This window comes from Streptomyces sp. NPDC054834 (assembly GCF_053611185.1).
The window spans coordinates 55,354-149,857 of sequence record NZ_JBSGZV010000021.1 but is presented as its reverse complement, the minus strand read 5'-3'; the positions used below and the strand labels follow the sequence as shown (position 1 = coordinate 149,857).

Sequence of the window (94,504 nt, the reverse complement as noted above, 5' to 3'; positions counted from 1 at the left end):
GCCCCCGGCACTGGGCCGGGGGCGCGCCGCCCTCCGGCCGGCCCCGGGCGGCCTCCGCCCCTCCGGCCTCCGCCCCTCCGGCCGCCGAGGCGCCGGCGGCCGACCCGGCCGCGGCGCTCCAGCGCATGTACGTCGACACGAGCCCGTTCAGCCCGGCGCACCTGAGCCTGAACGCGGAGGTGCTGGGGCCGAAGCGGATGCTGTTCGGCACCGACTCACCGCCGATGGCGGCGCCGCTGGAGGACTCCATCCGCATGATCGAGAAGCTGCCGCTCGACAAGGCTTCCCAGCAGCTCATCCTCGGCGGCAACGCCGAGGCCCTCTTCGACCTGAGGAGCCGTCCGTGACCACCACGCGAGAAGCCGTCACCGCGGTCGAGCGGTGCACCCCGGAGTTCCGGCGGGATCCCCACACGGTCTACGCCCATCTCCGGGAAGCGGCGCCGGTCTGCCCCATGAGACCGCCGCACGGCAACGAGACGTACCTGATCACGCGGTACGAGGACGCGCGGGCCGCCCTGGCGGATCCGCGGCTGAGCAAGGACATGTACGGGGCGATGGACGCCTACCGGAGGATCTTCGGTGACTCGTCCGTCGCGCTGGACGACAACATGCTCAACTCCGACGCGCCCAAGCACACCCGGCTGCGCAGGCTGGTCAACTCCGCGTTCACTCCACGCCGCGTGCAGGCGCTGCGGCCTCGGATCGAGGACATCGTCGGGAGCCTGCTCGACGAGTGCCCGGCCCGGGAGGCCTTCGACCTGCTGCCCGCGTTCGCGTTCCCGCTGCCCATCATCGTGATCTGCGACCTGCTCGGCGTGCCGCCGCAGGAGCGGTCGCGGATGCAGCACCTGTCCACCACGGTGGCGCAGACCGGCTTCGGCGAGGAGGCCAAGCGGGCCCAGCAGAAGGCGGAGGAGGACCTGCACGCGTACTTCACGGACCTCATCGCGGCCAAGCGCCGCCGGCCGGGTGACGACCTGCTGAGCGCGCTCACCGCGGTCCGGGACAACGACGGCGGGCTCTCGGAGAACGAACTGGTCTCCACGGCATTCCTGCTGATGTTCGCGGGTCACAAGACGACCGCTTACCTCATCGGCAATGCCGTCCACCACTTCCTGTCCCATCCCGCGCAGCTCCGCGCCGTGCGCGAGGACCCGGAGCTGATCCGGGCGGCGGTCGAGGAACTGGTGCGCTACGACGGCTCCGTGGAGAGCGCGACGTTCCGCTACGCGACCGAGGACGTGGAGTTCGCCGGGACGCGGATCCCCAAGGGTGCCCTGGTCCAGATCGCGCTCAGTTCCGCCAACCGCGACCCGCGCAAGTTCGACGCCCCGGACGAGTTCGACGTGATGCGGCCGGGGAACGCGCAGGACGCCCATCTGGGGTTCGGGCACGGCAACCACTACTGCCTGGGAGCCCCGCTGGCCCGGCTGGAGACGCAGCTCGCCCTCACCGGCCTGTTCGACCGGTTCCCGAGGATGACTCCGGCCGACCCCGCCGGGCAGGCACGATGGCTGGAGGTGCCCTTCCCCGCCTTCCGCGGCCTCGCGGAGCTGCCGGTCGTGCTCGAACCCGCCGTCTAGTGCGGGGCACCAGGCCCTAGCGAGGCCGGAGGTCCACGATGCGGCGGATCTTGCCCACCGAGCGCTCCAGCGACTCCGGCTCGACGATCTCGACGGCGACGGACACGCCGATGCCGTCCTTCACGGCCGCCGCGATGTCCCGGGCCGCCGCGTCCCGGGCCTCGGGGCCGGCGCCGGGACGGGCCTCGGCCCGCACGGTGAGGGCGTCCAGGCGGCCCTCGCGGGTGAGGCGCAGCTGGAAGTGCGGGGCGACGGCCGGGGTGCGCAGGACGATCTCCTCGATCTGCGTCGGGAACAGGTTCACCCCGCGCAGGATCACCATGTCGTCGCTGCGGCCGGTGACCTTCCGCATCCGCCGGAACACCCGGGCCGTGCCCGGCAGGAGCCGGGTCAGGTCACGGGTGCGGTACCGGATCACCGGCATCGCCTCCTTGGTCAGCGAGGTGAAGACCAGCTCGCCCTCCTCACCCTCCGGCAGCACCTCGCCCGTGATCGGGTCCACGACCTCGGGGAAGAAGTGGTCCTCCCAGATGTGCAGGCCGTCCTTGGTCTCCACGCACTCCTGGGCCACCCCGGGACCGATCACCTCGGAGAGCCCGTATATGTCGACGGCGTCGATCGCGAACCGCTCCTGGATCTCGCGCCGCATCTCCTCGGTCCAGGGCTCGGCGCCGAACACACCGACCCGCAGGGACGTGGAGCGCGGGTCCACGCCCTGCCGTTCGAACTCGTCGAGCAGAGTGAGCATGTACGAGGGCGTGACCATGATGATCCCGGGCCGCAGGTCCTGGATCAGCTGGACCTGGCGGGCCGTCATGCCACCGGACGCCGGGACGACCGTACAGCCCAGGCGCTCGGCACCGTAGTGGGCGCCCAGACCGCCCGTGAAAAGTCCGTACCCGTACGCCACATGAACCGTGTCGCCGGGCCGCCCGCCCGCCGCCCGCAGGGAGCGGGCCACCATGTCGGCCCACATGGACAGGTCGTTCTCCGTGTAGCCGACCACCGTCGGTCGTCCGGTGGTGCCGCTGGAGGCATGGATACGGCGGATCCGCTCGCGCGGCACGGCGAACATCCCGTACGGGTAGTTCTCCCGCAGGTCGGCCTTGGTGGTGAAGGGGAAACGGGCCAGGTCGGACAGCGAGCGGCAGTCCTCCGGGCGGAGCCCGGCCTTGTCGAAGGACTCCCGGTAGAAGGGCACGTGGGCATAGGCGTGCCGGAGGGACGACTGGAGCCGCTCCAGTTGCAGCGCCCGCAACGCCTCGACGTCGAGCCGCTCTCCCGCGTCGAGCAGGTCCCTTGTCTCCGCCATGGGTACCTCTCCCTCGCCGACCGCACCCGTCCTGTCGACCGATCGTTCGGTCGATCCGCTCGGGATCAGTTAACGCAGTCCGTCCCGGCCCGGGCAAGAGGCCCGGCCGCGATTTCCCGGACGCGGCGCGTGCAGCGTGGACGCGGGGGACTACGGCCGGAACCACTCCTGAGGTCCGCCGCCGACGTACCGGGTCATCGCGCTGTGGGAGAACTCCGTTGCGGCTGTCCGTGCCGCACCCCATGATCGGCGCCATGCCGACCTTCACCGCGCCCGACGGGACCGAGCTCGCCTACCACGTCCGAGGCGAGGGCGAACCCCTCGTCGTCCTGCCGGGCGGGCCGATGCGCGCCTCCGGCTATCTCGGCGACCTGGGCGGACTGACCGCCCACCGCAGGCTCGTCCTGCTGGATCTGCGGGGCACCGGCGACTCCGCGGTGCCGGCGGATCCGGCGACCCACCGGTGCGACCACTTGGTCGACGATGTGGAGGAGTTGCGCGCCCACCTGGGGCTGGAGCGCATGGATCTGCTCGCGCACTCGGCGGCCGGCAGCCTGGCGATGCTGTACGCGGCCCGGCATCCGGCACGCGTGCGGCGGCTCGCACTGATCACCCCCAACCCGTCGGCCCTCGGCATGCGGGCCACCGCCGAGGAGCGTCTGGCCGCGGGCCGGGCCCGCGCGGACGAGCCGTGGTTCGAGAAGGCGCTCCCGGCGCTGGAGACCTGGCTGACAGGGGAGGGCGGGTTCGACCTCGCGTGCGTGCCCTTCTTCTACGGGCGGTGGGACGAGGCCGCGCGTGACCACGACGCGGCGACCGAGGAGCAGACCAACGAGGCGGCGGGCGAGGTCTACTTCGCCGACGGAGCCTTCGCCCCGGACGCGACCCGCGCCGCGCTCACCGCCCTGACCGCCCCGGTCCTCGTCCTCGCCGGCGAACTGGACGGCGGCCCGTGCCCCGCCCTGGCCCGCCGTACCGCCGAGGCCTTTCCGAACGCCGAGTGCGTGGTGCAGCCCGGCGCCGGGCACTATCCCTGGCTGGACGACCCGGAGTGGTTCGTACGCCGGGTCGCCGGCTTCCTCGACGGCGGCGAAACCCCGCTCAGCCCCCGGTCGGGCCGTACGCCGTCATGAAGCGGTCCCGGAACTTGTTCATCGCCCATTCCGGCGCGTCGGCCGCGGGCTTGAGCCCCTCCGTCCAGCCCCAGTCGGAGATGCGGTCCAGCACCTTCGGGTCGCGGGCGACGACGGTGACAGGTACGTCCCTGCTGGTGCTGCCCCCCGTGACCGTCGGGACGGGCTGGTGGTCGCCGAGGAAGACGAGGACGGTGTTGTCGTCGCCGTAGCGCTGGACCCACTGGGTCAGGCTGTCCAGGGAGTACTGGATGGCCTTGCGGTACTCGGTCCGCACACGCTTGGCGCTCTTCCAGACCTCCGTGGGGTTCGTGCCCTCTTTCTTGATCTTGTAGAAGACCGAACCGTCCCCGAGGTCCTTCCAGTCGATCATGTGGGCGACGGGGGACCAGGGGTTGTGGCTGGAGGCGAGGATGATCTCCGCCATGATCGGGTCGCGGTTCTTCTTGCCGTGCTCCAGCTTCTGGAAGGCCTCCAGGCTGAACTGGTCCGGCACCGGCGTCCAGCTGAAGTACGGGCCCTGATAGCCGAGATGCGTCGAGTCGTATATGTGGTCGAGGCCGAAGTACTTGCCCTCGGGCCAGGGCTTCCGGACGCCCGGGACGATGCCGACGGTTCGCCAGGCGCCGCTCTTCTGGAAGTAGCTGGTGAGGGTTGCACGGTCACTGGTGGTCAGGGTCCGGTACCGCTGCTGGTTCTTGACCCACAGGCCGGACAGGAACGTCGAGTGGGCGAGCCAGCTGCCGGCGCCCGTCACGGGCGACCTGAGCCAGCCGCTGCGCGCCGCGAAGCCCGCCGCCTTGAGCCTCGCGTCGCCCTCTTCGAGCGTCGCGTCGACCTCCGGTGCCATCGCCGGATCGTCGATGGCCACGCGGCCGTAGCTCTCGATGAAGGTGAACATGACGTCCTTGCCGCGCAGCCCGGTCAGCAGCTGGTCGGACGGGGTGTCGGCGAAGGCGTCGACGGGGAGCTGCTTCTTGAAGACCTCGGCGTCCCCGAGGCCGTCGCGGACGTACTGCACACGGTTGGCGAGGTACTGGGCGTAACCCTTGGTGGCGAAGGTGACACCGCCGAACTGCACGCCCAGGGTGAAACAGATGATCCACACGACGCCCAGGACCAGCGTGGTGCGTACGGCCACGGGGCGGTGCCGGGCCAGCACGTTCGCCAGCCGCACCATCGCGAGCGCGCTCACCACGAGCACCGCGACGACCAGGACGATCACACCGACCACCGCGAGCACCTCGCCCGAGCGGCCGAGCGAGTCTTTGAGGAAGTCCGCCGCGTCGTTCAGCAGAACCCAGTCGAAGACCAGGTCGAACGGCCGGGCCAGGGTCTGGCGGAAGCCCATGTCGAGGCACTTCAGGATGGCGGACAGCCCGAGCAACACCCCCAGGACTCCGGCCGTGATCCGCCGTGCCTTCGACGGCAGTGCGAGCAGGACGGCCGCGAGGAAGATCGCCTCGACCGGGAGGCGGAGGAACGACTGGACAGTGATCCAGTCGAGGCGGTTGGGCACGAGGAGCACGGTGAGCACCAGCGCACCGGCCAGGACAGTCGTGCCCACCCGCACGACACGTGCGGCCCGGGGGTGACGAGGGCGCCGGCCGAACCAGCCGGGGCGGGCGGCGGAGGCGCCGTTCGCGGCGGGTTCGTCTTCCTCCCGGGAATCGGCCCCGGTGGGGTGCGGGTCGGCGGCATCGGGGGTGCGTTCGTCCTCGTCGGCGGCGGGGTGCGAGCCGGTGGCTTCGACGGCAGTCTCGCTGCGCTCTTCGTCGCCGGCCGCCTCCTCCGCCCGCGCTTCCGTGCCGGGGCCCGCGTTCGCCCCGGTCTGTTCGGCTGTCTCGGAGTCCCCCCGGGTCCCGTCCGTCGCCGTCGCGTCGGGGCCCGGACCCGCGTCGGCGTCCGGCAGTTGGCGAGGGGGCGTGAGGTGCGACACCCGAAGGTCCTTCCGTGCGTAACCCGGTCCTGGTGCGACGGAGGCTGTTCCGTCACCCCCCGTACGACCGGCCGTCACCTTTGGTTCAAAGGCGGAGGCCGACCGCGCACAGGGTACGCCGCCACGATCACCCGGATGGAACCGCCGACGGCTACCGGTCCGCCGCCACCGCCACCTCCCGCGCCCACCGGTAGTCGGCCTTCCCGCTCGGCGACCGCTGGATCGAGTCCATGATCACCAGCTGGCGCGGGATCTTGTAGCCGGCCAGATGGGTACGGCAGTGCACCTGGATGTCGGCCAGGGACGGCCGGGCAGCGCCCTCGCGCAACTGCACCACCGCCGCGACGTGGTTGCCCCAGGTGGCGTCCGGCACCCCGGCCACCAGGGCGTCGTACACGTCCGGGTGCGACTTGAGTGCCTGCTCGACCTCCTCCGGATAGACCTTCTCGCCGCCGGTGTTGATGCACTGGGAGCCGCGCCCGAGGACGGTGACGACGCCCTCCTCGTCGACGGTGGCCATGTCGCCGAGCAGCACCCAGCGCAGGCCGTCCTTCTCGAAGAAGGTCTCGGCGGTTTTCCTCGGGTCGTTGTAGTAGCCGAGCGGTACGTGCCCGCACTGCGCGACGCGGCCGATCTCTCCGGGCGCGACCGGCTCGTGGGTGGCCGGATCCACCACCCGCGTACGGGAGTTGACGCGGATACGGAAACCGCGCTCGGGACCGGAGTCCTCCGTCGCCGTTCCGTTGAACCCGGATTCGGAGGAGCCGAAGTTGTTCAGCAGCATGGCGTTCGGGACCAGCTCCCGGAACTGCCGGCGCACCGTCTCCGACATGATCGCGCCCGAGGAAGAGACGCTGAACACGGAGGAGCAGTCGGTGCCCTTCATGGGTCCGTTCAGCGCGTCGATCAGCGGGCGCAGCATCGCGTCGCCGACCAGGGACATGCTGGTGACCCGCTCCTTCTCGACCGTCCGCAGCACCTGCTCGGGGGCGAACTTGCGGTGGATGACGACCCGTTGCCCGAAGTTGAAGCCGATGAAAGCGGTGAGGGTGGAGGTGCCGTGCATCAGCGGGGGAGTGGGGAAGAAGGTGATCCCCGAGCCGCCCGCGGCGACCCGCTCGGCCAGTTCCTCCGGCTTCTGCACCGGATCACCGGTCGGTGCCCCGCCGCCCAGCCCGGAGAAGAAGAGGTCCTCCTGACGCCACATCACGCCCTTGGGCATGCCGGTCGTCCCGCCGGTGTAGATGATGAACTGATCGTCGCCCGACCGGGCCGGAAAGCCCCGCTCGGGCGAACCGGCGGCCTCGGCCTCGGGGAACGGGACAGCGCCGGGCACCTCCGCCGATCCTCCCACGCTCAGCAGATGCCGCAGCTTGGGCGCACGTGGTCGCGCCGCCGCCACCCGGTCGCCGAACTCCGCGTCGAAGACCAGCGCGACCAGGTCGGCGTCCCGGTAGAGGTAGACCAATTCCTCCTCGACATAGCGGTAGTTGACGTTGACCGGCACGATCCTGGCCTTGAGGCAGCCCAGTACCGTCTGGAGGTACTCGACGCCGTTGTACAGATGCAGACCCAGATGCTCATCGGGTCGTATCCCGCTGCCGATCAGATGGTGGGCGATGCGGTTGGCGGCGGCGTCCAGTTCCGCGTAGGTCAGACGGTGCTCGGCACCCGTGCCGGGGTGGTCCACGTAGATGAGCGCCTCGCGGTCCGGAACCACGTCGACGACCGACTCGAACAGGTCGGCAAGGTTGTACTCCACCGCTCCTCCTGACCCCGGGCAGTCGTACCTGGCATCTGTCGGTTCGCCGGTCATCAGAGCAAAGGGCACCGCAACTGTGAAGGGTTCCGGCGCGGAAATCTGACTACCTGTCAGAAACCCTTGAAGTGCCCCGTCCACTACTGCAACCTGTTCTCGTTCTGTCAGAGGGGAGATGGGCGATGGGTGGAACCGAACACCTCACCGTGCGGCGCGAAGGCGGCACACTGGTGCTCACGCTCAACCGGCCCGAGGCCAAGAACGCGCTCTCGTTGCCGATGCTCGTCGGCCTGTACGACGGCTGGCTCGAGGCCGACGAGGACGACGCGGTCCGCTCCATCGTGCTCACCGGAGCCGGCGGCGCCTTCTGCGCCGGGATGGACCTCAAGGCGCTGGCCGGCAAGGGCATGGTCGGGCAGCACCACCGGGACCGGCTCAAGGCCGACCCCGACCTGCACTGGAAGGCGATGCTGCGGCACCACCGCCCGCGCAAGCCGGTGATCGCCGCCGTCGAGGGCCACTGTGTCGCGGGCGGCACGGAGATCCTTCAGGGCACCGACATCAGGGTCGCGGGCGAGTCCGCGACCTTCGGCCTGTTCGAGGTCAGGCGCGGGCTGTTCCCGATCGGCGGCTCCACGGTCCGGCTGCAACGCCAGATCCCGCGCACCCACGCCCTGGAGATGCTGCTCACCGGACGGCCGTACACCGCCCGCGAGGCCGCGGACATCGGACTCGTCGGCCACGTCGTCCCCGACGGCACCGCGCTCGGCAAGGCCCTGGAGATCGCCGAACGGATCAACGCCTGCGGCCCGCTCGCCGTCGAGGCCGTCAAGGCATCGGTGTACGAGACCGCCGAGATGACCGAGACCGACGGCCTGGCCGCCGAACTCAAGCGCGGCTGGCCCGTCTTCGACACCGCCGACGCCAAGGAGGGCGCCCGCGCCTTCGCGGAGAAACGGCCCCCCGTCTACAAGCGTGCGTGACGCTCCGCTGGGTGAGCGGGTCGGCAGACGCCGTTCGCAAGGCTGCGGGCCGCCGCGGGCTGGTCGCGCCCATGCGGCGGAGCCGCACATGTCACCGTCCCGCGCCCCTTACGGGGCGCCCCCTCACCGCCGACCTCCCAAGGAGGCAGCCCCGATGCCCGAAGTCCTCAAAGCCCCCCTCGTCGTCGAGTTCCCCTTCACCCGTTCCCTCGGACCCGTCCAGAGCGCCTTCCTGACCGGCCTGCGCGAAGGCGTCGTCCTCGGAGTGAAGACCGCCGACGGCCGTACCCTCGTCCCGCCCGTCGAATACGACCCCGTGACCGCCGAGGAGATCCGCGACCTCGTCCACGTGGCCTCCACCGGCACGGTCACCACCTGGGCCTGGAATCACGAACCCCGCCGCGGCCAGCCCCTCACCACACCCTTCGCCTGGGTCCTGGTCCGCCTAGACGGCGCCGACACCGCCCTGCTGCACGCCCTCGACGCCCCCGGCCCCGACGCCGTGCACACCGGCATGCGGGTCCGGATCCGCTGGGCCGAGGAGCGCTCCGGCGCCATCACCGACATCGCCTGCTTCGAGCCGTACGACGGTGACGACACCGAAATCACCGTTCACGCGGGGGAGTTCGAGGAACCGGTCACCGGCATCGTCGCCCCCGCCCGCCTCGACTACACCTACTCGCCCGGACGCGCCCAGTCCGCCTACATCCACGCGCTGTCCGGGCGGCGGACCTTCGGCGAGCGCTGCCCCTCCTGCCGCAAGGTGTACGTCCCGCCCAGGGGAGCCTGCCCCACCTGCGGGGTCGCCACGTCCGAACAGGTCGAGGTCGGTCCGCGCGGCACGGTCACCACCTTCTGCATCGTCAACATCAAGGCCGCGCATACGGCGAATCTCGACATCGAAGTGCCCTACGTCTACGCGCACATCGCCCTCGACGGCGCCGACCTCGCCCTGCACGCCCGTATCGGCGGCATCCCCTACGACCAGGTGCGGATGGGCCTGCGCGTGGAGCCGGTGTGGACCGAGGGCGCCCGCTACCCCGACCACTACCGGCCCACCGGCGAACCCGACGCGGACTACGAGACCTACAAGGAGCTGGTATGACGCGGGACATCGCGGTCGTCGCCTTCGCGCAGACCTGCCACCGGCGCACCAGCGACGAGCTCTCCGAGGTGGAGATGCTCATGCCGGTGCTGCACGACGTGCTCGACCAGACCGGCCTGAAGACCGCCGACATCGGCTTCACCTGCTCCGGCTCCAGCGACTACCTCGCCGGCCGCGCCTTCTCCTTCACCCTCGCCCTCGACGGCGTGGGCGCCTGGCCGCCGATCTCCGAGTCGCACGTAGAGATGGACGGCGCGTGGGCGCTGTACGAGGCCTGGACCAAACTGCTCACCGGGGACGCCGACACCGCGCTCGTCTACTCGTACGGCAAGTCCTCGCCCGGCTCGGTGCGCGACGTACTCACCCGGCAGCTCGACCCGTACTACGTCGCCCCGCTGTGGCCCGACTCCGTCGCCCTGGCCGCGCTCCAGGCACAGGCGCTCATCGACGCGGGGGAGACCGACGAGCCCGCGCTCGCCGCGATCGGGGCCCGCAACCGGGCCGACGCCACCGGTAACGCCCACGCCCAGCTGCGGGGCCCGGTGCCGCAGGGCGAGTACCTCGTACGGCCCCTGCGCACCGGCGACTGCCCGCCCATCGGCGACGGCGCGGCCGCCGTGATCCTGGCGGCCGGGGACCGGGCCCGCGAGCTGTGCGCGCGGCCCGCCTGGATCCGGGGCATCGACCACCGCATCGAGGCACACGGCCTCGGCGTCCGCGACCTGACCGACTCGCCGTCCGCCCGACTGGCCGCCGAAAAGGCCGGCGCCTTCGAACGGCCCGTCGACACCGCGGAGTTGCACGCGCCGTTCAGCTCGCAGGAGGTCGTGCTGCGCAAGGCGCTGCGGCTGGACGACAGCGTGTGCGTCAACCCCTCCGGAGGAGCCCTCGCGGCCCACCCGATCATGGCCGCCGGGCTCATCCGCATCGGTGAGGCCGCCGCCCGCATCCACCGCGGCGCCAGTGACCGGGCGCTCGCGCACGCCACGTCCGGCCCGTGCCTGCAACAGAACCTGGTCGCCGTACTCGAGGGGGATCCCCGATGAGCAAGGAGCCCGTGGCCGTCACCGGGATCGGCCAGACCAAGCACGTGGCGGCCCGCCGGGACGTGTCGATCGCCGGACTCGTCCGGGAGGCGGCGCGCAGGGCGCTGGACGACGCCGAGTTGACATGGGCCGACATCGACGCCGTCGTCATCGGCAAGGCACCCGACTTCTTCGAGGGCGTCATGATGCCCGAGCTGTACCTCGCCGACGCGCTCGGTGCGGTCGGCAAGCCGATGCTGCGGGTGCACACGGCCGGTTCCGTCGGCGGATCGACCGCCCTCGTCGCCGCGAACCTCGTAGCCTCCCGGGTGCACGGCACCGTGCTCACCCTCGCCTTCGAGAAGCAGTCCGAGTCGAACGCCATGTGGGGACTGTCCCTGCCCATCCCCTTCCAGCAGCCGCTGCTGGCCGGCGCGGGCGGCTTCTTCGCCCCGCACGTACGCGCCTACATGCGGCGCAGCGGAGCCCCCGACACCGTCGGCTCCCTGGTCGCCTACAAGGACCGGCGCAACGCGCTGAAGAACCCCTTGGCCCACCTCCACGAGCACGACATCACCCTGGCGAAGGTCCAGGCCTCTCCGATGCTGTGGGACCCGATCCGCTACTCCGAGACCTGCCCGTCCTCCGACGGCGCCTGCGCGATGGTCCTCACCGACCGGGCCGGCGCGGCCCGCGCGCCCCGGTCCCCCGCCTGGATGCTCGGCGGCGCCATGCGCAGCGAGCCCACCCTGTTCGCCGGGAAGGACTTCGTCTCCCCCCAGGCCGGCAAGGACTGCGCGGCCGACGTCTACCGGCAGGCGGGCATCGCCGACCCGCGCCGGGACATCGACGCCGTCGAGATGTACGTGCCGTTCTCCTGGTACGAGCCCATGTGGCTGGAGAACCTGGGCTTCGCCGACGAGGGCGAGGGCTGGAAACTGACCGAGTCCGGCGTGACGGAACTCGACGGGGACCTGCCCGTCAACATGTCGGGCGGTGTGCTGTCCACCAATCCCATCGGCGCCTCCGGCATGATCCGTTTCGCGGAGGCCGCCCTCCAGGTACGCGGACTGGCCGGCGAACACCAGGTGGAGCGGGCCCGGAAAGTGCTCGGGCACGCCTACGGCGGCGGATCGCAGTTCTTCTCCATGTGGCTCGTCGGCTCCGAACCGCCCGACTCCTGAAAGTCCCGCTCATGTGGCCTGTCGGCGGTCGGAACCGATCGCTAGGCTGGCCGCGGACGACGAACCGGGAGGAGCACGGACGTGGCCGAGAGCACCACCCAGCAGAAGCCGCTCAGGGGCTGGGACAAGCCGGAGCTGGACCTCAGCAACGCCGAATGGCAGTCCAGCAGCCGAGGCCTGGGAGATGTCCAGATCGCCTTTGTCGAGGGATTCATCGCGATGCGGAACAGCGGCAGCCCACAGAGCCCTTCCCTGATCTTCACCCCCGCCGAGTGGGGCGCCTTCGTGTCGGGGGCGAGGGAGGGAGAGTTCGACCTCACCTAGGCCACGACCCGGGTCACGACCGAGGGGCGACCGCGACGGTGGCCAGCGCGGTCGCCGTCGGCCTGCCGGGGCAGGAAGAGACGCCGCCCACACGGCGCCGAACGCGTCCGGGCACGTACCATGGCCGCATGTCGTTCCTCCGCCGCCGCAGTGCCACTCCCGCCGGGCCCGACTTCGACGTACTGGCCATGGACCCGGGTGACTGGCCCGGCAATCTGGGCGCCGGACTGCTGCCCGCCCCCGACGGCAGCTGCCAGGGCGTCTTCCTGCGCTACGACCTGTTCGGCGGCCGAGGCCCCGCCATGATCATCGGCAACCTGCCGGAGGGCTCACCGGCCCGCGAGGTCGCCGAGGGTGAGATCCCCTTCGAGGTCGCCCAGCTGCTGCTGGCGCTGGAGAACGACGAGGAGGTGACGGTCACCGACACCGAGGACATGCCGGTGCTCCAGGGCGACAACCTCCTGATCGTGCGCCGGCTGAAGCTCTCCGAGAGCCGGATCTCCTGCGTGCAGTTCGACCGCAGCGACGGCGTCCTGGTCACCATCGCCGCCTGGGACCGGCCCATCACGGACGACCTGTACGCCCTGCTGAAGCCGCTCCCGGCGGAGCTTTTCCAGCAGGGCTGACACCCCGGGAACCGGCTATCGGGCGGACGGCTCCACCTCGACGTCGGCGGCGCGCACGAACGCCACCCGGTGGCCGAACTGGATCTCGTAGTACAGGTCCTCGCCGGCCACGACCCGGTGCGAGTCGGTGGTGAAGGTGACCGCGTAGAAGTACTCGCCCGGCACCGCGTCACCGACCACGTACCGCTGCCCCGCGGGCAGCGTGTACGGCAGCGGTGACACCGACTGCACCGGCACCCCCGCCGGATACGCCTCCTTCTCCGGGTAGGCGCGGCCGTACACCGGCACGGCGGTCGCACCGTCCTTCGGCGTGACGACCAGGCCGGAGGCGTTCACCGCCGTCGGCTCGTGCCTCGGGTTGCGGAGCCAGGCCTTCTGGCCCAGGTACCAGATCGCCGTCCAGTCGCCCCAGCGGTCGGCCACCGCGAACTGCTGGCCGGTGGACACCCGCGAGGACAGGTCGTTCACCCCGGTGGTCGGGTCCGTGCCCAGACCGACGTCCTTGATCAGGGCCGAGTTCTCGTCGTGGTCGGAGTACAGCCGCACCTCGCTGGAGCCGTGCGCCGCGCACGGCTCGCCCTTGGTCACGCAGCCCGTGTACACCGGCTGGTTCGCCGCGTAGTCCGGCCGGATCGTCACCAGCCCGCCCTTCTTGCCCGCGGTGCGGTGGAAGGGACGGCCCAGCAGCTCGAAGTAGTGCCGCCAGTCCCAGTACGGGCCCGGGTCGGTGTGCATGTTGGGGATGGTGGACGTGGTCGGACCCGGAACGTTGTCGTGGCCGAGGACGTGCTGCCGGTCCAGGGGGATGCCGTACCGCTTCGCCAGGTACTTCACCAGCCGGGCCGAGGACCGGTACATCGCCTCCGTGTACCAGGCGTCCGGCGCGGCGAGGTAGCCCTCGTGCTCGATGCCGACCGACTTGGCGTTGACGTACCAGTTGCCCGCGTGCCAGGCCACGTCCTTCGCCTTCACATGCTGGGCGATCAGACCGTCGGTGGAGCGGATCGTGTAGTTCCAGGACACGTAGGTGGGGTCCTGGACCAGGTTGAGGACCCCCTCCCAGGTGCCCTCGGTGTCATGGACGACGATGTACTTGATGCTCTGCGACGCCGGGCGGTCGCCCAGGTCGTGGTTGCCGTAGTCGTTGTCCCCGAATTCGGCGTACGGCGCCGGGATCCACTCGCAGGACACCTTCCTCGGGCACTCCGTGCCGTCGTCGGAGACCGTGCGCAGACCGGTCCGCCGCAGCTGGGCGGTGTCCGCGCCGATCCGCGGCTGGGCGGCCAGCGCGACCAGCTGCCCGGCGTCCGTGCTGCGCTCCTCGCCGGTGCGCAGCACGTCGTACACGTCGTTCGCGTACGCCGCCGCCGTCGCCGTGTCGTCCGCGCCGGAGAAGCGGGCCACCGCGCCGTACCACTCGGCCGGGTCCGCGCTCAGCGGCTCGCCCAGGTCCTTCTGGGCGGCGGCCAGCAGGGCGGCGCCGCCGGCCACGTTGGCCTCCGGGTCGGTGCGCAGCTCCGCGGCGGGGATCCCGGTCAGCTCGGCCGCCTTCGGCAGCGTCTTCAGACGGGCGGGCAGCGCGGAGCCCGCCGGGATCCGCGCGGTCGGGTGCAGGGCCGCGCGGGCGGTGTCGCCGCGGGCGTCCTCGGTGCCCTCGCTGTGGTGCGGCAGCGTGGCGAGCGCGGTGCGCGCGTCGGTGAGGTGCATCGGGCCGTAGCCGCCGGTGACGCTCGGCGCTCCGGCGTGCGTGTCCCAGCGGGACTGGAGATAGGAGACGGCCAGCAGAACGCTCTGCGGCACGTGGTACTCGGCGGCGGCGGAGGCGAAGGCATGTTGCAGCCGGCCGGTGGAGGACTCGGTGGCGCTCTGGGAAGGGGCCGCGCCCAGCAGCGGGAACAGGAGAGCGGCGGAGGCGACGGCGACCCCCGTCGCGCGCCTGCGTCTGCTTCCGGGTGCGGGCGTCGGGTCGGTGGCGGATCCTCGCAATGCAGCCTCCAGGGACGGGCGAGCGTGACGGGGCGTGCGGGGCCGAACGGTGGGTCAGTGGTACCGGCTGGCCGACGATCCGTCAATCATGCCTGGAGGAAGGAGATTCCCCATGTCACACGGGGGATGTGGGAGTTTCGCGGCGCATGCGCGCGGGCCTGCGGGGCGTCAGTGGAGTACACCACTGCGGGCCCAGGGAACTGGAGGTGCACGAAGGTCCGCGGTGCGCCGCCGCTCTTGGCGCACCGCGGACCTCGTGTCCCCGTCAGCGAGTGCCGACGGCCGCTCGTACCGCCCTGCGGGCGAGCTGGCAGTCGTCGTGCAGCCGCCTGAGCAGCAGCCGCTGTTCCTCGCCGGACGGCGCAGCGCCCGGGTGGGCCACGCCCGGCGCCGCCGGGGTAGTTTCGTGCATCGAGCGCTGCACGGCCGTCTCATACGTACGGATCTCACGCGTCAGGACGAGCATCAGGTTCACCAGGAAGGCGTCCCGAGAGGCCGGACCCGCCGCCTGGGCGATCTGGCTGATCTGCCGCCGGGCCACCGGCGCGTCCCCGAGGACCGACCACAGCACCGCCAGGTCGTAGCCCGGCAGATACCAGCCCGCGTGCTCCCAGTCCACCAGCACTGGACCGGCTGGTGACAGGAGGAAGTTCGACAGCAGCGCGTCGCCGTGGCAGAACTGCCACATGCCCTGGCGTCCCACCGCGTGTGCGATGTCGTGCAGCAGTTTCTGGAGGTCGCCCAGGTCCCGGTCGGTGAGCAAGCCCAGCTCGTGGTACCGGGAGATACGGGCCGCGTATTCCAGGGGCTTGTCGAACGTGTCCGCCGGGGGGCGCCAGGTGTTCAGCCGGCAGATCGCGGCCAGGGCCGCCCGGATGTCCGCCCGGGGCGGGGCCTCCGTCGGGTGCCGCTGGAGCGCCGCCACCCGGCCCGGCATCCGCTCGATGACCAGGGTGCAGTTGTCCGGATCCGCCGCGATCAGTCTCGGCACCCGGATCGGCGGCCGGTGCCGGACGAACGAGCGGTATGCGGCTATTTCGTGCCTGGTCCGCTCCGCCCAGGCGGGGGAGTGGTCCAGAAGACACTTGGCTACTGCCGTGCTGCGCCCCGTCGTCCCGACGAGGAGCACGGACCGTCCGCTGCGGCGCAGCACCTGCACCGGAGCGAACTCCGGGCAGATCCGGTGCACCGAGGCGATCGCGGTGCGCAACTGCGCGCCCTGTGGGCCGGACAAGTCGAGTCTCCCGCTGAGCGGTTGGGTGCCCGGGCCCCCGGCGCGCCGCGGCCGGCCCGCGCCGAGCACGGGTGGCCCCGGACGCGCCCCGGGGTCCAGATAGGGGCCGCTGCCCGCCGGGCGGGGACGCAGCGGCCGGGGCGGGGCGGACACGGAGGACGATGCTGCGTACATGGGCGGAACAGATCCCTTCGTGTGCCTGCGGTGCCTGCCTTGGTGAGTCCTTGCGCGCATCCCGGCCCGGACGCCCGGAGGCACCCTGGGGAATGCACCCGTCATATGAAGCGGCGAACCGGGTCGGGGTGGCGCGTTCCTACTCGACACCCGTTGCCCAGTGGCAGACCATCTGGCGCACCCTGGCGAACCGTGGCGAATAGTCGCCCGGCAACCTCCGCAGGGCTACTGTCAACTCAGCCGAGAACCTGGGGGCTTGACGTGAGCGGACAACCCAACACCCGCCTCGCGGACCTGTTCGGCCTGGCCGGCTGGTCCAAGGGCGAACTCGCGAGGCTGGTCAACAAGCAGGCGGCGGCCATGGGCCACCCCCAGCTGTCGACCGACACCTCCCGGGTGCGGCGGTGGATCGACACGGGAGAGATCCCGCGCGATCCGGTGCCGCGGGTGCTGGCGTCCCTGTTCACCGAGCGTCTCGGCCGTGTCGTGACCATCGAGGACCTCGGTCTGGTACGGCACGGGCGTACGGGGAAACGGCCTGGCGGCGGGAGTGCGGAACATCCCGACGGCGTGCCGTGGGCGCCCGAACGGACCGCCGCGGTCCTCACCGAATTCACGGGAATGGACCTCATGCTCAACCGACGCGGCTTGGTGGGCGCGGGCGCCGCGCTCGCCGCGGGATCCGCACTCAGCAGCGCCATGCACGACTGGCTGCACTCCGATCCGACCCTGAAGGCCGACGCCCCTGTTCTCGACGACCCCCTGCACGCCGACCCCGCTGGGTACGACCGTTACGAGGCCGCTCCCATCGGGTCGCAGGAGATCGAGGAACTGGAGCGCTCGGTGGAGGTGTTCCGAGCCTGGGACGCGGCCCGCGGTGGCGGGCTCCAGCGCAAGGCGGTGGTCGGCCAGCTCAACGAGGTGGGCGGCATGCTCGCCTACCGCCACCCGGACCATCTCCAGCGGCGCCTGTGGGGCGTCGCCGCCAACCTCGCCGTCCTCGCGGGATGGATGTCCCACGACGTCGGCCTGGAACCTACGGCCCAGAAGTACTTCGTCATCGCCGCCCATGCCGCGCGTGAGGGCGGTGACCGGCCGCGTGCCGGGGAGGCGCTCTCCCGGGCGGCTCGCCAGATGGTGCACCTCGGCCGGCCCGACGACGCACTCGACCTGATGAAGCTCGCCCGGTCCGGCTCGGGCGACGAGGTGCTGCCCCGCACCAAGGCGATGCTCTACACCATCGAGGCCTGGGCACAGGCCTCCATGGGCAAGGGCCAGGCGATGCGCCGCACCCTCGGCCAGGCGGAGGACCTCTTCGTCTCCGACAAGGGCGACGTGCCGCCACCGAGCTGGATGCAGATGTTCAAGGAGGAGGACCTGTACGGCATGCAGGCTCTCGCCTACCGCACGCTGGCCGAGCACGACCCGAGCGCGGCCGCGCACGCCCAGCACTACGCGGAGAAGGCCCTGGCCCTCAGGGTCGACGGACGCCAGCGGTCGAAGATCTTCGACTTCCTGTCCATGGCCTCGGCGTGCTTCATCGCCGACGACCCCGAACAGGCGGACCGGTACGCGCGCCTGGCCCTGATGTCGATGGGCTCGAACTCCTCCCACCGCACCTGGGACCGGTTGCGCCAGATGTACCGGCTCACCGCCGAGTACGCGAGCTATCCGAAGATCCACGAGCTGCGGGAGGAGATCAGGCTCGTGCTGCCCAAGACCAAGGGCAGCGGCATCGACAGCGCACAGGCCTAGCCTGTTCTTCTCTCAGTCACTCACCTTGGCGATGAGCACGCAGGCGTTGTCCTGACGCTCGGTCTCGCCGCATTCCTCCACGACCATGCGCAGGCAGTCCTGCGCGGTGCGCGCCGTGCCCAGGCGCGGCGCCAGGTCGAGGAGGCGGTCCACGGCTTCCGTTCCCACGTGCCCCGGCACCAGTCCGTCGGTGTGCAGCAGGAGCAGGTCGCCGGGTTCGAGGGTCACTTCGGCCTGCCCGTAGGTGGCTCCGGTGGTGGCGCCGAGCAGGACGCCGTCCGGTGCGCGCAGTGTGCGCCCCGTCCCGTCGCGGTACAGCAGCGGGGCGGGGTGACCTGCCTGCGCCCATACCAGCGTGCGGGTGGCGGGCCGGTAGCGGCAGCAGGCGGCGCTGCCGAGGGCCGGTTGCACGGTGGCGTCCAGTAACTGGTTGAGCCATGCCATCAGCCGGCCGGGCTGGGTGCCCGCCATCGCCATGCCCCGCAGGGCGCCCAGCAGCATCGCCATGCCCGAGGTGACGGCGACGCCGTGCCCGGTGAGGTCTCCGACGCTGAGCAGCGTTTCGCCGTCCGGCAGTTCGAGCGCGTCGTACCAGTCGCCGCCGATCGGCGAGCTCGTCGCGGACGGCAGGTAGTGGGCCGCCAGGTCCAGCGTCCGTGGTCCCCGGCGCGGAAGCCGCAGGGGGCCGCGCCACGGCGGCAGCACGGCTTCCTGGAGCTCGGCCGCGAGCCGGTGCTCGGTCTGTGCCTGCTGCTGGTGGCGCTGCAACGAGTCACAGGTCTCGCGCACCGTCCGCCGGTGGCGGCGCAGTTCACTGACGTCCCGCAGCACGGCCCACATCGAGGCGGTGCTGCCGTCGGAGTCGAGCACGGGCTCGCCCATCATGTGCACGGTGCGGACGGATCCGTCCGGCCGCACGACACGGAACTCCCCGTCGATCGGTCTGCCGTCGACGAGGCAGTCCGTCACCATCGCCGTCAGCTTCGGACGGTCCTCGTCGAGGACCAACGACGGCAGTTCGTCCAGGGTGAGCGCGGGTGCGGCCGGTTCGAGGCCGAGGATCCGGTACAGCTCGCCGGACCAACTCGCCTCGTCCGTCAGCAGGTTCCACTCCGCGCTGCCGACCCGGCTCAGCAGCGAGCCGCTCGGGGCGCCGCCGGCGGCGCCGGGGTGACCGGCGGGCGTGACCACGTCCGGGGCGGGGGGCGCGGGTGCCGGGCCGTCCCGAAGCTGCGCCAAGTGCTCGTCCAGGTCGCTCAGTTGGTGCAGCGCGAGGTCGTACAGGGCGCGCTGCCACCGCTCCTGCGGGTCGGAGCCTTCCCCCTGTGTGTCCCGTCGTGCCGCGTTCACGTCGCCCTTGAGCCGCCGGGCCTGCGAGATCAACGCATCGACCGAGCCTCGGCCTGGTGGCTGGGCGGCGGGGTGGTCCGCGGAGAGATGGGACGGCATGACGCACTCCGATGCGGGGACGGTACGGCCAGGGGTGGCGGAAGGACCGTTACGACTGTTGCACAGCGAGCGACGCCCTGTAAGGGATTTGGCAACACACGATACGGTGGTGCTTCTGGCATATGCCAGAGTCTCCAACGCGTGGTCGGCAGGCCTTTATGACGTAGGCGGCCGGTGGGGCAAGTCGTAGACCGCGTACGTGACTTGATCGACCGGGGAAGCTCTCTGTGTAGCGCTCAGGCGAGTGTTCGACGCTCCTGTGTTCCATGGTGCCGCGTCGATGTGGATCGGACCCGGCCAACCGTGACGGATGCCGGCGGGGTGCGTCTAAGCGGGGGTGACCCGGAAGGACGGTGATGGGCGGCGGAGCCGCCGGTCGCGGCGGCCCGTCGGACCCCGTGGCGACATGGCGGAAATCTTCCCGCCCCTCTCTGGGAAGTGACGCAGGTCACACGGAATCGGTCGCGGTTTCGCGTAATGCGAACGGCCCCCGCGAGGTCCTAAAGGCATGGACTTCACCTTCACGCAGCCCGCCCTCGTCCGCCTGATCACCGCCGGGGACCACGAGGTCCCCGTGACCGCCACCCTCCGGTACACGACCGAGGATCCGCTCGCCGTGTTCATCGACTTCCCGCCCGAGGCGACGCTCGACGGGGAAGGCGCCACCTGGACCTTCGCCCGCTCCCTGCTGGACGAGGGGCTGGGGGCGCCGGCCGGATGCGGGGACGTACAGATATGGCCGTGCGGGCGGGGGCGTACGGTCCTGGAGTTCCACTCGCCCTACGGCGTCGCCCTGTTGCAGTTCGGCACGCCCGCGCTGCGCCGGTTCCTGCTGCGCAGCTACGCCGTGGTCGCGGCCGGGCAGGAGGACGTCGAAGCGGTGGTCGAGCGCGGGCTCAGCGCCCTCTTCGGCGGCGTGTGACCGCCCGTGGCCCGGCCGGCCGCCTACGGGGCCGGGCGCGGGGCGAGGTCGACGGCGACCCTGCCCCCGCTCTCCAGCGCCCGCACCCCGGCCTCGGCGACGACGGACGCGGCATAGCCGTCCCAGACGCCGGGACCGGTGACCTCGCCGCGCCGCGTGGCGTCCACCCAGGCCTGCACCTCGCGGTCGTAGGCGTCGGCGAACCGTACGACGTAGTCCTGTGCGACGTCCTCGCGGGCGCTGCCCCCGCTGGTGACGACCATCGTGTGCTCGTCGCCGATCCGCGCGCTGCCCGACTCGCAGACGGCCTCGCAGCGGACCTGGTAGCCGAAGCCGCAGTTGACGAAGACCTCCACGTCCACCAGGGCACCCCGCTCGGTCTCGAACAGCACGAACTGCGGGTCGAGCAGCCCCTCGGGGGCGCCCGCCGAGGAGGCCGGGCGCAGCACGGTCACGGCCGTGAGCTCCTGCCCGAGCAGCCAGCGGGCCGCGTCGATCTCGTGCGAGACCGAGCTGTTGATCAGCATGGCGCTGGTGAAGTCCGGCGGGGAGGAGACGTTGCGGTGCGTGCAGTGCAGCATCAGCGGCCGTCCCAGGCGCCCGCTGTCCAGCAGGTCCTTCAGACGCCGGTACTCGCTGTCGTAGCGCCGCATGAACCCGATCTGCGCCAGTCGCCTGCCGAGCCGAGCCTCCGCCTCCACCACCCGCAGCGCCCCGGTGGAGTCCGGCACCATGGGCTTCTCGCACAGCACCGGCAGCCCGCGCGCGAAGGCCGCGAGCAGCGCCTCCTCGTGCGCCGGGCCGGGCGAGGCGATCAGTACGGCGTCCACGCCGGGCGCGCCGAGGGCGGCCTCCGCCTCCGCGTGCACCGAGACCCCGGCGATCCCGGCCGCCGCCGCCTTCGCGCGGGCGGTGTCGGGATCGGCCACCGCGGCGACCCTGGCCCCGCTCACCACCTGGTCCAGGCGCCGTATGTGGTCGGCCCCCATGTGTCCCGCACCCAGCACAGCCACGCCCAGCAGGTCACCCACGTGTGCACTCCCTCGCCGTCAAAGGTTTCGGCGTAGCGTAGGGACACGTCCGGCCGGATGGGTCAGTAGCGCAGTACACCCGCGATGCCGGCTTCGTCGCCCAGGGTGCCGTCCGGGACGAAACGGACGTCGGCGCCGGTCTCCAGACACTGCTCGACGATCTCGTCCACGATGTCCTCGCGGGCGTCGAGCTCGCCGCTCACGGCCGGTAGGAGGTGGTCGCCGCCCTCGTCGCGGACCGTCACGCGGTAGTTCTCCTCCACCGCCAGCAGCCGGACGCGGCCCTCCCTGGCGCTGTGCCAGACCTCGTCGACGCCGGCCGCGAAGGTGCGGTGACCGCGCGCCGAGTCCAGTTCCCGGGCCACGGCGGCGGCGTCCCTGCCGGCCTGCGCGTCGTACGCCGGCTTCACCGCCTGCCATATCGCTTCGCGGCCGGCGTGCGAGAGGCCGCCGTGCCGCACCTGCACGGCGTCCTTGGCCACGCCGCCGACCTCTTCCAGCAGGGACAGCGCCGCGTCCTCGCCGGTGATGTACAGCGGGCGCGGCTGCTCACGCAGGACCTTGGTCATCGCGGTGTCCGCCTCGCGCAGGAAGTGGCGGGTGTCCTCGTCGCGGAAGGTGCTGGGCAGGTCGCCGATGCGTTCCTGCCGCTCGGCGTCGAAGTTCTCCCGGCCACGGGCCAGCGGGAAGCCGCCGGAGCGGTCCTCCACGACCCGGTCGCCGGTGCCGCTCCACAGCGTGACGCGGTCCGCGGAGACCGACAGCACCCAGAACGGCCGCTCCGCGGCGTGCGCGGAGACGAGGTTGCGGGTCAGGAAGGTGTCCGCGAGCACCACCCGCTCGGGCACCTCCCGGGCGAGCGACCACACCTGGTGCTCACCCGGCGCGGCGAAGATCACGAGGCCGTCCTCGGCGTGCGCCAGGTCGACCTCGGCGAGTGCCCGGTCGAGCTGCTGCACGACGGCGGCCCGCCGTTCCCGGGTGACCGCGGGGTCGGCCTCCAGCTTCTTCTTGGCCTCGGCCACCACATTGCGCAGCCGGACCGGATCCTGGGCGTTGTAGGGCTCGCGCCGGTGCGTCGGCGTCATTACGGAGACCGCCGGATAGGGGCGCGGACGGCGCAGCTCGGCAAGGGTCGCGGGACTGAGTGCGTGCTCCATGACAGCACCATAGGACTGATTCGCTTATCGGGCATTCGGGGTAATCGCACCTGTCGGGTGCGGTGGCACGAGGAGGTGCCGCGACCGGCCGGGATGGTCGTCGTCGGCGGCGACGCGGTCGTCCGCCTGGCCGCGGGGTGACCGGGCCCGCCGGATCCTCCACCGCCCGGCGCTCCCGGTCCTACCGGCTCCCCGGCCGAGGCCGACCGCCGAGCGGCTCCTGCCGCGTCGGGTCGTGCATGGCGTACTCGGGCGTGGCCGCGCGTGGTTGGCAATCACGCGGTGGGGGCGAGCCTCGGCCGGTGCATCCCGGCGAGCTCCGTCGCGGGGCGAGCCGGACGGCGGGCGGCCGGCGGCTCTGGCCGCCGGGTCGGGCGTGGCGCACTCGGGCGCGGCCGGCAGTCACGCGGTTGCGGGGACGAGCCGCGGCCAGTGCCCCCCGCGGGCTTGCGGGCGTTGCGGCGTGAGCCGGACGGCGGGCGCAGGCTGCCCGGGCGGTTCTGCCTCGGCGAGTGGCGGCGTGCCGGGGCCGGGGCTTCCTTGGCGTGCACGAGCGCGGCCCGGTTGCAGGCGTCGGCCGCCCGCCGCCCACGCCCGTCCTGCCGTCTCCGCGCCCCGGTCCCGGCGCCGCCGTGCGGGTCTGCGGGCACATCCTGGGTCTCCTCGCCGGACCGCGTTGACGATTCCCCGCCGGACAGCGGTGACGCGGGGCCCGGTGGCCCGTTACCGTACCGGTCAGTAACCAGCTCGCACTCCCAGGAGACGCCCCATGCCGCAGCTCGAGGTCGACGGCGCAGCGCTGACGTACGACGACGAAGGCCCCCGCGACGGCGACGGCGTGCCCTTGGTGTTCGTCCACGGCTGGACGGCCAACCGCCGCCGCTGGGACCACCAGATCGCGCACTTCGCCGAGAAGCGGCGGGTGATCCGGCTCGACCTGCGCGGGCACGGGGAGAGCGGCGGGGCGGGGGTGCCCACGATCGAGGAGCTGGCCGGGGACGTCCTCGCCCTCCTCGACCACCTCGAGGTCGAGCGCTGCGTACTGATCGGCCACTCCATGGGCGGGATGATCTCCCAGACCATCGCCCTCTCCCACCCGGAGCGGGTGGAACGCCTGGTCCTGGTCGGCTCCATCAGCCGGATGGCCTTCAGCCGGGGCCGCGGTCTGCTCATGGCCGCCTCCACCCTCGTGCCCTTCAAGCTGTTCGTCGCCGCCAACATCCAGCGGGCGTTCGCCCCCGGCTATCCGCGCGAGCAGATCCGGGAGCACATCAGGGCCTCGGCGGCGACCCCGCGGGAGGTGGTCATGACGCTGTACGGCGCCATGCGGGCCTTCGACGTCCTCGACCGGGTCGGCGAGATCCGCACGCCCACCCTGCTGGTGCACGGCTACCACGACATCCAGCTCCCGGTGAAGCAGATGCTGCGGATGGCGACGGCGTACCCGGACGCGGTGATCCGCATCATCGACGCGGGCCACGAACTGCCGCTGGAGAAGCCGGCCGAACTGACCGCCGCGCTGGACCGGTTCGTGAGCCCCGTGCCGGTGGCCTGATCCGTACGGCGCCCCCGGGAGTTGGGGAAACCTTTGCCCGTGGCCGGTACCCGGCGGGCGGACCCCGGACGCATGCCCGTCCAGGGGACTCCCGCGGGCGGAACGCGGCCGGAACCGTGCGGCGGATTCGCCCGATCGGTCAAGGCCGCGTTGACCGGCCCGCAGTGCCCGGCACACGCTCGTCATATAGGTGCTGGGTACAACCGGTAAGACGGGAGAGCACACCATGTGCGGCATCACCGGATGGGTCTCCTACGACCGCGACCTGCGCTCCGAGGCCGCGGCCCTGCACGCGATGACCGAGACCATGGCCTGCCGCGGCCCGGACGACAGCGGCACCTGGGCCGAGGGCCCCGCCGCGCTCGGCCACCGCAGGCTCGCCATCATCGACCTGCCCGGCGGACGCCAGCCCATGACCGCCGGCACACCGGACGGAACCGTCGCTCTCGTCTACTCGGGCGAGACCTACAACTTCACCGAACTGCGCGCCGAACTCACCGGCCGCGGCCACCGGTTCACCACCGACTCCGACACCGAGGTCGTGCTGCGCGGCTACCTGGAATGGGGCGACGCCGTCGCCGAGCGTCTCAACGGCATGTACGCCTTCGCCGTCTGGGACGGCCGCCACGGCACGCTCGTGATGATCCGCGACCGCATGGGCATCAAGCCGTTCTACTACCACCCCACCCCGGACGGCGTCCTGTTCGGCTCCGAACCCAAGGCGATCCTCGCCAACCCGCTGGCCCGGCCCCGGATCGGCCTCGACGGCCTGCGCGAGCTGTTCACCATGATCAAGACGCCCGGCCACGCGGTGTGGGACGGCATGCGCGAGGTGGAACCCGGCACCGTCGTCACCGTGGACCGTTCGGGCCTGACGACCCGTACCTACTGGCGGCTGGAGACCCGCCCGCACCCCGACGACCGCGAGACCACCGTGGCCGCCGTCCGCACACTCCTGGAGGACATCGTGAGCCGCCAGCTGGTGGCCGACGTCCCGCGCTGCACCCTGCTCTCCGGTGGCCTCGACTCCTCGGCCATGACAGCGCTCGCCGCCCGTCGACTGGCCGAGCGGGGCGAGAAGGTCCGCAGCTTCGCCGTCGACTTCGTCGGCCAGAGCGACCACTTCGTCGCCGACGAACTGCGCGGCACCCCCGACACGCCCTTCGTGCACGACGTGGCCCGCCTCGCCCGCACCGATCACCAGGACATCGTCCTCGACGCGCAGACCCTCGCCGACCCCGCCGTACGCCGGAAGGTGATCGGCGCCCGCGATCTGCCCACGGCCTTCGGCGACATGGACGCCTCGCTCTATCTGCTGTTCCGGGCCGTCCGCGACCAGTCAACCGTCGCCCTCTCCGGCGAGTCCGCCGACGAGGTCTTCGGCGGCTACCGGCAGTTCTTCGACGAGGAGGCCCGGCGCGCGGACGCCTTCCCCTGGCTGTCGCTGGCCGGCCGGGTCTTCGGGGACGACGGTGACATCCTGCGCCCCGACCTGGCCAAGGCGCTGGACGTGGCGGCGTACGTCGCCGACGGCTACCGCACCGCCGTCGCCGGGATCGACCGCCTCGACGGCGAGAGCGACTTCGAGTACCGGATGCGGCGGATCTGCCACCTCCATCTGACCCGCTTCGTCCGCGTCCTGCTCGACCGCAAGGACCGCATGAGCATGGCCGTCGGCCTGGAGGTCCGCGTGCCGTTCTGCGACCACCGGCTCGTCGAGTACGTCTACAACACGCCCTGGTCCCTGAAGTCCTTCGACGGACGGGAGAAGAGCCTCCTCAGGGAGGCGGCGGCGGACGTCATCCCCCGGTCCGTGTACGACCGCGTCAAGAGCCCCTACCCCTCCACTCAGGACCCGCGGTACGCCCGTGCCCTCCAGGACCAGGCCAAGGATCTCCTCACCCGCCCCTCCCACCCGGTCTTCGACTTCGTCGACCGCGAGAAGGTCGAGCTCGCCGCCCACCGCGAGACGGCGCCCGTCAGCACGCAGGCGGCCCGCCACGGCCTGGAACGCACCCTCGATCTGGCCCTCTGGCTCGACCTCTACCGGCCGGAGCTGTCGCTCAGTTGACCGCCGGCACCCGGTCCGTCCCGCACGAACTGCCGCTGGCCGGCAGGGAGCCGTACAGCAGGAAGTCGTCGACCTTGCGGTGCACGCAGGTGGAGGAGGAGTAGCCGGTGTGCCCCTCGCTCTTGTTGTCGAGCACCACGGCCGACGGGCCCAGCCGCGCGGCCGTCTCCACGGTCCAGCGGTACGGCGTCGCGGGGTCGCCCCGGGTCCCGACCAGGAGCAGCTTCGGTGTGTGCAGGTTCTTGACCCGGTCACGGATGAAGTCGGTCCCCCGGGGGCGGCCGTAACACATCAGCAGCTGGGTGAGCCGGTACCGGCCGAAGACCGGCGACGCGTGCTCGTACGGCCCGCGCAGCCGCCGGAGTTCCTCGACGATCTGTGCGGCGCCCGGGCGGTCGGGGTCGTCCGCGCAGTTGACCGCCATCAGGGCGGCCGGGAAGTTGTCCGGGGGGACTTCGTCCGCGCCCACGAGCCCGCCGTCACCTGACCGTCCGGCGGGCAGCGCGATTCCGCCGGAGGCGAGGTTCTCGACCCCGCGCGTGTCCCCGTCCTCCACCAGCGAGGCCAGGGCCCGCTCCAGCAGGGGCCACCGGGCCCTGCTGTACAGCCCCTGCCCGATCGCGCCCACCAGGTCCTGGCCGGAGTACCGGTCACCGTAGGGCGTGGGTACCGGATCCGCGTCCAGCGAGTGCACCAGCTGGACGATCTGCTCGCCGGCCGCGCGACGGTCCTGCCCGAAGGGGCAGGAGATGCCGGCCACGCACCAGTCCAGGAAGTCGTCCAGCGCCGTCTGCTGCCCCGTGGCGCCCGCGATGCCCTGCTCGGCCGGCGGCTCGGTCAGCGTGTCCACACCGTCCAGCACCAGCCGGCCCACCTTGCCGGGGAACTGGGCCGCGTACACCGCGCCCAGCCGGGTCCCGTAGGAGAAGCCCAGATAGTTCAACTTCTTGTCGCCGAGGGCCTGTCGCATGACGTCCAGGTCCCTGGAGACGTTCACGGTGCCGATGTACGGCAGCACCGGGCCGGAGTGCGCGACGCACTCGGCCGCCGCCTTCCGCACCTTCTCCAGGACGGCCCGCGGATCGACGACGGCCGCGCCGTCCTCCGTGGCGGCGAAGGCCTCTTCGGACCCCTCGCCGCAGCTGACGGGAGAGGACCGACCGACACCGCGCGGATCGAAGGTGACCACGTCGTAGCCGTTGGTCAGGCCCATGAAGTCCTTGCCGCCGGAGGCGAGTTCGTTGATGCCCGCACCGCCCGGGCCGCCGAAGTTGAGCAGCACCGAGCCCCGTGACTTACCCGTGGCCCGGTAGCGGGCCAGCGCCACGTCCAGCGTCCCCACGTCCGGCCGGGCGTAGTCGAGCGGCACGGTGACCTTGCCGCACTGAAGGTCCTCGGGCATGTCGGGGCCCTCGCACGCCGACCAGACGATCTTCTGCCGGTAGAACCGGGACAGGTCGGGCTGGGGCGGGCCGGTCCCCGCGGCGGGCAGTCCCGCTCCCAGCAGGGTCAGCGCCACGGCGCCGACGCCCGTACAGCGCCAGGTGGCGGGCCGGGTGGACAGCTTCGCCAGCATCGATGCCTCCAGGGACCCCCACTGTGGACCGGGACGGCGTCTCCAGCTCACCTTAAGCGGGCCCCGGAGGGCACGCCTCCGGGCGGGCGCAACGGCCTGCGGCGTCGTATCATACGCACGGTCCGTGATCGTTCGATTACTTTGCGTGTGGTTCGATAGTCAGGTTCACTCGATGGGGTGAAAGGCCGATAAGCCATAACTCGGATTGGTTCGCCTGCGTTTAGTGCGATGCGGGTGATCGCCCGCGAACCATGTCTGGAAGGCAGGGAACCGATGAGACGGGTTACCCGAAACGGTGTGATCGGCGTCGTGGCCGCCTCCGGCGCGATGGCCGTGACGATGCCGGTGTGCGCCGCCCTCGCGGCCGACGGCGCTTCCGCCGACGGCTCGGCGGCCGGCTCGCGGGGGCTGATGTCCGGCAACACCGTCCAACTGCCGGTGCACGTGCCGGTGAACGTGTGTGGGAACACCGTGAACGTGGTGGGGCTGCTCAATCGCGCGGCCGGCAATGCCTGCGCCAACGTCGGCGGTTCCGGCGGGTCCGGAAGCGCGGCGTCCGGCGGCGGCGCCTCCGCGAGCGGCGGCGCTTCCGCGCACGGCGGGGCGCAGGACTCCCGGGGCGTACTGTCCGGCAACAGCGTCCAGCTCCCCGTGGACCTCCCGGTGAACGTCAGCGGGAACACCGGGAGCGTGGTCGGCGTCGGCAACCCGGCGCAGGGCAACACGTCGGTGAACGGCCCCGGCGACAACGCGCCGCAGCCGTCGAATCCCACGCCCCCGGTCCACGCGGCTCCCCGGCCGACCCCTGTGGCCAAGACCCATCCCCGTCCCGCGACGCCCGACTCCGCGCCGCCGCGGGCCGGCTCCACCCTCGCCCACACGGGAGCTGACGAGATGGCGTCCGCCGCCGCGAGCGCCGCGCTCCTGCTGGCCGGTACGGTCCTGTACCGCCGCTTCCGCTCCCACGCGGAGCGCTGACACAGGCCACCTCCACCCCCCTCCCGTGGCCCCACCGGATCCACCGACCGGTGGGGCCACGGCCGTGCCCGGCGCTCCTTCGTACCGCCGCGACCGCCGTGCGGACAGGAGCGGTTGGGCGCGGCCAACGGCTCGATCCCGGCGTAGCGGATCCTCGGATGATCGGGAAGGATGCTGCGGGCCCGATCGACCAACGCCAACGGAATGGAGCGCACCGATGACCTCTCCGACCCCCAAGGACCTCGTCATCACGCAGGCCACCCTCGCGGACTGGCCGGTGATCAGCGGGTGGGCGGCGGACGAGGGCTGGAACCCCGGGCAGTCCGACGGACCCGCCTTCTTCGCCCAGGACCCCGAGGGCTTCTTCCTCGGCCGGATCGACGGCGAACCGGTGTCGGCCGTCTCGGTCGTCAACTACGGCACGGACTACGCCTTCCTGGGCTGCTACCTGGTCCGACCGGACCTGCGTGGCCGAGGCCACGGCATCACCACCTGGAAGACGGCCCTGGCGCACGCCGGGAACCGTACCGTCGGCCTGGACGGAGTGGTCGCCCAGCAGGGCAACTACCGCCAGTCCGGCTTCGAACTCGCCTACCGCACCGTCCGATTCGCCGGCACCGCCCCCGCGGCCGAACCGCCCGCGGGCGTCCGCCCGGCCGGCCCCGCCGACCTGGCGGCCGTCACCGCCTACGACAGCGCCTGCCACCCGGCCGACCGCCCGCGCTTCCTGGCCGAGTGGCTGACCGCCCCCGGGCACCGGACCGTCGTCCGCCACGACGGCGACCGCATCACCGGCTACGGCGTGATCCGGCCCGCCCGCGACGGCCTGCGCATCGGCCCCCTCTTCGCCGACGGCGCGGACGACGCCCGCGCCCTGTTCGCCGCCCTCACCGCACAGGCGGCCGGCACCGAGGTCGCCCTCGACGTGCCCGAGCCGAACACAGCGGCCGTCGCCCTGGCCGAGGCGGCCGGTCTCACCCCCTCCTTCGAGACGGCACGCATGTACACCGGCCCGGTCCGCCCGTACGCCACGGAACGGGTGTTCGGCGTGACGACCCTCGAACTGGGCTAGCGGATATCCGGTTGCCACGCCCGGCCGCGGATGCTGGAGTGGGCGTATGGATCATGCCGCGTTGCTCGCCCTCTACGACCGGGAGATGCGCGCGGGCGCTCGGCCCGACGGTCCCGGCGCCCGCGTCGAGCGCACCGGTGCCTGGGTGCGCCAGGTCGCGGACGCGCACGGCTGGAACGGCGTCCTGTGGTCCGCCCTGGACGACACGACCGCCGACGCGGTGATCGCCGAGCAGATCGCGTACTTCCAGGGCCTGGGCCGCGACTTCGAGTGGAAGCTCCACGGCCATGACCTCCCCGCGGACCTCGGACCACGGCTCACCGCGGCCGGGTTCGCGCGCGAACCGGAGGAGACGCTGATGATCGCCGAGGTGGCGGATCTGACCGTCGACGCGGAACCGCCGCAGGGCATCCGCATCGTGCCCGCCGTCGACCGGCACGGCGTCGACCTCGTGGTGGCCGTGCACGAGCGGGCTTTCGGCACCGACGGCACCCGGCTGCGTCACCGGCTGCTCGCCCGGCTCGCCGCCGCCCCGGGCACCGTGGTGGCCGTCGTCGCGCTGGCCGGCGAGGAACCGGTCTCCGCGGCCCGCCTGGAGCTGGTTCCGGGCACGCGGTTCGCCGGACTCTGGGGCGGCGGCACGGTCGAGGCCTGGCGAGGCCGCGGCATCTACCGCGCCCTGGTCGCCCACCGCGCCCGCGTCGCCGAGACCCACGGCTACCGCTACCTCCAGGTCGACGCCTCGGCCCTCAGTCGTCCCATCCTGGAACGCCTGGGCTTCCACCCCCTCACCACGACGACGCCGTACGTGTACGGGTGAAGCACCGCCCGTCTCCCGCGACGTGACGGCACCGCTGCCCGGGGTGCGCGTCCCCCTGACCCGGCCCCGGCGGCGAGCCGGCGTCAGCGGTGGGCCCTCGACCGGTCGAGGGCGGCGACGCCCAGCGCGGCCAGGCCGATCTGGATGAGCCACTCGATCCAGTCGATGCCCCTGGTGTCGGCCACCCCGAACCCGGCGGCGATCGCCGAGCCCAGCAGGGCGGCCACGATGCCGACCACGATCGTCCACAGGATGCCGATGTGCTGCCGGCCCGGGATGACCAGGCGGCCCAGCACACCGATGATGATGCCGATGACGATGGCGCTGATGATGCCCGAGATCTCCATATCCGCCTCTCTTCCTCGAGATCCCCGCTGTGTCCACTCTGCCCGCTTGTTGTGGAAACAGTCCGCTCCGCTTGTTCCCTGTGAATGCCGGGACTTTCTGTTCACCGAACCGCCATGCCATGTACCTTTCAATCGATTGACGCGTGTAGAACCCTCAACCCGGTTCTACGCGCGCAGACTTGGCGCCCGCACCGCCTCTACCCCACCCACACGGAGGTTCGCCGGATGCTTGGATCGAGGAGATCCCGCCGCAGAGTCACCACCGCCCTGGCCGGACTCGGACTGCTCGTCACCGGAGCCGCCCTCCAGGTCACCACCAGCGCCGCGCCCGCTCACGCGGCCACCACGCACCGCATCCTGTTCGACAACGCCCACGCCGAGACGGCCGGCAACGCCGACTGGATCATCTCCACCAGTCAGCCCGACCCGCTCGGCCAGGACTCCTCCCCGTCCGCCGAGACGGACTGGACCGGCGCCCTGTCCTCCTGGGGCGTCGCCCTCCAGAAGACCGGCGGCTACAGCCTGAAGACGCTGCCCTCGGGCTCCAGCCTCAGCTACGGCGGCTCGTCCACGACCGACCTGTCGAACTTCGACACCCTGGTGCTGCCGGAGCCCAACACCCTCTTCACCACCGCCGAGAAGACGGCGATCATGAACTTCGTCAAGAACGGCGGCGGACTGTTCATGGTCTCCGATCACACGGGCGCCGACCGCAACAGCGACGGCGAGGACGCGGTCGAGATCCTCAACGATCTGATGACCAACAACAGCGTCGACTCCACCGACCCGTTCGGCTTCTCCATCGACTCCCTGGACGTCAGCTCCGGCTACCCGGCCGCGATCAGCGACAGCACCGACCCGGTGCTGCACGGCTCCTTCGGCACGGTCACCAAGAGTCTGATCGCCGACGGCACGACGGCCACGCTCAAGCCCGCCGACAACTCCGCCGTCAAGGGGCTGCTGTACCGCAGCGGCTACTCCGGCAACACCGGCGCCTTCTTCCTCACCAGCACGTTCGGCAGCGGTCGCGTCGCCTTCTGGGGTGACAGCTCGCCGATCGACGACGGAACCGGCCAGTCGGGCAACACCCTGTACGACGGCTGGAACGACACCGGCGCCACCAACGCGGCCCTCGCCCTCAACGCCACGGAATGGCTCGCCGGCGCGGGCAGCAGCAGCGGAGGCGGCGGAGGCTCCGGCTCCTGCACGGCCGCCCAGCTCCTGGGCAACAACGGCTTCGAGTCGGGCAACACCACGTGGAGCGCCACCAGTGGCGTCATCACCGACTCCAGCAGTGAGTCGGCCCGTACCGGCTCGTACTACGCCTGGCTCGACGGCAACGGCACCGCCACCACCGACACTCTCTCCCAGTCGGTGACCATTCCGTCCGGCTGCTCCGCGACCCTCAGCTTCTCTCTGCACATCGACACGGCGGAGACCACCACCAGCACCGCCTACGACACCCTGAGCGTGCAGGTCCTCAACAGCTCCGGGTCGGTCCTGGGCACCCTGGCGACGTACTCGAACCTCAACGCCGCCGCCGGCTACACCCAGCGCAGCTTCAGCCTCAGCAGCTACGCCGCACAGACCGTCACCCTCAAGTTCACCGGCACGGAGGGCTCCAAGCTCCAGACGTCGTTCGTCGTCGACGACACGGCGCTCAATGTGAGCTGACGCCCTGGGTGCCCGGCCGCCCGGGCCGGGCCCCACCGGGTCACTCCGCCGGAACCGTCTGCTCCGCCGTGTTCCAGCCGGAGACCCGCAACCGTGGCGCGGAACCCTGTAGAGCAGCGGTTCTGTAGGTGGCGGTCAGCGTCACCGACTCGCCCGGCCACAGACCGACCTCGTTGTCCGTCCAGCGCACCGGCAGCACCGGCTTGCCCGCCGCGTCCACGAGATGGACGTCCGTCAGCAGCGACGGGGTCTTCCCGCTCCCCGTGGCGCGCAGGGTCACCGTCGTGGTCGACGTGCCGTCCGACGACCGGGTGGACGCCGTCGCCGACACCGGCGCCTGCGCCATCGCGGCCAGCCCCTTCAGATCGGCGTAGTGCGTCGTCGGCGTGTGGTACCAGTCGGTCCTGTCCCAGTCGAGGCTGTCCGGCTCGGTGGAGAGCCAGTACACGTTCCGGCTCACCTCCTTGCCGGAGGAGTCGGTCAGGGTCAGACGGGCCAGGTAGGTCCCCGACAGTCCGCTCACCGAGGAGGGCAGGGTGAGCGCGGTGCTGTGGGCGCCGTCCCCGTTCACCGCCACCCCGGTGACGGTCTTGTCGTACTTCTGCGTCCCGTCGGGGTTGAACAGCGTCGCCCGCACGGTGAGTCCGGAGGCGGCGGCATGCTGGTTGCCGACCACGACGACCGAGCGGTTGTCGTACGAGTACTGCACGTGCAGCGGCTCGTTCGCCTTCTTCGCGCCGAAGTAGGCGCCGCCCTGATCGAGGTAACGGTCCATCAGCTGCCAGTGCAGGGACGTCCAGCCGCTGTTGAACATCCAGTGGATCACGCCGGTGGACGGCTTCGAGGAGTCGGTCTGATTACGCTGGTACGCCTCGAACTGGGCGCGGACGGCCTCGTACTGCGCGAGCTGGGCCTTGCGCACATAGTCGGTGAGGCTCGTCGGGGCGCCGTAGCGGCCGGTGAGGGCGTCGTCGTAGATCTTGAGGGTGCCGAAGACGGGTGACGGGGAGCGGTGGTACTGCTTGACGCCCGGGTTCTTCCAGAGCGTGTCCAGCTCGGCCGGCGTCATCATCCGGCGCAGGGTGTCGAGAGTGGGGATGTCGGGGCCCGCGCTGGTCTCGGAGTTGAAGCCGGTGGCTCCGCCCTCGCGCTTGGCGTACCAGTAGCCGGGCGGGATCCAGTCGTACGGGCCGGTCATCTTCATGCCCGAACTGCCGAGCTGCGGAGAGGACTTGTCGGAGGCGGCGGCCACCACGGGGACCGTCCAGTCGGCGGCCTTCAGCGCGTCCAGGTAGTTCTTCTCGATGGTGGCGTCGGGCGCGAAGTCGCTGCCGATCAGGAAGGAGATCACGCTCGGGTGGTCCCGCAGCCGGGCGGCCTCGGCGGCCATCGAGGCCTTGGCCACGGGATAGTCGGCGGAGGTCCACGTGTCGCCGGACTCGCCGCTCCCGTTGACCTGCCCCTCCCACTTGTCGCAGCATTCCCAGCCCGGCAGCGTGAGGATGCCGTACCGGTCGGCGAGGCCGAAGAACTCGTCCGGCTCGATGTGGCCTTCCAGCCGGATGGCGTTGAGGCCGAGGTCGAGGGCGTACTTCAGCCGGTCCTCGACATAGGTGGGGTCCCAGCGCAGGAACTCGTCCGGAGACCAGCCGCCGCCCTTGATCAGCAGCTTGCGGCCGTTGATCCGGTACTGGCGGGCGCCGTCGGAGTTCAGCGGCGCCTGCACGTCCCGGATGCCGAAGCTCTCGTGCGCGGTGTCCGACACCGTGCCGGAGACGGACGCGGTGAGGTCCAGGCCGTACAGGGGCTGCCCGCCCATGCCCGCCGGCCACCACACCTTCGGGGAGTCGAGGTGCAGGGCGGGGACGTCGGCGGGCGTGAAGGTCACGGTCTTCGTCTCGTGCGCGGCGAGCGGGACGGCCCTGGTGAAGGTGGTCCCGCCGATGCTTCCGGTGACCTCGGCGGTGACGGCCGTGTCCGAGTCGTTGCGGGCCCGCGCCTTCACCGTCAGGTCCGCCGAGGCGAGCGACGGCACGTCGAGCTTCGTCACCACGTGCGCGTCGCGCAGCGCCACCGGTCCGCCGCGGCGGACCAGGACGTCACGGACGATGCCCATGTTCTGGTCCGGCGGCGGCTGGAGCCAGTCGATCCAGCCCATCGTCAGGTTCTTGTTCGGTTCGTTGGGCTGGATGCGGAAGGCGACCGTGTTCGTGCCCGCCCGCACGAGCGAGGTGACGTCCAGTTCGTGGTGGGTGTAGGCGCCCGTGACGTCCGCGGCCCGGGCGACCCGCGTGCCGTTGACGTACACGTCCGCCGCCGAGATCACCCCGCTGAAGTCGAGGTAGGTGCGCTGCCCGGTGTCGGCGACCGTGAAGTCGGAGCGGTACCACCACGGGACCTGGAAGTCGGCCTTCGGGATCTTCTGCTGGTTGGTGGACCAGAAGGGATCGGCGTACACCCCGTCGGCGAGCAGGGCCGCCAGAACGGTGGAGCGGGACCCCGCCGGGTACCAGCCGGCCGCCGGATAGCCGGGGGAGGAGACGGCGGACGCGGAGTCGCTCACCTTCGCCGTGGACTGGATCGCGTAGCCGGTCAGCGGAGTGCCGGTGCCGGCGGCGGTGGGGACGTGGGTGGTACGGGGCCGGCCGTGCGACGGAGCGGGGTGCGGGGACCCGGCCCAGGCGCCGGTGTTGAGCGAGCAGAGCAGGCCCAGGGTGACGGCGGCCGTGGCGAGGCGGCGATGGGCGGCGGGGCGAGGGAACACGGCGGTCTCCAGCCTCGGTAAAGTTAGGAAACTTTACTAACCTGGCTCAAGCTAGGGCGCCGGATGAGCCGTGTCAATCACCGTGGCCAGGCCGCGAATCGCTCATGACCCGGACGACCTGCGCTCGAACACCATCTCCCGAGCCGTACCCAGTGCCGTCGCCACCGCGCCGAGGAGCACCGCGTCCTCACCCAGCCGGCTCGGGGCGATCTTCGGCCGCAGCGGGGTGAGCGCACGCAGATGCTCCCGGACCGGCCCCAGCAGCAGGTCCACGCTGTGGCCGACGCCCCCGCCCAGCACCATCAGATCGGGGTCCAGTACCGCGGCGGCCGCCGCCACGGTGTGCGCTATCCGCTCGCCCTCCAGCCGCACCGCCTGACGCGCCGCCGTGTTGCCCTGCCGGGCCGCGTCGAAGACGGCCTTCGCGGTGAGCTGCCCGCTCATCCCGAACCGGCGCGCCGCCTCCACGACGGCCACTCCCGACACCGCGTCCTCCAGCCGCTCCGGCTTCTGCTGCCCCGGCCACGGCAGGAACCCGATCTCCCCGGCCAGCCCGTGCGCCCCCGTGAACAGCCGTCCCTCGCTGACGACCCCCATGCCGAGCCCGGTGCCGATCAGGATGTACGCGAACAGCCTGCTGCCCGCGCCGACCCCGTAGGTGTACTCGCCCAGGGCGGCCAGATTGGCGTCGTTGTGCACCTCCAGCGGCACGCCCAGTTCCTCGCGCAGCCGGTCCAGCAGCCCGGCGCGGCCCCAGCCCGGCAGGTGCATCGCGTACCGCACCCGCCGCTGCCTCTCGTCATACACACCGGGCGTGCCCACCACTCCGTGCACCACCTCGGAGGGGTCCACGCCGGAGCTCGCGACCACCTGCCGGGCGGAGGAGATCACCAGGTCGGCAAGGGCGTCGGCGCCGCGGGCCCGGTTGCGCACGTCGGCGCGGGCGACCAGCGTGCCGTCCAGGTCGGCGACGGCCACCCGCAGCCAGCCGCGGCCCACGTCCACGCCGAGCGCGTACCCGGCGGCCGGGTCGGGGGAGTACAGGACCGCCGTCCGGCCGCGCTCGGGGGCATGCGTGCCGACCTCGCGGACCAGTCCGGCGGCCTCCAGAGCGGCCAGCGCGCTGGAGACGGTCGGCTTGGACAGCCCCGTCTCGCGGGCCAGTTGAGCGCGAGAGGCGGCGCCGAGGGTCCGCAGCCGGTCCAGCAGCAGCCGCTCGTTGGTGCTGCGCAGGCGCTGCCGGTTCCAGGGCTGATCCGGTTGCTCTACGGCGTCGCTGGCGGGCATCCGACCATTCTCATGCATTCCCGGCGCATACTTGACGCTCTAGTAAATCTACTTAACTATATCGGCCACTCGGTCACTCGGCCCCGCCGGGCGAGCCCTCTGCCTGCCGCGCGTCAGGAGTCCTTATGTCCGGTAGTCCCGGTAGTCCGCCACCCACGGGTGGCTTCGTCCGTCGCGTCGGCCTGTTCCAGGCCACCGCCATCAACATGAGCCAGATGTGCGGGATCGGTCCGTTCGTGACGATCCCGCTGATGGTCGCCGCGTTCGGCGGCCCCCAGGCGGTCATCGGGTTCGTCGCGGGCGCGGTGCTGGCCCTGTGCGACGGTCTCGTCTGGGCCGAGCTCGGGGCATCGATGCCCGGCTCCGGCGGCAGTTACGTCTACCTCCGCCAGGCCTTCCAGTACCGCACCGGCCGGCTGATGGCGTTCCTGTTCGTCTGGACGGCGATGCTCTTCATCCCGCTGATCATGTCCACGGGTGTGGTCGGCTTCGTCCAGTACCTGGACTACCTGGCCCCGGACCTGACACAGGCCCAGGGCGACCTGGTCGGCCTGGGCGTCATCGCCCTGGTGGTGATCCTGCTGTGGCGGGGCATCGAGCACATCGCCCGGATCACCGCCGTGATGTGGGCCGTGATGATCGCCTCGGTGCTCCTGGTGATCGTCGCGGCGGCCACCGACTTCAGCCCGCACTTGGCCTTCACGTACCCCGCCCACGCCTTCGACCTGACGAGCAACCACTTCTGGCTCGGTTTCGCCGCCGGTCTGACCATCGGCATCTACGACTACCTCGGCTACAACACCACCGCCTACATGGGCGCCGAGATCAAGGACCCCGGCCGCGTCCTGCCGCGGTCCATCCTCTTCTCGATCCTCGGCATCATGGCGATCTACCTGCTCCTCCAGATCGGCACGCTCGGGGTGATCGACTGGCACCGGATGACCGACCCGCACGACATCGCCTCCACCTCGGTGGCGTCGGCGGTGCTGGAGGAGACCTGGGGCAAGGGGGCCGCCGACACGGTGACGGTCCTGATCCTGATCACGGCCTTCGCCTCGGTGTTCACCGGCCTCCTCGGCGGCTCGCGGGTGTCCTACGACGCCGCCCGCGACCGGGTGTTCTTCCGTCCGTACGGCAAGCTGCACCCCCGGCACCGCTTCCCGATGCTGGGCCTGGCCACCATGGGCGTGATCACCGCGATCGGCTTCCTGATCGGCCGCCACACCGACCTGGCGACCCTGATCCAGCTCCTCACCACGGTGATGGTGATCGTGCAGGCGCTGGCCCAGATCGTGGCGCTGAGCGTACTGCGCAGGCGCCGGCCGACCCTGCGGCGCCCGTACCGGATGTGGCTCTACCCGCTGCCGAGCGTCCTGGCCTTCGCCGGCTGGTGCGTGATCTACGGCTACGCCGACAAGAACTCCCCGGGCCGTCACCCCATCGAGTGGTCCCTGGCCTGGCTCGCCCTCGGCTGCGTGGCCTTCCTGATCTGGGCCCGGGGGGAGAAGGTGTGGCCCTTCGGTGAGAAGGAGGTCACCGAGGAGTACCTCACCGTGCCGGCGCCGGAGGCGGAGCGGGCCGGTACCTGACCGCGCCCCCTCGGCCCACATGCGCCGGAGTGCCCCACGGTGGCACTCCGGCGCTTCGTGCTTCCTCGGCCGTCCTGCCCCGACCCTGATATGCAGGTAATCGACTGCCCTTGACGTGCAGGCAATTGCCTGCATAACGTGGGGTGTGCGATCAGACGACGACCCCGTGATGGACAAGGTCTTCAAGGCGCTGGCCGACGGCACGCGCAGACGCCTCCTCGACCGGCTGCACGAGGAGAACGGGCAGACGCTGGGTGAGCTGTGCGCGCGCATCGACATGGCGCGTCAGTCCGTGACCCAGCACCTGGCCGTCCTGGAGGCCGCCAACCTGGTCGCCACCGTGCGGCGGGGGCGGGAGAAGCTGCACTACCTCAACCCCGTGCCGCTCCACGAGATCCAGGAGCGGTGGATCGACAAGTTCGAGCGCCCGCGCCTGCGCGCGCTCGGCGACCTGAAGCGACGAGCCGAGGAAGCCATGACCGACAGGCCGAGTTTTGTGTACGTCACCTACATCGCGAGCACCCCGGAGAAGGTCTGGGAAGCGCTCACCGACGCCGATCTGACCGCCGCGTACTGGGGGCACCGCAACGTGTCGGACTGGCAGCGGGGTTCCCGCTGGGAACACGTCCGCACCGACGGTTCGGGCGTCGCCGACGTGGTCGGCACCGTCGTCGAGAGCGAGCCGCCCACCCGTCTGGTCACCACCTGGACCTCGCCCGAGAACGAGGGGCAGGAGGACAGGTACTCCCGGGTCACCTACGACATCCGGCGGCACGAGGACATCGTCCGGCTGACCGTCACCCACGAGGACCTCAACGACGAAGGGGAGCGCTCCGACGTGTCCTACGGCTGGCCGGCCGTCCTGTCCAACCTCAAGTCCCTCCTCGAGACCGGCACCACGATGCCGCAGGCGCCGTGGGAGGTGCCCGGCCGCTGAACGTGCGGCGGGGCCGGTCCGTCGTCCGCGGACCGGTCCCGCGTCCTCCCTTCCAGGGGCTCTTCGATCACGGCATGGGAGCGCTCTTCGCCGCCGTACCGGCGCACATCATCCCGAGGATCACGGCCAGTGCGCCGATGACGACGTTGTTGACGATCACGCCGGTGTCCGGGGCGCTGCCCACGATCCAAGGGGCGATGATCATCCAGACGCCCATGGCGCACATGGCCCAGCTGAGGCCGTACATCCGTGCCGGGGCCGTGGTGAATCCGAGGGCGAGCAGGCCTATGGCGATGCCCATGATCAGGTTGTGGGCCGCGAGCGCGGGCTGACTCGTCGTGTAGTGGAGGATCCAGGGCGACACGGCGCAGTACAGACCGAGCAGGAACACCGGTCCGTCCACGAGCGCCACATCACGACCGCCGAGCATGCGGGCATAGCGCTCCCGCATTTCTGATGCATCGGGGTGACTCGTTATGTCCCCTCTGTGTGAGACGTTGGCCATGATTCGTCTCCTTTGCGACTGTGCAGGCCTGACCGCGTCAGTGCGGTATGCGGTAAGCGCCGCTTACGGTCATTCTGCTCTTATTTCTTCTTTATGTGTAGGTTCGTCGAGGAGGTTCCGGAGCCGGTGCAGCCCGCGCCGCGCATGGCTCTTGACCGTGCCCAGCGGCAGTCCCGTGCGCGCCGCGATCTGGGGCTGCGTCAGGTCCTCGTAGAAGGCCAGGTCCAGCACCCGTCGTTGGGGTGCCGGAAGCCGGGCCAGTTCCCGCCGGACGAGGACGCGGTCGAGCGCGGAGTCCGGCCGTCCGCCCCCGGTGTCCGCGACCATGCGGACCGTCGCCGCGGCCGACACAAGTTCGCCGCGCCGGGTCCGCGCCGCCAGGGCGTCGGCGATCCTGCGCCGGGTGATGCCGACGATCCAGCCGCCGAGCGGGCCCCGTTCGGGCCGGTAGCCGCGACGCCCGCACCACACGCCGAGGAACACCTGCTGGGTGACGTCCTCCGCCTCCGCGGCATCGCCCAGCGAGCGCCGGGCCAGCGTGTAGACCAGCGCCGACCAGCGGCGGTAGACCGCCGCCAGGCCGGCGTCGTCGCCCGTCATCAGGCTGCGTGCCAGATCCTCTTCGGTACGCGGCTCGGTGCGCGGCTCGGCACTGCACGGGCTCATGACCACGGCTCCTGACCTGAGAGAACTGTCATTTGTGCGCCATGGTGGGAGCCCGCCGGGAGGGCCTCAACTCGCATCGATTCTGCGTCGTATAGTCACCGTGTGGGCGATTTGGACGCGGATCGCGAACCGGAGCAGGAGTCGGCCGCCGGTGCTGCCGTGACCACCGGCGCGCTGGCCCGCAGGCTCGGCGTGTCACCGACCACCCTGCGCTCCTGGGACCGCCGGTACGGCCTCGGCCCCGCGGTGCGCGCCGACGGCCGGCACCGCCGCTGGACGCCCCGGGACGTGGCGGTCCTGGAGACGATGTGCCGGCTGACCTCGGCCGGTGTACCGCCCGCCGAGGCCGCCCGCGCGGCGAAAGAGGCCACGAGCGCCGCCGGCCGCACGGCCGCCGCGCCGCCTCCCGACCGGGGACCGGCTCCCGCCGCCGGGCGCTCACGGGCGGCCGGGGCCCTGCCGCTGGGCGAGGTGCGCCAGGAGTGCCGGGGGCTGGCCAGCGCCGCCGTGCGCCTCGACGCCGCGGCCGTCGAGTCGCGGCTGGCCTCGGCCGTGGCGGAGCACGGGCTCACCGCCGCCTGGCAGGAGGTGATGGTGCCGACCCTGCACGCCGTGGGACGCAAGTGGGCGTCCTCGGGCGACCGTTACGTCGAGGTGGAGCACCTGCTGTCCTGGCACGTCTCGACCACCCTGCGCCGCCACACGCCGCCGCCCCTCCCGGCGGCCGACACCCCGGCCGCCGGTCCCGTGCTGCTGGCCTGCGTCCCCGGCGAGGAGCACACCCTGCCGCTGGAGGCGCTCAACGCCGCCCTGGGTGAACTACGGCTCCCCACCCGGATGTTCGGCGCCGCCGTGCCCGCCCCGGCACTGGCGGCGGCGGTACGGCGGCTGGGCCCGGCCGCCGTGGTCCTGTGGGCGCAGGCACGCGCCACGGCGAGCCCGCCGCTGGCCCGGGACGTCGCCGCCACGGAATGGGGAGTCAGGGGCGCGCGCCGCCGGCCGCTGGTGGTGCCGGCCGGTCCGGGCTGGGCCGGCCGCCGCACCCGGGGCATGCCGCGTCCGACGGGGCTCCGGGAGGCCCTCGACCTGCTGGCCGACGGGTACGGGGCGGCGCCGCCCGGCGGTTCGCGGTGACGGCACCCGGGTCAGGCGGGAATCGTCGGACAGGCCCCAGGGCCCTATGGCCTCACTCACGCGCCCGTGCCCGCCGGAAGCGGGCCAGCCCCTCGGACAGGTCGACGATCGGCTCCGGGTAGTCGACGGCCGCCCGCTCCGGCCCCCGCAGTATCCACGGCTCGTGCACCAACGGCGGCTCCAGCGATGCCAGTTCCGGCACCCACCGCCGTACGTAGGCGCCCTCGGGGTCGTACCGCCTGGCCTGGGTGACGGGGTTGAGCACGCGGTTGGGGCGGGTGTCCGTGCCGGTCCCCGCCATCCACTGCCAGTTGAGCTGGTTGTTGGCGAGGTCGCCGTCGACGAGGAACCGCAGGAAGTGCCGGGCTCCCACACGCCAGTCGACGTACAGCGTCTTGGTCAGGAAGCTCGCGGTCAGCAGGCGGCCGCGGTTGTGCATCCAGCCCTCGTGGCGCAGCTGGCGCATGGCCGCGTCCACGACCGGATAGCCGGTGCGGCCCTCCCGCCAGGCCTCGATGTCGTCCCCGGCGGTGCGTTCGGTCCGCCAACGGTCGTGCTTCGTACGGTAGTCGGCGCCGGCGGCGGCCGGCCGGGCGGCCAGGAGCTGGCGGTGGAAGTCGCGCCAGGCGAGCTGCCGTACGAAGGCCTCTGCGCCGGGGCCGCCCGCCTTGCGGGCCCGGTGGACGATTTCCACGGCGGAGAGCGTGCCGAAGTGGAGATGGGGCGAGAGGCGGGAGGTCGCGTCGCCGGCCAGCTCGTCGTGTCGGTCCTCGTACGCGGCGACGCCCGAGCGCAGCCAGGCCGCGAGCCGCCCTCGGCCCTCCGTCTCGCCGCCGGCGGCCAGCCCCTGAGACACCCCCGGCACCGCGGCACGCGAGGGGATCCCCTCCGAACCCACTGCGTCCGGCACGCGCACCGTCCGGGGAGCGCCGAGCGCGTCCCGCAGCCGCTGCCGCGACCACTGCCGGAAGTACGGAGTGAACACCGCGAAGTGGTCCGAGGAGGCCGGGGTCAGCGCGCCGGGAACCACCGCCGTGGTCACCGTGTCGTGCACGTGCAGCCGGCGCCCGTCCGCCTCCAGGGCACGCCGCAGCCGCTCCTCCCGGCGGTGCGCGTACGCGCTGACGTCGGCCGCCATGTGCACCTCGTCGGCGTCGGTCTCGGCCACCACCTTGCACACCTCGGCGACCACGTCACCCGACCGGACGACGAGCCGCCCGCCGCGCCGGCGCAGCCCCGCGTCCAGATCCCGCAGGCAGTCGGCGAGGAACGCCAGCCGGTTGGGCGCGGTGAAGCCGGCCGCGTCCACGCCCCGGTCGCGTACGAAGAGAGGGACCACCTGGCGGGAGCCGTCCAGGGCGGCCCGCAGCGGCGGATGGTCGTGCAGGCGCAGGTCGGAGGTGAACAGGACGACCGAGACGTTCATGGGGCGCTCCGCACGAGACGGTGTGGACGATATGGGCGATGAGGTGATTCGGGGCCCGGGCGGCCCGCCGGATGCGGGCGTCAGCGGACCGGTACGCGTTCCTCCGTCCGGGTGGGCGGACTACCGGCCGCGGCCCGCGCGATGTTGCGGGCCATGCCGCCGAACACCACCGCGTGGAAGGGCGACACGCTCCACCAGTACGCGTGACCGAGCAGCCCGCGCGGATGGAACAGGGCGCGCTGCCGGTACCGGCTGCGGCCGGTGCCGTCCGGCTCGGCGTACATCTCCAGCCACGCCAGGCCCGGCAGCCGCATCTCGGCCCGCAGCCGCAGCAGCCGGCCCGGCTCGATCTCCTCCACCCGCCAGAAGTCCAGCGAGTCGCCCGCGCGCAGCCGCTGCGCGTCCCGGCGGCCCCGGCGCAGGCCCACCCCGCCGACCAGCCGGTCCAGCCATCCGCGCAGGGCCCAGGCGAGCGGGAAGGAGTACCAGCCGTTGTCACCGCCGACGCCCTCGATCACCCGCCACAGCGCGTCGACGGGGGCGTCCACCCGCGCCTCGCGGTGGTCGGCGTACAGGCTGCCGCCCGCCCAGTCGGGGTCGGTGGGCAGCGGATCGCTCGGCGCGCCGGGCAGCGAGGCGGAGGACCAGCGCGTGGTGACATCGGCCTCGCGGACGCGGCGCAGGGCCAGCCGCACCGCCTCGTCGAAGCCGATCGGCTGTCCGGGTGGGGCGGGCACGTACCGGGTGATGTCCTGTTCGCGGCAGACCACCTCATGCCGCAGCGACTCGGTGAGCGGCCGCGCGATGGACGCGGGAACGGGGGTCACCAGGCCCACCCAGTGACTCGACAGTCCGGGCGTGAGCACGGGCACGGGGATGATGACCCGGCGGGGCAGACCCGCCACCGCCGCGTAGCGGATCATCATGTCCCGGTACGTCAGGACGTCCGGCCCGCCGACATCGAAGGCCCGGCTGACATCGTCCGGCATGCCCGCGCTGCCGACGAGGGCGCGCAGGACGTCCCGAACGGCGACCGGCTGGATGCGGGTGCGCACCCAGCTCGGGGTGACCATCACCGGGAGGCGCTCGGTGAGGTAGCGGAGCATCTCGAAGGAGGCGGAACCCGACCCGATGATCATCGCGGCGCGCAGGACGGTGGTCGGCACCCCCGAGTCCAGCAGGATGCGGCCCACCTCCGCCCGCGAGCGCAGGTGCGGCGACAGCGCGTGCTCCGGCACGCCCGCCGGGGTGAGTCCGCCGAGGTAGACCACGCGCCGGACGCCCGCGGCCCGGGCCGCTTCCCCGAAGACCGCCGCCGCCCGGCTGTCGGTCCGCTCGAAGTCCCTGCCCGAGCCCAGCGCGTGCACCAGGTAGTAGGCGACGTCGACGTCGCGCATCGCCGCGGCGACCGAGGCGGCGTCCGTGACGTCTCCCCGGACCACCTCCACGTCACCCGCCCACGGATGGTCCCGCAGCTTGCCGGGGGAGCGGGCCAGGCAGCGCACCCGGTGTCCGGCGGCCAGCAGCTCGGGCACCAGCCTGCCGCCGATGTACCCCGTGGCACCCGTCACCAGACAGCGTGGCCCCGCTCCGGCCTCGTCACCGCTCATCGGTCGTCCGTCCTTCCCGTCGGCCCCCTGAGATCCCTTCCACGCGGGCGGGGCCTTCGGATGCGCGCTCACGGACATCAGCCCCGATCCGGGTCATGTCCACGCCGATCCCGGGCAGCCGGAGTAGTACGCACGGCGAAAGCTCGTAACCCTGTCGATACTGGAGGTGACCTGCCGCTATGGGCGCGAAGGTGTTGGAGCGGTTTCCTGCGGGGGCTCCGCGCGGATCGTGGCCGGCGGAGGAGTTCGCGGCGGCGCGCCGCGCCGCGGGCGAACCCGCCACCGTGGTGATGGACCTGAACTCTGACGCCTTCCTCGTGGTGGTCGAGCGGCAGGACGACGACGGACGGCCCTGACCCGGGACCGGCAGCGGTCTACCGGCGGTCCGCCAGTTCCCGCGCCCGGCGCACGAACGCCTCGTGCAGGTCCCGCGCCGCCTGCGGCACGGGCTCCGCCCGGCGGCGCTGGAGCATCAGCAGCACCCGCGTGGTGTCGTCGGCGAGCGGCCGGCAGGTGAGCGCGCCGCACCGCTCCAGCGGATCCCCGACGACACTGAAGTCGGGCAGCACCGTCGCCCCCAGACCCTCGGCGACCATCAGCTTGCCCATCTCGGCGCCGTCGGTGGAGTACGAGAAGGACGGCGCGCGCCCGGCCAGCAGCCGGTGGACGTAACGGTGCATCACATACCCGGCGCGCATGGCGATCAGGGGCACGCCGAGCAGATCCTCGGCCGAGACCACCGACAGGGACGCCAGCGGGCTGTCGGGACGCACGCACACCACCGGACGACCGCGCAGCAGCTCGGTCGACTCAAAACCCGCCGGCACGTCGTCCCCGTCCAGATGGTTCACCAGACCGAGGTCGAAGCCGCCCTCGGTCAGTGCCCGGTGGATCTCCGCCTGCTGGGCGCCCACCACCTCCACCTGGGTGACGGGATGCGCGGCCCGGAAGTCCCGGACGACCGGGATGAGCAGCGGCACGGTCGCCGCGTTGACCGTGCCCACCCGCACCATCCGGCTGACCCGGTGCTGCTCGCCCGCGGCCGACCGCAGCCGGTCCACCGCCTCCAGTACGCCGACGATGTGCGGCAGCAGTTCGCGGCCCTCCGCGCTCATCGTGGCGCCGGACCGCTTGCGCTCCAGCAGATCGACTCCGAGCTCCCGTTCGAGATTGCGCACGGTCTCGCTCAACGCGGGCTGCGACAAACGCAGATCCTCGGCGGCCCGGCGTAGCGAGCCGAGCCGGGTGACGGCCGCGATGTATTCCAGCTGTTCTATCCGCACGACTGCACAATGCGGCCGTTTCCGGGGAGCGTTCAAGGGTTTCCCTGTCACACCTTCGTGAAATTCAATGGTCCGCGATACGAGAACGGTCGGGTTTTCCTTGACTGCCGTCATCGGCGACTGCCACGATCGACAGCATGAAGATGCGACTGGACCTCACGCGGCGACGCCACGTCGACCTCGCGCGCGTCTCCAGTGCCTCCTGTCGCGCCGCGGCCTGACACTCGTCCCGATCCGCCGCCCCGCACTGCTCTTCACCGCCTGAATTCCCGTCTTCAGGGTCGCCTTTTCGCGTCCCCGGAATTCGGCGTGCCCGAAAACCGAGCACACCGCAACAGGAGTTCCGCATGTCCGCAGCGCCCGTGAAATTCGCGTACTGGGTCCCCAACGTCAGCGGAGGACTGGTCACCAGCAGGATCGAGCAGCGCACCGACTGGGGGTACGACTACAACCGCGAACTCGCCGTCCTCGCCGAGAACAACGGCTTCGAGTACGCCCTCAGCCAGGTCCGTTACATGGCCGGCTACGGCGCCGAGTACCAGCACGAGTCGACCAGCTTCAGCCTCGCCCTGCTGCTCGCCACCCAGCGCCCGAAGGTCATCGCGGCCGTGCACCCCGGACTGTGGCACCCCGGCGTCCTCGCCAAGCTCGGCGCCACAGCCGACCACCTCTCGGGCGGCCGCTTCGCGGGGACACATCGTCCAGGGCTGGTTCACCCTCGACAAGGACATCACGGTGCACGAGGACGGCGGCCTGACCGTCAGCCCGGCCACCGCCGAAGCCCTCGGCCAGGTGCTCGACCAGTTCTCGGCCGCGCTGGGCCGCACCCCGCTGCTGGCCGCGGCGAGCTGAGCGTCATGACCGCACACGTCATCGCCGACGACGCCGAGGCCCTCGCCGTCGCGGCGGCCCTGGCCGAGGAATTCCGGGCGGGCGCGGCCGGACGGGACGCGGAACGCCGGCTGCCCCGAGCCGAGCTGGACCGGCTGTCCGCCTCGGGTCTGCTCGCGGTCACGGTGCCCGCCGAGCACGGCGGCGCGGATGTGAGCGCCCAGACGCTGGCGGAGATCTTCCGGCTGCTCGGCTCCGCCGACGGCAGCCTCGCCCAGATCCCGCAGAGCCACTTCGCGTACGTCAACGTCATCCGCCGCCAGGGCAGCGAGCAGCAGCGGAAGTTCTTCTTCGGCGAGCTCCTCGCGGGCAGCCGCTTCGGCAACGCCCAGTCCGAGGCGGGCACCAGGCACGTCCAGGACATCCGCACCCGCCTGGAGCCCCAGGCCGACGGCTCCTACCTCCTGACCGGCGTCAAGCACTACTCCACCGGCGCCCTCTTCGCCCACTGGATCCCGGTGCTGGCCCGGGCCGAGAACGACGACCTGCATGTGGCGTACGTCCCCCGGGACGCGCCCGGTGTCACGGTCGTCGACGACTGGGACGGCATGGGCCAGCGCACCACGGCCAGCGGCACCGTCCGCCTGGACGGCGTCCAGGTACCCGCCGACCGGGTCCTCGCGCACCACCTCACCTTCCAGGGACCGCAACTCCACGGCGCGGTGGCCCAGTTGCTGCACGCGGCCATCGACACCGGGATCGCCGGGGGAGCACTGGAGGAGGCCGCCGCGTTCGTCCGGACGAAGAGCCGGCCCTGGTTCGAGAGCGGCTTCGACACGGCCGCCGAGGACCCACTGCTGATCCAGCGCTTCGGTGAACTCGCCCTGGAGGTACGGACCGCGCAGGCACTGCTGCGTGAGGCGGCCCGGACCGTGGACGCGGCCCGCACCGGCCTCACCGACGACTCGGCGGCCGAGGCCTCCATCGCCGTCGCCGCGGCCAAGGTGCGGGCGGCACAGGCCGCGGTGGAGGTGGCGAGCGCCCTGTTCGAGGTGTCCGGCACCCGGTCGGCGCTCGACTCCCTCAATCTGCACCGGCACTGGCGGGACGCCCGCACCCACACGCTGCACGACCCGACGCGCTGGAAGATCCAGCACATCGGCCGGTACGTGCTCAGCGGCACCCGCCCGCCCCGCCACGGCCTCCTCTGACAGCGCCGGACAGCCCGACAGCCGGACCACGGACACTCGCGATCGGAGACCCCACGTGTCCCTCACCTTCCACTGGTTCCTGCCCACCAACGGCGACAGCCGCCACGTCGTCGGCGGCGGCCACGGCACCCCGGCCACCGTCTCCGGACGGGACCGGCCGCCGACGGTCGGCTACCTGAGCCAGATCGCCCGCGCCGCCGAGGACCTCGGCTTCGTCGGCGCGCTCACCCCGACCGGGGCCTGGTGCGAGGACGCCTGGCTGACCACCGCGATGGTCAGCCAGAACACCGAGCGGCTGAAGTTCCTCGTCGCCTTCCGGCCCGGCTTCGTGTCACCCACGCTCGCCGCGCAGATGGCCGCCACCTTCCAGCGGCAGTCCGGCGGGCAGCTCCTGCTCAACGTGGTCACCGGCGGGGAGAGCCACGAGCAGCGCGCCTACGGCGACTTCCTGGACAAGGACGACCGCTACCGTCGTACCGGCGAATTCCTTGAGATCGTACGGGAGTTGTGGGACGGCAAGACCGTCGACCTGCACGGCGAGCACCTCCAGGTCGAGGACGCGAGACTGGCCCGGGTGCCGGACCCGGTCCCCGAGGTGTACTTCGGCGGGTCCTCGCCGATCGCGGGTCAGATCGCGGCCCGGCACGTCGACGTGTACCTGACCTGGGGCGAGCCGCCCGCGCAGGTCGCCGAGAAGATCGCCTGGGTCAGGGGGCTGGCCGCGAAGGAGGGGCGGACGCTGCGGTTCGGGATCCGGCTGCACGTCATCACCCGTGACACCGCCGAGCAGGCCTGGGCCGAGGCGAACCGGCTCCTCGACGGCTTCGACCCCGAGACCGTCAGCTCCGTCCAGGCCGGGCTGGCCCGCAGCGAGTCCGAGGGGCAGCGGCGGATGCTCGCCCTGCACGGCGGCGGCCGGGACGGGCTGGAGATCCACCCCAACCTGTGGGCCGGGATCGGACTGGTCCGGGGCGGGGCGGGGACGGCCCTGGTCGGCAGCTACGACGAGGTCGCCGACCGGATCGAGGAGTACGCCGCCCTCGGCATCGAGGAGTTCGTGCTGTCCGGGTATCCGCATCTGGAGGAGGCGTACTGGTTCGGCGAGGGCGTGCTCCCGAGGCTCGCCGCGCGAGGGGTGTGGCGGCATCCGTTCCGGCAGGACACCGCCCCGGCGGCTCAGGTGCCGTTCGCGAGCTGAGACCCGCGCCCGGTCAGGGCGTCGAGATGAGCACGGCGGGACTGCGCCGTCTGCCCCTGCACCAGCAGGAACAGGCCCTCCCGGGCCAGGCGTTGGGCCTTGCTGTCCAAGGTCGTCGCCCGGCCGCCGCCGGCCACCACCGCCGCGGTGGTGGCCGTCCTCATGACCTCGTACGACTGTGTCCGCAGCGCCAGCCGCTCCGCTGGGTGCTCGGCCGCCGCCGGATCGTCGGCCAGGGCGTAGGCCCGGCGGCGGACCTCGTCCAGGCGGGCGCGGAGCGGGGCGGCCGTCTCCTCGTCCAGCAGGGCCAGGGCCGCCTCCGCGACGCCGAACACCGCGGGGGAGGCGTTCACCGTCCGGTCGCGGTCGGTCACCGCCCAGCGCTCGTACGGCATCCGGAGAGCCACCGCCTCCTCGGGCAGCCACAGGCCGTCCAGCTCCAGCGACACCGTTCGGGCGGCAGTGAGGGCCGCCAGGCGCACGGGCCGCGACGCCCGCAGGCCGGGCTGGTCGCGGGCCTCGGTGAAGGCGAAGACCGCCTCGTCGGAGTCGGTGAACCCGGCCAGCAGCAGCACGTCGTTGAGACCCCAGCCGGTGTACCAGGGGACGGTGCCGTCGAAGCGCCGGCCGCCCCGGTCCCGGGTGACCCGGACCGGAGTGCGCGGATGGGACCGCAGGTGCGCGTACGCCACCCCTGACATGAGTTCGCCGCGTGACAGCGGGCCCAGCAGCCGCTCCCGGACGGGCGTTTCGCCCTTGGCCAGGATCTGCACCGGCGTGTGGTGCTGCGTCTGCACGAACCACGTCGAGCAGCAGGCCCCCGCAAGGATCTCGGCCGTCTTCCGCGCCACCGAGGCCGGTGCCGCCGAGCCGCCGTACGACACCGGCGCGCTCACCCCGAGCAGCCCGGACCGCTTGACCGCCTCGATGTGACTCGAGGGGACCTCTGTCTGGTCGACGCGCTCGGCGTTCGGGGCGAGCAGCTCGTCCGCGAGCCGGCGGGCACGGACGACGAGAGGGTGTGCTGCGATGGTCATACGAAGAATTCTCCCGATCCCGCCGGCCGAGATGTCGATCCGGGGGTGTGCCGTTCGTGTAGGAGGTGGGACAACCCCCACCGGGAGGACCCCGGTGACGTAAGGAGGACATCATGAAGCACTACCTGCTCAGCGTGGTCCAGCCGGCCGGCGCACAGCCGCCCGAGCCGGACGCGCTCGCAGAGATCATGCGCAACGTCAAGGCCTACAACGACGAGCTGCGCGAGGCCGGGGTCTGGGTCTTCGCCGGCGGACTGCACGGCCCGGAGACGGCCACCGTGCTGCGGCCCAAGGACGGCGACGTGCTCATCACCGACGGGCCGTACGCCGAGGGCAAGGAGTACCTGGGCGGGCTGTGCCTGATCCAGGCCCCCGACCTGGACGCGGCCCTGGAGTGGGGCCGCAAGGCGGCCCTGGCCACCACCCTCCCCATCGAGGTGCGGCCCTTCGTGGACCAGCACTGATGCCGGACGCCCCGGACGTCGAGGCCGTCTTCCGTAGCGAGTACGGGCGCGCGGTCTCCGTCCTCGTCCGCCTCCTCGGCGACATCGACCTCGCCGAGGAGGCGGTCCAGGACGCCTTCACCACCGCCGTGCGGAAGTGGCCGGAGACCGGGGTGCCGCCGAGCCCGGCCGGCTGGATCATCACCACCGCCCGCAACCGCGCGGTCGACCGGCTGCGCCGCGAGGCCGGCCGGGACGCCCGGCAGGCCGAGGCCGCCCGGCTGTACGCGCCCGACGCACCGGCCGAGGAGGGCCCCGTGCGCGACGACCGGCTCCGCCTGATCTTCACCTGCTGCCATCCCGCCCTCGCCCCGCAGGCCCGGGTCGCCCTCACCCTGCGCCTGCTCGGCGGGCTGAGCACCGCGCAGATCGCCCGCGCGTTCCTGGTGCCGGAGCCGACCCTGGCCCAGCGGCTCGTCCGGGCGAAGGCGAAGATCCGGGACGCGGGCATCCCGTACCGCGTGCCCCGGGACGCGGACCTGCCCGACCGGCTCGGCGGCGTGCTGGCCGTCCTCTACCTGATCTTCAACGAGGGGTACACCGGCGCGCCCGAGCTGTGTTCCGAAGCCGTCCGGCTGGGCCGTCTGCTCGCGGAGCTGATGCCGGACGAGCCCGAGGTCACCGGCCTGCTCGCGCTGATGCTGCTCGTCGAGGCGCGGCGGCCCGCCCGGCAGGACGAGGACGGCGCCCTCGTACCGCTGCCCGAGCAGGACCGCGCCCGCTGGGACCGCGCCCTGATCGCCGAGGGCCAGGACCTGGTCCGCCGCTGCCTGCGCCGGAACCGGCCGGGGCCGTACCAGATCCAGGCCGCGATCAACGCCGTGCACAGCGACGCGCCGACGGCACCGGCGACCGACTGGGGGCAGATCCTGCGGCTGTACGACCAGCTGACGGCCGTCGCCCCGAGTCCCGTGGTCGCCCTGAACCGTGCGGTCGCCGTGGCCGAGGTCGAGGGCCCGGCGCAGGCGCTCGGCCTGGTCGACGCGCTCGATCTCCCGGGCTACCACGTCCGCCACGCCGTCCGCGCCGAACTGCTGCGCCGACTGGGCCGGCACACCGAGGCGGTACGGGAGTACGAGACGGCCGTGGAGCTCGCCACGAGCCCTGCGGAGCGGGCGCATCTCGAACGGCGCCGGCAGGAGCTCGCGGGCGCGAAGTGAGCCGGACCCGGTCCCGGGATTTATTTTGGTACCTGAAAGGTTGGTATTTACATCTGATCCTTCGGGGTCGTACTCTCGGGCCGCAAGGTCCGTGCACCCACCAGCGAGGCACACCGTGAACCACTCCACCCCCGAGCAGCCCGCCGACGTCGTGGCCCGGCTGCGCGCCACCTTCCGCACCGGCCGCACCAAGCCCGTCGAGTGGCGCACCGGCCAGCTGGGCCGCCTGCGCGCGATGCTCACGGAGAACGGCGACGCGCTCGCCGCCGCCCTCCACGCCGACCTGGGCAAGAGCGCCACCGAGGCCTACCGTACGGAGATCGACTTCACGGTCCGCGAGATCGACCACACCCTCGACCACCTCGCCGAGTGGCTGCGCCCCGAGCCCGCCCCCGTCCCGGCGCACCTCGGCGCCGACGCGACGGCCTGGACCCAGTACGACCCGCTCGGCGTCGTCCTCGTCATCGCCCCCTGGAACTACCCGGCGCAGCTCCTGCTCGCCCCGGTGGTCGGCGCGCTGGCCGCGGGGAACGCGGTGGTGGCAAAGCCCAGCGAACTGGCCCCGGCCACCGCGGCCGCGCTGGCCCGGCTGATCCCGGCGTACCTGGACACCGACGCGGTCGCCGTCGTCGAGGGTGGTGTCCCGGAGACCACGGCCCTGCTGGCCGAGCGCTTCGACCACGTCTTCTACACCGGCAACGGCACCGTCGGCCGCATCGTCATGCGCGCGGCCGCCGAGCACCTCACCCCCGTCACCCTCGAACTCGGCGGCAAGTCACCGGCGTTCGTCGACCGCGGGACCGACCTCGACGTGGTCGCCGACCGGCTGGCGCGCGGCAAGTTCCTCAACGCGGGCCAGACCTGCGTGGCCCCCGACTACGTCCTCACCGACCCGGAGACCGCCGCCGCCCTCGAACCCGCGCTCGTCCGGGCCGTGCAGGCGCTGTACGGCACCGACCCCGCGGCCTCGCCCGAGTACGGCCGGATCGTCAACGAGCGCCATTTCGACCGGCTCAGCGGCCTGCTCGACTCCGGCCGGGCGATCGTGGGCGGCACCGGCGACCGTGCGGCGAAGTACATCGCGCCGACCGTGCTGGCCGACGTCGACCCGAAGTCCCCCGTCATGCAGGAGGAGATCTTCGGTCCCGTCCTGCCGATCATCACGGTGCCCGGCCTCGACGAGGCGATCGACTTCGTCAACGACCGCGACAAGCCCCTCGCGCTGTACGTGTTCACCGAGTCCGACGGGACCAGGGAGCGGATCGCCGCCGAGACCTCCTCCGGCGGCCTCGGGTACGGCCTGCCGCTCGCCCATCTCACCGTCTCCGACCTGCCGTTCGGCGGGGTGGGGGAGAGCGGTATGGGCAGCTACCACGGCCGCTGGTCGATCGAGACGTTCAGCCACCGCAAGGCCGTGCTGTCAAAGCCGCTGCACTGACCCCGTGATGCCCGTGGGTCCGGCAGCACCGGCGGCCGGGCCCGGCTCATCGGGTCGTGCGAGCGGAACCGCTGACGTGAAACCGCGTTGCCTAGTGTCATGCACCTGACCTTCAACCCGTCAGTCAGGAAGAGCACCGCATGCGCACCCCCACGCCCTGCTCGCCACCGCCGTCGCGCGTGCCGCCGCGGTCGTCGCACCCCCGTCCCACGCCGCCACCGCGGTCCCGGCCGTCGGCGTGTACTACGTCCAGGGCGCCGTGACCGGCCTCGGCGCGGCGGACAACGGGGGAGCGGTGGAGCGGCACAGTCTGATGCGCTATACACCCCGGGGCAGCCCGACAGCTTCCTGCCGAACGGTGCCGCCGCGGAGGCCGGGCTGAACCGCAGCATCCTCGACGCGCGTTGGGGGCTGATCCTCGGAATCCTGGCGCAGAGGGCTGAAAGTGCCGCTCGCCGCGTGATTCCAGTGGGCTCCCGCAACACCTCCCGCACCTGCCCCGCATGCGGGCACGTCGCCAGGGGGAACCGCGTCACCCAAGCCGACTTCGAATGCACCGCCCGCGCGTACACCGCCGACACGGACCACGTGGGTGCAGTCACAATGGAAACGGCATCGTGCGTGCGTGGCGCGATGCGTGCAGATGAGCCGCTCATCTGCGGACGGATACGGGGTGAGGAACCTTTCCATGACCGACGCGAAGGACGAACGTCGTCCGGCCGGCGAGCTGGAAGCGAGCGTCATGGCTGCCCTCTGGGCCGCCGGTGCGCCCCAGACGCCCGGTCAGGTGCAGCTCAGCCTCGGTGCCGGCCTGGCGCGCACCACGGTGACCACGATCCTGTCCCGGCTGCACGAGAAAGGGGTCGTCGACCGGCGGCGGCAGGGCCGCGGGTACGCCTACTTCCCGGTCCAGGACGCCCAGGGCCTCACCGCCCGCCGGATGCACACCGAACTCGACCGCGACAGCGACCGCGAGACCGTGCTCGCCCGTTTCGTCGCCCAGCTCAGCCCCGACGACGAGCGGATCCTGCGCGACCTGCTCGAACCCCCCGCAGAGCGATGACCGTCCTGCTGCTCCTGCCGCTCGTGCTGACGTTCGCCCTGCCCGCACTCGCCCGGCGGACCGTCGACCGGCTGGCGCCCGGTGCCGCGCTGTGGCTGATCACCGTCTCGGCGGTCGTGTGCGCGGGCTGCTCGCTCGCCGCGCTCGGCGCCTTCGTGCTCATCGGCCTGCTCAAGGTGTCCGTCTTCGCCACGCTCGGCGAACTCGTCCACCCCCTGCGCACCGCCTCCGACCTCTTCGTGGTCCCGGCGGCCGCGACCTCCGTCGGCGTGCTCGCCGTGTGCGCCTGGACCCTCGCGCGCTCGGTGCTGCGCCAGACCCGCGCCTTCCGCGCGGCCCGCTCCGAGGCCGGGCGCGGGCCCGCCGCGGGCGACCTGTGCGTGGTCGACTCGCCGCGCCCGGACGCGTACGCGCTGCCCGGGCGCCCACACCGGATCGTCGTCACCACCGGGATGCTGCGCAGTCTGGACGCCGCCGAGCGGGAGGCACTCTTCGCCCACGAGCGGGCCCACAACCAGGGCGGCCACCACTACTTCCTCGCCGCCGCCGAACTCGTCGCCCACTGTCACCCCGCGCTGCGCCCTGTCCGCGAGACCATCCGGCTCGCCGCCGAGCGCGCCGCCGACGAGGCAGCGGCCGATGCCGTCGGCGACCGGCGCCTGACCGCCCGCGCCATCGCCCGGGCCGCCCTGGTGGGCCAGGCCGCCCGCGGTGAACGCCCGGACTTCGCCCCCGCCGTGACGACCGGGCCCGTCCCCCAGCGCGTGCAGGCCCTCCTGGCCGCCCCGCGCCGCGCCGCCGCTCCCTCCTGGATCGCCTTCGTGCTCGTCGCCTGCGCCGGTCTCTCCTTCGCCGCGTCCGCGACCGGGATGATCGACTTCCACCACCGGGTGGAGGTCGCCCAGGGCGAGGAGCATGACTGAGCGCGGGCTCACCGCCCGCCCGCCGGAGCCCCGCGGTGCCGGACTGGCGCCCGTCAGGTTTTACGTATAACCTCACCCGTCAGCCACACCGTCCGGACCTCCGTCCGGCACCCGTCCGGCACCTTCGCGAAAGGCCCCGATGAGACGCGTCGCCCTGGTCACCCTCGTCGTCGACGACTACGACGAGGCGATCCGCTTCTACACCGAGGCCCTCGGCTTCCGGCTCGCCGCGGACGAGCCACGCCCCGACGGCTCCCGCTGGGTCGTCGTGGAGCCCGGGCCCGAAGAGGCCGGAACCGGTCTGCTGCTGGCCCGCGCAAAGGGCGACGCCCAGCAGGCCCGGGTCGGCGACCAGACCGGCGGGCGGGTCGGGTTCTTCCTGCACACGGACGACTTCGCCCGCGACCACGCCCGGATGGCCGCCGCCGGCGTGACCTTCCTGGAGCAGCCGCGCCACGAGCCGTACGGCACGGTCGCCGTCTTCCAGGACCTGTACGGCAACCGCTGGGACCTGCTCCAGCCCGCCGGCTGAGCCTCCGCCCGTAGCACGCCCCTGCCTCCGCACGCCCCTGCCGCCGCTTCGAACCGCCCGCTCAAGGAAAGACCCGCCATGACTGCTACGCGCGTAGACGCCGAAGTGATCCGCCGCCTGCCCAAGGCCGTCCTGCACGACCACCTCGACGGCGGCCTGCGCCCCGCCACCGTCGTCGAGCTCGCGGCGGCGGTCGGCCACACCCTGCCCACCACCGACCCCGACGAGCTGGCCGCCTGGTACTTCGAGGCCGCCAACTCCGGCGACCTGGTCCGCTACATAGCCACCTTCGAACACACCCTCGCCGTCATGCAGAACCGCGAGGGCCTGCTGCGTGTCGCCGAGGAGTACGTCCTGGACCTCGCCGCCGACGGCGTCGTCTACGCCGAGGTGCGCTACGCCCCCGAGCTGAACACCAGGGGCGGGCTGACGCTGAACGAGGTCGTGGAGACCGTCCAGGAGGGCCTCGCCGCCGGCATGGCCAAGGCGGCCGCCGCCGGTACCCCCGTCCGCGTCGGCACCCTGCTGTGCGGCATGCGGATGTTCGACCGCGTCCGCGAGGCCGCTGACCTGGCCGTCGCCTACCGGGACGCCGGCGTCGTCGGCTTCGACATCGCCGGCGCCGAGGACGGCTTCCCGGCCGCCGACCACCTGGCCGCCTTCGAGCACCTGCGCCGGGAGAGCGTGCCGTTCACCATCCACGCCGGCGAGGCGTACGGCCTGCCCAGCATCCACCAGGCCCTCCAGGTGTGCGGCGCCCAGCGCATCGGCCACGGTGTGCGCATCACCGAGGACATCGTCGACGGCAAGCTCGGCCGGCTGGCCGGCTGGGTGCGCGACCGCCGCATCGCCCTGGAGATGTGCCCCACCTCCAACCTCCAGACGGGCTGCGCCACCTCGATCGCCGAGCACCCCATCACCGCCCTGAAGGACCTGGGCTTCCGGGTCACCCTCAACACCGACAACCGGCTGGTCTCCGGTACGACGATGACCCGCGAGATGTCCCTGCTGGTCGAGGAGGCGGGCTGGACGGTCGAGGACCTGCGCACGGTCACGGTGAACGCCCTCAAGAGCGCGTTCATCCCGTTCGACGAGCGCAAGGCCCTCATCGAGGACGTGGTCCTGCCCGGCTACGAGTCCGTGCTCTGAAGGAGCCCCCGCACGTAGGCGGCCTGTCCGATGTGCTGAAGATCGTCGGACAGGACGCTGACCAGCCGTACGCCCAGGCTGACCGGGGGATCCCAGCGTTCGTCCACGATGCGCTCGAGGTCCTTGGCGGGCAGGTCCCGCAGCACGCCGAGCGTCTGCTCGTGCACGGCGTCGTAGTACCCGGTCAGCAGGTCCGCCGAGTCGACCCGTACCTTGGCGACCTTGGCGGGGCTGTGCCCGTAGCCCGTGTCGTGGCGCGGCAGATCGAGCCCGAGGCGCTTGTCCCAGCCCTGTGACAGCCACACCTGGTCCAGGTCGAAGGCGTCGGCGACATGGTCGTCCTGGACCCGGGTGAGATGCCAGACCAGCCAGGCGACGGAGTTGGCGTCGGGGGCCGGGCGGGCGTGGAGTTCGTCCGGCCCGAGCCCGTCGAGGACGGCATGGACTTCTTCTTGGATGCGGCCGAAGCCGTCGATGAGGATGTCCCTTGCGTGCATAGGTCCACCATCGCGCATCGAGTGCCGTCATGCGTCCGGAATCCAGCTCCCGTGGAAGCCCAGCGGTACCCGTCCCGGCAGATGGATCCGGGCGACCGGTTCACCCGTGAAGTCCTGTGCCGCGACGACGACCAGGTCGGCCGCCCCGCGGTCCGGGTTGTGGACGTACGCGAGCGCGTACCCGTCGTCCTCCGCGGCCCCCGGGTCCGCGGCGTCCCCCGGCACGAACACCGCCTCACCCGCCGCCGCGTTCCTCGGCAACCGGTGCACCTGCGTGCGGCCCCGCAGCAGGTCGTGCTTGATGAGCGCGTTGGAGAAGGCGCGGTCGGGCGGGTTGCCGTCGGACGTCAGGTACGCGAGCGACATGTCCGCGGCCGCGGCGGAGTAGCCGTAGCGGTGCCGCCGGGAGACCAACGCCTCGTTGACGCGCGGGAATTCCTGCGGCCGGTCGTCCAGGACCCGCTGCCGCACCCGCCCGTCCCGCAGGTCGATCGTCCAGCGTTCGAGTTTCGCCGTGCCCACCGCTGACGGGCCGTCCGTGCCGTGCCCGGCCACCTGGAAGGGTGCCGGATAGGTCGTCAGGTCCACCACCACGGACGAACCCTCGTCGTAGGCGTTGAGGGTGTGCGAGTAGAAGACCGGTTCGATCCCGAACCAGCGCACCGGACCGCCGGTCCGCCGCATGACGCCCACGCGGGTGGGGTGCTCGCGGTTCCAGACGTAGGGCGCCGGGGCGCCACGTCCGGCGGCCGCCGGGTCGAAGGTGACCGGGATGTCGAAGACGACGACGTGCCGCTCGGTGAGCGCGAAGTCGTGCATCATCGGCGCGTCCGCCACCGGTATCCGTGTGGTCCGGGCGACCTTGCCGGCCGGGTCCACCACCAGGTGCCGGACGTGGTCCCAGGCCGGGTAGTAGGCGATCGCGTGGAGCTCCCCGGCGTGCGCGTCGTACTTGGTGTGGGCGGTGAACGCGCCCTCCAGGGTGCCCCGGAAGTCGTAGGTGCCCACGGTGTTCAGCTCGCCGTCGAGCTCGTAGGGCAGCGGACCGCTCTCCTGTAGCGTGAGGATCCGGCCCCGGTACGGGATCACGTGCGTGTTGCAGGGGAAGTCGTCCGGCGGCACCGGGCCCGGGTAGGGCTCACCCAGCTTCTTCGCCACCTGCGAGGACCGCACCCAGCGGTTGCGGTACCACTCGGCCTTGCCGTCGCGCAGCCGGACCCCGTGCACCATGCCCTCGCCGAGCATCCAGTGGTGGGCGCGGGGATCCTCCAGGCCGAGGACGTTGGGGCCGTTGCGCAGGAAGCGGCCGTTCAGCTCGCGCGGGACGCGGCCCGTCACCGGCAGGTCGTAGGCGGTCAGTTCCTCGGTGACGGGTGTGAACGCACCCTCGAGGAAGGGATACCGGCCTCCCGTCATGTGCTGGGCGGGCCGGGCCGCCGCCTGGTGCCCGGCCGTCCCGAGGAGCGCGCTCGTGGCCGCGATCGAGGCTGCTGAGCGCAGCACGGTCCGGCGTGTGTGTTCCGCCATCTCTCCCACTCCTGAACGTCGTCGGTGTGACGCTCACGAGTCTGCGGCGGCGGGCGGCCGGGGTCAGGGGGCCTGGGGACCGTCCAGGGGTGGTGCCAGGCCCCCTGTTTCGAGGAGCGCGACCAGTGCGCGGGCCGCGGGGCCGGTGGCCTGCTCCGGCGGCAGCAGGGCGACGGTCTCGTACTCCGCCTCGCCCGTGCCCTTCAGAGGCAGTGCGGTGAGCCGCGGCCGCTTGTGGCGGAAGTGCCGGGGCACGACGGCGATCCCGAGGTTCTCGTCGACCAGGTCCAGCAGGCCGTGCACGTCGTTGACCTCCAGGGCGACCGTGCGCCGCACGCCCGCGGCGGCGAAGGCCGCATCCGTGGTGCGGCGCGGACCCCAGTCGGGGTGGAAGTCGACGAAGACCTCGCCGCCGACGTCGTGCGGTGTCAGCGCCGGCCCGGCCGTCGCGAGGCGGTGGCTGGGATGGCACAGCACGGTCATCGGCTCGCTCGTCAGCGACACCGACCGCAGCTGGTCGCTGTCCGCCTGCGTGCGGTAGGCGAAGGCGAGGTCCAGCCGCCCGGCCGCCACCTCCTCCGCCAGCGCGCCCGAGCCCGCCTGCCGCAGCCGGATCTCCACGTCCGGGTGCCGCCGCCGGAACGCGGCCAGCAGTCCCGCCACATGCACCCCGGCGATGCACTGCTCGGTGCCCAGCGCCAGTGTCCCGCGCAGCACCCCCTGCACCGCGGCCACCGCCTCGTGCGCGGCCCTGACCTGCGCCAGGATCCGCTCCGCCTCGGCGAGGAGCGCGCGGCCCGCCTCGGTCAGCGTCACCCGGCGGGTGGTCCGCACGAACAGCGGCGCCCTCAGCTCCCGCTCCAGCGCCCGGATCGACGCGGACAGGCCCGACTGGGACACCATCAGCCGCTCCGCCGCCCGGGTGAAGTGCTGGTCCTCGGCCACGGCGACGAAGTGCTGGAGATGGCGCAGTTCCATGATTGAGAAGCCTATCCGCTGAATTCCATCGGATTCTTCTGTTGGACCGCTGTACACCGCTCGCGGAAGAGTGGGCACCGGTACATAGTGTGTCAACCCCTCTGGAGTCGCGTTGTACACCGCACACCCCGACCGTTACACGGACATGCCCTACCGGCGCACCGGACGCAGCGGTCTGAAGCTCCCCGCGCTGTCGCTCGGTCTGTGGCACAACTTCGGTCCCGACCGTCCCGTCGAGACGCAGCGCGCCATCCTGCGCCGGGCCTTCGACCTCGGGGTCACCCACTTCGACCTGGCCAACAACTACGGCCCGCCGCCCGGCGCCGCCGAGTCCGCCCTCGGCGACGCGCTCCGCGCCGACTTCGCGGCGTACCGCGACGAGCTGGTCATCTCCACCAAGGCGGGCTACCTCATGTGGCCCGGTCCGTACGGCGAATGGGGCTCGCGCAAGTACGTGCTGTCCTCGCTCGACCAGAGCCTGAAGCGGATGGGCCTGGAGTACGTCGACATCTTCTACTCGCACCGCCCGGACCCGGAGACTCCCCTGGAGGAGACGATGGGCGCCCTGCACTCGGCGGTCCAGCAGGGCAAGGCGCTCTACGTCGGCGTCTCCAACTACTCCCCGGAGCAGACCCGCGAGGCCGCCCGCATCCTCGCTGAGCTGGGCACCCCGCTCCTCATCCATCAGCCGCGCTACTCCATGCTCGACCGCCGCCCCGAGGAAGGCCTCCTCGACGTCCTCGACGAACTCCAGGCGGGCTCCATCGCCTACTCCCCGCTCGAGCAGGGTCTGCTCACCGGCCGCTACCTCGACGGCATCCCCGAGGACTCCCGGGCCGCGAGCGACAGCCCCTTCCTCAACTCCGACGCGCTGACCGGGGAACTGGTCGGCAAGCTGCGCGCCCTCGACGCCATCGCCAAGTCCCGCGGCCAGAGCCTGGCCCAGCTCGCCCTGGCCTGGGTGCTGCGCGGCGGCCGGGTCACCTCCGCCCTGGTCGGCGCGAGCAGCCCGCAGCAGCTGGCGGACAGTGTCGCCGCGATCGGCAACCTGGACTTCGACGCGGAGGAGCTGACGCGGATCGACGCGGTGGTCAAGGGCTAGGGCCCTCTCTTCATCCCCGCCCTGCCGCGCGGCAGGCCGTCGGGCGGGCGACGGGGGGGCGACGACAGGGCCCAGGGCCTGTCCGGCCATCGGCGCCTGCCCGGCGGCGATACCCCTGGCCCGCACGCTCGCGCGCGGGCCCCGTCGCCGCCGGGCCCGCCCTACGGGCGGACGACAGGAAGAGGACCGCAGGACCCAGCGGGGCATCGGCCGCGCCGGACGCTCACCATCCTCCCTGAGGCGCGCCGCCGCGACTCCCGGGCGAGCCCACGCCGATCGGTCCGAGCTGCGGAAACCCCGGGCGGGAGCCGACTCGCCCGGCTCGTCCGCCCCCGCGCGCCGCGCGCACGGACGGGAAGGCTGAGAAGCTGATCGGAGAAGGTGCGCTGTTCCCGGCCCGATGGACACCGGGTGGTGAGTGCGGTGGCTGTGATCGACGAAAACGATTGGGGGCCGGCCGCCACGGGTGTGGATCCCCTGGGGGATCCGATCCTGCACACCCGGTTCGCGCTGCCGGCGAGGCCCGCCACGTTCCTGCGGCGCGAGCGGTTGGTCCAGCACCTCCAGCAGGCGCTGAAGACCCCTCTGACCATGGTCAACGGAGCCGCCGGCGCCGGCAAGACCCTGCTGGTCGCCGACTGGGCGGCGGGCCTCGGAGAGCCGGTCGCCTGGCTCACCCTCGAGGCGGGCGACCAGCGCCCCGGGATGTTCTGGGCGTACCTCCTGCACGCCCTGCGAGACTGCGGTGCTCCGGTGCCGGACCAGATCGGCTGCCCGGCCGAGGCGACGCGCGTCGACCAGATGCTGCTGGCCGCGCTCGCCGCCGGTCTCAGTGGCCATGACCGGTCCGTCATCGTCGTCCTCGACGAGTACGACCGGGTGCCCGCTCCGGAGATCGCGGAGCAGCTGGAGTTCGTCCTGCACCACGCAGGTCCCGGCATGCGCCTGATCATCGTCACCCGCACCGAGCCGATGCTGCCGCTGCACCGGTACCGGGCGGCCGGCGAGCTGACGGAGATCCGCGGCGCGGAGCTGGCCTTCACCCCGGAGGAGGCCGTCACCCTGCTGGAGCTGCACGGTCTGCGCCTGCCCGTCGGCTCCGCGCGCGGCCTCGTCGAGCGCACCCGGGGCTGGGCCGCAGGCCTGCGCCTGTGTGCCCTCGCGGCACAGGAGAGCACCGACCCGGAGAAGTATCTGAAGGAGTTCGAGGCGGACCGCAGCACGGTCGCCGACTATCTGCTGGCCGAGGTGCTCAAGCGGCAGCCGGAGGAGACGCAGAACCTGCTGCTGCGGGTCAGCGTCCTGGAACGTTTCTCTCCTGATCTGGCGAACGCGATGACATGCCAGTCCGACGCCGGGGCCATCCTCGCCGGACTGCACCGGGAGAACGCCTTCGTGGAGGACCTCGGGCACGGCTGGTACCGGCTCCACCCGCTGTTCGGGGAGATACTCAGGGCCCATCTGCGGGTGCGCCTGCCCGGTCTTGAACCCGAACTGCACCGGCGCGCGGCCCAGTGGCTGCGGCGGGCCGGATCCCTCCCGGAGACCCTCGCGCACGGCGCCGCCGCGGGCGACTGGGACTTCACCGCCGGTGCCCTCGTCGACGACCTGGCGATCGGACAGCTCCTGACCGGTCTGCGCTCCGACGACCTCGCCGAACTGTTCTCCCGGATGGGATCCGAGGCCGCGACTCCCGCGACGGACCTGGTACGCGCGGCCCGCGAACTGTCCCGCGGCGATCTCGACCGCGGCCTGGCCCACCTGCACCGCGCCGAGGAGCTGCTGGCCGGCGACGCACCCGGCCAGGCGGCGGCCCTGCTGACCTGCGCGCTGCTGGAGACCCTGGCCGCCCGCCTGACCGGGTCTCCCGGGCAGGCGGAGAAGGCCGCCGAGACCGCCGCGGACCTGCGGCCGGAGGTCCCGGCCCACCTGCTGGAGAAGCATCCCGAACTCACCGCTCTCCTGCTGACCCATCTGGGAGCCGCGCGCCTGTGGGCCGGGCACTTCGAGGACGCCCGCGCCGCCCTGTCCACGGTGGCCGGATCGTCGGGCGGGGCCGCCACCGTGCTGCCCAGGGAGGAGTCGCTGGGGCACCTGGCCCTGCTCGACCACCTGAACGGCTGGCCCGGCAGGGCGGAACGCAAGGCGCTGGCGGCGGTCTCCGAGACGGAGCGGTACAGCCTGCCCCAGCCGTCCGGCTCGGGTATCGAGCGGCTCGTGCTGGCGGCGGTGGCCGTCGACCGCGACGAACTGGACCGGGCCGAGGCTCTCCTCGACGAGGTGGCCGGGCTCCGCTCCGCGGTGCGCGACCCGGTGATGGCGGCGGGACAGGCCATCGTCAGGGCGCGGCTGCTGCTGGCGCGGGGCAAGGCGCGGGCCGCGCTGAAGGCGGCGGGCCCGGCCGTCTCCGCCGAGGTGGTCTCCCCCTGGGCGGAGAGCCACGAGGCCCTGGTCGCCTCCGCCGCCCACCTGGCCGCGGGACGGCCGGAGAACGCCGCCGAGGTGCTCCGGAACGTGGCCGAGGACCAGCCGGCCTGCGCCGTGGAGGCCGCGCGGATCCAGCTCGCCGTGGGTGACTCCCGGGCCGCGATCGAGCTGCTCGACAGCGTGCGCGGCGACGGGCGGATCGGCCCCGCGGTGTCCGTACGGGCCGCACTGGTACGGGCTCAGGCCGCCCAGCGGGCGGGGGACACCGCCAGTGCCCGCAGGCTGATCGCGCAGGCGCTCGTCGCCGCCCGTCGTGAGCGGCTTCGCCGCCCCTTCCGGGATGCCGGGCCCTGGCTCCGGCCTCTCCTGCTCGTGCCACCGCTCCGGCAGCTGGCCGCGGGCTGGCTCGAGCAGGGGCCGGCGGAACCGGGCGAGCCGTTCCGCCCCGAGGCCGCGCCCCAGCCGCTCTTCGTGGAGGAGCTGAGCGGGCGCGAGCGCGACGTGCTGGAGCGGGCCGCCCGCATGATGTCCACCGAGGAGATCGCCGCCGACCTGCATGTGTCGGTGAACACGGTGAAGACCCACCTCAAGAGCGCCTACCGGAAACTGGCGGTGAACCGGCGCAGCGACGCCGTGCGCCGCGCCCGCGAGCTCCGGCTGCTGTGACGTGTCTCCCCGCGGCGGATCACCCGGGACGGATCGCCCGTGGCGGGTGAGGCGCCCGGCGGGCCGCTCGGCTGCGATGGAAGCGGCGGCGGGACTGCGAACGGCCGCTGCCCGGCCGCTCCACCGGTGTCCCGGGCCGATGCGGCGAGGTGGGCATCGTGGCGCACTGGCGGGCTCTGATCGTCCTGGGCATGGCCCAGTTCCTGATGGTCCTGGACACCTCCGTGATGAACGTGTCCATCAGCCGACTGGTCGAGGACTTCGACACCGAGGTCACCGCCATCCAGGCCGTCATCACGCTGTACGCGCTGGTCATGGCCGCGTTCATGATCACCGGCGGCCGGCTGGGGGACATCCTGGGACGCCGTCGCGTGTTCTTCCTCGGCATGGCCGTGTACGGCACGGGATCGGCGCTGACCGCGCTGGCGCCCACCCTCTGGGTGCTCGCGCTGGGCTGGTCGGTCATCGAGGGGCTCGGTGCCGCCCTGGTCCTGCCGGCGATGGCCGCTCTCGTCGCCGCGTCGTACCGGGGACGGGACCGGGCCGTCGCCTACGGCGTCATCGGCGGACTCGCCGGCGCGGGGGTGGCGGTCGGCCCGCTGCTGGGCGGCTGGGTGACGACGTACCTCACCTGGCGGCTGGTCTTCGCCGGCGAGGTCGTGATCGTCCTGGTCGTCCTGTGCTGCCGCCGGGTGATCACGGAAGCCGCCCGGACCGGGCCCCGCCCCCGGCTGGACGGGATCGGGGCCGCGCTCTCGGCGGCCGGACTGGGCCTGGGCGTGCTCGGCGTCCTCCAGAGCGGCACCTGGGGCTGGGTACGGCCCGCCCATCCTCCCTTCACCGTCCTGGGGTTCGCCCCGACGCTGTTCGTCATCGGCGCCGGAGTGGGCGTCCTCGCCCTCTTCCTGAGCTGGGAGCAGCGGCGGGACGCACGGGGCGCCGACCCTCTGCTGCACCGGTCCCTGCTGGCCAGGCTCGCCCTTCGGGCCGGTCTGCTGACGCTGCTGAGCCAGAACCTGATCCTGCTCGGTCTGTTCTTCGCCATCCCGCTGTACCTCCAGGTGGTGCAGGGGTTCGACGCCTTCCAGACGGGGCTGCGGCTGCTCCCGGTGTCCGTCACCATGCTCGTGACCTCCCTGGGCGGGTCCCCGCTCGGGCGGGTGTGGGGGCCGCGCCGGGTGGTCCGCCTCGGCCTGCTGGTCCTGGCGGTGTCCATCGTGTGGCTGCTGGCCACCATCGACCCGGTCATCGACGACGCGCAGTTCGCCGGAGCGATGGCCGTGCTGGGCGTGGGCGTCGGCCTGCTCGCCTCGCAGCTGGGCAACGTCGTCCAGTCCAGCGCCGGCGAACAGGAACGCAGCGAGGCCGGCGGGCTTCAGTTCACGGCCCAGAACCTCGGCTCCGCGCTGGGCACCGCGCTCATCGGGTCCATCCTCATCGGCTCACTGGCCCACGCCTTCACCACATATGTCGCGGACGACCTCCGGCTGTCGGCCGAAGCCCGCAGCAAGACCAGCGTGGCCCTCGAAGCCGGGGTCGGCTTCGTCCCCACCGCGCAGGTGCGCTCGGCGGCCCAGCAGGCCGGCCTGCCGCCTTCGGAGGTCGACGCCCTCACGGATTCGTACGCCTCGGCGCAGCTCGACGGGCTGAAGGCGGCGATCCTCGCCACCGGTGGCATCACCCTCGCCGGTTTCCTCGTCACGCCCCACCTGCCCGCTGGCCGGACCAGCCGGGCACGGCAGCCGGACACCGGTGCCCAGGCCGGAACCGTCGGGCCGGCGCATTGAGCCCGGGGGTGCCGCGATGACCGGGACCGGTCCCGCCACGGCGCAGGCGAGCGGCGAGGAGCGCCGGGCGCACGCCGACTACACGGGCGGCGTCTACGGCTCCATGCTCGCGGCCTCCGTGGTGATCGGCGCCGGCGGCCTCGGTTCGTTCCCGCGCGTGGAGCTCGTACTGCTGTTGCTGCTCACCGGCGTGGTGTTCTGGATCGGGCATGTGCACGCCCAGCTGTTCGGGGCACGCCTGGCGCAGCGGCGCCTGGACCGCCGGACCGTGGTGCACGTGTGCCGGGACGAGTGGCCGATCGTCAAGGCCGCCGTTCCGCCCGCCCTCGCGGTGGCCGTCAGCCCGCTGCTCGGCCTGGGTCCCCAGGGCGCCGTCTGGCTGGCCGTCTCGGTGGCGGTCGCCGGGCAGGTCGGCTGGTCCGTGGCCGCGGCGCGCCGGTCCGGTGCCTCCTGGCCCCTGGTGACGTTCACCGCTTCGGTCAACCTGCTGCTCGGCCTGTTGATCATCGTATTCAAGCTCCTTCTGAAGCACTGAGACCGGCGTTGACACCGGTCTGTCGGCGCGGGGCGCCGGGTCACCTGTGCCGGGTGAGGCCCGGCCGGGCGCCGAAGCGGAGGATCGCAGGTGAGGGTGCGGTACGCCGGTTAGCGGGTCGCTCGTGGGAGTACTGCCGATGCGCTATGAGATCCGCGTCGACGGCCATATGTCGGAGACGCTGGCCAAGGCCTTCCCGGAGCTGGACCACGTGGTCATGTCCGGGCAGACCGTCCTGTTCGGTCCCGTCCTCGACGAGGCGCAGCTGTACGGGCTGCTCGCGCGCTTCCAGTCCCTGGGGCTGCGTGTGGTCGAGATGCGGCAGCTCCCGGAGTGACCGGGAGCGGGGCGGACGGCGGGGGAGGATGGCTCAGAGGCGCTCGGCGCGGAGCCGGCCGGAGCGGACGGCGGCCCCCAGCGCCTCGAAGTCCCGCTCGTTCTGGTCGGCGTAGGCCTGGGCGAAGTCCGTGAGGGCCTGGTCGAAGCGGTCGCTGCCGCCCAGGTAGGCGCCGATGGCGACGGGATCGCCGGAGCGGGCGTGCGCGCGGGCCAGGGAGGACCCGCAGACCTGGGCGAAGAGGGTGAGCAGCGTCGGATCCATGGTCTCGGGCTGCACGATGCCCTTCCAGTCACGCAGCTGGCGTACGTAGAAGTCCCGGCCGCGCCCGTCGAGCCCCATCACGTGCGTCCAGCCCAGGAAGATGTCACTGGTCGTCTGGATGAGGCGCTGCCCGGCCACCACCCGGCGGCCCTGGTTGTCGTAGCGCTCGCCGCCGGTGTGCGCGGCCAGCACCGACTCCTGGGCCTCCTTGGCCTGAAGCAGGAGCGGGTCGTCGTCGTCCCTGCCGAGCAGGAGCAGGATCCAGCACCGCGTGCCGACACTGCCGACGCCCACCACTTTCCGGGCTATGTCCACCAGGTGGTAGTGGCGCAACAGGTGCCGGCGTTCGGAGGGCAGGGTCCGCGCGTACCCCTCCAGCAGGGTCTCGAACTCCTTCTCCTGCCCCTCCCCGGCCTGCTCCGGCCTCAGGTCCCCGAGCGGAGTGATCAGCGGCGGGTCGGGTGCGATGCGCCTGCCTTCGGCCGTGCTCCGGGTGAGCTTTTCGAAGGCCTGCATCTGGGTGCGCGTGCGGGCCCGCGCCGTGGCCTCGGCGGTGCGCCGCCTGGCGGCCTTGTCCATCGACGACGTCAGCAGCTTCCGCAGGCGGTCGGCGTCGTCCTGGGCGTACCAGACGTCCAGGGTGCGCAGGCCGGCGAACTCGCGCATCCGCTCCCGGTAGGCCAGCACGGACGCCCGTACGGCACCGTCCTGCTCCTTGCGCGAGAAGCCGTTGGCCCGGCCCGCTATCGCGAAACTGGCCGCCAGCCGTTTGACGTCCCATTCGAACGGGCCGGGCAGGGTCTCGTCGAAGTCGTTGATGTCGAAGACCAGATGGCGTTCCGGCGAGGCGAGCAGCCGGAAGTTCAGCAGATGGGCGTCGCCGCAGAGCTGCGCCCGCAGCCCGGTGTCCGGGGCGGCCCCCAGGTCCGCCGCCATGATCGCCGCGGCGCCGCGGTAGAAACGGAACGGCGACTCGAGCATGCGGCCGTAGCGGATCGGTACCAGTTCCGGCACCCGGGTGGCCGACTGCCGTTCGATCACGTCGATCGGATCGGGCCGCTTCGGCCCCGGGTCGAACCGGCTCTGCTCCGAGCGTGGCACGCGGGTACGGGCCTGCCTGCCGCGGGCCGCTCGCTCGGCGGCCGGCAGCCGGGTCGTGAAGGCGCTCGATGTGGTCATGGTCCGGCCTCCCGGTCCAGCGTCGTGGTGTCGTCGCCGGCGCCCGGCTCGGCCGGTGGCTCACCGCGCCGCCGCAGGCCCTCCTCGACAGCGCCGGCGAGCACCCGCGCGGCGCCGCCCACCAGCAGCAGCCCGCCGGTCATCTGCGCCATCGTCAGCACGCGTCCCGCCTGGGAGCGGGCGGTGATGTCGCCGAAGCCGACGGTGGCGAACGTGGTGAGCGTGAAGTACAGGGCGTCCGTCCTGGACAGCGGCTCGGTGAAGGAGCCGGGGTCGGACCGTTCCAGCAGGTAGTAGGCGCCGGCGAAGAGCACCAGGAACAACGCCACCGTGGCGGCGAGGGCCTCGACGGCCTTCAGCCGCGGGTGGGGCGAACGCATGATGGCCCGCACCTGCCACGAGAACACCAGCAGGACCGTCAGCAGGCCGACCACCAGGAGCAGCAGGGCACTGGCCGTGTGGAGGTCGTTCAAGGGCAGCAAGTAGTAGGCGGTGACGAGCGCGGTGACGGTGACGACGGAGCGGAGGACGGCCACGCCCGCCGCCCGCCGACGGGGGTGGACCCCGCGGCCGGGCGGGTGCGCGTCCTGCCCGGACCGGTGGTGCTCCGGCCGGGCAGCCATGGGATCGCTCATCTGAGGCTTCTTCGTTCCGTTTCGCCGCGGGGCGGGTGCCCCCGCAGTCAACTCCAGCGTGTCCCCGGCGGGAACGGATCACCCACCGCGGGTGATCCGGCGGCCGCGGACGCGCGGGACGCTGGCCCGGTGAGGTCCCCCCCACACCGCCCCGTCGGCGGTCCACGAGCGCCGCGACCGATCGCGCGAGGAGGAGCCATGACCACATCGCATGATCCGTCGGCGACCAGTGGACCGGAAGGCATGCCCGGCGGGGCGGCTCCGCCCACGGAAGGTGCCGAGGACGCCCTGGGCCGGCTCGGCCGTTCGTGGACCTGGATCCTCGCTTCGGCGGTCGCGACGATCGTGCCGGGCGTGCTGGTACTGGTCTGGCCGGACGAGACCCTGCACGTACTGGCGGTCCTCATCGGCCTGTACCTGCTGGTGTTCGGGGCGTTCCGGTTCGTGGCCGTGTTCGGCCGGGAGGGGCACGGGGAACGGCTTCCGGGGCTGGTGGTGGCCGTGCTGTACGTCCTGGCCGGGGTGCTGTGCCTGCGCAACCCGCTACAGACGATCGCCGCTCTCTCGGTGATCGTCGGGATCGTCTGGCTCGCCTCCGGCATCCTCACCCTCTACACGGCCCTGGCCGCCAAGGACCTGCCGCACCGCGGCGCCGTCCTGGCGGGCGCCGTCCTCGCCATCGTCGCGGGGATCGTGGTGCTCGCCCTGCCGGCCGAGTCGGCTCGTGCGCTGACGCGGCTCCTCGGCCTGTGGCTCGTGCTGCTCGGCCTGGCCGAGGCCGGAGTCGCCTTCGCCTGGCGGTCGGCGCTGCGCAGGTCGGACAAGGTCACCCGCGCCGGGTGAGGCGCCCGGTTCTCGACGTGGGCACGCTGAGAACGGCATGGAACGGCTGGGCGAACGCCCAGGACGGAGGAGTGACATGAGCGCGCAGATGTACCTCGCGTACGACTATCCGCTGCTGAGTGCCTTCATGACGATGCTCTGGTTCTTCCTGTGGGTCTTGTGGTTCGTCCTGCTGTTCCGGGTCATCGCCGACATCTTCCGTGACGACGAGATGGGCGGCTGGGGCAAGGCCGGCTGGCTGCTGTTCGTCGTCTGCCTGCCATTCCTGGGCGTGTTCGTCTACCTCATCGCACGGGGCAAGGACATGGGCCGCAGGGAGATGGCGCAGGCGCGTGCGCAGCAGCAGGCCCTCGACAGCTACGTCCGGGAGACCGCGGGCGCCGGGAGCGGTCGCAGCAGTGCCGACGAACTCGCCCGGCTGTCCGAGATCCGGGCCCGGGGCGACATCACGGACGACGAGTTCCGCCGTGCGAAGGAGCTCGTCCTCAGTGGCCACGGGCCGGCGGAGAAGCCGGGTACCACCGCGTCCCCCCGCTGACGGACACACCCAACGGCAACGAAACGAGGTACTGGTATGACCGCGTCACAGAGTGCGCCCGAGACGACGGCGAGGCAGCAATGGGCCGGCGGCCTCACGATGTTCGGAGCCGTCATGCTCATGATCGCCGGAGTGCTGGACATCTTCCGGGGCATCATGGGGATCGCCCAGGACGACGTCTTCGTCACCACGCGCAACTACGTGTTCCAGTTCGACCTCACCGGCTGGGGCTGGGTCCATCTGATCCTGGGCGCGGTCGCGGTGATCGTCAGCCTGGGGCTGTTCCAGGCCTCGCTGTGGGCGCGCATCGCCGGCGTGACCATCGCAGCGCTGATCATCATCGCCAACTTCCTGTCGCTGCCGTACTACCCGGTGTGGTCGGTCGTCATGATCGCGATGTCGGGGTTCGTCATCTGGGCCCTGTGCGTGGTGCAGCGCGAGGCCTCACCCGACATGTTCGGCCGCCAGCGCGGCGGGATGTGAGGCGGTCGGGGGGCGCGGCGCGGAGGACCCCCGGCCGGAGGACACCCGGTCGGGGGTCCTCCGCTGGCCCGCGTTCCGGCGGCCTTGTCTCCTGGTAGGGCCGACGACGGGCAGCCGCCCCGGCCGGGTGCGCCCCGTCAACGAGGACGGGAGTGCTCCATGCCGCCACAGGACGCCGAGGGTGAGCCGGGCAAGCCGCGCGAGAGCGAGCTGGACGAGCTGCACCGGCGGGTCGCCCAGCTCGAGTCGACCGGCCCGTCGGCGCCACAGCGCCGGCATGCCCTGCGTACCACCGGATCGGTGCTGCTCATCATCCTGGCGTCGATCCTGTCGATCCTGGCCGTCACGGCCGTCTGGGCACGCGACCAGATCACCGACACCGACCGGTTCGTGGCGACCATGGGGCCCCTCGCGAGCGACCCCGATGTGCAGCAGGCGGTCTCCCGCCGGGTCACCGACGTCGTGGTCCAGAAGATCGACGTGCCGGGCCTGGTCGACCAGCTGTCCAAGGCGGCGTCCCAGCCCGGCGTCCCGCCCCGTGTGTCCCAGCTGATCGGCCCGCTGACCGGGCCCATCGAGAACGGCGTGAAGAGCCTCATCGGCGCGGCCGCGGACCGGGTCGTGACGAGTCAGGCCTTCGCGAAGGCGTGGACCGACGCGATCACGCTGGCGCACAACGCCATGGTCAAGGCCCTGACCGGGGAGGGTGGCGCGGTTCGTCTCTCCGGCGACCAGGTCACCATCGACCTGGCACCCGTCATCGACCAGGTCAAGACGCAACTCGTGGACGCGGGCCTGGCGCCGGCCGCGAAGATCCCGACGGTGCACACCCAGTTCACGGTGTACGCCTCGCCGAAACTCCAGAAGCTACAGCTCTATCTGCGGCTGCTTCAGATCCTCGGCAACTGGCTCCCGGTGGTCACGGTGCTGGTCGCGGCCGGGGGCGTCTACGCCGCCTGGAACCGCAGACACGCGCTGATCGGCGCCGCGCTGGGGATCGCCGCGGCCATGCTGGTACTCGGCATCGGGCTCACGGTCTTCCGCACGTACTTCCTCGACCAGTTGCCGTCGGATGTCTCCCCGGGCGCGGCGGGCTCCGTCTACGACGCCCTGGTGCACTTCCTCAGGAAGGCCGCTCGCGCGGTGGGGGTGCTGGCCGTGCTGGTCGCGCTCGGCGCGTTCTTCGCCGGTCCCTCCCGGATCGCGACGACGACCCGGGCCGCGTGCACCACCGCGGTCGGCGGCGTCCGCCAGGTCGCCGAGCACGTGGGCTTCCGGGCCGGGCCGGTGGAGCCGTTCGTCCGGCGGTGGAAGCGGTGGATCGGGATCGTGATCCTCGTCGGCGCCTCGATCGTGTTCGTGTTCTGGGACCATCCGACCGGCATGGTGGTGTTCTGGTTCGCCGTCGTGGTCCTGGCCCTGTTCGGCGTACGTGAGTTCTTCGCGCCGGGCCCCGGACTCGCCGGACTCGAGCCGCGTGAGCCCGGCCCGCCCCCGCCGCCCCGACCCGGGCCCGCCCCTCAGCCCGGGGCGACCGGGTGAGCCCTCACGGGCCGAGCCGCTCCCTCAGGCGCACGGTCACCGTGTCGCCCTCGTCCTTTCCGATGGCCCTGCGCACGCTCGCCCGCACGGGCAGCTTGTGCGTGCCGTCACCCAGAGCCATGAAGGAGCTCTCGAAGGGGTGGCCGTCGACCGTGCCGCGGACCTTGACCAGTCCCCGGGTGCCGAAGAAGGCCACGGATTCGGGCCACACCACATAGGTCCAGCCACCCTTGGTCGGGCTCCTGCGCAGGACGGCGCTGAATTCCGCGTCCACTCTCCCGGTCGTCACCATGATGTTCCTCCGCTCGCCTCGTTCCTCTCGGGAAGGAGACCGCCGCGAGCGGAGAAACTCATCGCCCGACCGCGTCACGCCCCGGTCGGCACCCGGTCCAGGAAGCCGAGCACCGACCTGATGCGGCCCTCCGCGTCCAGCGTGACCACGTCGAAGCCCGCCACAGGCGCCGAGCCGTCGGCCTCGTTCACCAGCTCCCAGGCGAAGCGGGCGGTGTCGTGGTGCCCGTCCACGGCGCCCAGCGGACGGAAGACGAAGCCGGGGAACTGCTCGTGTGCCCCGGCGATCACGGCGGCGATCCCCTCGTGCCCGGCGACGTCCGCCAGCGGGTCGGTGTAGGAGCCGTCGGCCGTCCAGGCCGCGGCGACCGCCTTCGCCAGGGCCTCCGGCTCGGTGGCGTTCCAGGCCTCGAAGTAGCGGGCGGCGGCGGTCTGGTAACGGTCGGTGTTCACGGACATGGCGAATCAGCCTCCATCGAGGTCGCGAATGCTGGTCGGGAACCGGATCCTCGGTGCGTCGAACCGGTGTGACCACCATGCCCGCGGCCGCCGGGGAAGGTCGATTACCCCCCGGGTAATGACGGCGGCGAGGGCGGGAGAGCGGGGGCACGCGCCTCGGCGGATTCCGGCCAAGAACACCGGCGAATATGCCAACAGACTGGCCGGAAAGTCATGGTGACAGAGTGTCAGTAGTGAAGATACTCGAACGTCAGGGGCACTTCACCGCACAGGAGCCGCACGGAAAGCGAGGGCCCGGCCGACGGAAGAGCGACGCGACGGGGGAGTGGATCGTGCACGACGAATTCCTGTGCCATGTCACCGCGTACGGCTGGTGCGACGGACGGCGCATCGGTGTACCGCTCGGCAGCTACCGGGCGCCCACCCTGGCGCTGGCCCTGTGGTGGCTGCGTGACCGGGCCCTGTGGATCGCCGAGCGGCTCGACCCGCAGCCGGACAGCCCCCACTACCCGCCGAACGCCCTCGCGCCGGTCCCGGACACCGTCACCGACGTGCCCGGGGTGCTGCGCGCCTGGTGCGCCGACGAGAGCCGGCAGGAACTGGTCGCCGACGAACTGGCCGACGGCCGGCTGGTGCGGATCGCGGCGAGCGACGAGACCACGGAGTACGAGCTGCTCGCGGAGTCCGTCGACGCCCTGCGGATGCAGCGCACGATCCCGGCGCTCGTCGTTCCCGTCGCCTGACACGTGACACCGTGACTCAGCCGGCGCGGACGACCAGGGCGTAGTCGCCCAGGCCCAGCAGGCGGTCGGCCGGGATCGCGCCGAATGCCGTGCAGACCGTCTCCACGCGGCCGGTCGCCGGGTCGAACGCGAGGTCCTGAACGGTGCCGCGCTCGTCTCCGGCCTCCGTCAGGATCCGGTGGTGCAGGGCCTCGTGATGCGGCGGCGCCGGGGGCGCGGTGGTGTCCGGCGCCGGATCCGGGCGGACGAGTACGGCGTCGGGGCCGACCGCGTGCAGCGCCGCCCACGGCAGCACGGTGTCCCCCCGGCCGCGCCGCGCGCCGACCCGGACGTGTGTGACCGTCCGGGCGGCGGCGTCGACCGTCAGGGCCTTCACCACGCCGATCTCGGCCGCCTCCGCGAGGGTCACCACGGGCAGGCCCCGCACCTGCGAGTACAGCATCACGGCAGTGGCCCCTTCGGTGGGTTCGGCGGGTTCGCCGGGTGACCGTCCGCATCGCCGCGGGCGTGGAACGCCTGGACCTGACCGACGAAGCTCGGAAGGTCCTCGGCGACGTACAGCGTCGCGTCCGCGGGGACGACCAAGGCCTGGCCGGAGACCGCGAGGGTCTCACCGCGCGGGACGTACACCTTGTGCCGGCGGCGGCTCGAGCCGCCGCCCGCCAGCGACTTGCTCGCCGCGATCCGGAAGCCGACGACCCGGCCGCTGGCGCCGCCCTCCACGACGACGTCGAGCACCGTGCCGACCTCCGTCCCCGCGTCGGTCAGCACCTTCGCGCCCAGCACCCGGCCCTTGACCGCTTCCCGTCGGACGACCACGGCGGCCGCCTCGGTCAGCACGCCCGGATCACGGACCATGACCGCGTGATGCCCCAGGGAGTGCACGCCCGACCAGGGCAGGCTCTGCTTGAGCGGGCCGGAGAGCAGGCCCCGGCCGCTCAGGGTGAAGCCCGTGATGCGGCCGGCCGGGGCGTCGAAGACGGTGTCCTTGATCTGCGCGACCGCGTCACCCGAGAGCGTGACCACCGGCAGGGTCGAAAGACTGCGCGCGGCCATCAGCTCCGAGCCCACCCGCCCGGGCCCCGACAGCACATGCCCGGCCATCACACGCTCCGTCCGCCGTACCGGCGCCCGCGCCGCACCGCGATCACCGTCCCCGACCGCCGGCCGGCCTGGACGCCCAGCACCGACAGCGACGCGACCGCCACCGCGGCCACCACCAGGACCAGCCACACCCACCAGGCCACCGTCCACCTCCGGCCCTCCGTCCCGGCCGCCCTCGGCCGGAGCCACCCTCTTCGGGTGCCCCCAACCCGCGCGCCGATGCCCGCTGTGCGCGCTGGGCGAACGGCCGGCTGGACTGCACGGCGCCTGTCGGGGTACGAGGACTGGTGCAGCAGTGACCGGCAGGGTCCGCAGTCCGAGAGAGAAGCGCATGACCGACCACGTGGACGGGGCAGTGATACCAAGTGGTTTCGACGTGCCCGTGGAACCTCTGCGACGGGCGGCGCACTTCACCGGTGAACCTGGAAGCATCGCCGAGGCGCGGTCCTTCGCCGCGCAGTTCCTCGACCAGCTGAGGACCGAGTGGTGCGCCCGCATCGACGCCCGCGCCGACGGCGAACTGCTCCTCGTGGTCAGCGAGTTGGTCACCAACGCCGACCGGCACAGCAACGGGCCGTACATCCTGGAACTGGAGGGTACGGACACGGCCGTCTCCGTGTCCGTCTACGACAGCAGCGTCGCCCTGCCCCGGCGCTTTCCGCGTGACCCCCAGCGGGTGGGCCGCCACGGCCTGGAGATCGTGCACGCGCTGGCCGCGGAGGTCACCGCCGAACGCGTGCCCGTCGGCAAGAAGGTACGTGCCCTGGTGCAGCTTCCCACTGAGCCGTGAGGGCGGGTCAGGCGCAGCCCAGCTCGCCCAGCATGCCCTGCCTCAGGCGGGTGATGATCCGCTTGATCAGGCGTGAGACGTGCATCTGGGAGCAGCCGAGGCGCTCGCCGATCTCCGCCTGGGTGGCCTCCTCCACGAACCTCATGTGGATGATCTGCCGGTCCCGTTCGCTGAGTTCGGCCATCAGCGGGGCGAGTGACTGGAAGTCCTCCACCAGCCGCAGGCCCTCCTCCTCGACGCCGATGAAGTCCGCGAGCACCGCCTCGCCGTCCTCGGGCCCGTCGCCGGTGAGCGCCGCGTCCAGGGACGCGGAGTTGTACCCGTTGGCGGCCAGCTGCGCCTCGACGACCTCTTTCTCGGTGATGTTCATCAGGGTGGCGAGCTCGCCGACCGTCGGATCGCGGTCCAGCCGGCTGGAGAGTTCCTCGCGCGCCTTGGCCAGCTCGACCCGCAGTTCCTGGAGCCGCCGGGGCACGTGCACCGCCCAGGTGGTGTCCCGGAAGAACCGCTTGATCTCGCCCACGATGTACGGCAGCGCGAACGAGGTGAACTCCACCTCGCGTGCCAGTTCGAACCGGTCGATGGCCTTGATCAGGCCGATCATCCCGGTCTGGACGATGTCCTCCATGTCGTCACCGCGGTTGCGGAACCGCCCTGCCGCGAACCGCACCAGCGACATGTTCATCTCGATGAGCGTGTTGCGGGCGTACTGGTACTCGTGCGTACCCTCCTCCAGCACGGTCAGACGCTGGAAGAACTGGCGGGACAGCTCGCGTGCGTCACGGGGAGCGATCGTGCGCGGGTCCTCGATCCCGGGCAGCGATCCCTCGCCCGCCTCGGCGGTCCTCTCGGCGACCACTGCTTGCGACCGGATCCCGGCGGTATTCATTGCCTCTCCCACGAAAGTCACGGTTCGACGTCTGCCTCTTCGGCTAGGTGTTCCGGATACCTGCCCCAGGACTGTGTGGCGGGCGGCTACCCGGAAAACAGTCATCCATGCGTGTCCCACGGTGCGGGTACCCCGAGTGACGCAACGCATGCGGGTGGTGCGCCCAGGTGGCGGAAACCGTGCTCCCCGCAAGCCGGTGACGCCTAGGCTGACGGCGTGACCGATCGAGCGCCGCACCAGCCCCGAGCCGTACCTCTGCACCCCGCAGACCCGTCCCCGGCACCCAGGGAACCCCTGTGGCGCGATCTGGTCGGCGACGTGCTCCGCCGGGAGCGCCTGGCGCAGGAGCGCACGCTCAAGGAGGTCGCGGACGCCGCGCGGATCTCCATGCCGTATCTCTCGGAGGTCGAGCGCGGCCGCAAGGAAGCCTCCTCGGAGGTCCTCGCGGCCGCCGCCCACGCCCTCGGCCTGGGCCTTGGCGACCTGCTGTCGCTGGCCCATGGGGAGCTCACCCGGCAGCAGGCGAACCGGAGCCGTCAGGTGTCCCGCACGCCGTACCGGGGGCTGTGCCTGGCCGCCTGACGGGCCGCCACCGGGACGGCCTCAGCCGGCACCCTTCTCGCGCAGCTGCCGGAAGAACGCCCGCACGTCCTCGACGAACAGGTCCGGCTCCTCCATGGCCGCGAAGTGCCCGCCCCGGTCGAACTCCGTCCAGCGCACGATGTTCTCGGTCCGGTCTGCCTTGTGCCGCAGCGGTATCTGGGGTTCGGCCGGGAACAGCGCGAGGGCGGTGGGGGCCGTCGACGGCTCGGCCGGAGCGGCGGAGCGGCCGGTGGCGTGCGCCCGCTCGTAGTAGATCCGGGCGGACGAACCCGCCGTGCCGGTCAGCCAGTACAGCATCACGTTCGTCAGCAGCAGGTCCCGGTCGACGGCCTCCTCCGGCAGCTGCTCGGAATCCGTCCACTCCCGGAACTTCTCGATATTCCAGGCGAGTTGACCGACGGGTGAGTCCGTCAGCGCGTACGCCAGGGTCTGCGGCCGGGTCGACTGCTGGGCCGCGTACCCCGCCCCCTCGCGGAGATACGCTTCCCACCGGTGCCAGGAGTCGAGTGTCCGCCGGCGCTCCTCGGGACCGAGCCCTGCCAGCTCCTCTTCGGTGGGCTCGGTGGCCGCCTGCGCACCGGGCAGCAGGTTGAGGTGGAGCCCGATCACCCGGTCGGGGTGCGCGCGGCCCAGTTCGCGGGAGATCGCCGCGCCCATGTCGCCGCCCTGCGCGCCGAACCGCTCGTAGCCGAGCCGCCGCATCAGCTCGACCCAGGCGTCGGCGACCCGGCCCGGCTCCCAGCCCGGCTCGGTCGTCGGCCCGGAGAGCCCGAAACCCGGGATGCTCGGCACCACGACGTGGAAGGCGTCGGCCGGATCGCCGCCGTGCGCCGCCGGATCGGTGAGCGGCCCGACGACGTCCAGGAACTCGACGACGGAGCCGGGCCAGCCGTGGGTGATGACCAGTGGGGTGGCGTCCGGCTCCGGGGAGCGCACGTGCGCGAAGTGGACGTGCGCCCCGTCGATCGTGGTGGTGAACTGCGGCCACTCGCCCAGTCGCGCCTCGGCCGCTCGCCAGTCGTACTCGTGCCGCCAGTACCGGACGAGGTCGCGCAGGTAGTCGGCGGGGACGCCGTACGCCCAGCCCGTACCCGGCAGCTGGTCCGGCCACCGGGTGCGGTCGAGGCGCTCGTACAGGTCGTCCAGGTCGCTCTGGGGGATCGCGAGACGGAAGGGGCGGACGCTGTCGGCAGGGGATGACGTCATGGTCGCGATGCTAGTTGCGAGCGCCGCTTGGGCCATTCGGATTAATTGGCGGCCCGGCCGATGAGTTTCGCGGCGCGGACCGGTCGATACAGATGACCGCGTTCCACGCTCCAGGAGGTGCTCATGACCACCGACGGATTCACCACGTGTCTCTGGTTCGACGGCCAGGCCGAGGAGGCCGCCCACTTCTACGTCTCGGTCTTCAAGAACGCCGGCATCGGCCGGATCACCCGCTGCAACGAGGCCGTTCCGGGCCCGGTCGGCTCGGTACTGACCGCCGAGTTCACGGCCAACGGTCAGAAGTTCGTCGCGCTCAACGGCGGCCCCCAGTTCACGTTCAACGAGGCCGTCTCCTTCCAGATCATGTGCTCGGACCAGGAGGAGATCGACCACTACTGGAACAAGCTCACCGAGAACGGCGGCGAGGGCGGCCCCTGCGGCTGGCTCAAGGACAGGTACGGCCTCTCCTGGCAGGTCGTCTACGACCGGCTGATCGACATGATCGGCGGCCCGGACCAGGAGAAGGCGACCCGTGCGACCCGGGCCATGATGTCCATGGGAAAGCTCGACGTCGCCGAACTGGAGAAGGCTTACGCGGGGGAGTGACCGACGCGCCGGCCGCCCCCGGTGGGCGGCCCGCCCTCACTCGGCCAGGATCTCCGCGATCGCGTGCCGGGAGTTCTCCGCGAGCGGCGGGTTGGTCTCCCAGTAGTACGGCAGCTGGATCAGCGAGATCGACAGCGCCCAGCCCCGCCCGCGCGCCCACTGCGCGTCGTCGGCGCCGACGGCCTCGCGGAAGGTGCCGCGGGCGGACGCGGGCAGCAGGTTCCAGGCCACGATCAGATCGACGGCCGGATCGCCCACTCCCACGGTCCCGAAGTCGATCACCGCGCTGAGCCGCCCGTCCACGACCAGGACGTTGCCGGGCGACAGGTCCCCGTGCGCCCAGGCGGGCGCCCCGGTGTGCCGCGGGGCCCGCAGGGCCTCCTCCCACCGGGCCGTCATCCCGGCGGTGTCGATGCCCCGGTCCGCCAGCCGGGCGATGGCGTCCCGCGTGGGTGCGTCGCGGGTCGCCAGGGGCACGCCCCGGTGCTGGGGCGGCCCGTCCGCCGGGTCGATCCGGCGCAGCGCGCGGACGAACCCGGCGAGATCACGGGCGAGCGCCTCGGGCTGCTCGAGCTCCCCGGCGACCGGATTGCGTCCCTCCAGCCAGCGGTACACCGACCAGGGCCACGGAAAGCCCGCGCCGGGGCCGCCCCGCCCGATCGGCTCGGGCGTGGACACGGGCAGCCGCGGCCCCAGCAGGGGCAGCCGGCGCTGCTCGTGCGCCACGTCGTCCACGGCACCGGGATGCCGGGGGAGCCGTACGATCTTGTCCGCGCCGAGGCGGAACATGGCGTTCTCGGTTCCGGAGGACTCCAGGCGCCGCACCGGCAGCGACGCCCACGCGGGGAACTGGCCGGCGATCAGCCGGCGGACGAGCGGGACGTCGACGTCGACCTCGTCCGCGCGCATTCTCATGGCACACACGGGCCCCATTCCAACGGTCGACGGGCGTGCTGTCGAAGGGTTTTGACGGCACGCCCGCCCCACCGCCCGGGCTCAGACCCGGTCGGCCGCGATCAGCAGGTACTGGAAGCTGCCGTTGCGGTAGGCCTTCAGGAACGTGTCCTCGATGCCCGTGACCAGGTGGTCGGCCTGCTTGCGCAGCTCCCAGTACGGGATCGTGGCCGCCGTCAGATCCTGCACATGGACCGGCACCAGGCGGTTGTTCGCCATGGCCCGGAAGTACGCCGACCGGGGGTGGATGTCGCAGATGTAGTGCGCGTTGATCAGGGACACCTCGCGCGAGGCCTGCCCATAGGTGTCGTTGTAGCAGCCGGTGATCACCACATAGCGTCCGCCGCGCCCGAGCAGCCGGGCGTGCTCGGCGAACAGCAGGTCCAGCTCGACGTACATGGTGGACTCGTTGTTCCAGGAGGCCGCGTAGGCGCCGGAGGGGAAGCCGGTGTCGAGCATGTTGCGGTGGTGGTAGCGCACCTTGCCGTCGATGCCCCGCTTGCGGGCCTGCTCGTTCGCGAACCCGGCCTGCTTGGCGGAGATGGTGACGCCGTCGGCGTGGCAGCCGTACCGCAGGTTCGCCACCACGCTGCCGCCGCCCCGGCCGCACCCCGCGTCGAAGACCCGGTCGGTGGCCGAGAGCGGGCCGAGGTGGGAGGCGAGCAGCTCGGCCTGGGCGTGTTCCAGGCGGTGGAGTTCGGCGGTGACCCGCTCCCGGCGCAGGGCGGCGTCGGGCTCGTCGAGCACCGACCAGTCGGCTTCACCGACGCCGTAGTGGTGGTGGTAGAGGTCGTCGATCTTCCCGAGTTCGAGGTTGACCGGGTTCTCCTCGGCGTTCCAGTAGTCCGCGACGCGGTTCTGGTACGTGGACTGGGTCGGCACCGGGACCGGCGTGGTGCCGGCGACGGGGGCGGTGGTCAACAGTGACTCCTCACTGGTGTGTCTGACACGGGGTCGGCGGGGGGTTACCAGTAGTTGGGCAGGTGGTAGCGGTGGCTGTTGGTCGCGTGCCATTCGTGGTTGCCGGACACCCAGGCGGCCAGGCCCTGTGCGTAGCGCTCGACGAGCGGCGAGGTGGCGGACAGCAGGGCCGACTCCTCCTCGAAGGACGCCATGATCCGGTTGTGGATCTCGACGGACTTCAGGTAGGCCGCCTTCAGCCCGCACCGCTCGTTCGCGGCGACCACCTGGGGCAGGTTGAGGTGCGTCGGGTCGTTCGCCAGCTCCTTGGTGAAGGAGTACAGGTCGTTGACGATGGTGGTGGCGTTGCAGGCCAGGGCGGTGATCCGCTGGATCTCTGGCCGGGCATAGACCTGTTCGGGCAGTTCGTAGCCGTCCACGGCGTCCACGATCGACAGACACGGACGGAAGTTGTTGAACTGCCGCATCACGAGGTATTCCCAGACCCGGGGCACGTACCGGGTCTCCGCCCAGGCGGCCTCACCGAGGTAGCCCAGGTGCAGTCGGGCGATGTCGTGCGTGAAGCGGGTGGTCTGGCTGGGCGTGGCGAGGACGGCGAAGTCCTTGAGGGCGAAGTGGTACGAGCGCAGCGGACCGTCGGCCCGCATGCCGTGCCGCCACTCCTGCTCCAGTTCGGGGGTGCCGTGGTACGGGTCGATCGCCGACTGGGCCATGACCAGCCGGCCGCCGAGCCCGCGCGGGGAGCCGCCCCGGTCCTCGCAGTAGCAGTCGTCGACGATGTTCTCGGCGAGCAGCAGCTTGCCGGCGACGGTGAGGCGTTCCAGGTCGGCCGCGCCCGGGTGCTGGAGCACCACGGCCCGGCCGAACTGGAACCCGGCGAAGTCCCCCGTCCAGGACGCGGGGAACAGGTCGAGACTCCGGGCCCAGGCCTCCAGCCGGCGGTCGACCTCCGCAGCCTGCTCCGGGTCGGCGGGCGCGGCGGGCCGGTACAGCAGCCCGGGGATCGCTCCGGTGCGCCGGGCCCGCACCGACCGGGCGAGATTCGGCGGGCCGGGCAGCGGAAGGGAGGTGGGAGGTGCGCTCATGGGGTGCTCCGGGCCGTCACTCGGCCGTCCGGCCGATCTGGACGTTCTCGAGGATCCCCGCGGCGTCGGGGACCAGGATGGCCATCGAGTAGTAGGCGGTGACGAGGTAGTTGATGATCGCGGCGGTGCCGATGCCCATGAAGCGGACGTTGAGGCCGGGCTGGTGCTCCTCCGGGATGCCGGTCTGGTAGAGGCCGACGACCCCCTGGTCCGCCTCTCCGGTGCGCAGCGCGAGGATGCTGGTGGTGTGCTGCTCGGTGACGGGGATCTTGCCGCACGGGAAGATCGGCACCCCGCGCCAGGCGGGGACCTCGTGTCCGTCGACGGTCGCGGTGCCGGGCACCAGACCGCGCCGGTTGCACTGCCGGAAGAAGGCCGCGATCGCCTTGGGGTGGGCGAGGAACAGCTTGGTCTTGCGCCGCATGGAGAGCAGCTCGTCCATGTCGTCCGGGGCGGGCGGGCCGGTGAAGGTGCTGATGCGCTGGCTGTAGTCGGTGTTGTGCAGCAGCCCGAACTCCCGGTTGTTGACCAGTTCCCACTCCTGGCGTTCGCGGATCTCCTCGATGGTGAGCCGGAGTTGCTGCTGGGTCTGGTCCATCGGGTTGTTGTAGAGGTCGGCGACGCGGGTGTGGACCCGCAGCACGGTCTGGGTGAGGGACAACTCGTATTCGCGGGGGCTGAGTTCGTAGTCGACGAACCCGCCGGGCAGCGTCGGCTCGCCCACGTGGCCGGCCTGCACCGGGACGTCCGCCTCGCCCTTGCGGTTCATGGGCCTGCGGTTCCGCTCGACGTACGCCGCAAGGTGTGCGGCGAGGGAGGGCACCCGCTCGGTGAACTCGGTGACGACGGCCCACGGCAGCGCCAGCACCACGCCCGAGGTCTCCGCCCGCACCGAGCCCAGCCACAGGGGGTCGGACTGGCCGACGGCCTCGTCCCCCATCTGGGCCCCGTCGGAGACCACCCCGAGGATTTCCTCGTCGCCGTACTTTCCGTTCGTGTAGCGGATGAACCGGCCGTGGGCGACGAGGTAGGTCTCGGTGACCGGTTGCCCGGCCTCGAACAGGACCTGGCCGGCCCGCACCTCGCGGGGCTGGAACCGGCCGGCGATCTCCCGCAGCACGTCGAGGTCTTCGTAGCCGCGCAGGGCCGGCAGTTCGGTCAGTGTCTCGGGGATGACCCTGATGTCGTCGGCGCCGTTGTGCTCGAAGTGCACCCGGCCGCGGCCGGTGCTCAGCTGAAGACGGCGGTTGACCCGGTAGGTGCCGCCCTTGACGTCCACCCACGGCAGCGACTTCAGCAGCCACCGCGAGGTGATGGCCTGCGTCTGCGGTTCGGACTTGGTGGTGGTGGCGAGCTGGCGTGCCGCCCGGGTGCTCAGACTGGTGAACTGCCCGTCGGCCGCGGGATCGGGGGCGGGTTCGTCGACGGCGGAGCCGGTGGCGCTGTCCGGTGCGGACACTTTCCCTCCCGGGAGCTGAACAGGGGTGGCCGGATCGGTGGGTGGTGAGCGAGGTGATCGTGTGCGGGGACAAGCCAAACAGCAGTGGTGAGGTGCCGGGTACGGCGCGAAAGGGGCGGTTTCATGCCTCGGTGGTGCAAACCTGCCGTTCGGGGCGAATGGGGCGGTGTGTTGTGATCGCGCGCCGGGCACGCGCTTCCGTGTCCGGGCGTGCGCGAGTGTGGCGGCGGCTTCAGGAGAGGTCGTTGACCAGTACCGCCGCCCCGTCGAAACGGCCGGCCTTCAGGTCCCTCAGGGCCTGTGGGGCCCGTGACAGGGGATAGGCGTGCGTCCGCGCCCGGACCCCGTGCAGCGCGGCCAGCCCCAGGAACTCCCGGGCGTCCGCGCGGGTGTTGGAGGTGACGCTGCGCAGCTCCTTCTCGTAGAACAACTCGGTCTCGTAGTGCAGCGGCGGGACATCGCTCAGATGGATGCCGGCCACCGCCAGGACCCCGCCCCGGTCGAGGGCGCGCAGCACCACCGGGACCAGGTCGCCGGCCGGCGCGAACAGGATCGCGGCGTCCAGGGGCTCGGGCGGCGGGTCGTGGACGTCGCGCGCCGAGGCGGCGCCGAGTTCACGCGCCAGCCGCCGGGCGGCCTCGCCCCGGGTCAGGACGTGCACGGTGGCACCCTCCGCCAGCGCCACCTGAGCGCACAGGTGGGCGCTGCCCCCGAAGCCGTACAGCCCGAGCCGGCCGCCCGGCGGCAGCCCGGTGCGCCGCAGCGCGCGGTGGCCGATGATCCCGGCGCACAGCAGCGGCGCCGCGGCGGCGTCGTCCAGACCGCCGGGCAGCCGGTGGGCGAATCCGGCCGGGACGGTCGTGTACTCGGCGTAGCCGCCGTCGGCGTCCCAGCCGGTGTACTCCGAGGCCGGGCACAGGTTCTCGGCGCCGCGCAGGCAGTAGACGCAGGAACCGTCGGTCCGCCGCAGCCAGGCCACGCCCACGCGCTCGCCCACCGTGAAGTCCCGGGCCGCCGCCCCGGTACCCGCCACCACACCGACCACTTCGTGTCCCGGGGTCACGCCGGGCCGCCGCACCGGCAGATCACCCTCGGTGACGTGCAGATCGGTGCGGCACACCCCGCAGGCGAGTACCCGGACCAGCAGCTCGTCGTCCCCGGGCACCGGCACCGGCCGCTCCACGAGCCGCAGGGGATCGCCCTCGACCGGCCCCGGGCGGACCACCGACCACGCCCGCATCGTCGCCGAACCCGTCCCCGTCGCGTCCGTCATCCCGTGCCCCGTCCCGCCGAAGGCCGCCGTCTCCTCCCAGTCTCCGGCGGCCGGGCGGGTTCGGCGCGCGGGCCGCCCGGAGGGTGACTAGCGTGAGGTTCCGGAGAGTCCGTCGCACGGGAGAGGCCACGATCATGGCCGTACGACCTGAGGGAACCCCCTGCTGGACCGATGCGATGTTCGGTGACGTCGAGCAGGCCAAGAGCTTCTACGGAGACGTCCTCGGCTGGACCTTCGGCGAGTCGTCGGCGGAGTACGGCAACTACACGCAGGCCTATGCGGACGGCAAGGCGGTGGCGGCCGTGGTGCCGCCGATGCCGGGGCAGGAGGGGCAGTCGCAGTGGTGCCTGTACCTCGCCTCCGCGGACGCCGCCGCGACCGCCGAGAGGATCCGCGAGAACGGTGGCGAGGTGCTGATGGAGCCGATGCAGGTCGGCGAGTTCGGCACGATGTGCCTGGCCCGTGAGCCCGCCGGTGCCGTGTTCGGGCTCTGGCAGGGCGGCACCCACGAGGGCTTCGAGGCGACGGCGGTGCCCGGTGCCTACTGCTGGGCCGAGTTCTTCACCCGGGACCCGGAGCGGACGGACGCCTTCCTGTCGGCGGTCTTCCCCTACGCCATGCAGCAGATCGACGACGCCAACGTCGACTTCCGGCTGTTCAGGGTGGGCGACGACACCGTCCTGGGCCGGATGAGGATGGGGGAGGAGTTCCCGCCCGAGGTGCCCTCGTACGTCAACGTCTACTTCACGGTCGGCGACTGCGACGCCGCCGTCGCCCGCGCCACCGAGCTCGGCGGTGTCCTGCGGTTCGGCCCGATGGACAGCCCCTTCGGCCGCTTCGCCGCGATCGGCGATCCGCAGGGCGCGAACTTCTCGGTGATCGACATCACGACCGCGCGGGGCGAGATGCCGAAGACCACGGACGTCTCCTAGGGCGGTCCGGGAGGCTGGTGCGGGCGTGGCATGATCGGGGCCATGCGTGAACGAGTTGTGGCCGCGTGCGACGGGGCTTCTAAGGGGAACCCCGGTCCGGCGGGCTGGGCGTGGGTGGTCTCCGACGACGCCGGGAGCCCGGCCCGCTGGGAGGCCGGCCCGCTGGGCACCGCCACCAACAACGTCGCCGAACTCACCGCGCTGGAACGCCTGCTGGCGGCCACCGACCCGGGCGTGCCGCTGGAGATCCGGATGGACTCCCAGTACGCGATGAAGGCAGTGACCACCTGGCTGCCCGGCTGGAAGCGCAAGGGCTGGAAGACGGCTGCCGGCAAACCCGTCGCCAACCAGGACCTGGTGGTCCGCATCGACGAGCTGCTCGACGGCCGCTCGGTCGAGTTCCGCTACGTGCCCGCCCACCAGGTCGACGGCGACCCGCTGAACGACTTCGCCGACCGCGCCGCCAGCCAGGCGGCGACCGCGCAGAGCGCGGCGGGCAGCGACCTCGGCTCCCCGGAGCCGCCGCCCTCGCCCGACGTCCCGGTGACCAAGGCGCCGCGCAGGAAGGAGCCCCGCGGCACCGGCGGCGGCTCGTCCTCCCGCACGATCAAGGCGAAATTCCCGGGCCGCTGTGTGTGCGGCCGCTCCTACGCGGCCGGCGAGTCCATCGCCAAGAACGCGCAGGGCTGGGGCCATCCGGAGTGCCGTACGGCCGTCGAAGCCTGATCACGGCCGACTCCGCTCGGGCGGGGCCCGCTCAGCTGTCGAAGGTGTAGAACGCCGTGTGGTCCAGCAGGTCCGCCGGACGCACGTCGTTCCACGGCTTCATCGTCTCGTTCAGGTCCACCACGTCCGGCGTTCCGCCGCCCGGCACGTACCCGGCGTCCGGGTGCCGGCGCCGCCACTCGGCCCACAGCTTGTCGATGTAGGCGTGGTGCAGCCAGAACACCGGGTCGTTGGGGGAGACTCCGGTGGCCATCTGCCCGCCGACCCAGACGTGGACCCGGTTGTGCAGGTTGACCCCGCGCCAGCCCTCGAGGTGGTTGCGGAAGCCGTCCGAGGCGCTGTTGAAGGGCGCCATGTCGTACGTCCGTATCGCCAGCACCGACTCGACCTCGGCCGGCGTCGGCAGCTCGCGCACCGCGGAGCCGAGCGAACGGCGCAGGAACGTACGGCCGTCCACGCGGACGTTGATCGGCCAGTTCCCGGCCGAGGCGGCGAACGGCCCGTCCGTCACCCGGCCGTCCAGGCTCCGCCCGGTGCCGCCGAGGAAGTCCGGCGCCCACAGCGAGGCGCGGGCCGTGCGGTCCGTGCTCCAGTCCCAGTAGGGCAGCGCGACCGACGCGTCCACCTGCTGAAGCGCTCCCTCGAAGTCGAGCAGGAATCTGCGGTGCCAGGGCAGGAAGGACGGTGAACGATGGCCGGTCCGCTCGCCGGTGTCGGTGTCGGACATGATGAAGGCGTTGTGCGTCCTGACGAACTCGTCATAGCGGCCACTGCGCTTGAGCTCCAGGACGGCGGCGACGAACCGCCGCTTCTCGTCGGCGGTCAGGGCGGCCTGGTTCTTGCGTACGGTCATGTGCGCGGTGCTCCGGATGTCCTTGCTGGGGCGGTCAGTTGGCGGGGAAGGGCAGCAGCGCGGCGCCCTGTAGCTCGTCCACCGCGGCACGGGCCGCGGCGCGCGGCGTGGACACCGGGGCGTAGTGGCTGACGACGCTGATCCAGCTGCCGTCGGCGTTCTGCATCACGTGCAGTTCCACCCCGTCGACGAACACCGCGTATCCGCCGCCGTGGTCGTGGTGGTGGCCGCCGCCGCTCGCCGGGCGGCCCTGTATCCGACGGCCTCGGTAGACCTCGTCGAAGGCCTCGGGGGAGCCGTGGTGGTGCTCGGCCGCGGACGCGCCCGGCGCGTCGACGACCCGGACCCCGGCCGCGGCGGTGAGGGCGGCCGCGGCGGTGAGCGCGCGGCGTCGGGTGAGTTCCGGCATGCGGGACCTCCTGGTGCGTTCGGGTGATGACCCCGCATGCCTATCGGTCCGCCCGAGAGCGGGAGAAATCCCCCGGATCGGGTTGGCTACGATCAGGACAATTGCCAACATGCCGTACAGAGTTGAACGAAGATGATCTTGCCGTGCGAGCGGCCGCCGCGGCCCGGAGGTGAAAATTCCTCCCCCTTGCGGCGTCATTTCCAGTGATCTTTCGCGGCGGCCCTCCGTCCGAGTGGTGCGGCTCACCACCGCAAGCTGACGCGATCCGGAAGCCCGGCCGTATCATCCGGTCTTTGTTACTCTGCGGTGCCAATCGACCGATTTGAGTAACTTTCAGGGGGTGTGCGCGTGAAAGTCGCATGCGTCGGAGGCGGGCCCGCCGGCCTGTACATCGCGATCCTGCTCAAGCTCCAGAATCCGTCCCACGACATCACCGTCCACGAGCGCGATCCGGAGGGCTCGACCTACGGCTGGGGCGTGAGGTACTGGCGCGGACTGCTCGACGAACTGCACGCGCACGACCCCGTGTCGGCGCTCGCGATCGAGGAGCACTCGGTGCGCTGGCGCGACGGCGCCGCCCATGTCCGGGACCTGACGACCCGGCACCGCGGTGACGAGGGCTTCGGCATCGGCCGCCACCGGCTCCTCGAACTCCTCGCCCACCGCGCCCGCTCACTGGGCGTACGGCTGGCGTACGAGAGCGAGGTCACCGCCGTGCCCCCGGGCACCGACCTGGTCGTGGTGGCCGACGGCGAGCACAGCGCGCTGCGCGACCGCTACCGCGACCACTTCGGCACGCGCGTCACCGCCGGCCGCAACCGCTACCTCTGGCTCGGCACCACCCAGGTCTTCGACGCCTTCACCTTCGCCTTCGCCGAGACCGAGCACGGCTGGATCTGGTGCTACGGCCACGGCTACAGCGACACCCACAGCACCTGCGTCGTCGAGTGCTCCCCCGAGACCTTCACCGGCCTCGGCCTGGACCGGGCGAACGAGGCCGACGGACTGGCGCTGCTGGAGAAACTCTTCGCCGGCATCCTCGACGGCCACCCCCTGATCGGCCGCTCCGCCGCCGACGGCAGCGCCCAGTGGCTGACCTTCCGCACCCTCACCAACCGCACCTGGTACCGCCGCAACCTCGTCCTGCTCGGCGACGCCGCCCACACCACCCACTACTCCGTCGGCGCGGGCACCACCCTCGCCCTCCAGGACGCGATCTGCCTGGCGGACGTCCTGCGCGAGTACGGCAGACGCCCCGAGGCCCTCGCCGTCTACGAGCGGCAACGCCGGACGGAACTGCTGTCCGTGCAGAGCGCCGCCCGCTACAGCGCCCAGTGGTACGAGAACCTGACCCGCTACATCGACCTGCCCCCGCACCAGATGTTCGCCCTGCTCGGCCAGCGCCACTCGCCCCTGCTGCCGTACGTGCCGCCGCAGCTGTACTACAACCTCGACAAGGCGGCCGGACAGTTGGAAGTCCTGCGCCGGTTCAAGCGGTGGCTCGGACCGAGGGCCGCCCGGGCGCTGCACGCGCGTTCCTCGGCCGCCCGGGGGTAGGGGGCGCCCCGCGCAACGAGTTGGTGAATACCCATTCACTCGCTAAGGTGAATTGAAATTCACCTCGCAGTCCGCGCCGCCCCGCAGGAGCACCGATGGACCAGCCCGGCCCGATAGCCCGCCCCCTCCGGGACCGCCTCACCATCCCGGTGCTGGCCTCCGGCGGCATCCTCATGGCGGTCATGCAGACCGTCGTCGTCCCCCTGCTGCCCGACCTGCCCCGGCTGACCGGCGCGTCGGCGTCCACCGTCTCCTGGATGGTCACGGCGACCCTGCTCGCCGGCGCCGTCCTCACCCCGGTGCTCGGCCGGGCCGGCGACATGTACGGCAAGCGCCGGGTGCTGACGGCGTCCCTCGCGCTGATGACCGTCGGCTCCGTGATGTGCGCCCTGTCCTCCGACATCGGCGTCCTCATCGCCGCCCGCGCGCTCCAGGGCGCCGCCGCCTCCGTCGTACCGCTGTCGATCAGCATCCTGCGGGACGAACTGCCGCCCGAGCGGCGGGGTTCGGCCGTCGCCCTGATGAGCTCGACCGTCGGCATCGGCGCCGCTCTGGGACTGCCGCTCGCCGCGCTCGTCGTGCAGTACGCCGACTGGCACACCATGTTCTGGCTGACCAGCGCCCTCGGCGCGCTCGGCGTCGCGGCCGTGTGGTGGGCGGTGAAGGAGTCGCCGGTGCGGGAGCCGGGCCGGTTCGACGTCCTCGGCGCGCTCGGGCTGGCCGCCGGGCTGATCTGCCTGCTGCTGGGGGTGTCCCAGGGTGGGCAGTGGGGCTGGGGCAGTCCACGGATCATCGGCCTGTTCGCCGCCACCGTGGTCGTGCTGGCGCTGTGGTGGTGGCAGCAACTGCGCGCCGAACGGCCGCTGGTCGACCTGCGGCTGGTGACCCGGCCGCGCGTCGGCCTCTCCCATGTCGCCGCCCTGCTGACCGGCTTCGCCTTCTACGCCAACTCGCTGGTCACGGCGCAGCTGGTGCAGGCACCGAAGGCCACTGGCTACGGCCTTCAGCTGTCGGTCGTCGCCACCGGCCTGTGCCTGCTGCCCGGCGGTGTCACCATGCTGCTGTTCTCGCCCCTCTCCGCCCGTATCTCGGCGGCGCGCGGACCGCGGATCACACTCGCCCTGGGGGCCGCCGTCATCGCCTGCGGCTATGCCGTGCGCATCGCCGACAGCCGGGACCTGTGGATGATCATCCTGGGGGCCACGGTCGTGGCCACCGGCACCACCCTCGCCTACTCCGCGCTGCCCACCCTGATCCTGCGCGCCGTCCCCGCCGGGCAGACCGCCTCCGCCAACGGCGTGAACGTCCTGATGCGCACCATTGGCCAGGCCACCTCCAGCGCGGCCGTCGCCGCCGTCCTCGTGCACCACAGCAGCCCGGTCGGCGGAATCCCGGTGCCCACACTGCACGGCTACCTCCTGGCGTTCGCCATGGCCGGCGCCGTCGCCCTCGCGGCCTGCGCCGCGGCGCTGTCCATCCCCGGCGACGAACCCGCCGCCGGCCGCGCCCGGACCGACGCGGGCGAGGCCCGGGGCACCCGCGACGAGGCGTTGGAGGAAGCATGACCGCCGCGAGCGGCCCGTCCGGCCCCGCCGGGACCGCCCCCGCCCGCCGGGACGCCGAGTCGACCAAGGCGGCCATCCTGCGCGCCGCCCGCTATCTCCTCGCCCGGCACGCGCACGCCGACATCACGCTCAAGGCCGTCGCCGAACGCGCCGGTGTCAGCCCGCCGCTGATCGTGAAGTACTTCGGCAACAAGGACGCCCTCTTCGCCCGCGTCATGTCCTTCGAGACCGACGCCTCGGCCCTGCTGGACGCTCCCCTGGAGCGGCTCGGCCGGCACATGGTCCGGCACCTCCTGGACAGCCAGCGCGAACGCGGCGCCGACCCGCTGCTGCGCATCGCCTTCGCACCCCTGCACGGTGACCGCGGCGACGTCCTGCGCGCCAACTTCCGCACCCAGGTGACCGAACGCCTCGCCGAACGCCTCCCCGGGCCCGACGCACCCCTGCGCGCCGAGCTGGCCGTCTCCTGCCTCCTCGGGCTCGGCGTGATGTACGGCATCGCCCGCGGCTCCCATGTGCGCACCGCCGACGTCGACGACCTCACGGAACGGTACGGGGCCACGGTGCAGGCGCAGTTGACGCCGCAGACGCACTGAGGCGGCAGCCGGTCCGGGAACGCGTTGATCGTCGGTGGCGACCGGCCCATGGCCCGTCGGCGGAGATCTCGCCGACCCGGAGCGGCCCGCTCCGCGTGGCACGGCGCCGGATGAAAGACTGGCCGCATGGACGAACGCGTGATGGGCAGGTCGGGGCAGTGGGCATCGGTCGTGGGCCTCGGCACATGGCAGCTGGGCGCCGACTGGGGCGACGTGGACGACAAGGAGGCCCTCGCCGTACTGGAGGCGGCGGCCGAGGCGGGTGTGACCTTCTTCGACACCGCCGACGTGTACGGCGACGGGCGCAGCGAGCAGACCATCGCCGCCTTCCTCAGCGGCAGGCCCGACCTGCACGTGCTGGTGGCCACGAAGATGGGCCGCCGGGTCGAGCAGATCCCGCAGAACTACGTCCTGGACAACTTCCGCGCCTGGAACGACCGCTCCCGCCGCAACCTCGGCGTCGACCGCATCGACCTGGTCCAGCTGCACTGCCCGCCCACCCCGGTGTACTCCTCCGACGAGGTGTTCGACGCGCTGGACACCCTGGTGGCGGAGGAGCGGATCGCCGCGTACGGCGTGAGCGTGGAGACCTGCGCCGAGGCGCTGACCGCGATCGCCCGCCCGAACGTCGCGAGCGTCCAGATCATCCTCAACCCCTTCCGCATGAAGCCCCTGCGCGAGGTGCTCCCGGCCGCCCGGGAGGCGGGCGTCGGCATCATCGCCCGGGTGCCGCTCGCCTCCGGGCTGCTGTCCGGCAAGTACACCAAGGACACGGTCTTCGCGGCCAACGACCACCGCACCTTCAACCGGCACGGCGAGGCCTTCGATCAGGGCGAGACCTTCTCCGGCGTCGACTACGGCACCGGCGTCGAGGCGGCCGCCGAGTTCGCCGCCCTGGCCCCCGAGGCCTACACCCCGGCCCAGCTGGCCCTGCGCTGGATCGTCGAACAGCCAGGCGTCACCACGGTCATCCCCGGCGCCCGCACTCCGGAACAGGCCCGCGCCAACGCGGCCGCCGCCAAGCTCCCCGCGCCGCCGGCGCAGACCCTGACCGCGATCCGGGACCTGTACGAGCGCCGGATCAAGGACCAGGTCGAGGGCCGCTGGTGAAGCCCGCCCCGCCTCCGGGTGACCGCCCGGCGCGGTGGCGGTCGGGTCGTTGAACAGGCACGATTCCGCCGTTTCTGGGAACTCGCGATGCAGTAGGACCCGCAGTCCCGAAAGACAGGAGGAGACGTGGCGGTCACCGCAGAGGGCGACGGCCGGCGCCGGGGGCGCAACGAGACCGAGGAGGAGCGGGCCGACCGGATGTGGGGCGAGCTGATCCAGGAGGTCCGCGTCGCCCAGACCGGTGTGCAGATCCTCTTCGGCTTCCTGCTCACCGTCGTCTTCACGCCCAAGTACGCCCATCTGAGCCATACCGACCAGGTCATCTACATCATGACCGTGTGCCTGGGCTCCTGTGCCACCGGCGCCCTGATCGGCCCGGTGTCCCTGCACCGGCTGGTCGCCGGGCGCCGGGTGAAGCCGCAGGCCGTGCGGCTGGCGTCCCGGCTGACCTTCATCGGGCTGGTCCTGCTGCTGGCCACCATGACCGCCTCGCTGCTGCTGATCCTCAGGGTGGCCACGCACGACGAGTACGTGCCGTACCTGGTCGTGCCGGTCGTCGTCTGGTACCTGGTGTGCTGGTACGGCGTGCCGCTGTGGGCGAGGCGCCGTCACACCTCCCGCTGAGCCTCCAGCGCCGCCAGCTGCCGGTCGTGCACCCGGCTGAGCAGCAGCACCGACAGGGTGGCGCCGATCAGGGCGCAGAACATGTCCCACTGGGTGTCCCACACGTCGCCCTGGGTGGCGAGGAAGGCGTCCGCGCCGTGCCCGCCGATCTCGGCCGCCAGCCACTCCAGCAGCTCGAACACCGCGCTGAAGGCGAGGCAGGCGCACACGGTCAGCGGCGCCAGCCAGCGGCTGCCGCGCAGCGGTGAGGTGCGGCTGAGCAACTCTCGGACCAGCACCGCCGGCACGAAGCCCTGCATGAGGTGGCCGAACCGGTCGTACGGGTTGCGGTCCAGGCCGAAGGTGTCGCGCACCCAGTCGCCCAGGGGCACCTGCGCGTAGGTGTAGTGCCCGCCCACCGCCAGCACCAGCGCGTGCGCGGCCAGCAGCCCGCACAGCAGGCCGGTCAGCGGGAAACGCCGCCAGGTCAGCATCACCAGCGGCAGCCCGATCAGCACCCACACCGTCTCCAGGAACCAGGTCGCGCGGTCGCGCGCTCCCCAGGCGGAGAGGGCCATGCCCGCGACCACCACGGCGGCGCACAGTCCCGGAGACATCAGGCGCGGGGCGCGGCGGGGCACGGGCTGCACTGCGGTCATGGCGGGCTCCTTGTCGTGGGAGCCCTCATCGTGGCCGGTCCGCTCGGCAGGGGGCATGAGTACGGCTACTCAACCGCCTTCGCGTACGTGGCCGCCGGCGCGCTCATGCCCATCCCGTGGCGAGGATCTCGGCCAGGAAGTCGTCGACCCGGACCTCCTCCCGGCCCGGCGGCACGGCGTCCCAGGTCTCCCGCAGGAACGCGGCGACGGCGGGCGCCCAGGCGTACACCACGGCCCGGTGGCGGCCGCCGTCGGTCCGTGCGTCACCGAAGAAGTCCATCCGCAGCTCGTGCCACGGCCCGGTGGCCACCGGCCGGAACCGTACGTCTCCCATGCCGACCGGCTTGTCCAGCCCGTCGGCGATCATCTCCCGGTCCAGCCGCCACCGGGCGAGCACCCGCCCGTCGTGGGCGAACACCGCGGTGACGGCGAACGGGTCGTCGGCGTCGTACGTCAGGTGGGCGAGCACGGGACAGCGTTCCGTACCGCCCGCCTGGAGCTGTACGACGAGGGTCTTGTGCACGAAGGGAGTCACGCGAGGGCCTCCGGGACGATCGACGTAGGACCCTCTAGTACCCCTCCGGCGCGCAAGATGCTCAGTCGTTCGGGTGATTGTCCGGTGATTGCCGCGGCGCCGCCGTCGCCGGCGGTCAGCCGAGCGCGTCGCGCAGTGCCGGCAGCAGCGTCTTCGCAGACCAGTCCAGGTAGGCCGGCTGGGAATCGCCGCCGATCTGCACCAGCGCGAT

At 72.1% G+C, this 94,504-nt stretch carries 90 protein-coding genes and 4 pseudogenes (1 of these 94 cut by a window edge); 54 read left to right on the top strand and 40 right to left on the bottom strand.

Going from position 1 to position 94,504, the window contains the following annotated elements:
• Positions 1–347, top strand: a 347-nt coding sequence (locus ACWGJM_RS26860; RefSeq protein WP_453414270.1) for an amidohydrolase family protein, incomplete at its 5' end; no start/stop codon positions are given.
• Positions 344–1,585 carry a cytochrome P450 family protein gene (locus ACWGJM_RS26855; protein ID WP_453414269.1) on the top strand — a complete coding sequence of 414 codons (1,242 nt, stop codon included), beginning with the start codon at positions 344–346 and terminating at the stop codon, positions 1,583–1,585. The genes ACWGJM_RS26860 and ACWGJM_RS26855, both read left to right, overlap by 4 nt.
• Before the next feature lie 16 nt (positions 1,586–1,601).
• On the opposite strand, the gene paaK is transcribed toward ACWGJM_RS26855, so the two are convergent.
• Complete coding sequence (paaK, locus tag ACWGJM_RS26850; RefSeq protein ID WP_453414268.1) at positions 1,602–2,897, bottom strand: phenylacetate--CoA ligase PaaK; 1,296 nt, start codon at positions 2,895–2,897, stop codon at positions 1,602–1,604.
• Between the two features lie 254 nt (positions 2,898–3,151).
• Between paaK and ACWGJM_RS26845 the strand changes: the two genes are divergently transcribed.
• Positions 3,152–4,030 (top strand): alpha/beta fold hydrolase, encoded by an 879-nt coding sequence (locus tag ACWGJM_RS26845; protein WP_453414267.1) that lies wholly within the window; start codon positions 3,152–3,154, stop codon positions 4,028–4,030.
• Here the strand turns inward: ACWGJM_RS26845 and ACWGJM_RS26840 are convergent.
• Together ACWGJM_RS26840 and ACWGJM_RS26835 are read right to left on the bottom strand one after the other, a co-directional pair.
• Complete coding sequence (locus tag ACWGJM_RS26840) at positions 3,999–5,969, bottom strand: sulfatase (protein ID WP_453414266.1); 1,971 nt, start codon at positions 5,967–5,969, stop codon at positions 3,999–4,001. The two genes, ACWGJM_RS26845 and ACWGJM_RS26840, sit on opposite strands and share 32 nt — an antisense overlap.
• Before the next feature lie 151 nt (positions 5,970–6,120).
• Complete coding sequence (locus ACWGJM_RS26835; protein WP_453414265.1) at positions 6,121–7,731, bottom strand: acyl-CoA synthetase; 1,611 nt, start codon at positions 7,729–7,731, stop codon at positions 6,121–6,123.
• A 179-nt stretch (positions 7,732–7,910) separates the two neighbouring features.
• Between ACWGJM_RS26835 and ACWGJM_RS26830 the strand changes: the two genes are divergently transcribed.
• The 6 genes from ACWGJM_RS26830 (at position 7,911) to ACWGJM_RS26805 (ending at position 12,975) form a co-directional block, all read left to right on the top strand.
• Positions 7,911–8,711, top strand: coding sequence for a crotonase/enoyl-CoA hydratase family protein (locus tag ACWGJM_RS26830; protein WP_453414264.1), 801 nt, complete (start codon positions 7,911–7,913; stop codon positions 8,709–8,711).
• Positions 8,712–8,865: 154 nt separating this feature from the next.
• Positions 8,866–9,816 carry a Zn-ribbon domain-containing OB-fold protein gene (locus ACWGJM_RS26825; protein ID WP_453414263.1) on the top strand — a complete coding sequence of 317 codons (951 nt, stop codon included), beginning with the start codon at positions 8,866–8,868 and terminating at the stop codon, positions 9,814–9,816.
• Entirely contained in the window at positions 9,813–10,862 is a 1,050-nt protein-coding gene (locus ACWGJM_RS26820; RefSeq protein WP_453414262.1) for a thiolase domain-containing protein, read from the top strand. The genes ACWGJM_RS26825 and ACWGJM_RS26820 overlap by 4 nt, the downstream gene beginning before the upstream one ends.
• Entirely contained in the window at positions 10,859–12,025 is a 1,167-nt protein-coding gene (locus ACWGJM_RS26815) for a thiolase domain-containing protein (RefSeq protein WP_453414261.1), read from the top strand. Before ACWGJM_RS26820 ends, ACWGJM_RS26815 begins: the two co-directional genes overlap by 4 nt.
• 81 nt (positions 12,026–12,106) lie before the next feature.
• Positions 12,107–12,349, top strand: coding sequence for a DUF397 domain-containing protein (locus tag ACWGJM_RS26810; RefSeq protein WP_453414260.1), 243 nt, complete (start codon positions 12,107–12,109; stop codon positions 12,347–12,349).
• A 128-nt stretch (positions 12,350–12,477) separates the two neighbouring features.
• A complete protein-coding gene (locus ACWGJM_RS26805; RefSeq protein WP_453414259.1) occupies positions 12,478–12,975 on the top strand; it encodes a hypothetical protein in 498 nt (165 codons plus the stop codon).
• Between the two features lie 15 nt (positions 12,976–12,990).
• On the opposite strand, the gene ACWGJM_RS26800 is transcribed toward ACWGJM_RS26805, so the two are convergent.
• Positions 12,991–14,961, bottom strand: a complete 1,971-nt coding sequence (locus tag ACWGJM_RS26800; protein ID WP_453414258.1) for an N-acetylmuramoyl-L-alanine amidase — start codon at positions 14,959–14,961, stop codon at positions 12,991–12,993.
• A 265-nt stretch (positions 14,962–15,226) separates the two neighbouring features.
• The gene (locus ACWGJM_RS26795; RefSeq protein ID WP_453414257.1) at positions 15,227–16,369 is read right to left on the bottom strand and encodes an aminoglycoside phosphotransferase family protein; all 1,143 of its coding nucleotides are present in this window, start codon (positions 16,367–16,369) and stop codon (positions 15,227–15,229) included.
• A gap of 261 nt (positions 16,370–16,630) precedes the next feature.
• Between ACWGJM_RS26795 and ACWGJM_RS26790 the strand changes: the two genes are divergently transcribed.
• Positions 16,631–18,124, top strand: a complete 1,494-nt coding sequence (locus ACWGJM_RS26790) for a DNA-binding protein NsdB (RefSeq protein ID WP_453414256.1) — start codon at positions 16,631–16,633, stop codon at positions 18,122–18,124.
• A gap of 12 nt (positions 18,125–18,136) precedes the next feature.
• On the opposite strand, the gene ACWGJM_RS26785 is transcribed toward ACWGJM_RS26790, so the two are convergent.
• A complete protein-coding gene (locus tag ACWGJM_RS26785) occupies positions 18,137–19,573 on the bottom strand; it encodes a PP2C family protein-serine/threonine phosphatase (protein ID WP_453414255.1) in 1,437 nt (478 codons plus the stop codon).
• A gap of 508 nt (positions 19,574–20,081) precedes the next feature.
• On the opposite strand from ACWGJM_RS26785, the gene ACWGJM_RS26780 reads away from it, so the two are divergent.
• Positions 20,082–20,495 carry an SsgA family sporulation/cell division regulator gene (locus ACWGJM_RS26780; RefSeq protein WP_453414254.1) on the top strand — a complete coding sequence of 138 codons (414 nt, stop codon included), beginning with the start codon at positions 20,082–20,084 and terminating at the stop codon, positions 20,493–20,495.
• A gap of 23 nt (positions 20,496–20,518) precedes the next feature.
• Here the strand turns inward: ACWGJM_RS26780 and ACWGJM_RS26775 are convergent, their stop codons facing one another.
• The gene (locus tag ACWGJM_RS26775) at positions 20,519–21,526 is read right to left on the bottom strand and encodes a Gfo/Idh/MocA family protein (RefSeq protein ID WP_453414253.1); all 1,008 of its coding nucleotides are present in this window, start codon (positions 21,524–21,526) and stop codon (positions 20,519–20,521) included.
• Positions 21,527–21,588: 62 nt separating this feature from the next.
• Positions 21,589–22,686, bottom strand: coding sequence for a baeRF3 domain-containing protein (locus tag ACWGJM_RS26770; RefSeq protein WP_453414252.1), 1,098 nt, complete (start codon positions 22,684–22,686; stop codon positions 21,589–21,591).
• Positions 22,687–23,455: 769 nt separating this feature from the next.
• Between ACWGJM_RS26770 and ACWGJM_RS26765 the strand changes: the two genes are divergently transcribed.
• Both ACWGJM_RS26765 and asnB read left to right on the top strand, forming a co-directional pair.
• Entirely contained in the window at positions 23,456–24,241 is a 786-nt protein-coding gene (locus tag ACWGJM_RS26765; protein WP_453414251.1) for an alpha/beta hydrolase, read from the top strand.
• Between the two features lie 226 nt (positions 24,242–24,467).
• A complete protein-coding gene (asnB, locus tag ACWGJM_RS26760; RefSeq protein ID WP_453414250.1) occupies positions 24,468–26,312 on the top strand; it encodes an asparagine synthase (glutamine-hydrolyzing) in 1,845 nt (614 codons plus the stop codon).
• On the opposite strand, the gene ACWGJM_RS26755 is transcribed toward asnB, so the two are convergent.
• A complete protein-coding gene (locus ACWGJM_RS26755; RefSeq protein WP_453414249.1) occupies positions 26,305–27,888 on the bottom strand; it encodes an alpha/beta hydrolase in 1,584 nt (527 codons plus the stop codon). The two genes, asnB and ACWGJM_RS26755, sit on opposite strands and share 8 nt — an antisense overlap.
• A 273-nt stretch (positions 27,889–28,161) precedes the next feature.
• Between ACWGJM_RS26755 and ACWGJM_RS26750 the strand changes: the two genes are divergently transcribed.
• From ACWGJM_RS26750 to ACWGJM_RS26740, 3 genes are all read left to right on the top strand, one after another.
• A complete protein-coding gene (locus tag ACWGJM_RS26750) occupies positions 28,162–28,866 on the top strand; it encodes a chaplin (RefSeq protein ID WP_453414248.1) in 705 nt (234 codons plus the stop codon).
• 217 nt (positions 28,867–29,083) lie between these two features.
• Positions 29,084–29,938, top strand: coding sequence for a GNAT family N-acetyltransferase (locus ACWGJM_RS26745; protein ID WP_453414247.1), 855 nt, complete (start codon positions 29,084–29,086; stop codon positions 29,936–29,938).
• A 46-nt stretch (positions 29,939–29,984) separates the two neighbouring features.
• The gene (locus tag ACWGJM_RS26740) at positions 29,985–30,758 is read left to right on the top strand and encodes a GNAT family N-acetyltransferase (RefSeq protein WP_453414246.1); all 774 of its coding nucleotides are present in this window, start codon (positions 29,985–29,987) and stop codon (positions 30,756–30,758) included.
• 83 nt (positions 30,759–30,841) lie between these two features.
• Here the strand turns inward: ACWGJM_RS26740 and ACWGJM_RS26735 are convergent, their stop codons facing one another.
• Complete coding sequence (locus ACWGJM_RS26735; RefSeq protein ID WP_453414245.1) at positions 30,842–31,105, bottom strand: GlsB/YeaQ/YmgE family stress response membrane protein; 264 nt, start codon at positions 31,103–31,105, stop codon at positions 30,842–30,844.
• A gap of 225 nt (positions 31,106–31,330) precedes the next feature.
• Between ACWGJM_RS26735 and ACWGJM_RS26730 the strand changes: the two genes are divergently transcribed.
• Positions 31,331–32,779 (top strand): hydrolase, encoded by a 1,449-nt coding sequence (locus tag ACWGJM_RS26730; RefSeq protein WP_453414244.1) that lies wholly within the window; start codon positions 31,331–31,333, stop codon positions 32,777–32,779.
• 40 nt (positions 32,780–32,819) lie between these two features.
• Here the strand turns inward: ACWGJM_RS26730 and ACWGJM_RS26725 are convergent, their stop codons facing one another.
• Together ACWGJM_RS26725 and ACWGJM_RS26720 are read right to left on the bottom strand one after the other, a co-directional pair.
• The gene (locus ACWGJM_RS26725) at positions 32,820–35,543 is read right to left on the bottom strand and encodes a glycoside hydrolase family 2 protein (RefSeq protein WP_453414243.1); all 2,724 of its coding nucleotides are present in this window, start codon (positions 35,541–35,543) and stop codon (positions 32,820–32,822) included.
• A gap of 102 nt (positions 35,544–35,645) precedes the next feature.
• A complete protein-coding gene (locus tag ACWGJM_RS26720) occupies positions 35,646–36,830 on the bottom strand; it encodes an ROK family protein (RefSeq protein ID WP_453414242.1) in 1,185 nt (394 codons plus the stop codon).
• Between the two features lie 125 nt (positions 36,831–36,955).
• Here ACWGJM_RS26720 and ACWGJM_RS26715 point away from each other — a divergent pair, with 125 nt between their 5' ends.
• Together ACWGJM_RS26715 and ACWGJM_RS26710 are read left to right on the top strand one after the other, a co-directional pair.
• On the top strand, positions 36,956–38,419 hold the full coding sequence (locus tag ACWGJM_RS26715) for an APC family permease (protein WP_453414241.1): 1,464 nt from the start codon (positions 36,956–36,958) through the stop codon (positions 38,417–38,419).
• 169 nt (positions 38,420–38,588) lie between these two features.
• Entirely contained in the window at positions 38,589–39,356 is a 768-nt protein-coding gene (locus tag ACWGJM_RS26710) for an ArsR/SmtB family transcription factor (RefSeq protein WP_453414277.1), read from the top strand.
• Between the two features lie 67 nt (positions 39,357–39,423).
• Here ACWGJM_RS26710 and ACWGJM_RS26705 read toward each other — a convergent pair whose 3' ends face one another.
• Together ACWGJM_RS26705 and ACWGJM_RS26700 are read right to left on the bottom strand one after the other, a co-directional pair.
• The gene (locus ACWGJM_RS26705) at positions 39,424–39,861 is read right to left on the bottom strand and encodes an SPW repeat protein (RefSeq protein WP_453414240.1); all 438 of its coding nucleotides are present in this window, start codon (positions 39,859–39,861) and stop codon (positions 39,424–39,426) included.
• Positions 39,862–39,930: 69 nt separating this feature from the next.
• Entirely contained in the window at positions 39,931–40,527 is a 597-nt protein-coding gene (locus ACWGJM_RS26700) for a sigma-70 family RNA polymerase sigma factor (protein ID WP_453414239.1), read from the bottom strand.
• A gap of 102 nt (positions 40,528–40,629) precedes the next feature.
• On the opposite strand from ACWGJM_RS26700, the gene ACWGJM_RS26695 reads away from it, so the two are divergent.
• Entirely contained in the window at positions 40,630–41,661 is a 1,032-nt protein-coding gene (locus ACWGJM_RS26695) for a MerR family transcriptional regulator (RefSeq protein ID WP_453414238.1), read from the top strand.
• Positions 41,662–41,713: 52 nt separating this feature from the next.
• On the opposite strand, the gene ACWGJM_RS26690 is transcribed toward ACWGJM_RS26695, so the two are convergent.
• Positions 41,714–43,087: a cryptochrome/photolyase family protein gene (locus tag ACWGJM_RS26690; RefSeq protein ID WP_453414237.1), complete on the bottom strand. Its 1,374-nt coding sequence runs from the start codon at positions 43,085–43,087 to the stop codon at positions 41,714–41,716.
• 80 nt (positions 43,088–43,167) lie between these two features.
• The gene (locus ACWGJM_RS26685; RefSeq protein ID WP_453414236.1) at positions 43,168–44,697 is read right to left on the bottom strand and encodes an SDR family oxidoreductase; all 1,530 of its coding nucleotides are present in this window, start codon (positions 44,695–44,697) and stop codon (positions 43,168–43,170) included.
• A 179-nt stretch (positions 44,698–44,876) separates the two neighbouring features.
• Between ACWGJM_RS26685 and ACWGJM_RS26680 the strand changes: the two genes are divergently transcribed.
• Positions 44,877–45,053 (top strand): hypothetical protein, encoded by a 177-nt coding sequence (locus ACWGJM_RS26680; protein ID WP_453414235.1) that lies wholly within the window; start codon positions 44,877–44,879, stop codon positions 45,051–45,053.
• A gap of 18 nt (positions 45,054–45,071) precedes the next feature.
• Here the strand turns inward: ACWGJM_RS26680 and ACWGJM_RS26675 are convergent, their stop codons facing one another.
• A complete protein-coding gene (locus tag ACWGJM_RS26675) occupies positions 45,072–45,980 on the bottom strand; it encodes a LysR family transcriptional regulator (protein WP_453414234.1) in 909 nt (302 codons plus the stop codon).
• Positions 45,981–46,117: 137 nt separating this feature from the next.
• Between ACWGJM_RS26675 and ACWGJM_RS26670 the strand changes: the two genes are divergently transcribed.
• From ACWGJM_RS26670 to ACWGJM_RS26650, 5 genes and pseudogenes are all read left to right on the top strand, one after another.
• Entirely contained in the window at positions 46,118–46,201 is an 84-nt protein-coding gene (locus ACWGJM_RS26670) for a putative leader peptide (RefSeq protein WP_350284076.1), read from the top strand.
• A 126-nt stretch (positions 46,202–46,327) separates the two neighbouring features.
• Positions 46,328–46,694, top strand: a pseudogene (locus ACWGJM_RS26665) (LLM class flavin-dependent oxidoreductase); the annotation flags it as partial.
• Positions 46,674–46,832 (top strand): annotated as a pseudogene (locus tag ACWGJM_RS26660) (NADPH-dependent FMN reductase); the annotation flags it as partial. The pseudogenes ACWGJM_RS26665 and ACWGJM_RS26660, both read left to right, overlap by 21 nt.
• Positions 46,833–46,837: 5 nt before the next feature.
• On the top strand, positions 46,838–48,022 hold the full coding sequence (locus ACWGJM_RS26655) for an SfnB family sulfur acquisition oxidoreductase (protein ID WP_453414233.1): 1,185 nt from the start codon (positions 46,838–46,840) through the stop codon (positions 48,020–48,022).
• 55 nt (positions 48,023–48,077) lie between these two features.
• Positions 48,078–49,220: an LLM class flavin-dependent oxidoreductase gene (locus tag ACWGJM_RS26650; protein WP_453414232.1), complete on the top strand. Its 1,143-nt coding sequence runs from the start codon at positions 48,078–48,080 to the stop codon at positions 49,218–49,220.
• On the opposite strand, the gene ACWGJM_RS26645 is transcribed toward ACWGJM_RS26650, so the two are convergent.
• Positions 49,199–50,257 carry an acyl-CoA dehydrogenase family protein gene (locus ACWGJM_RS26645; protein WP_453414231.1) on the bottom strand — a complete coding sequence of 353 codons (1,059 nt, stop codon included), beginning with the start codon at positions 50,255–50,257 and terminating at the stop codon, positions 49,199–49,201. The two genes, ACWGJM_RS26650 and ACWGJM_RS26645, sit on opposite strands and share 22 nt — an antisense overlap.
• A gap of 113 nt (positions 50,258–50,370) precedes the next feature.
• Here ACWGJM_RS26645 and ACWGJM_RS26640 point away from each other — a divergent pair, with 113 nt between their 5' ends.
• From ACWGJM_RS26640 to ACWGJM_RS26605, 8 genes and pseudogenes are all read left to right on the top strand, one after another.
• Positions 50,371–50,721, top strand: coding sequence for a YciI family protein (locus ACWGJM_RS26640; RefSeq protein WP_453414230.1), 351 nt, complete (start codon positions 50,371–50,373; stop codon positions 50,719–50,721).
• Complete coding sequence (locus tag ACWGJM_RS26635; protein ID WP_453414229.1) at positions 50,721–51,920, top strand: RNA polymerase sigma factor; 1,200 nt, start codon at positions 50,721–50,723, stop codon at positions 51,918–51,920. Before ACWGJM_RS26640 ends, ACWGJM_RS26635 begins: the two co-directional genes overlap by 1 nt.
• Positions 51,921–52,035: 115 nt before the next feature.
• Positions 52,036–53,358 carry an aldehyde dehydrogenase family protein gene (locus ACWGJM_RS26630; protein ID WP_453414228.1) on the top strand — a complete coding sequence of 441 codons (1,323 nt, stop codon included), beginning with the start codon at positions 52,036–52,038 and terminating at the stop codon, positions 53,356–53,358.
• 99 nt (positions 53,359–53,457) lie between these two features.
• Positions 53,458–53,946 (top strand): annotated as a pseudogene (locus ACWGJM_RS26625) (zinc ribbon domain-containing protein); the annotation flags it as partial.
• 100 nt (positions 53,947–54,046) lie between these two features.
• A complete protein-coding gene (locus ACWGJM_RS26620; protein ID WP_453414227.1) occupies positions 54,047–54,421 on the top strand; it encodes a BlaI/MecI/CopY family transcriptional regulator in 375 nt (124 codons plus the stop codon).
• Positions 54,418–55,344 carry a M48 family metalloprotease gene (locus ACWGJM_RS26615; RefSeq protein WP_453414276.1) on the top strand — a complete coding sequence of 309 codons (927 nt, stop codon included), beginning with the start codon at positions 54,418–54,420 and terminating at the stop codon, positions 55,342–55,344. The genes ACWGJM_RS26620 and ACWGJM_RS26615 overlap by 4 nt, the downstream gene beginning before the upstream one ends.
• 139 nt (positions 55,345–55,483) lie before the next feature.
• Positions 55,484–55,876: a VOC family protein gene (locus ACWGJM_RS26610; protein ID WP_453414226.1), complete on the top strand. Its 393-nt coding sequence runs from the start codon at positions 55,484–55,486 to the stop codon at positions 55,874–55,876.
• Between the two features lie 78 nt (positions 55,877–55,954).
• Positions 55,955–57,025, top strand: a complete 1,071-nt coding sequence (locus ACWGJM_RS26605) for an adenosine deaminase (protein ID WP_453414225.1) — start codon at positions 55,955–55,957, stop codon at positions 57,023–57,025.
• Here the strand turns inward: ACWGJM_RS26605 and ACWGJM_RS26600 are convergent.
• The 3 genes from ACWGJM_RS26600 to ACWGJM_RS26590 all read right to left on the bottom strand — a co-directional run bounded on the left by ACWGJM_RS26600 (position 57,007) and on the right by ACWGJM_RS26590 (position 60,027).
• Complete coding sequence (locus ACWGJM_RS26600; RefSeq protein WP_453414224.1) at positions 57,007–57,522, bottom strand: mycothiol transferase; 516 nt, start codon at positions 57,520–57,522, stop codon at positions 57,007–57,009. The two genes, ACWGJM_RS26605 and ACWGJM_RS26600, sit on opposite strands and share 19 nt — an antisense overlap.
• A 27-nt stretch (positions 57,523–57,549) precedes the next feature.
• Positions 57,550–59,049 (bottom strand): carotenoid oxygenase family protein, encoded by a 1,500-nt coding sequence (locus tag ACWGJM_RS26595; RefSeq protein ID WP_453414223.1) that lies wholly within the window; start codon positions 59,047–59,049, stop codon positions 57,550–57,552.
• 63 nt (positions 59,050–59,112) lie between these two features.
• Positions 59,113–60,027: a LysR family transcriptional regulator gene (locus ACWGJM_RS26590; RefSeq protein ID WP_453414222.1), complete on the bottom strand. Its 915-nt coding sequence runs from the start codon at positions 60,025–60,027 to the stop codon at positions 59,113–59,115.
• A gap of 112 nt (positions 60,028–60,139) precedes the next feature.
• Between ACWGJM_RS26590 and mgrA the strand changes: the two genes are divergently transcribed.
• From mgrA to ACWGJM_RS26565, 5 genes are all read left to right on the top strand, one after another.
• Entirely contained in the window at positions 60,140–61,129 is a 990-nt protein-coding gene (gene mgrA / locus ACWGJM_RS26585) for an L-glyceraldehyde 3-phosphate reductase (protein ID WP_453414221.1), read from the top strand.
• A gap of 423 nt (positions 61,130–61,552) precedes the next feature.
• The gene (locus ACWGJM_RS26580) at positions 61,553–64,222 is read left to right on the top strand and encodes a LuxR C-terminal-related transcriptional regulator (protein ID WP_453414220.1); all 2,670 of its coding nucleotides are present in this window, start codon (positions 61,553–61,555) and stop codon (positions 64,220–64,222) included.
• A 158-nt stretch (positions 64,223–64,380) separates the two neighbouring features.
• Positions 64,381–66,009, top strand: a complete 1,629-nt coding sequence (locus ACWGJM_RS26575; protein ID WP_453414219.1) for an MFS transporter — start codon at positions 64,381–64,383, stop codon at positions 66,007–66,009.
• Between the two features lie 16 nt (positions 66,010–66,025).
• A complete protein-coding gene (locus ACWGJM_RS26570) occupies positions 66,026–66,544 on the top strand; it encodes a hypothetical protein (protein WP_453414218.1) in 519 nt (172 codons plus the stop codon).
• Between the two features lie 139 nt (positions 66,545–66,683).
• Positions 66,684–66,881 carry a hypothetical protein gene (locus ACWGJM_RS26565; RefSeq protein WP_361814023.1) on the top strand — a complete coding sequence of 66 codons (198 nt, stop codon included), beginning with the start codon at positions 66,684–66,686 and terminating at the stop codon, positions 66,879–66,881.
• Positions 66,882–66,914: 33 nt separating this feature from the next.
• On the opposite strand, the gene ACWGJM_RS26560 is transcribed toward ACWGJM_RS26565, so the two are convergent.
• A complete protein-coding gene (locus ACWGJM_RS26560) occupies positions 66,915–68,324 on the bottom strand; it encodes a DUF2252 domain-containing protein (protein WP_453414217.1) in 1,410 nt (469 codons plus the stop codon).
• Positions 68,321–68,959: a potassium channel family protein gene (locus ACWGJM_RS26555; RefSeq protein WP_453414216.1), complete on the bottom strand. Its 639-nt coding sequence runs from the start codon at positions 68,957–68,959 to the stop codon at positions 68,321–68,323. The genes ACWGJM_RS26560 and ACWGJM_RS26555 overlap by 4 nt, the downstream gene beginning before the upstream one ends.
• Before the next feature lie 198 nt (positions 68,960–69,157).
• On the opposite strand from ACWGJM_RS26555, the gene ACWGJM_RS26550 reads away from it, so the two are divergent.
• The 4 genes from ACWGJM_RS26550 to ACWGJM_RS26535 all read left to right on the top strand — a co-directional run bounded on the left by ACWGJM_RS26550 (position 69,158) and on the right by ACWGJM_RS26535 (position 72,365).
• The gene (locus ACWGJM_RS26550) at positions 69,158–69,802 is read left to right on the top strand and encodes an HdeD family acid-resistance protein (RefSeq protein WP_453414215.1); all 645 of its coding nucleotides are present in this window, start codon (positions 69,158–69,160) and stop codon (positions 69,800–69,802) included.
• A 76-nt stretch (positions 69,803–69,878) separates the two neighbouring features.
• Positions 69,879–70,340, top strand: a complete 462-nt coding sequence (locus ACWGJM_RS26545; protein WP_453414214.1) for an SHOCT domain-containing protein — start codon at positions 69,879–69,881, stop codon at positions 70,338–70,340.
• 36 nt (positions 70,341–70,376) lie between these two features.
• On the top strand, positions 70,377–70,823 hold the full coding sequence (locus ACWGJM_RS26540) for a DUF7144 family membrane protein (RefSeq protein ID WP_453414213.1): 447 nt from the start codon (positions 70,377–70,379) through the stop codon (positions 70,821–70,823).
• A 159-nt stretch (positions 70,824–70,982) separates the two neighbouring features.
• The gene (locus tag ACWGJM_RS26535; RefSeq protein ID WP_453414212.1) at positions 70,983–72,365 is read left to right on the top strand and encodes a hypothetical protein; all 1,383 of its coding nucleotides are present in this window, start codon (positions 70,983–70,985) and stop codon (positions 72,363–72,365) included.
• A gap of 4 nt (positions 72,366–72,369) precedes the next feature.
• Here the strand turns inward: ACWGJM_RS26535 and ACWGJM_RS26530 are convergent, their stop codons facing one another.
• Positions 72,370–72,657 carry a DUF1905 domain-containing protein gene (locus ACWGJM_RS26530; RefSeq protein WP_453414211.1) on the bottom strand — a complete coding sequence of 96 codons (288 nt, stop codon included), beginning with the start codon at positions 72,655–72,657 and terminating at the stop codon, positions 72,370–72,372.
• 74 nt (positions 72,658–72,731) lie between these two features.
• Positions 72,732–73,115 (bottom strand): nuclear transport factor 2 family protein, encoded by a 384-nt coding sequence (locus ACWGJM_RS26525; RefSeq protein ID WP_453414210.1) that lies wholly within the window; start codon positions 73,113–73,115, stop codon positions 72,732–72,734.
• A gap of 332 nt (positions 73,116–73,447) precedes the next feature.
• Between ACWGJM_RS26525 and ACWGJM_RS26520 the strand changes: the two genes are divergently transcribed.
• The gene (locus ACWGJM_RS26520; protein ID WP_453414275.1) at positions 73,448–73,858 is read left to right on the top strand and encodes a hypothetical protein; all 411 of its coding nucleotides are present in this window, start codon (positions 73,448–73,450) and stop codon (positions 73,856–73,858) included.
• Positions 73,859–73,874: 16 nt separating this feature from the next.
• Here the strand turns inward: ACWGJM_RS26520 and ACWGJM_RS26515 are convergent, their stop codons facing one another.
• The 3 genes from ACWGJM_RS26515 to ACWGJM_RS26505 are packed head-to-tail and all read right to left on the bottom strand — an operon-like array spanning position 73,875 to position 75,105.
• Positions 73,875–74,300, bottom strand: a complete 426-nt coding sequence (locus ACWGJM_RS26515) for a PRC-barrel domain-containing protein (RefSeq protein ID WP_453414209.1) — start codon at positions 74,298–74,300, stop codon at positions 73,875–73,877.
• A complete protein-coding gene (locus ACWGJM_RS26510; RefSeq protein WP_453414208.1) occupies positions 74,300–74,962 on the bottom strand; it encodes a PRC-barrel domain-containing protein in 663 nt (220 codons plus the stop codon). The genes ACWGJM_RS26515 and ACWGJM_RS26510 overlap by 1 nt, the downstream gene beginning before the upstream one ends.
• Positions 74,962–75,105, bottom strand: coding sequence for a hypothetical protein (locus ACWGJM_RS26505; RefSeq protein WP_453414207.1), 144 nt, complete (start codon positions 75,103–75,105; stop codon positions 74,962–74,964). The genes ACWGJM_RS26510 and ACWGJM_RS26505 overlap by 1 nt, the downstream gene beginning before the upstream one ends.
• 188 nt (positions 75,106–75,293) lie before the next feature.
• Between ACWGJM_RS26505 and ACWGJM_RS26500 the strand changes: the two genes are divergently transcribed.
• Positions 75,294–75,752: an ATP-binding protein gene (locus ACWGJM_RS26500; RefSeq protein ID WP_453414206.1), complete on the top strand. Its 459-nt coding sequence runs from the start codon at positions 75,294–75,296 to the stop codon at positions 75,750–75,752.
• Between the two features lie 7 nt (positions 75,753–75,759).
• On the opposite strand, the gene ACWGJM_RS26495 is transcribed toward ACWGJM_RS26500, so the two are convergent.
• Positions 75,760–76,641, bottom strand: a complete 882-nt coding sequence (locus ACWGJM_RS26495; protein WP_453414205.1) for an RNA polymerase sigma factor SigF — start codon at positions 76,639–76,641, stop codon at positions 75,760–75,762.
• Between the two features lie 216 nt (positions 76,642–76,857).
• Here ACWGJM_RS26495 and ACWGJM_RS26490 point away from each other — a divergent pair, with 216 nt between their 5' ends.
• Complete coding sequence (locus tag ACWGJM_RS26490; protein WP_453414204.1) at positions 76,858–77,223, top strand: helix-turn-helix domain-containing protein; 366 nt, start codon at positions 76,858–76,860, stop codon at positions 77,221–77,223.
• A 21-nt stretch (positions 77,224–77,244) separates the two neighbouring features.
• Here the strand turns inward: ACWGJM_RS26490 and ACWGJM_RS26485 are convergent, their stop codons facing one another.
• Positions 77,245–78,450, bottom strand: coding sequence for an epoxide hydrolase family protein (locus tag ACWGJM_RS26485; protein WP_453414203.1), 1,206 nt, complete (start codon positions 78,448–78,450; stop codon positions 77,245–77,247).
• A 123-nt stretch (positions 78,451–78,573) separates the two neighbouring features.
• On the opposite strand from ACWGJM_RS26485, the gene ACWGJM_RS26480 reads away from it, so the two are divergent.
• Positions 78,574–79,056, top strand: a complete 483-nt coding sequence (locus ACWGJM_RS26480; protein ID WP_453414202.1) for a VOC family protein — start codon at positions 78,574–78,576, stop codon at positions 79,054–79,056.
• 36 nt (positions 79,057–79,092) lie between these two features.
• Here the strand turns inward: ACWGJM_RS26480 and ACWGJM_RS26475 are convergent, their stop codons facing one another.
• The 5 genes and pseudogenes from ACWGJM_RS26475 to ACWGJM_RS26455 all read right to left on the bottom strand — a co-directional run bounded on the left by ACWGJM_RS26475 (position 79,093) and on the right by ACWGJM_RS26455 (position 84,715).
• Positions 79,093–79,965, bottom strand: coding sequence for an aminoglycoside phosphotransferase family protein (locus tag ACWGJM_RS26475; protein ID WP_453414274.1), 873 nt, complete (start codon positions 79,963–79,965; stop codon positions 79,093–79,095).
• 87 nt (positions 79,966–80,052) lie between these two features.
• On the bottom strand, positions 80,053–80,931 hold the full coding sequence (locus ACWGJM_RS26470; protein ID WP_453414201.1) for a geranyl diphosphate 2-C-methyltransferase: 879 nt from the start codon (positions 80,929–80,931) through the stop codon (positions 80,053–80,055).
• A 44-nt stretch (positions 80,932–80,975) separates the two neighbouring features.
• Positions 80,976–82,058 (bottom strand): annotated as a pseudogene (locus ACWGJM_RS26465) (family 2 encapsulin nanocompartment cargo protein terpene cyclase); the annotation flags it as partial.
• Positions 82,033–83,475: a family 2B encapsulin nanocompartment shell protein gene (locus ACWGJM_RS26460; RefSeq protein ID WP_453414200.1), complete on the bottom strand. Its 1,443-nt coding sequence runs from the start codon at positions 83,473–83,475 to the stop codon at positions 82,033–82,035. The pseudogene ACWGJM_RS26465 and the gene ACWGJM_RS26460, both read right to left, overlap by 26 nt.
• Positions 83,476–83,707: 232 nt before the next feature.
• On the bottom strand, positions 83,708–84,715 hold the full coding sequence (locus ACWGJM_RS26455) for a zinc-binding alcohol dehydrogenase family protein (protein ID WP_453414273.1): 1,008 nt from the start codon (positions 84,713–84,715) through the stop codon (positions 83,708–83,710).
• Positions 84,716–84,882: 167 nt separating this feature from the next.
• Between ACWGJM_RS26455 and ACWGJM_RS26450 the strand changes: the two genes are divergently transcribed.
• Together ACWGJM_RS26450 and ACWGJM_RS26445 are read left to right on the top strand one after the other, a co-directional pair.
• Entirely contained in the window at positions 84,883–85,680 is a 798-nt protein-coding gene (locus tag ACWGJM_RS26450) for a VOC family protein (protein ID WP_453414199.1), read from the top strand.
• A gap of 30 nt (positions 85,681–85,710) precedes the next feature.
• Positions 85,711–86,406, top strand: a complete 696-nt coding sequence (locus ACWGJM_RS26445; RefSeq protein ID WP_453414198.1) for a ribonuclease H family protein — start codon at positions 85,711–85,713, stop codon at positions 86,404–86,406.
• Between the two features lie 31 nt (positions 86,407–86,437).
• Here ACWGJM_RS26445 and melC2 read toward each other — a convergent pair whose 3' ends face one another.
• Complete coding sequence (melC2, locus tag ACWGJM_RS26440) at positions 86,438–87,259, bottom strand: tyrosinase MelC2 (protein WP_453414197.1); 822 nt, start codon at positions 87,257–87,259, stop codon at positions 86,438–86,440.
• A 34-nt stretch (positions 87,260–87,293) separates the two neighbouring features.
• The gene (melC1, locus tag ACWGJM_RS26435; protein WP_453414196.1) at positions 87,294–87,668 is read right to left on the bottom strand and encodes an apotyrosinase chaperone MelC1; all 375 of its coding nucleotides are present in this window, start codon (positions 87,666–87,668) and stop codon (positions 87,294–87,296) included.
• Between the two features lie 342 nt (positions 87,669–88,010).
• Here melC1 and ACWGJM_RS26430 point away from each other — a divergent pair, with 342 nt between their 5' ends.
• The 5 genes from ACWGJM_RS26430 to ACWGJM_RS26410 all read left to right on the top strand — a co-directional run bounded on the left by ACWGJM_RS26430 (position 88,011) and on the right by ACWGJM_RS26410 (position 93,120).
• Positions 88,011–89,225 (top strand): FAD-dependent monooxygenase, encoded by a 1,215-nt coding sequence (locus ACWGJM_RS26430; protein WP_453414195.1) that lies wholly within the window; start codon positions 88,011–88,013, stop codon positions 89,223–89,225.
• A gap of 95 nt (positions 89,226–89,320) precedes the next feature.
• Positions 89,321–90,790, top strand: coding sequence for an MFS transporter (locus ACWGJM_RS26425; RefSeq protein WP_453414194.1), 1,470 nt, complete (start codon positions 89,321–89,323; stop codon positions 90,788–90,790).
• Positions 90,787–91,386, top strand: a complete 600-nt coding sequence (locus ACWGJM_RS26420) for a TetR/AcrR family transcriptional regulator (protein WP_453414193.1) — start codon at positions 90,787–90,789, stop codon at positions 91,384–91,386. Before ACWGJM_RS26425 ends, ACWGJM_RS26420 begins: the two co-directional genes overlap by 4 nt.
• Positions 91,387–91,512: 126 nt before the next feature.
• A complete protein-coding gene (locus ACWGJM_RS26415; RefSeq protein WP_453414192.1) occupies positions 91,513–92,496 on the top strand; it encodes an aldo/keto reductase in 984 nt (327 codons plus the stop codon).
• Positions 92,497–92,694: 198 nt separating this feature from the next.
• Complete coding sequence (locus ACWGJM_RS26410) at positions 92,695–93,120, top strand: DUF6328 family protein (protein WP_453414272.1); 426 nt, start codon at positions 92,695–92,697, stop codon at positions 93,118–93,120.
• Here ACWGJM_RS26410 and ACWGJM_RS26405 read toward each other — a convergent pair.
• The 3 genes from ACWGJM_RS26405 to ACWGJM_RS26395 all read right to left on the bottom strand — a co-directional run.
• Positions 93,105–93,758 carry a DUF2238 domain-containing protein gene (locus ACWGJM_RS26405; protein ID WP_453414191.1) on the bottom strand — a complete coding sequence of 218 codons (654 nt, stop codon included), beginning with the start codon at positions 93,756–93,758 and terminating at the stop codon, positions 93,105–93,107. The two genes, ACWGJM_RS26410 and ACWGJM_RS26405, sit on opposite strands and share 16 nt — an antisense overlap.
• A gap of 103 nt (positions 93,759–93,861) precedes the next feature.
• Entirely contained in the window at positions 93,862–94,293 is a 432-nt protein-coding gene (locus ACWGJM_RS26400) for an SsgA family sporulation/cell division regulator (protein WP_453414190.1), read from the bottom strand.
• 115 nt (positions 94,294–94,408) lie between these two features.
• Positions 94,409–94,504 carry the final stretch of an LLM class F420-dependent oxidoreductase gene (locus ACWGJM_RS26395; protein ID WP_453414189.1) on the bottom strand. 876 nt of this gene lie beyond the right edge of the window, so only the last 96 of its 972 coding nucleotides appear in the window; its start codon lies off the right edge, out of view; it ends in the stop codon at positions 94,409–94,411.

Coding starts and splice junctions, on each gene's coding strand:
- paaK (WP_453414268.1), bottom strand. CDS start 2,897: ATGGCGGAGACAAGGGACCTGCTCGACGCGGGAGAGCGGCTCGACGTC.
- ACWGJM_RS26845 (WP_453414267.1), top strand. CDS start 3,152: ATGCCGACCTTCACCGCGCCCGACGGGACCGAGCTCGCCTACCACGTC.
- ACWGJM_RS26830 (WP_453414264.1), top strand. CDS start 7,911: ATGGGTGGAACCGAACACCTCACCGTGCGGCGCGAAGGCGGCACACTG.
- ACWGJM_RS26825 (WP_453414263.1), top strand. CDS start 8,866: ATGCCCGAAGTCCTCAAAGCCCCCCTCGTCGTCGAGTTCCCCTTCACC.
- ACWGJM_RS26820 (WP_453414262.1), top strand. CDS start 9,813: ATGACGCGGGACATCGCGGTCGTCGCCTTCGCGCAGACCTGCCACCGG.
- ACWGJM_RS26815 (WP_453414261.1), top strand. CDS start 10,859: ATGAGCAAGGAGCCCGTGGCCGTCACCGGGATCGGCCAGACCAAGCAC.
- ACWGJM_RS26805 (WP_453414259.1), top strand. CDS start 12,478: ATGTCGTTCCTCCGCCGCCGCAGTGCCACTCCCGCCGGGCCCGACTTC.
- ACWGJM_RS26795 (WP_453414257.1), bottom strand. CDS start 16,369: ATGTACGCAGCATCGTCCTCCGTGTCCGCCCCGCCCCGGCCGCTGCGT.
- ACWGJM_RS26785 (WP_453414255.1), bottom strand. CDS start 19,573: ATGCCGTCCCATCTCTCCGCGGACCACCCCGCCGCCCAGCCACCAGGC.
- ACWGJM_RS26780 (WP_453414254.1), top strand. CDS start 20,082: ATGGACTTCACCTTCACGCAGCCCGCCCTCGTCCGCCTGATCACCGCC.
- ACWGJM_RS26770 (WP_453414252.1), bottom strand. CDS start 22,686: ATGGAGCACGCACTCAGTCCCGCGACCCTTGCCGAGCTGCGCCGTCCG.
- ACWGJM_RS26765 (WP_453414251.1), top strand. CDS start 23,456: ATGCCGCAGCTCGAGGTCGACGGCGCAGCGCTGACGTACGACGACGAA.
- asnB (WP_453414250.1), top strand. CDS start 24,468: ATGTGCGGCATCACCGGATGGGTCTCCTACGACCGCGACCTGCGCTCC.
- ACWGJM_RS26755 (WP_453414249.1), bottom strand. CDS start 27,888: ATGCTGGCGAAGCTGTCCACCCGGCCCGCCACCTGGCGCTGTACGGGC.
- ACWGJM_RS26750 (WP_453414248.1), top strand. CDS start 28,162: ATGAGACGGGTTACCCGAAACGGTGTGATCGGCGTCGTGGCCGCCTCC.
- ACWGJM_RS26745 (WP_453414247.1), top strand. CDS start 29,084: ATGACCTCTCCGACCCCCAAGGACCTCGTCATCACGCAGGCCACCCTC.
- ACWGJM_RS26740 (WP_453414246.1), top strand. CDS start 29,985: ATGGATCATGCCGCGTTGCTCGCCCTCTACGACCGGGAGATGCGCGCG.
- ACWGJM_RS26735 (WP_453414245.1), bottom strand. CDS start 31,105: ATGGAGATCTCGGGCATCATCAGCGCCATCGTCATCGGCATCATCATC.
- ACWGJM_RS26730 (WP_453414244.1), top strand. CDS start 31,331: ATGCTTGGATCGAGGAGATCCCGCCGCAGAGTCACCACCGCCCTGGCC.
- ACWGJM_RS26720 (WP_453414242.1), bottom strand. CDS start 36,830: ATGCCCGCCAGCGACGCCGTAGAGCAACCGGATCAGCCCTGGAACCGG.
- ACWGJM_RS26715 (WP_453414241.1), top strand. CDS start 36,956: ATGTCCGGTAGTCCCGGTAGTCCGCCACCCACGGGTGGCTTCGTCCGT.
- ACWGJM_RS26710 (WP_453414277.1), top strand. CDS start 38,589: ATGGACAAGGTCTTCAAGGCGCTGGCCGACGGCACGCGCAGACGCCTC.
- ACWGJM_RS26705 (WP_453414240.1), bottom strand. CDS start 39,861: ATGGCCAACGTCTCACACAGAGGGGACATAACGAGTCACCCCGATGCA.
- ACWGJM_RS26700 (WP_453414239.1), bottom strand. CDS start 40,527: ATGAGCCCGTGCAGTGCCGAGCCGCGCACCGAGCCGCGTACCGAAGAG.
- ACWGJM_RS26690 (WP_453414237.1), bottom strand. CDS start 43,087: ATGAACGTCTCGGTCGTCCTGTTCACCTCCGACCTGCGCCTGCACGAC.
- ACWGJM_RS26685 (WP_453414236.1), bottom strand. CDS start 44,697: ATGAGCGGTGACGAGGCCGGAGCGGGGCCACGCTGTCTGGTGACGGGT.
- ACWGJM_RS26680 (WP_453414235.1), top strand. CDS start 44,877: ATGGGCGCGAAGGTGTTGGAGCGGTTTCCTGCGGGGGCTCCGCGCGGA.
- ACWGJM_RS26670 (WP_350284076.1), top strand. CDS start 46,118: ATGAAGATGCGACTGGACCTCACGCGGCGACGCCACGTCGACCTCGCG.
- ACWGJM_RS26655 (WP_453414233.1), top strand. CDS start 46,838: ATGACCGCACACGTCATCGCCGACGACGCCGAGGCCCTCGCCGTCGCG.
- ACWGJM_RS26645 (WP_453414231.1), bottom strand. CDS start 50,257: ATGACCATCGCAGCACACCCTCTCGTCGTCCGTGCCCGCCGGCTCGCG.
- ACWGJM_RS26640 (WP_453414230.1), top strand. CDS start 50,371: ATGAAGCACTACCTGCTCAGCGTGGTCCAGCCGGCCGGCGCACAGCCG.
- ACWGJM_RS26635 (WP_453414229.1), top strand. CDS start 50,721: ATGCCGGACGCCCCGGACGTCGAGGCCGTCTTCCGTAGCGAGTACGGG.
- ACWGJM_RS26620 (WP_453414227.1), top strand. CDS start 54,047: ATGACCGACGCGAAGGACGAACGTCGTCCGGCCGGCGAGCTGGAAGCG.
- ACWGJM_RS26615 (WP_453414276.1), top strand. CDS start 54,418: ATGACCGTCCTGCTGCTCCTGCCGCTCGTGCTGACGTTCGCCCTGCCC.
- ACWGJM_RS26610 (WP_453414226.1), top strand. CDS start 55,484: ATGAGACGCGTCGCCCTGGTCACCCTCGTCGTCGACGACTACGACGAG.
- ACWGJM_RS26605 (WP_453414225.1), top strand. CDS start 55,955: ATGACTGCTACGCGCGTAGACGCCGAAGTGATCCGCCGCCTGCCCAAG.
- ACWGJM_RS26600 (WP_453414224.1), bottom strand. CDS start 57,522: ATGCACGCAAGGGACATCCTCATCGACGGCTTCGGCCGCATCCAAGAA.
- ACWGJM_RS26595 (WP_453414223.1), bottom strand. CDS start 59,049: ATGGCGGAACACACACGCCGGACCGTGCTGCGCTCAGCAGCCTCGATC.
- ACWGJM_RS26590 (WP_453414222.1), bottom strand. CDS start 60,027: ATGGAACTGCGCCATCTCCAGCACTTCGTCGCCGTGGCCGAGGACCAG.
- ACWGJM_RS26570 (WP_453414218.1), top strand. CDS start 66,026: ATGACCGGGACCGGTCCCGCCACGGCGCAGGCGAGCGGCGAGGAGCGC.
- ACWGJM_RS26565 (WP_361814023.1), top strand. CDS start 66,684: ATGCGCTATGAGATCCGCGTCGACGGCCATATGTCGGAGACGCTGGCC.
- ACWGJM_RS26560 (WP_453414217.1), bottom strand. CDS start 68,324: ATGACCACATCGAGCGCCTTCACGACCCGGCTGCCGGCCGCCGAGCGA.
- ACWGJM_RS26555 (WP_453414216.1), bottom strand. CDS start 68,959: ATGAGCGATCCCATGGCTGCCCGGCCGGAGCACCACCGGTCCGGGCAG.
- ACWGJM_RS26550 (WP_453414215.1), top strand. CDS start 69,158: ATGACCACATCGCATGATCCGTCGGCGACCAGTGGACCGGAAGGCATG.
- ACWGJM_RS26545 (WP_453414214.1), top strand. CDS start 69,879: ATGAGCGCGCAGATGTACCTCGCGTACGACTATCCGCTGCTGAGTGCC.
- ACWGJM_RS26540 (WP_453414213.1), top strand. CDS start 70,377: ATGACCGCGTCACAGAGTGCGCCCGAGACGACGGCGAGGCAGCAATGG.
- ACWGJM_RS26535 (WP_453414212.1), top strand. CDS start 70,983: ATGCCGCCACAGGACGCCGAGGGTGAGCCGGGCAAGCCGCGCGAGAGC.
- ACWGJM_RS26530 (WP_453414211.1), bottom strand. CDS start 72,657: ATGGTGACGACCGGGAGAGTGGACGCGGAATTCAGCGCCGTCCTGCGC.
- ACWGJM_RS26525 (WP_453414210.1), bottom strand. CDS start 73,115: ATGTCCGTGAACACCGACCGTTACCAGACCGCCGCCGCCCGCTACTTC.
- ACWGJM_RS26515 (WP_453414209.1), bottom strand. CDS start 74,300: ATGCTGTACTCGCAGGTGCGGGGCCTGCCCGTGGTGACCCTCGCGGAG.
- ACWGJM_RS26510 (WP_453414208.1), bottom strand. CDS start 74,962: ATGGCCGGGCATGTGCTGTCGGGGCCCGGGCGGGTGGGCTCGGAGCTG.
- ACWGJM_RS26500 (WP_453414206.1), top strand. CDS start 75,294: ATGACCGACCACGTGGACGGGGCAGTGATACCAAGTGGTTTCGACGTG.
- ACWGJM_RS26495 (WP_453414205.1), bottom strand. CDS start 76,641: ATGAATACCGCCGGGATCCGGTCGCAAGCAGTGGTCGCCGAGAGGACC.
- ACWGJM_RS26485 (WP_453414203.1), bottom strand. CDS start 78,450: ATGACGTCATCCCCTGCCGACAGCGTCCGCCCCTTCCGTCTCGCGATC.
- ACWGJM_RS26480 (WP_453414202.1), top strand. CDS start 78,574: ATGACCACCGACGGATTCACCACGTGTCTCTGGTTCGACGGCCAGGCC.
- ACWGJM_RS26475 (WP_453414274.1), bottom strand. CDS start 79,965: ATGCGCGCGGACGAGGTCGACGTCGACGTCCCGCTCGTCCGCCGGCTG.
- ACWGJM_RS26455 (WP_453414273.1), bottom strand. CDS start 84,715: ATGCGGGCGTGGTCGGTGGTCCGCCCGGGGCCGGTCGAGGGCGATCCC.
- ACWGJM_RS26450 (WP_453414199.1), top strand. CDS start 84,883: ATGGCCGTACGACCTGAGGGAACCCCCTGCTGGACCGATGCGATGTTC.
- ACWGJM_RS26445 (WP_453414198.1), top strand. CDS start 85,711: ATGATCGGGGCCATGCGTGAACGAGTTGTGGCCGCGTGCGACGGGGCT.
- melC2 (WP_453414197.1), bottom strand. CDS start 87,259: ATGACCGTACGCAAGAACCAGGCCGCCCTGACCGCCGACGAGAAGCGG.
- melC1 (WP_453414196.1), bottom strand. CDS start 87,668: ATGCCGGAACTCACCCGACGCCGCGCGCTCACCGCCGCGGCCGCCCTC.
- ACWGJM_RS26425 (WP_453414194.1), top strand. CDS start 89,321: ATGGACCAGCCCGGCCCGATAGCCCGCCCCCTCCGGGACCGCCTCACC.
- ACWGJM_RS26420 (WP_453414193.1), top strand. CDS start 90,787: ATGACCGCCGCGAGCGGCCCGTCCGGCCCCGCCGGGACCGCCCCCGCC.
- ACWGJM_RS26415 (WP_453414192.1), top strand. CDS start 91,513: ATGGACGAACGCGTGATGGGCAGGTCGGGGCAGTGGGCATCGGTCGTG.
- ACWGJM_RS26410 (WP_453414272.1), top strand. CDS start 92,695: ATGTGGGGCGAGCTGATCCAGGAGGTCCGCGTCGCCCAGACCGGTGTG.
- ACWGJM_RS26405 (WP_453414191.1), bottom strand. CDS start 93,758: ATGACCGCAGTGCAGCCCGTGCCCCGCCGCGCCCCGCGCCTGATGTCT.